Genomic DNA, 111,288 nt, shown 5'->3' with positions numbered 1-111,288 from the left:
ACGCCAGCGTCGAGCGCGACCCGAACCACCAGGGCACCCGGTTCGTGCTGCGGTTCGCCCGCGTCAGCCCGGCGCTGGCGAAATCGACGAGCGTCGCCGCAAATTAGGCTGCCGGAGGCAGCGAATTCGATCGATTTGTCGCGTCTGATTTAACGGCTGCGTCATCCTGTTGTTCGATCGGAATGTCGCCCTTCCGCCCTATTAAGAAACAAATCGACGTTGATTGCCAAAATCCCGCCACCAGCTTGGCAGGAGGCGCTACCCATGTTCGGGCGCAGGATCACCTTCGGGAAGAAGCAGCACACCCTGGGCGAACTCCAGGAATTGATGCGTCCGACACCTGACGCGGATGGCGTGACGCGGGTCTTTCCCAAGGACATCTGGGACGATCCGAAGGTCGGTGCGATGCTGCGCGATCTCGGCTTCAACCCCGACGATCCGCGCAATATCAGAAAGACGGCCGAGGACTACATCGCGATGTTCGCCGCGGCGAAAAAGCGGCTCGATGAACGCTCTGAAGCCTTCAACCGCGACATGACCGCCCGCTACGCCTACTGCCGCGCCGTCCCCTTCCTGGTAATCGACCACACGATCTGGGACGGCGAGGATGGCGCCTTCCTCGTATCCGTCCGAGGGCGGCCGTCTTGCGAGTTTTTCCGATCTGTAGCTGACTGTCCTTATGGACGGACATAAGGACAGTGCGGTGCTGAGCCGCATGGATTTGGTGGAGACCGGTCGGCGGCGACGCTGGACGCGTGCGGAGAAGCTCAGAATCGTAGAGGAGAGCTTCTCGGGGCCACGACTGGTGTCGGCGACGGCTCGCCGGTATGGGATATCACGTCAGCTTCTGCTGAGCTGGCGCAAGGCTTGGACCTGTCATGATCCGGCCGAAGAGGATTCGATCGGCCCGACATTCGTCCCTGCGATAGTTGCGGCAAGTACGCCGCCAACGACGGAAGCTGTCGAGACAGGTCAGATCGAAATCGTGAGCCCTCAGGGGCTGCGCGTGGTCTTCGGCCCCGGTGCGGATATCGAGGCGGTCGTTCGAATTGCTCGGGGCCTGGCGCGCCGATGATCCCGATCCCGACGGGCGTGCGGGTGTGGCTGGCGACGGGCCATACCGACATGCGGTGCGGCTTTCCGAGCCTGGCTCTGCGCGTGCAGGAAGTGCTCAAGCGCGACGCCATGGGCGGCGGTCTTTTCTGCTTCCGGGGCAAACGCGGTGATCTATTGAAGGTCATTTGGCACGATGGCCAGGGCGCCTGCTTGTTCACCAAAAGACTCGAGAGAGGCAGGTTCATCTGGCCATCGGTTGCTGGTGAATCGGTAACGATCTCTCCGGCGCAGTTGAGCTATCTGTTGTCCGGGATCGATTGGCGCAACCCTCAAGAAACCCAGCGTCCGACGCGGGTCGGATAGTCGTTTTACGGTTTGAATCTGCTGCTCGATCTGATTCAATGGCTCCATGATATCGAAGCCGGATGATCTTCCATCGGACCTTGTCAGTGCCCTGGCGGCGCTGCAGGCCGAGCGTGAGGCGCGACAGAAAGCCGAGGCGAAGGCCGCCAACTGGCAGGCGCAAGCCGCGAATGCGCAGGCGAAACTGTCGGATACCGAGGCGCTGATCGCTCATCTCGAGTTGCGCATCGAGAAGCTGAAACGCGAACTGCACGGGCAGCGATCCGAGCGCTCGGCACGGCTGCTCGAGCAGTTGGAGTTGGAGCTCGAAGAACTCGTCACCACGGCGAGCGAGGATGAGCTTGCCGCACAGGCCGCAGCGGCGAAGACGCAGAACGTCCGCCCCTTCATGCGCAAGCGGCCGGTGCGCAAGCCATGGCCTGACGATATCGAACGCGAGCGCGTCGTCATTGAGACTCCAATACCTGCGCCTGCTGCGGTGGATCGCGGCTGGCGAAGATCGGTGAGGATGTGACCAAGACGCTGGAGGAGATCCCGCGCCGCTTCAAGCTGATCGAGACGGTACGCGAGAAGTTCACCTGCCGCGATTGCGAGAAGATCAGCCAGCCGCCCGCGCCGTTCCATGCCACGCCGCGCGGCTTCATCGGCCCACAATTGCTGGCGACGATCCTGTTCGACAAGTTCGGCATGCATATCCCGCTCAACCGCCAGAGTGCGCGCTTTAAGGCCGAGGGGATCGACCTGCCGTTGTCGACGCTGGCCGACCAGGTCGGCCACGGGACCTTCGCCGTCATGCCGCTCTTCCACTTGATCGAACGCCACGTGCTCGCTGCAGAGCGCCTTCATGGCGACGACACCACCATCCGTATTCTGGCGAAGGGCAAGTGCACGACCGGGCGGATCTGGACTTATGTGCGGGATGACCGGCCGTTCGCCGGGCCTGCGCCGCCGGCAGCGGTCTATTACGCCTCGAGCGACCGACGAGGCGAGCATCCACAGAGACATCTGGCCGCCTTCGCCGGCATCTTGCAGGCGGATTGCTACAGCGGCTTCGAGCCGCTGTTCGACCCGCAGAAGAAGGCGCTGCCGATTACGCCGGCGTTTTGCGTGGCCCATGCGCGGCGGGGCTTCTTCGAGCTGGCTGATATCGAGAAAAATGCTCGGGAAGGCAAGAAAGGCAAACCGGTCTCCCCGATCGCGCTGGAGGCTGTCAGACGCCTCGATACGTTGTTCGAGATCGAGCGCGCCATCAACGGCCGCGGTGCCGGCGAGCGGCGTGCCGCTCGCCAGGAACAGAGTAAGTCACTTCTCGAGGACATGCATGCCTGGCTGCTCCGCGAGCGCGAAACCCTCTCGCGTTCCTCCGAGGTCCTGAAGCCGATTAACTACATGCTCAGGCGCTGGGACGGCTTCGCCCGCTTCCTCGACGACGGCAGGATCTGCTTGACCAACAATTGCGCTGAGCGCGCATTGAGGGGCATCGCCTTGGGAAGGCGCAACTGGACCTTCGCCGGCAGCCAGCGCGGCGCCGACCGTGCCGCCATCATGCTGACGATGATCACGACCTGTCGCCTCAACGACGTCGATCCCAAGGCCTGGCTCGCCGACGTCCTGGCCCGTATCGCCGATCATCCCGCATCGCGTCTGCACGAGCTCTTGCCCTGGGAATGGAAGCTCCTGCGCCAGGCCGACAAGCCAGCCAATCAGCAGGCCGCCTGACCTTCACCCTTCACCCAATGCCATCATAGACCTCGCCGTGCCCGCGCGCATGCGTCAATCAGGCGGCCTCCGTCGTATGCGTACGAAAAATGCTCGGGAAGGCAAGAAAGGCAAACCGGTCTCCCCGATCGCGCTGGAGGCTGTCAGACGCCTCGATACGTTGTTCGAGATCGAGCGCGCCATCAACGGCCGCGGTGCCGGCGAGCGGCGTGCCGCTCGCCAGGAACAGAGTAAGTCACTTCTCGAGGACATGCATGCCTGGCTGCTCCGCGAGCGCGAAACCCTCTCGCGTTCCTCCGAGGTCCTGAAGCCGATTAACTACATGCTCAGGCGCTGGGACGGCTTCGCCCGCTTCCTCGACGACGGCAGGATCTGCTTGACCAACAATTGCGCTGAGCGCGCATTGAGGGGCATCGCCTTGGGAAGGCGCAACTGGACCTTCGCCGGCAGCCAGCGCGGCGCCGACCGTGCCGCCATCATGCTGACGATGATCACGACCTGTCGCCTCAACGACGTCGATCCCAAGGCCTGGCTCGCCGACGTCCTGGCCCGTATCGCCGATCATCCCGCATCGCGTCTGCACGAGCTCTTGCCCTGGGAATGGAAGCTCCTGCGCCAGGCCGACAAGCCAGCCAATCAGCAGGCCGCCTGACCTTCACCCTTCACCCAATGCCATCATAGACCTCGCCGTGCCCGCGCGCATGCGTCAATCAGGCGGCCTCCGTCGTATGCGTACCCTTCCTCTATGCGAGCCTGAACCTGATCGGCTTCGACGATTGGAACGTGCTGATGCTGGCGGCAGATGAGCGCACCAGGCAAATGTGCGGCATCGCCGGCCATCCCGGCACCGTGCCTGCCGTCACTGACGTCCTGGCCAAGCACGTGACCGCATGGAAGGCGCGCCACGAGGCTGCACTGGAATTATACGGCGTCACGGCCACCGGCGGCGAAGGCGGCATCACGCGCGAACAATATGAGACGGAGAAGGACACGCTTCGTCAGGAGATCGTCGACAAGGTCGGCTGGATGAAGCCGCGCATCATCGACGAGCTCGTGCGTATTCAGGGCTAAAACACCCGCCTCTCAATCCGGCCTGTCGCGCTGCCGCCGCGTCCGGTACGGGCGGCAATCCTGACACGGCGCGCCAAAGATCACCTGCGACGGATACGGCCGCGCAGAGTGCCACGGCGTCGAGCCGAACAGGCCCGCCGCCCCGAACCCTGCGCTGAAGGGATCGGCGGCAAAGCTGCCCGGGAAATAGCCGTTGCTGCGGAAATCGCGGTCGTCGTCGCGGCCGTCGAAATACGCCCCGCCGGTGCTGCCGTAGCGCAGCGGCCGCTCCTGTGCCGATGCCGCGGCCGCGCTGAGCGCGATGACGGCGCAGGCGATCAGTCCCCTCATGGCAGTCATGGCCAAAGCCCTCATTGCGGATTGGTGCCCCAATCGCCCTTCCAGGCGATCAGGCGACCCTTGCCGAATTGCAGATAGAGCCCGTCGCTGCGTCTCGACAGCACGCTGCCCCTGACGTTGGGCAGCGCGACGAACAATTCATTGCCCGGCGTGCCGCGAACGTAATTCAGGGGAACGCCCAGCGACTGGCTGGCCTGGTCGGCGTTCATGCCGAAGGCGAGCGGAACGCTGTTCGGCGCACGTTGCTGTGCCCGGGCTGTGCCGAGCGGCGAGCCCAGCGCGATGACGAGGATGACGACGACGAGTGTGACGAACCGCTGCATGACCTCACTGCACCGCCGCCGCCAGCGTGCCGGCGGGCGTCCAGCCGCCGCCGAGCGCCTGGAACAGGCTGCTCGCCGCCAGCAGCTTGTTGAGCCTCACCGTGACCAGGTTCAGTTCAGCCGTAAACAGCGTCTGCTGCGTCTGCAGCACGGTGATGAGATTGACCGTGCCACCGCGCAGCTGCGTCTCCGAGACCTCGAACGCCTTGCGTGAGCTCGCCACCACATCGGACTGAAGGCGCTCCTGCAGCGTGTACTTCTGCAGCGCGATCAGCGCCTTCTCGACATCGGCGAAGGCCGACAGCACCGCCTTGCGATAGGCCTGCAGGAATTGCAATTGCTGGCCCTTGGCGAGCTTCAGCTGGCTTTCGAGCAGGAAGCCGTCGAACAGCGGCTGCGTCAGCCCGGCGGCAAGCGTGTAGTACCAGCCGCCCGGTGCAAACAGCGAGGCCAGCGCCACGCTCTGGAAGCCGGTGGTGCCGGTCAGCTGGATCTGCGGGAAGAACGCCGCGCGCGCCGCGTCGACGCTGAAATTGGAGGATGCGAGCTGCGCCTCGGCCTGGCGCACGTCAGGCCGCTGATAGAGCAGTTCCGACGGCATTCCCGGGGTGACGCGCGGCACCGCGATTTGCGTGGTGCTGCCGCCGCGCACCGTGAAATTGGCCGGCGCGCGCGCCACCAGCACGGCGAGCGAAGCGATGTTCTGCCCGACCGTCACCTCGAGCGGCGGGATCGCCGCGCGCTGCGTCGCGACCAGCGCCTCCTGCTGCGACAAATCGAGCTGCGAGGCGGTGCCGCCGGCGAATTGCGACTTGATCAATGCAAGGATGCGCTCGGCCGCCGCCAGATTGCGGCGGGTGACCTTGATCTGGTCCTGCGCCGCCAGCACCTGGAAATAGGTATTGGCCACCGTTGCCATCGTGGTCAGCGCGACCACCTCGCGATTGTAGCGGGAGACGGTGGCGCTCTCCTCCGACGCCGCCAGCGTAGCGCGGTTCTTGCCCCAGAAATCGACGATATAGCTCGCGCTGAGCCCCAGGCTGTATTGCGAGAACGTCCCGCTGCTGCCAAGCGACGAACTCGATCCTGTCGCCAGCTTTTCGCGCTCGGCGTTCGCCGATCCCGAGACCGAAGGCAGCAGCGCGGCGCCGGAAACGCCGACCTGGGCGTCGGCCTGGACGATCTGGGCGATCGCCGCCGCGATGTCGAGATTGTAGAGCTGCGCGGATTCCATCAACCCGGTCAGCTCGGGCGAGCGGAAGCCGCGCCACCAGGCGAGCGCCGGAACCGCCGCGTCGGCATCGCCCTTGGCGGCGGCGCGATAGCTCGCCGGCACTTCGAGACTGAGCTCGGGCTTCTCCGCCCCGGGAATGCACCCGGACAGACCAAGGCTGAGGCCACCGAACGCCGCCACGCGCAGCAACCGGGCCGGTTTCCGCAACACCTGAAGATTTCGCAATGCTGCAACTGTCGGCATTTACTCGCCCGGTTGAAGTGAGGAGCCCGGCATCCGCATGGCGCCGCCGCGGCGGACGCGCTGGGCCCATAAGCGGAACCGATCGAGATAGAGATAGATGACCGGCGTCGTATAGAGGGTCAGGACCTGGCTCAGGAGCAGCCCGCCGACGATGGCGATGCCAAGCGGCTGCCGCAGCTCGCCGCCGTCGCCCATGCCGACGGCGAGCGGCACCGCGCCGAGCAACGCGGCCATCGTCGTCATCATGATCGGTCGGAAGCGCAGCAGGCACGCCTCTCTGATCGCCTCGAGCGGCTCCAGCCCGCGCTTGCGTTCCGCCTCCAGCGCAAAGTCGATCATCATGATGGCGTTCTTCTTCACAATGCCGATCAGCAGGATGACGCCGATCAGCGCCATGATACTGAACTCGGTCTTGAATGCCATCAGCGCCAGCAAGGCGCCCACACCTGCGGAGGGCAATGTCGACAGGATCGTCAGCGGGTGGACGAAGCTTTCGTAGAGCACACCCAGCACGATGTAGATCGTCACCAGCGCGGCCAGGATCAGGAACGGCTGGTTGGAGAGCGAATCCTGGAACGCCTTGGCGGAGCCCTGGAATGTGCCCCGGATCGTGGCCGGGACGCCGATCCGGTTCATGGTCGCCTCGATGCTGCCGACCGCGGTGCTCAGCGACACGTTTGGCGGCAGGTTGAACGAGATGGTGTTGGCGACCAGCAGCCCCTGATGATTGACCGCAAGCGGCGTCGCGCCCTCCTTGAAGGCGGCGACGTCCGACAGCGGGATCATGGTCTCGCTGCTGGTCGAGACGGCCGAACCGGTCGAGGCCACGCCCTTCCCGGTCGAGCCGATCGAGTTGGTGGCCTGATTGCGCGCGGCCTGGGCATTGGCCGAATTGGCGGCGCTTGAAGTCCCCGGCGCCACCACGGTCCCCGCCACCGCGTTGGTGGCCTGCGAGCCGCCGACCGATCCGCCCGACGTGCTGATATAAACGTCCTTTAGCGTCTGCGGGTTCTGCCAGTATCGCGGCGCGACCTCCATGATGACATGGTACTGGTTGCGCGCGACATAGATGGTCGACACCTGCCGCTGGCCGAAGGCGTCGTAGAGGGTGTTGTCGATCTGGCTGACCGTGATGCCGAGCCGTGCCGCGGCGTCGCGGTCGATCACGAGATCGGACTCCAGGCCCTTGTTCTGCTGGTCGCTGTTGACGTCGGCCAGGTTCGGATCGCGCTGCAGGGCCGCCGCGATCTTCGGCGTCCATTCATTGAGCTCCTCCAGCGTCGATCCCTGCAGCGTGTACTGGTACTGCGCGTTGGACTGCCGTCCGCCGACCCTGATGTCCTGCACTGCCTGCAGGAACAGGCTCGCGCCGGGCACCACCGACATCTCACGGCGCAGCCGCGAGATCACGCCGTCGGCGCCAATCTTGCGCTGGTCGAGCGGACGCAGCGAGACGAACACGAAGCCGGAATTGGTTTGCCCCCCGCCGGTGAAGCCGACCACCGTCTCCACCGCCGGATCGCGCTTGATGATGCCGACGAACTGCGCGAGCTTCTGCTGCATCAGCTGGAACGAGACGCTCTGGTCGGCCTGGATCGAGCCGACCAGCCGCCCGGTGTCCTGCTGCGGGAAGAAGCCCTTCGGGATCACGTCGTAGAGATAGAAGTTGAGGCCGAACACCGCCGCCAGGATCAGCATCACCGACAGCGGATGCGCCAGCGCCGCGTTCAGCGTCCTGCGGTAGAAATTCAGCATCATCTCGAAGAAGCGCTCGCTGGCCCAATAGAGCCGCCCGTGGCTGCCTTTGTCCGGCTTGAGCAGCACGGCACACATCATCGGCGTGGTCGAGAGCGAGACCGCGAGCGAGATCAGGATCGAGATCGAGATCGTCATCGCGAATTCGCGGAACAGCCGGCCGACAATGCCCTGCATCAGCAGGATCGGGATGAACACCGCGATCAGCGAGACGCTCATCGACAGGACCGTGAAGCCGACCTCGTTGGCGCCCTTCAACGCCGCCTCGAGCGGGCTCAGGCCGTCCTCGATGTAGCGGGTGACGTTCTCCAGCACGACGATGGCATCGTCGACCACGAAGCCGGTCGCGACCGTCAGCGCCATCAGGGACAGATTATCCAGGCTGTAGCCGAACAGGTACATCGCCCCGAAGGTCGCAACCAGCGACACCGAGACCGCCACGACGGGAATGAATGTGGCGCGCGCACTGCGCAGGAACGCGAACACCACGATGATGACAAGCAGCACAGCCAGCACGAGGGTTCGCTCGACGTCCCTGAGCGAGGTGCGGATGGTGGTCGAGCGGTCCACCGCAAGACCGATGTCGATCGCCGGCGAAATCGAGGCTTGCAGCTGCGGCATCAGCCCCTTCACCAGGTCAACGGTACTGATGATGTTGGCGTTCGGCTGGCGGTAGAGGATGAGCAGTACCGCAGGCTTGCCGTTGGCGAGCCCGGCGTTGCGCAAATTCTCGACGCCGTCGGTCACCTCGCCGACGTCGGAGACGCGGACCGGCGCGCCGTTGCGGTAGGCCACAATCAGCGGCTTGTAGTCGTCGGCCTTGTTGGCCTGGTCGTTGGCGTAGACCTGGTAGCGCTGGTCGCCGACATCGATGCCGCCCTTCGGGCTGTGGGCGTTGGCACTCGACAGCGCCGCCCGGACATCCTCCAGCCCGATGCCGTATTTGTAGAGCGCCTGCGGGATCAGATCGACGCGCACGGCGGGCAGCGAGCTGCCGCCGACCACCACCTCGCCGATGCCCTCGACCTGCGACAGCTTCTGCGCCAAGACCGTCGACGCGGCATCGTAGAGAGCGCCGCGCGTCAGCGTATCCGACGTCAGCGTCAGGATCAGGATCGGCGCGTCGGCCGGATTGACCTTGCGGTAGGTCGGATTGCTGCGCAGGCTGGTCGGCAGATCGGCCCGCGCCGCGTTGATCGCGGCCTGCACGTCGCGCGCCGCGCCGTCGATGTCACGATTGAGGTTGAACTGCAGCGTGATCCGGGTCTGACCGACCGAGCTCGACGAGGTCATCTCGCTGACGTCGGCGATCTGGCCGAGATGCCGCTCCAGCGGGCTGGCGACCGTGGTCGCGACGTCCTGCGGGCTGGCGCCGGGCAGCGTCGCCTGCACCGAGATGGTCGGAAAATCCACCTGCGGCAGCGGCGACACCGGCAGCTTGAAGAACGCGACAATGCCGGCGGCCGCAAGTCCGAAGGTCAACAACGTGGTTGCGACCGGCCGGCGGATGAAGGGCGTTGACGGATCCATGGCTCAACGCGACCCGCTCGCCTCACCGACCTCGTCCGACCGCCCGGCAAACCGCAACGCGAGGCGATCGAACCAGAGGTAGATCACCGGCGTCGTGAACAGCGTCAGCAGCTGGCTGAGCAAAAGGCCGCCGACGATGGAGATGCCGAGCGGATGCCGCAGCTCTGAGCCAGCGCCGCTGCCGAGCATCAGCGGCAGCGCGCCGAGCACCGCGGCCATCGTCGTCATGATGATCGGCCGGAACCGCAGCAGGCAGGCCTGGTAGATCGCCTCGCGCGGCGGCTTGCCCTCGTTGCGCTCGGCATCGAGCGCGAAGTCGATCATCATGATCGCGTTCTTCTTCACGATACCGATCAAGAGGATGATGCCGATGATCGCAATGATGGTGAGATCTTGGCCCGCCATCATCAGCGCCAGCAACGCGCCGATGCCGGCCGAGGGCAGCGTGGAGAGGATGGTCAGCGGATGGATGAAGCTCTCATAGAGCACGCCGAGCACGATATAGACCGTGATGATCGCGGCCAGGATCAGGAACAGCTGATTGGAGAGCGACGACTGGAACGCCAACGCCGCGCCCTGGAAGCTCGTGATCATGCCGAGCGGCTGGTTGATGTCGGCCTGCGCCTGCTTGATCGCGGTCACCGCGCCGCCGAGCGAGGCGCCCGGCGCCAGATTGAACGACACGGTCGCCGAGGGGAACTGGCCGAGATGCGAGACCTGCAGCGGCGCGGTCTCGACCCTCATCTTGGCCATCACCGACAGCGGCACCGGCGTCGAGCCCACCGACGACGGCAAATAGATCGACGACAGCGAGTCCAGCGAATTCTGCAGCGACGGGTCGGCCTCCAGGATCACGCGGTACTGGTTCGAATTGGTGAAGACGGTGGAGACGATGCGCTGGCCGGAGGAATCGTACAGCGCATTGTCGATGGTGGCCGGCGTGATGCCGAACCGCGCGGCCTGGTCACGGTCGATGTCCACGAACACCGAGAGCCCCTGCGCCGAGATGTCGCTGGTGACGTCGCTGAGCTCGGGCAATTCCCTGAGCTTGTCGACCAGCTTCGGCGTCCATTCCGCAAGCTCGTTCGGATCGGCATCCTGCAGGATGAACTGGTACTGCGTCCGGCTCACCGTGCCCTCGATGGTGAGGTCCTGGACCGGCTGCATATAGAGCGTGATACCGGTCAGCGCTGCCGTGCTCGCCTTGATCCGGTCCATGATCGTCGCGACGCCGGCCTTGCGCTGCTCATGCGGCTTCAGATTGATCAGGATACGGCCGCTGTTGAGCGTGGTGTTGGTGCCGTCGACGCCGATGAAGGACGACAGGCTCTCGACATCAGGATCCTTCAGGATCGCGCTGGCGAGCCGCTGCTGCCGTTCGGCCATCGCCGCATAGGACACCGATTGCGGCGCCTCCGAGATCGCCTGGATCACGCCGGTGTCCTGCAGCGGAAAGAACCCCTTGGGGATGACGATGTAGAGCAGCGCGGTCAGACCGAAGGTGGCGAGCGCGACCAACAGCACCAGCGTCTGGCGATCCAGCACCCAGTTGAGCATCCGGGCATAGATCGCGATGACGTAATCGAACCCTTCCCGGCTGAGCCGCTGGAAGGTGTTCTCGCGTGTCATGCTCTCGGGCTTCAGGAGCTTGGCGCAGGCCATCGGCACCAGTGTCAGCGACACCACGGCGGAGATCAGGATCGTAACCGACAGCGTGATCGCGAATTCGCGGAACAGGCGGCCGACGACATCGCCCATGAACAGCAGCGGGATCAGCACCGCGATCAGCGACACCGTCAGCGAGATGATGGTGAAGCCGATCTGCTCGGAGCCGCGCAGCGCCGCCTCAAGCGGCGATTCACCCTCCTCGATGTAGCGCGAGATGTTCTCGATCACGACGATGGCGTCGTCGACCACGAAGCCGGTCGCGATCGTCAGCGCCATCAGCGACAGATTGTTCAGGCTGAAGCCGAACAAATACATCGCCCCCAGCGTGCCGACCAGCGACAGCGGCACCGACAGGCTCGGGATCAGCGTGGCGCGGGTCGAGCGCAGGAACACGAAGATCACCAGCACGACCAGCACCACCGCGAGCGACAGCTCATATTCGACGTCGCGCACCGAGGCGCGGATCGTGACGGTCCGGTCGGTCAGGATGTTGAGGTCGATCGCGGCCGGCAGCGTGGCCTGGAGCTGTGGCAGCAGCGCCTTGATGCCCTGGACCACTGAGATGACGTTGGCGCCGGGCTGGCGCTGGATGTTGAGGATGATCGCCGGCGTCTCGTTCATCCAGGCGCCGAGCTTGTCGTTCTGCGCGCCGTCGATGACGTTGCCGACGTCGCTGAGGCGGACCGGCGAGCCGTTCTTGTAGGCGATGATCAGCGACCGGTAGTCGCTCGCGTTGCGGATCTGGTCGTTGGCATTGATCGTGTAGGCGCGCATCGCGCCGTCGAAATTGCCCTTCGGCGTGTTGACATTGGCGTTGCCGAGCGTGGTGCGGAGATCGTCGATGTTCAGCCCATAGGCCGCGAGCTTGCGGATGTCGGCCTGGATCCGCACCGCGGGCCGCTGGCCGCCGCTGATGCTGACGAGGCCGACGCCGGGCAGCTGCGAGATCTTTTGGGCCAGCCGCGTGTCGACGAAATCGTTGACCTGCGTCAGCGGCATGGTCTTCGAGGTCAGACCGAGCGTGAGGATCGGCGCGTCGGCCGGGTTGACCTTGGCGTAGATCGGCGGCGCCGGCAGGTCCGACGGCAACAGATTGCCCGCGGCATTGATCGCGGCCTGCACCTCCTGCTCGGCGACGTCGAGCGAGATCGACAGGCCGAACTGCAGCGTGATCACCGACGAGCCGGCCGAGCTCACCGAGCTCATCTGGTTCAAATTCGGCATCTGGCCGAACTGCACCTCGAGCGGCGCCGTCACCGACGAGGTCATCACGTCGGGGCTCGCGCCCGGATAGAGGGTCTGCACCTGGATGGTCGGGTAATCGACCTCCGGCAGCGCCGCGACGGGCAAGAATCTGAACGCCAGCATGCCCGACAGCATGATAGCGATCATCATCAGGGTCGTCGCCACCGGCCGCAGGATGAATGGCCGAGACGGGTTCATTTCGTCTGCCCGTCCTCGGAACGCTTGCGGTGGCCGCCTCCCGCCTTGTCGGGTTCGGCGCCGCCCTCTCCCTTCGCCGCGCCGTTCGCGCCACCCGTCGCCGCGCCCTTGGCCGCAGCGGCCGGGTTCGCGCCATCGGCGGCGGAGCGCACGATCACCTTGGCGCCCTCGCGCAGCTTGTCGGCGCCGTCGATCACGATGTGGTCGCCTGGCACAAGCCCCGTGAGCACCTCGACCCGGTCGCCATCGGTGACGCCGAGCTTGACCGGGCGCACCGAGACCGTGCTGTCGGCGTTGACGAGATAGACGAAGGTGCCGGGGACGCCGCGCTGGATGCCGGCGGTCGGCATCGTGGTGGCGTCCTTGTGGGTATCGAGCAGCAGGCGGATGTTGACGAACTGGTTCGGATACAGCGTGCGCTTGTCGTTCTCGAACTGGGCGCGCAGCTTGATCGTGCCGGTGGTGGCGTCGATCTGGCTGTCGAAGGTCTGCAGCGATCCCTCGGCGAGCTTGTTGGCGCCGCTGCGGTCATAGGCCGCCGTCGGCAGCTTGGCGCCTTCCTTCAGCCGCTTGGCGACCGCCTGCAGATTGTCCTCCGGCAGCGTGAACAGCACGCTGATCGGCTCGAGCTGCGTGATCACGACGAGGCCGTTGGTGTCGCCCGGCGTCACATAGTTGCCGAGGTCGACCTGGCGCAGGCCGACGCGTCCGTTGATCGGCGACACGATGTGGCAATATTGCAAATTCACCTCAGCGGACTTCACCGAGGCGCGGTCGGCTTCGACAGTGCCCTGATACTGCGCGACCAGTGCGACCTGGGTATCGAGCGTCTGGTGCGGCACCGCGTTCTGCGTGGCGAGGTTCTGGTAGCGGGTGAGATCGACCTGGGCACCCTTCAGCTGCGCCTCGTCGCGCGCCAGAGTGCCCTTGGCCTGCGCCAGCGTCGCCTCATAGGGCCGCGAATCGATCTCGGCGATCAGGTCGCCCTTCTTGACCTCGTCGCCCTCCTTGAAATCGATCTTCATCAGGTAGCCGCTGATCTGGCTCCTGATCGTCACGGTGGCGAGCGACGTCACGGTGCCCAGCGCATTGAGGCTGACGCCGATATCGCCCTTGCCGACCGTCTCCGGGACGATCGACATCGGCGCGGCGTTGCGGCCGCCGCCGGCCTGTTGCGGCGGGCTTTGCTGGCGCGTCCACCAGACGATGCCGGCAAGCACCGCCAGCACGAGACATCCGGTCAGAATCCCTCGGCCGCGCGACGTTCGCCTGACCGGCTCGGGCGCGATGATCGACGGGTCTTTTATATGCTGGTCCATAACTTGCCCACGAAGAAACACGAAAGAGCTCGCGCGGCTCTATGTGTCCCCTGAGATCCACGCGCGCCACATTCGGGAAGCATTTTGATCGCTTCCGCCAGACAAAGAGCGTTAAGAATCGGAAAGGAAAGTCCCTCCTTCCCGGTCGGCCGCTGTTTCCCGCTGGATTGTGGCTATTTTACCCGATCGTTTGTAACCAGGGCAACACGATCAGCAACAATCCGGCAAAGTAGATCGCGCCGAAGATCAGCCCGAATTTCCAGAAGTCGCCTTTGCCGATATAGCCGCTGCCGTAATACATCGGCGCCGGTCCCGTGGCGTAGGGCGAGATCACGCCCATCAGCCCGAGCGAATAGACGCACAGCAGCATCAAGGTCTGCACTGAGAGGCCGGGAATACTTGAGCCCACGGCGAGCACCACCGGCAGCACGGCGGCGGCGTGCGAGGTGATGCTCGAGAAGAAGTAATGGATCCAGAAGAAGAACGAGACCAGCAGGATCATTCCGACGAACGGCGACATACCGGCAAGCGGCTTCGCGTAGCCCTCGGCCACCCATTTGATGAAGCCGATCTCATTGAGGCCCGACGACAGCGTGAGCAGCGAGGTGAAATAGAAGAATACCTCCCACGCGCTCTTCTCGGCGACGATGTCCTCGAACGCGATCACGCCCGTGAGCAGCATCAGCGAGATGACCACAAACACCACCGTGGTCGCGTTGATGAAGTTCGAGCCGAGCAGCGGCACGCTGATATTGGGATTGGAGCCGCAGATCCACAGGAACATCGCGAGCAGCACCAGCACCGCCATGATCCATTCGTGCCGCGACGGCGGGCCCATCTTGGTGAGCTCGCCCTCGCTCCAGGTCACGATCTCCGGGCTCTCCTTGATCTCGGGCCGGCAGATCACGTAGCTCAATAGCGGCACCAGCAGCAGCAGAAGGATACCGAGCGGCGCGAAGCCGATGAACCATTGCGACCAGCCGACCTCGATATTGACGAGCTTCTTGGCAATCGAGAGCGCGGCGGCGTTCGGCGCCAGCGCGGTGAGGAACAGCGAGCTGGTGACGGCTGTGGTCGCAAACGCCGTCCACATCACGAAGGTGCCGATCTTGCCCGCGGTCGGACCGGGCTCGGAGCCATAGATGCGCGGGATGTTGCTGACGATCGGATAGATCGTGCCGCCGGAGCGTGCGGTATTGGACGGCGTTGCCGGTGCCAGCACGAGATCGGAGAACGCCACCGCATAGCCGAGCCCGATGGTGCGGCGGCCGAGCCCCCGCACCAGGAGCAGCGCCAGCCGGCGGCCGAGCCCGCTCTTGCGGTACCCGATCGAGAACACGAAGGCGCCGACGATCAGCCACACCGTGCTCTCGGAAAAGCCGCCGAGCATCCAGCGCAGCGACTTGTTCGGATCGGGCTCGACATAGCCGCCGACGCCGGCGACCGTCAGGCCGATCAGGCCAACCGCGCCGACCGGCATCGATTCCAGGATCAGCCCGGTGATCACGGCGGCGAACACCGCGAAATAGTGCCACTGGTTGGCGTTCAGCCCCGCCGGCACCGGGACCAGATAAATCACCAGCCAGACCAGCAACGGCGCAAATGTCCGCCATGACCACTTCATGCAGCGTCCCCCTCAGCTGTGTCGATTGTCGGGCGTGCAAACCGCCATGTCCCGGACGGCGGCGCCATCTTTTTGTTGCAATGTAGCACGGCCGCGCAGTCCGTCTCGGGAAACTGCAGCCGAACGGCGCGGCTTGTGGAGGAACCGGCGCGTCTCGTCAACACCGTGCGACACCCGAGGGCCCCCCATCGCAAGACCACGCACGCTTTGCTATTCTCGTGACCATGACGTCACGAGACTCCGCCTCCTCCGAAATCACCCCCGAGGTGCTGCTGCGCGCCTATGCCTGCGGCATCTTCCCGATGGCGGAGAGCGCCGACGACCCGACCCTGTTCTGGGTCGAGCCCGAATTGCGCGGCGTGATTCCGTTCGATGGCTTCCGTATCGCCTCCCGCCTGGCGCGCACCGTGCGCTCGGATGTGTTCACGGTCACCGTCGATACCGCGTTCAAGGCCGTGATCGCCGGCTGCGCGGCACCGCAGCCCGGCCGCGACGACACCTGGATCAACAAGCGCATCCGCGATCTCTATCTCGGGCTGCACGCGTCAGGCCATTGTCACAGCGTCGAGGTCTGGCAGGACGACAATTTGGTCGGCGGGCTCTATGGCGTCAGCCTTGGCCGCGCCTTCTTCGGCGAAAGCATGTTCCACACCACACGCGATGCGTCGAAGGTCGCACTGGTGCATCTGGTGGCACGGCTGATCGCGGGCGGGTTCGAGCTGCTCGACACGCAATATGTGACCGAGCATTTGAAGACGTTCGGCGCGATCGAAATCTCGCGGCGCCGTTATCGCGCGCTGCTCGACAAGGCGATCACTGGCACGCCGGCGGATTTCAGCAAGCTCGATGCCACGCAACCGGTGAAGGGCGAGCAGGCGCTGGCGATCATCGCGGCGCGAAATTAAGGGCTGGTGTCCCGGACGCGGTGCAGCGTGTAACGCTGCTCCGCAGAGCGCGGACCCATCTCACTCATTCCCATCGGAAGCATAGGCCCCGGCCCAGCAGCGCATCACTTCGCGCTGCGTTGCGTCCGGGGCACGAGACCGCGTCTAGTACCCAGAATCAGAGCTGAGTGATACGGCGGCCTTTGAAACGGCGTTGACGGACCTTTTTCTTGGTCCAGACGAAGGGCTCGGCTCTGTCGTTGTATGCGTTGACGTAGGCATCGATGTGCTCCTGAAGCTGCGTGAGGCTTGTGAAGGAGGTGCCGCTGAGCGACTGCCCCTGCAAGATCGAAAACCATACCTCGACCTGATTGAGCCAAGACGCACTTGTCGGCGTGAAATGAAATTGCACGTTGGGGTGGGCCTTGAGCCAATGCTCGTTCTTCTTGTGGGTGTTGAGGTTGTCGAGGATGACGTGAAGCTTCCGGTTCGGAAAAGCCGCGGTGACGCTGTTCATGAAGTCGAGAAACTCGACGCGGCGTCGGCGTTTTGAATGCGCCGCGATGATCTTTCCGGTGGCGACTTCGAGCGCCGCAAACAATGTTGTGGTGCCATGCCGCTTGTAATCGTGGCTCTGGCCGGTCAAGGCGCGGCCATTGGGCAACTTCAGATAACCCTGCGCTCGCTCCAAAGCCTGGATCGAGGGCTTCTCGTCCACGCACAGCACAATGGCCTTCGCGGGCGGGGCGACATAGAGGCCGACAACATCGGCGGCTTTGGCCGTAAAGTTCGGGTCGTTGCTCTCACACCAGGACTTACGAGCCGCGAGGTCAATCTTGTGGCTGCGCAGGAACCGCCAGACATATTGGACGTCAACATCGCCCAGCGCCCCGGCCAGCAGGGGCCCGGTCCAGCGTGCGAACCCGTCCGGCGGCGGCTTGTCCAGCAGCTTCAGAATCCGCTTGTCGGTGGCCTTCGTATAGATTGGCTGCTTGCCCGGTCGCGGCTTGTCTTGCAGCCCTTCAAGGCCTTGGTCGGCATAGCGATGCCGCCAAAGGCTGACAATCCGCGGCTGGACCCCAACTTCCTTGGCGATCGACCGAGTGCTGCGTCCATCCGCCGCCAACAGAACTATCCGCGCCCGCTTCAAATCGCGCTGCAACGTCACCGGGGAGCGGCAACACGCCTCAAGCACCTTGCGATCTTTCCTCGAAAGGTGGACTTCTCTTGCTTCGGGTATCATCCCGACCTTGAATCACGACTCACGCTTTAAGAACAGTAGGTACTAGTTTCCGAACAAGCCGCCGAACAAACCGCCCGGCCGCTGCTGCTGCTGGGGCGGCGGAGGTGGCGGCTGCTGGTATTGCGGCAACGGCTGCGGCGGCGGACGCGGCGCGGCTTGCTTCGGCGGCGCGCGCTTCTGGGCTGGCGGCGGTGGCGGCGTCGGTGCCTTCGGCGGGTCGGGCGCGGCGGTCACGATGGTCTGGTCCGGCCCTTTGCAGTCGGTCAGCCAGATGTCGTAGATCGGATGCTCGACACCATGCAGGCCAGGGCTTGCCGCGAACATCCAGCCCGAGAATATCCGCTTCACCTCGCCCTGCAGCGTGATCTCGTCGACCTCGACGAAGGCGTCGGTGTTGGCGGCTTCGGTCGACGGCCGCGTGTAGCAGGCATCGGTCTTCACCCGCAGCGCGCCGAACTGCACGGTCTCACCGATTTCCTCGTCGAAATTGATGATGCGGCCGGTGATCTTGTCGAGGCCGGAGAAGCTCGCCTTCTTGTTGGTGATCTTGGTCGAGGGCGGCTCCTGAACCACCTCGTCGCCCGGCTGCAGCGCCGCCGGCGTCTGCGGCGGGGTGCCCTGTGGAGCTCCCTGTGGCGTCCCCTTGGGCTGACGCTGCCCCGGCGGCAGGCCGGGCAAGGGATTTGCGCCGGGCGGCGTATTGGCAACGGCAGGACCGCCGGGCTGCGGCGGCTGCACGGCAACGCCGGGCTGGGTGCCCGGCGGAGCGACCGTGGTGCCGGGCGGCGGCGCCAAAGGTTGCGACTGCACGCTGCCGGGCGGCGGCACCGCCTGCCCTGGCGGCAACGCCCGCGGCTGCGTCGGCAGCAGGCGGCCACGCGGCAATTCCGGCACTTCCTCGTCGTCGTCGCTGGGTTGCTGCACCTGACCGCGCGGAATCGAGCCGGGCGGACGCGGCGCGGGATCGGAGAAAATCGTTCCGATCTGCGCGCGCGCAGGCGGCGCAAGCGAGATGGTTGAGGCGGCAATCAAGGCCGCAAAGCCAGTCAGGGCAATGGTTCGAAGCATCTCGCGCGGCTTTAAAAGGCGAATCGGGCTCGCGACAGTGTACCTTGATATCGGCCGCTCGCAGGTCACCGGTTAACACGCCGAATACGGCGGGGAAAGGGCGGGTCCGGCGCCCTCCCGGCGCTCTGGCCAGCCACTGGTAAGCCCTGGGGACACGTGGGATAGTCCGCACGCTAAAGCCGCGCGGCGACGCGCGAAAATCAGGAAAATCCGGATCGAACCGGACCAGCCAGAGGAAACCCAGACATGCCCGATCGCATCAGGCTCGACGGCCGGGTCGCCGTCGTCACCGGGGCTGCCGGCGTCATCGGAACCGCGACACTCCATCTGCTCGCCGAACGGGGTGCGCGGATTGTCGCAGTCGACCGCAGGGAGGCCGATCTGTCGGCGGCCAGCAAGGGGCTGCCGGCCTCGGCCGAGGCGCTGGCAATCGCAGCCGATGTCACCAGCGAGGATGAGGTCAAGGAGTATGTCCGCGCCGCCGTCGACCGCTTCGGCACCATCGACGCCTTCTACAACAACGCCGGCATCGAAGGCGACATCAAGCCGATCCCGGAATATTCGCTGGAGAGCTTTCGCCGGGTGCTCGACGTCAATGTCGTCGGCGTCTTCCTCGGCATGAAGCATGTGCTGCCGGTGATGCTTAAACAGAACAAGGGCAGCATCATCAACACTGCCTCGATCGCGGGCCTCGTGGGATCGCCGATGATCGCGGTCTATAGCGCGAGCAAGCACGCGGTGATCGGACTGACCAAGAGTGCGGCCTGGGAATGCTCCGGCACCGGCGTGCGCGTCAATTGCGTCTGTCCCGGCATGATCGACAGCCGCATGCTGAGCACGATCCTGCAGGGCCGCAGTGGCGGCAACGCGCCGCCGCCTGTCGAGAAGATCGTCGACCGCATCCCGGCGCGCCGGCTCGGGCTTGCAAGCGAGGTCGCCTCCATCGTCGCGTTCCTTGCCTCCGACGAGGCGAGCTACGTCTCCGGCTCCGCCTACACCGTCGATGGCGGCCGCACCGCCGCGTAACACTTCGGTCCAGCATCGCAAGAAGGTTTGTCGTCCATGCCCGTCGTTCTCGATCCCGATGCCGCCGCCGTCTACAAGGCCTTCCAGGAGGCTGGCCGCCCCGCCTATGAGACGCTGACCGCACCGGAAGCGCGCGAATATTACCGAGCCGCCCGCGTCGTCTCCAATCCCGAGCCGCCGGCGCTTGAATCCAGCAAGCCGCTTTCGATCCCGGCGCCGCACGGCATCATCCCGGCGCGCATCTACACGCCGAAGACACTGCGCAAGACCGACGGGCTGGCGCCGTGCCTGGTGTTCTTCCATGGCGGCGGCTGGGTGATCGGCGATCTCGATACCCATGAGGTGGTCTGCCAGAGGCTCGCCCATGAGGGCGAACTGATCGTGATCTCGGTCGATTATCGGCTGGCACCCGAGCACCGCTTCCCCGCCGCGGTCGATGACGCCGTTACCGCGACCCGATGGGTCGCCGCGAATGCAAAGGGCCTCGGCATCGACGCCGCGCGGCTGATCGTCGGTGGCGACAGCGCCGGCGGCAATCTTGCGGCCGTGGTTGCGCTCACCGCCCGTGACGGCGGACCGAAGCTTGCCGCCCAGCTGCTGATCTATCCCGCAACCGAATTCTCGCGAAAACATCCCTCGCACCGCGAGCCCGAGACCAGCATCCTCCTAACGCATTCGGTGATCGGCTGGTTCGCCAACCACTATCTCGGCGGCGCCGACGGCAGCGACTGGCGCGTCTCACCGGCGCGCGCGACAAGCTTTGCCGGACTGCCGCCGGCCTATGTGCTGACCGCCGGCGCCGATCCGCTGCGCGACGAAGGCGACGAGTACGCGAAATTCCTCAAGGACGCCGGCGTGCCCGTCACCTACCGGCATTTCCCCGGCCAATTCCATGGCTTCTTCACCATGGGCAAGCTGCTCAATCAGGCCAATGTCGCGGTGTCAGAGATCAGCGCCTGGCTGAAGACGCTGGGCTGACGGCCGCCCGGCGAGTGGCCAACCGGATCGGGGCGACGTGGTCTGGCGCCCCCCGATCATGGCTCGAAGCGGCGAGCGCAGCTTGCGGCGCTAGCGCGCCTTGCAGTTCCCCGCGTCGCGCGATAGTGCGGCCGGGCGCGCGTTCACGCCGCCGGGCACTCCAGCCATCGAGATCGCTTTGTTCACGCCTATCCTCGTCTACGGTATCCCTCTCGACTTCATCCTGTTCGCGCTGACGCTGCTCGGCGTCGCGATCTTCCATCACCACACGCTTGCCGTTGCGTTGACGGGCCTGGCGGCGATCGTTGCCTACAAGCTGTTGTTCGCGGGCTTCGCGAAGTTCGGCGCCGGCTTGCCTGGTCTCGTGCACCACATGGAGCATGAGTGGGTCACGCTCGCGAACCTGTTTCTGCTGCTGATGGGCTTTGCGCTGCTGTCGCGCCATTTCGAGGAGAGCCACATCCCCGACAAGATGCCGGCGCTGCTGCCCGATGACTGGAAGGGCGGACTGATCCTGCTCGTGATCGTGTTCGTGCTGTCGGCCTTTCTCGACAACATCGCGGCCGCGCTGATCGGCGGCACCGTCGCGCGCCACGTGTTCCGCGGCCGCGTCCATATCGGCTACCTCGCCGCCATCGTTGCCGCATCGAACGCGGGCGGCTCCGGCAGCGTCGTCGGTGACACCACGACGACGATGATGTGGATCGACGGCGTCAGCCCGCTCACCGTCGTCGACGCCTATGTCGCCGCCGTCGTGGCGATGCTGGTGTTTGCGGTTCCAGCCTCGCTGCAGCAGCATCGCTTCTCCCCGATCGTGAAGGACGCACCGTCCGGCCTGAAGATCGACTGGGCGCGGGTCGCGATCGTCGCGATCATCCTGCTCGCTGCGCTCGCGGCTAATGTCACCGCCAATCTGAAGTTCCCCGCGCTACTCGATGCGCTGCCGGTGCTCGGCCTCGCCGTCTGGGCCGCGATCCTGCTGACCTCGCTGCTGCGCCGCCCGGACTGGTCGGTGATGCCAGAGACGCTCAAGGGCACCGTGTTTCTGCTGGCGCTGGTGACGGCGGCCTCGATGATGCCCGTGGAGAAATTGCCGGCCGCATCATGGCAGACCGCGCTCGGGCTCGGCTTTGTCTCGGCCGTGTTCGACAACATTCCGCTGACGGCGCTGGCGCTGAAGCAAGGCGGCTACGACTGGGGCTTCCTCGCCTACGCGGTCGGATTTGGCGGATCGATGGTTTGGTTCGGCTCGTCCGCGGGCGTCGCGGTGTCGAACATGTATCCGGAAGCCAAGTCAGTGGTCCGATGGATCACCCAGGGCTGGCCGATCATGGTGGCCTACGTCGTCGGTTTCTTCGTGATGCTCGCTTTGCTCGGCTGGCACCCCGACGCGCCGCATTGAGCTCGCCGTCGAGGCCGCCCTACCTCACCCGCCCGGCACAGCGATTGCGGCAGCTGGCCGCAGGCGCGCGGCTGTTCACCAACCTGCTATCGCCAATGCGGAATTTGCCATGCTGCGTTGCACAATGGACTTACGTCAAACTTGTGGAAAAGCAAGACAAATCCGTTGACATTGCTAAACTCAATTTGTCGTAACAACTTATGGAGCGTCGCATGAGTGTTAGTGCAGAAGTCCTCGCCCGCGCCCCGCTGGAACAGTTGCAGGGCGAAGTCGACACGATGAATTCGCATCGACCACGCAGCAACATTCGGCCTCTCTCACCGATGCCGGACTACGTCGAGCACCGCAACGGCGTCAACGAGGTGGGCAAGCTGTCGGCCGAGGCGGTGGTGCGCGAATACGAAGCGGCGGTGAAAGAGATCGAGGCCCTTGGAACGGAACTGCAATTGGCGGCCAAGAATTGCGAGGCAATGGTGGCAGGCGTCCATGACATGATCGCGGAAATCAAGGAGTTCGCCGCAGGTTATCGCGATCAGGGCAAGCGTTTCTTCCTGCAGATCGAAGCCGTCGCGTTGATGACCACGGAGGTCAGGGATACCTGCGAAGCACTCAAGAAGAAGATCGCGACCGACACATTGAGCTAGTAATTTTCGGCTGGGGCACGTTTCGTGCTCAGCGCATTCGTGGATTTCTGCGATCGTGGGCTGATCCTGCGTGAGGTAAATGGCTGCGCTATTCCGGCGCGGCGGAACCGCTAGTTCTGTTCAAAATTAAGTCGTTCAACATCTTGCCCCGCTTCGGCGGGGCATTTGTGCTGTGAGGGCAATCTCTGCGCGCGGCGAGTCCTCGAATGGGCCGGACCTCCGCCAATGACCGATTTTAACGCGCGTCAGGTGCACGTTCGGCCAAGTCCGTTGCCGGAGGCAAAGCGGATATCGCGGACCAGCGGTCGTTAAAGTCCTTGGCCGGGAGCGTGTCCGTGCCGGAGACGGCAATGCCGTCGGTCCGGGACGCGTGCGACCTCATCGTAGCGGCGGTTGCCGTGACAGCTAGCAGGGCAACAGCCACGAACCCGGTAATCGTTCGATGCTTTGTCATTAGAACCTCCTTGGGTCCCCAATGCCCACTTAAGGTAAGTCACGGGAACCTTCGCGCCGGTTCATCAGTGCAAAAACATCATGGATCGTGTGAGATCGGACAACGAGCTTGTCCCAAACTCAAATTGCCTCTGCCGGCAGCGTCAATGAATTTGGCGCCTACCCCACCCGCGCTGCCCGGCGCAGCGATTGCGGCGGCTGGCCGAAGGCGCGGATGAAGGCGCGGCGCATCCGCTCGGGATCGCGGAAGCCGGTGATCTCTGCGACGCGCTCGATCGCCTCGCCCGACGACTGCACGCGCTGCCGCGCCACCTCGATCCTGAGCCGCTCGACCGCTTTCGACGGCGTGGTGCCGGTCTCGGCGATGAAGGCGCGGGTGAAATGCCGCGAGCTCATCCCGGCCTTGTCGGCGAGGTCCTCGACCGTCAGCGGCGCGTCGAGATGCTCGCGCGCCCAGGCGAGCAGCGGCCCGAACCGTCCGTTCGGCGTCTTCAACTCCAGCAGCGAGGAAAACTGCGACTGCCCGCCGCTGCGCCGATGATACAGCACGAGCTGCCGCGCGGTGTTCTGCGCGATCTCGTCGCTGTAATCCTCGGTGATCATCGCGAGCGCGAGATCGATGCCGGCGGTGATGCCGGCCGAGCTCCAGATATTGCCGTCGCGGACGAAGATCTGGTCCGGCTCGAGCTTGATCTTCGGATAGGTCTTCACGAAATGCGGCGTGCGCTGCCAATGCGTGGTGGCGCGGCGGCCGTCGAGCAAGCCCGCTTCGGCCAGCACATAGGCGCCCGAGCAGACGCTGGCGACCCGAATGCCGCGGTCCGCCATCCGCCGTACGAATGAAAGCGTGGTCGGACAGGTCGCCGCTCCGCCCACGCCCATGCCGCCCGCGACGATCAGCGTCGTGATCGCCGCCGACGGCTTGAGTCCGCGCGCCAGCATCTCGACGCCGGACGAAGAGCGCACCGGCCCCGGCTTCACCGCGATCGTCCTGATCGCCGGCGCGTTGTTGGAAAGGCGCGCGGCGATCTCGAAGGCCGCGATCGGGCCGGCCGCGTCGAGCAGCTGGAAGTCCGGAAAGATCAGGATGCCGATCATCGCCAAATCCTCGCAAACGGCGTTACGTTCCGAATGGCCTTACGTCTTAAAATGAGGGAAATACGCCATTTTGGACGGAAGGCCATCATGGCATCGTGGTTCCGTCAAGCGCTATTTGGAGACTTCCGATGTCCGAACCCCTGCAGATTGGATTGCTGATCTTCCCGAAAGTGACCCAGCTCGATTTCACCGGCCCGCTGCAGGTGTTTTCGGCCGTCCCCGGCGCCAAGGTTCACCTGATCTGGAAACGGATCGAACCCGTTCCGACCGATTCCGTCATGGTGCTCACGCCGACCATGACGTTTGCCGATTGCCCGCAGCTCGACGTGATCTGCGTGCCCGGCGGAGCCGGCACCAACGACATGGTCGGCGACGAGGAGATGCTCGCCTTCCTGCGCAAGCAGGCCGCCGGCGCGAAGTACATCACTTCGGTCTGCACGGGATCGCTGGTGCTTGGCGCGGCCGGCCTGCTCAAAGGCTATCGCGCCACCACGCATTGGAGCGCGATCGATTTCCTGGCCGGCTTCGGCGCGATCCCGACGAAGACGCGCGTCTGCGTCGATCGCAACCGCTTCACCGGCGGCGGCGTCACGGCCGGAATCGATTTCGCGCTGACGCTGGTGTCGGAGCTTGTCGACCGCAAGACCGCCGAAGCGATCCAGCTTGGGATCGAATACAATCCCGCACCGCCCTTCAATGCCGGCTCGCCCGACACCGCGCCGGCCGAGATCCTCGCTCTGGTGAAGGAGCGGATCGCGCCATCGCAGACACGCCGCACCGAACAGATGAACCGTGCCGCGGCGAATTTGGCGCAGACGGGATAGCCGGCCTGCATGCGCGCGGCGCGTCGGCGCCGCGCTCCTGCCCGGCTTACGTGCTTGATCTCGCAAAATAGCGGCGCCGCACCGACCGCTCCGTCGTGCCAAAATAATCCCGCCACCAGTCGCCGTGCTCGAGCGGTTTCGGCGGCTTCTTGTCGTCGCGCCATTTCAGGGACTCCCGAAACGCGTGATGGCTGTACAGGCGCATGTACTCACCAAAATAAATATCAGCGATCCGCTTGTTGCCGCGCACCACGATCATGTTCTCGTCATTGTTGGTGGTCGAGGCATCGCTGAAATTGGCCGAGCCCGCCACCACGGTCGGGTCGTCGGAAAGCGGGTCGACCAGCATGAACTTGTTGTGAACGTAGCGCACGTTTGAATTCAGTCCGCTCAGCTTCTCCTTGAGCCAGCCGTCGACCGCGGTGGTCCTGATGAAGTCGCCGATCGCGAAGGTGTTCTCGGGCATATTCCTCAGCTGCTGGATGTCCTGCTCTTCCTTCTTCTTCTCCGGACCATCCTTCATCGGGCGGGTTGTTTTCTCCAGCAGCGCCATTCGAAATGGCGCGCGGGAGGTTCGATAGACGTCCTTGAAGAGCTTGTTGATCCCGAACGCGAACGTCATGAAAAGCGCCTGGTCCGCGCTCGCGGCGAGTTTCGCGTAGTATTGCAGTGCCTCGAGGCCCCTGCGCGGGCTGAAGATCACCGACGTCCCCTTCGGCGGCGGCAGCTTCGGCACCTTGGTGATCTCGTCCACCCGGTCGCGTGCCTCGGGCGTATCCGGGTCTTCAGCCAGCATGTTCCAGTAAGTCAGGTAGCGCTCGGCGACCGCGGGGTCCTCGACGCGATGACCGACGTTGGAATGGCCGAAGATGCCGCCGCTCGAGAAATTCGTCCCGCCCGTCCAGACCGAGAGCGCCTCGTTTCCTTTCATCTTCACGATGAACTTGTTGTGCGAGATGTAGGATTTGCCCTTCTTGCGTGGCCTGCAGAATGCACCGATCCCGGTGTCCTTGATGGCGTTGGTGTTTGCCTCGCCAGGGTCGGCCTTCCGCTTGTCGAACACCACCTTCACGTCGACGCCGCGGCTCTCGGCCTTCTTGAGCAGCTTGAGAAAGGGCTCGTAATGAAATTCATAGGCGGCGATGCGCAACCTGTCGCCGCGGCCGCATGACTCCACATAGGCTTCGAGCGCCTCGTAGAGCCCGCGTGACAACCAGATGAATGCCTGGTTGTTGGGGACCTTGTCCGGGGCGCGATTGCCGAAGCGGCGGGCGTATTCCTGCGAGGCGGCGACGCCGCGATTGAAATAGACGTCCTGATCGCCGCCCTCCGGGCTTTCCGTCGTGATATCGACGGAGGTCTCGGCAAAGATCTTCAGATCCCTTGGCGTCCCCTTGAGCGCTGCGATCGTGTAGGTGTAGTCGTGCCCCGGCTTGGCGCTGTAATCGCTCCATTGAAAGCTCTGGATCGGCTGGTCCTTCGTTGAGTAGGTCGCGCCCGTCGGAAATCCCGGGTCGGTTTCCGCGAACGCCTTCATGCCTTCGAGGTATTTGGCTTCGTCTTCCGTGTGATCCACGCGATGGATGGAAAAGCCCTTGAGGCCGTTGCATGATCGCTGCGGCAGATCGAATCCCAGCATCACGACATAGGTCCCGGCGACGGCGTGAACCTTGAGGCCCTTGGTCGTCTTGGTGACGCGCATGGCAATCTCCAGCGAAAATCGAGCAAACAATCTCTTCGTGTGAGCGATAATTTCACAACTTCGGCGAGAATTGGCAATCCGGGAAGAGGACAAAACAGCGCGGGACCATGCCGGCGGCGCGCCGGCGTGCCGATCACGCAAAGCGGCCGGTCACGCGCCAAGAACCAGTTGAGCGCCAAGTACGAGTTACGCGCAAAGAAAAAGGCCGCCCAGTTTCCCGGGCGGCCCTTCCTGTCTCACGGTAGCCTCACATTTGCGGGCGATTTCAGGACGTCTGTACCGGGGGCCTATCTCCCGGCCGCATCCAACTCGGAGGCCGCTGCTTATCGGGACAGTCGCGATCTGGAGCCCGATCCGACGCGATGGTTTCCCATCTCCGTAAGATGGCTTCATTGAGCCGCGAACCCGTGCGCGGCGCAAGCGGACATGTTCGGCTGCCGCCCCTCTGTCCCCGCTGTTACCGTTGTCCACAGGCACGCACTTGCGTCACCACGCGCACGCGTGCGGTGCACGCGCGGCGTGACGCAGATGCACGTCCGAAACGGCAATGCGTGAAGGTCAGCTTCCCGGCGTCCAGGCGTGGTAGTCGCCGGTCGCCTTGGGGCGGCGACCGCTCGCCAGCGTCGAGCCGGACGGACGATAGGCCTGCGCGGTGCCGGTCATGTTCGGGAGATGCGGCTTCTCCCATTCCCGCGCCGTGTAGGTCTCTTCGGTCGGGGGCACGTCGACGGTGTGATGCAACCAGCCGTGCCAGCCCGCCGGGATGCGGGACGCTTCGGCGTAGCCGTTATAGACCACCCAGCGCCGCTCGAAATGCAGGGTCGGGTCGATCTCGCCGCCCTTGGTGCGATAGTAGCGATTGCCCTGCTCGTCCTCGCCGACCAGCTCGCCGAATCGCGAGGTCCACAATTGCGTGCCAAAGGTCTGGCCGTTCCACCAGGTGAAGAATTTCAGCAGGAATTGTTTCATGCGCGGCCGGTCGTCGGTTCGAGGCAGTCAGGCTCTGATGCCACCTCAAACCCCAAATGTCCAGCCGCCGCCAAGGTAACCGCGCACTCCCCCGAACGGCCCCGATCACGAACCCGTTTGGCGACCAAATGACGCGGTCACGGGCGGTTTTGTTCAGCCACCATACATGCGCCGCCTGCCAAGCAAAGATGACGCACAATCAATGTGGAGCGCAGGAACGTCTGACCGCAGAGATGGTTAGACATCACCTGTTTTGATGGAGTTCAAAATGATCAATATGAAGGTTCTGAGCACCGCCGCGGCGCTGGCGCTTGCGCTGCCGATGGTGATGCCGACCGCCTCGTTCGCACAGTCCGGTGCGCAGATGGGTGCGATGGGCGGCGGCGGTGGCGCGCGCGGTGGCGGTGGCGGTGGCGGTGGCGGTGGACACATCGGCGGTGGCGGTGGCGGCGGCCATATCGGCGGCGGTGGCTTTGGCGGCGGCCGTGGTGCGGCCATGGGAGCCGGCCCGCGCGTTGGCGGCGGTGGCCAGTGGGCTGGCGGCGGAGGCGGTGGCCGCCAGTGGGCTGGCGGTGGCGGCGGCGGTCGCTGGCATGGCGGTGGCGGCGGTTGGCGCGGCGGCTATCACCGTGGCGGCGGATACTGGCCCGGCGCGGTTGCCGGTGCGGTGGTCGGCGGTGCCCTCGCCTCGGGCGCGTATTATGGCTCCGGTTACGGCTATGGCCCCGGATACTATGACGACAGCTACGGCTATTACGATGAACCGTCAGTCGCCGTAGAAGCCGTGCCGGGTGGTGGCGACGCGAGCTACTGCGCGCAGCGCTACAAGTCCTACGATCCGGGCTCCGGCACCTATCTCGGCTATGACGGCCTGCGGCACCCCTGCCCGTAATGGCGGTCTGACGTTCAAGTTTGCGAAGGGCGGCGGCAACGCCGCCCTTTTTCATGTGCGCAAGGTTCACGTGCGCAAGGCCACCGCGACGGCTGCGAACGTCACCACCAGCGCCGCGACATCGCTGGTGCTGAGCGGCTCGCGCAGCATCGCCGCTGCCGCCAACACACCGACGACGGGCACCAGCAGCGTGCCGATCGATGCGGTTGCCGCCGGCAGCCGTTCCAGCGCCGCGAACCAGCAGACATAGCAAAGGCAGAACTGGATCAGCGTCATGTAGATCATCGACGCCCAGCCGAATCGCGACAGCGCGACCAATTGCGGTTGCTCGATCAGGACGCCGATGATCGCAATCGGCACGCAGCCGATCGCAAGCTGCCAGGCCGCGAGCGACAATGGCGGCATCGCGAGCTTGAAGGACTTGGTCAGCACCGTGCCAAGCCCAACACACACCGCGCCCGCGAGCGCAAACAGAATGCCCGGCAACTTGCCGAGGCTTGCGTCGAGACCGCCGCCGCCGATCAGCGCTGCGATGCCGGCGAGCGCCACCGCAAGCGAAAGCGCGCGCGGCAGCGACACGCGCTCGCCGAGCACCGGCCAGGCCACCAGCGCGACCCACACCGGGATCGTGATCCCAAGCACGGCCGCCTCGCTGGCCCGCAGCCAGATCAGCGCCAGCCCCATCGAGGCGACCCAGCCACCGATCGCCAGTGTCGAGACCAGGGCAAGCCGCCACCACATGCCCGGCGGAACACGCAGCGTCTGCCCCCGCGCGACCGCCACCAGACCGAGCGCGAGCGCGCCGACCACGCCGCACAACCCGCGCGAGGACAGCGGCGGCCACTCGCTTAGCAGAAATTTCATGATCGGGAAGTTGAGTCCCCAGCCGGTCGAGGCTACCACCAGGAATGCGAGGCCAAGCGGTGACAGCGGAGCGCGGCCGGCGGCTGGAACTGCGGTCATGGACCTGTCGTAAAGGGAATGGACAAATACAGGTGATGTGTCAGGGCTAGCTGGAAATCAGCTTGTCAGCAAACAGCATATGCATTCTATGATACAGACTTTCCGTCGCGGTTCCGCCTTAATCGGCAAACGGGCCAAGCGAGTCGCCGGCACGCGAGGCCATAGCAAGAGGATGCATCGTGCCGAGCGTTCTCGTGGTCGATGACGACCCGATGGTGTGCGTTGCCATCGAGGTCTGTTTGCAGCGCCAGGGCTTCGAGGTCACCGTCGCCGACGGTGGTGAGGCCGGCATGCGCGCGCTGGAGAACGGCACGTTCGACGTGATGCTAGTCAACGTCTTCATGCCGCATATGCGGGGCTTCGAGGCGATCCGGATCTTCCACGAACGCGCCCCCGATATTCCTGTGATCGCGATGTCCGGCTACGCTTTCGCCAATGCCGACCGCGCGCCGGACTTCCTGCGGATGACGATCGAGCTCGGTGCGTCCGCCTGCCTGCGCAAGCCGTTTACCCCGCAGGCGCTGATTGCCGCCGTGAACGAATGTCTTGCCAAGTACACTCCTTCCGCTCGTCTTTCGAAGTAATTGCTCGTACTAATCGTCGATGGCTTCCCAACGTCTCATCCTCGGTAGCGGCCTTGCGATCCTTCTCGTCATCAGCGCGGCGTCGATCGGGCTGGACGTCAGGTCGCGCAGCGAGATTGATTCGGTCGAGCGCACGCTCAGCGTCCTCAAGCGTATTTCGGATGCGCGGGCGCTGCCGCGCAGCGTCGAAAGCGCGGCACGCGGCTTCGCGCTGACCGGCGACGCGTCCTTCGCCGACGAATTCCGCGAGCAGAGCACAGCCCTCACCGCCGCCTTCGACGGCCTGATGGCCGCGGTGAAGTCGGCGCCCGACGAGGCGCAGCTGATCACGGGCACCAGGGCAGATGTCAAGCGCGCCATCGCGCTCGGCGCCGAACTGATCCGCATGCGCAGCGCGGGCGACACCGCCGGCGCTGCGGCGCTGATCTCCGCGGGCGAGAGCCGCGCGCTGATGGACAAGGTTGGAGCGGCGCTCGACCGCCTGGTCACCGAAGAGCGCCGCCTGCTCGGGATTCGCACCGGACAGTCGAAGACCAACGGACGGCTGCTGCTGGCGATCGACCTCGCCGGCGTGGTGCTGATCCTGCTGCTTGCGGTCGCGCTGACGCTGGCGGCCCGCCGTGCCAGCCGCGAACTGCAGGGCGCGCTCAGCGCCACCAAGGCCACTAATTTGTCGCTCGAGGGCAAGGTCGCCGAACGCACCAAGGATCTCGGCGCCGCGCTCGAAGGGCTGCGCCGTTCCACCTCGGTGATGGAAACCACCTTCCGCAGCATGGCGGAGGCGGTGCTGGTGATCGATGCCGCCGGCGTCGTGCTGCTCTCGAACCCGGCCGCCGAGAAGATGCTGCGCTACAAGCCGGGCATGACGCTCCGGCAGCTGCGCGCGATGAGCAACGTTTTCCAGTCCGACGGCGAGACGCCGATGCAGGCCGACGACATGCCCTCGGCCAAGGCGCTGCGCGGCGAGGAATTCGACGGGCTGGAATTCGTCGCCAAGCCGGTCCGCGGCGCCCCCCCGATTCACCTCGTGGTGTCGGGTTGCCCGCTGCGCGACGGCGACGACGCCATCACCGGCGCCGCGCTGATCTATCACGACATCACCGCCTCGCGCGAAACCGAGCACAAGCTGCAACAGGCGCAGAAGCTCGACGCCATCGGCAAGCTGACCGGCGGCGTCGCGCACGACTTCAACAACATGCTGACTGTCATCACCGGCACCACCGAGACGCTGGTCGACAGCCTGCGCAACCAGCCGAAGCTGGCGCAAACCGCCGAACTGATCGACCGCGCCGCCGAGCGCTGCCGCGAGCTGATCCAGCATCTGCTCGCCTTCGCCCGCCGCCAGCCGCTCGAGCCGCGCACCGTCGACATCAACGGCACCGTGGTCGATATCGCAAAACTGCTGCGGCCGACGCTCGGCGAGCAGATCGAGATCGATTCGGTGCTCGCCCCCGATGTCGCCAGCGTCCATATCGATCCGTCGCAGCTTGCCAACTCGCTGCTCAACATGGCGATCAACTCGCGCGACGCGATGCCGAACGGCGGCAAGCTGCTGTTCGAGACCAGCAACATCGTGCTCGACGACGCCTATGCCGCGACCAACCCCGACATCACGCCGGGCCGCTACGTGCTGCTCGCGGTCAGCGACACCGGCACCGGCATGTCGCACGCGGTGCAGGACAAGGTGTTCGAGCCGTTCTTCACCACCAAGGAGGTCGGCAAGGGCTCCGGCCTCGGCATGAGCATGGTCTACGGCTTCGTCAAGCAGTCCGGCGGCCATATCAAGATCTACAGCGAGGAAGGCCACGGCACCACGATCAAGCTCTATCTGCCCCCTGCCCGCGGCCAGGTCGAGGCAACGGCGCCGGAGCCGGTGCGGCGCGGCAGCGAAGTCATCCTTGTGGTGGAGGACGACCAGCTGGTGCGCAACTACGTGGTCACGCAGCTTGGCGCCCTCGGCTACAAGACCATTGCCGTGCCCGACGCCCGCGCCGCGCTGGCACTGGTCGACAAGGGCGAGAAGTTCGACCTGTTGTTCACCGACGTGATCATGCCCGGCGGCATGAACGGCCGCCAGCTCGCCGACGAAGTGAGAAAACGGCGGCCCGGCCTCAAGGTGCTCTACACCTCGGGCTACACCGAGAACGCGATCGTGCATCACGGCCGCCTCGACGAAGGCGTGCTGCTGCTCGCAAAGCCCTACCGCAAGGCGCAGCTCTCCAGCATGCTGCAGCAGGCGCTCGGCGAGTGATGCGACGCCTCGACCTCTCCTCGGTTGCGGCAGGGCGATCGCAGGGGTGCACTGCCAAAATATCGAAAACAACCCCATGCAAAGGAGCCGACGGCCGCCGACGTTCGCCACGGTGCCTTGACACGACGAGCTAATCCGCGACACTCTTCCGTTATTCAGAAATCATGCAACCACCCTTCACTCTGGGGCTGTCGCATATTGCGTTTGCGGACTTCTGCAACTGACGTTGCCACGTCGTCATGGCCGGGCTTGTCCCGGCCATCCACGTCTTCTTTTGCTCAGAGGCCAAAGACGTGGATGCCCGGCACAAGGCCGGGCATGACGAGTTTGTGGCGCAGAGCGAGACGCAGCTACCGCGTCGCCAGCGCGACGCCGGCGAGCGTGAACAGCAGCGCGGTGATCTGGATCGGCCCGAGCGGCTCGCCGAGCGCTATCGCCGACGCCACCACGCCGATCACAGGCACTGCCATGGTGCCGATCGCCGCCACCGAGGCCGGCAGGCGGGCGAGCGCGGCAAACCAGGCGACATAGGCAACGCAGAACTGGATCAGCGTCGAATAGACCAGGAGCCACCAGCCGATCGTCGTCACCCTCTCGAGATGCGTGGTCTCGACCAGGAGGCCGACGATTGCGATCGGCACGCAGCCGAGGCCGATCTGCCAGGCCGCGGCCGGGATCGGCGGCATCACCAGAGGGTATTTCTTCGCCAGCACCGTGCCGAGCGCAAAGCCGAAGGCGCCGCAGAGCGCCATGATGATTCCCGGCAGCTTCTCCTTGCTGGCGGAAATGCCGTTGCCGCCCATGATCGCCGCGAGCCCCGCGAACGCCATCACCAGCGCGATGGTGCGCAGCAGCGTCGGCCGCTCGCCGAGCACCGGCCAGGCCAAGAGCGAAGCCCATACCGGCATGGTGTAGGCGATCAACGCGGTCTCGCTCGCCGGCAGCCAGAGCAGCGCCAGCCCCATCAGCACCATCCAGCCGGTGACGTTGAGCGCCGCATACAGCACGAGCCGTGGCCACAGCCGAGCCTCGACCTGCAGGCTCTGCGCGCGGATCAGCGCCAGCACCGCCAGCAGCACCGCGCCGATCACGCCGGTGGTGCCGCGCAGCGTCAGCGGCGGCAGCTCGCTGAGCAGGAATTTTGTGGACGGCCAGTTGAACCCCCAGCCCACCGAAGTGATGGCGAGGAACATCAGGCCGGCGGGCGCAAGGCGCGGCCGCGCGTGAGGCTTCTGGTCTGTCATGGAACCCGGCGGGGGATGTGAGTCGGCCGCAGCTTGCCCGCGATTTTGTCGCCCGACCATCACGCCCCTGACATGCCTGATCCTTAGTTTGCCCGTAGCCCTACGTGAGTCCCTAAAATTCAATCCGGGACGGCGAATAAAAACTTCGCCTGTGAACAGCGGGGCGAAACTCCAATCCACAGGCGGAGCGAATTTTTTTGGCTTGGGAATCCCTGAGGACTCACCGATAGTTGGCTCGATCACAGGCGCGGCACCGACCCCTGTTATCCCCCTCCATCCACCATATTTAGTGTTTGATTCAGAAACTCGTACTAGTCCTTGACGGGTGAGACGGACATGGCCTAGTTTTCAACCTGTTCGGCGCGAGTGTGTTTGGGTTCCCGCCGGTCGCTCCCACAAGGGTACCAAAATGACCACTCCGCCAGGCCTTCGGGCCGCGGGTGAAGGGCTTGTCTGCCCTGATTTTGGGCCGCCGTTGGGACGACAACGGCCGCGAAGGACCCGGAAACAGAGGCCGGAACCGGCCCGAGAGAAGCGTACGCGTGACGTGTCGCGTGAAGCGTTTTGGGGCGTTGAATGCATGACCCGGAGGACCCGACCAGTCGGGCGCCGTTCCGGGGATATGCCGCCGCAGGGCCGGGTCAAACCGGCGCCGAGCGGACGAGAGAAACAGGCCGGATCCACCGGCTGAGCTGCGGATGACGGGAGGCGTGCTGACGCGTGTTCCGGTCGTTCGTGAACGGATAACATTCCGGCAACCTGCGGAGAAAACGTGGGGCCGGGCAGAAGAAGAGACGGGGCTCGACCATGCAAATCGATCGGCGCAATACTACCAGCGGACAATCTCCCTATGCCGGGATCAATTTCCGCCTGACCACATCAGAGATCCGCAATCCGGACGGCTCGGTCGTGTTCCGCGCCGAGAATGTCGAGGTGCCGGAGTTCTGGTCGCAGGTCGCCTCCGACGTGCTGGCGCAGAAGTATTTCCGCAAAGCCGGCGTGGCCGCGCGCCTGAAGAAGGTCGAGGAAGAGACCGTACCGTCCTGGCTGTGGCGTTCGGTGCCCGACACCGAGGCGCTCGCCCTGCTGCCCGAGAACGAGCGCATCGTCGGCGAGACCAGCGCAAAACAGGTGTTCGATCGCCTCGCCGGCTGCTGGACCTATTGGGGCTGGAAGGGCGGCTACTTCTCTTCGGAAGAAGACGCCCTCGCCTTCTTCGACGAGCTCCGCTTCCAGCTCGCCAAGCAGATGGTCGCGCCGAACTCGCCGCAGTGGTTCAACACCGGCCTGCATTGGGCCTATGGCGTCGATGGCCCCGGCCAGGGCCACTATTACGTCGACTGGAAGACCGGCAAGCTGACGAAATCGAAGTCGGCCTATGAGCATCCGCAGCCGCACGCCTGCTTCATCCAGGGCGTCGGCGACGACCTCGTCAACGAGGGCGGCATCATGGACCTCTGGGTGCGCGAGGCGCGCCTGTTCAAATATGGCTCCGGCACCGGCTCCAACTTCTCGAGCCTGCGCGGCGAAGGCGAAAAGCTCTCCGGCGGCGGCCGCTCCTCCGGCCTGATGAGCTTCCTCAAGATCGGCGACCGCGCAGCCGGCGCGATCAAGTCGGGCGGCACCACCCGCCGCGCCGCCAAGATGGTCGTGGTCGATGCCGACCATCCGGACATCGAGACCTATATCGACTGGAAGGTGAAGGAGGAGCAGAAGGTCGCAGCACTCGTCACCGGCTCCAAGATCAACCAGAAGCACCTCAAGGCCGTGATGAAGGCCTGCGTCAATTGCGAAGGCAGCGGTGACGACTGCTTCGATCCCGAGAAGAACCCTGCCCTGCGCCGCGAGATCAAGCTCGCGCGCCGCAGCCTGGTGCCCGACAACTACATCAAGCGCGTCATCCAATTTGCAAAACAGGGCTACAAGGACATCCAGTTCGACATCTACGACACCGACTGGGATTCCGAGGCGTACCTCACCGTCTCCGGCCAGAACTCCAACAACTCGGTGTCGCTGAAGGACGACTTCCTGCGCACGGTGGAAACCGACGGCGACTGGAATCTGGTGGGACGCACCACCAAGAAGGTGACCAAGACGCTGAAGGCCCGCGACCTCTGGGAAAAGATCGGTTACGCCGCCTGGGCGTCGGCCGATCCCGGCCTGCACTTCAACACCACGATGAACGACTGGCACACCTGCAAGGCGTCCGGCGACATCCGCGCGTCCAATCCGTGCTCGGAATACATGTTCCTGGACGACACGGCGTGCAATCTGGCCTCCGCCAACCTGCTCACCTTCTACAACACGAGCACCAAGCGCTTCGACATCGAGTCCTACGAGCACCTCTGCCGGCTCTGGACCATCGTGCTGGAAATCTCCGTCATGATGGCCCAGTTCCCGTCGAAGGCGATCGCCGAACTCTCCTACGAATTCCGCACCCTCGGCCTCGGCTTCGCCAACATCGGCGGCCTGCTGATGACCATGGGCCTGCCCTATGACTCGAAGGAAGGCCGTTCGCTCTGCGGCGCGCTGACCGCTGTGATGACCGGCATCTCCTACAAGACCTCGGCCGAGATGGCGGGCGAGCTCGGCACCTTCCCGGGCTACAAGAAGAACGCCGCGCACATGCTGCGCGTGATCCGCAACCACCGCCGCGCCGCGCACGGTGAAAGCCGCGGCTATGAGGCGCTCGCCGTCAATCCGGTGGCGCTCGACCACACCTCCTGCCCGCAGGCCGACATCGTCGCGCATGCCAGGCTGGCTTGGGACGACGCGCTGGCGCTGGGTGAAGTGAACGGCTATCGCAACGCGCAAGTGACGGTGGTGGCGCCGACCGGCACCATCGGCCTGGTGATGGATTGCGACACCACCGGCATCGAGCCCGACTTCGCGCTGGTGAAGTTCAAGAAGCTCGCCGGCGGCGGCTACTTCAAGATCATCAACCAGGCGGTGCCGGCGGCACTGCGCGCGCTCGGCTATCGCGAGAGCGAGATCGCGGAGATCGAGGCCTACGCTGTCGGCCACGGCTCGCTGTCGAATGCGCCTGGCATCAACGCCTCGACCCTGAAGACCAAGGGCTTCACGGACGAAGCGATCGCAAAAGTGGAAAAGGCGCTGCCGACCGCGTTCGACATCAAGTTCGCCTTCAACAAGTGGACCTTTGGCGAGGATTTCATTCGCGACACGCTCGGCATCAGCGCTGAGGCCATTGCCACCCCCGGCTTCGACCTGCTCGCGGCCGTCGGCTTCACCAAGCGCGAGATCGAGGCCGCCAACGTGCATATCTGCGGCGCGATGACGGTCGAAGGCGCGCCACACCTGAAGGCCGAGCACTATCCCGTGTTCGACTGCGCCAATCCCTGCGGCAAAATCGGCAAGCGTTATCTCTCGGTCGAGAGCCACATCCGGATGATGGCGGCTTGCCAGCCGTTCATCTCGGGCGCGATCTCCAAGACCATCAACATGCCGAACGACGCCACGGTGGAGGACTGCAAGTCCGCCTACTTGCTGTCGTGGAAGCTGGCGCTGAAGGCCAACGCGCTGTACCGCGACGGTTCAAAACTCTCGCAGCCGCTCAACTCGCAGCTCATCTCCGACGATGAGGACGAGGACGACGCAGTCGAGGCGCTCTACGAGAAGCCGATGGCGGCGCGCGCCGCCCAGGTCTCGGAGAAGATCGTCGAGAAGCTGGTCGAGCGCATCATCGTGATGCGCGAGCGCGAGAAGATGCCCGATCGCCGCAAGGGTTACACCCAGAAGGCTGTTGTCGGCGGCCACAAGGTCTATCTGCGCACCGGCGAATATGACGACGGACGGCTCGGCGAGATCTTCATCGACATGCACAAGGAAGGCGCCGCACTGCGCTCCTTCATCAACAACTTTGCGATCGCGGTCTCGCTCGGGCTGCAATACGGCGTGCCGCTGGAAGAATATGTCGACGCTTTCACCTTCACGCGCTTCGAGCCCGCGGGTCCGGTGCAAGGCAACGACTCCATCAAGTACGCGACCTCGATCCTCGACTATGTCTTCCGCGAGCTCGCGGTGAGCTACATGAGCCGCTTCGACCTCGCCCATGTCGATCCGAACGAAAGCGGCTTCGACGCGCTCGGCAAGGGCGTCGAGGAAGGCAAGGAGCCGGATGAGGCCCCCACCCACCAGGCGACGAAGTACGTGTCGAAGGGCTTGACCCGTTCGCGCACCGACAACCTCGTCGTCATGCGCGGCGGCTCGGCCGCAGTCAGCGGCAACGCCGATAACGCCCCCGCCGGCGGCAGCCGCGTCACCGCACTCGCTCCGCACGGCGCAACCGCCCGCGGCGTCTCCGACACCATCGAAGGCGCCGTCGCCCTGAAGCAGGAGGTCAGCCACGACCTCTCGCCGACCGAGAAGCTCGAAGCGCTGAACTGGAGCAAAGCCGGCACCGCCGCAGCCGTCGCACCATCCAAGGCGGAGCGTCGCGCCGAAGCGAAGGCCAAGGGCTACGAAGGCGAGATGTGCTCGGAGTGCGGCAACTTCACGCTGGTGCGGAATGGGACCTGCATGAAGTGCGATACTTGCGGAAGCACGACGGGGTGTTCGTGAGGCGCGAGTGCCCGGGACTAGCCCCGGGCACTTTTTTTTGAGGACGTCAGGTAACGCGATGAAAGATAAGCGCATCTACATCGAGCGCCGCCAAGAAGGTGATTATGACCGCTTCCAGGACGGCGACTCAGTCCAATGACGTGAGCCTGATGCCCAGAAAGTCGCCGGAATTTCAGCGACATCCGGAAGAGCTTTGTCAGCGGCCCCTTCCCTCGGCATGACGGTTCATGTGGATAAGTACATCGGCAAGCGAATTTCCGCTGCAGTATTATTTTGCCTTCAAAATGATTCGCGAAGCGACGTTGAGTGAAGGAATAGCCATGACACTGGTCGCCTCAATCCATGACCAACCGATTAGACGGTTAATTTTGAACCTCGCAGGAACTCCGCTTGGGAATCACGCCAATGTCCGCTGGCTCACTTTCACTCACAAGAAATGACCCTACTCTTCTCGATTGGTCGCTCGTCGAGAAGGGCATCTCCAACAGGCTCGATTCATCGCCGAGCCGAGAGCACGCTTTCCACTGCTACCTCCTAGAGAATGTCTTTAACATTCTGCCTGATGCAGCGGACGACTACATTATTGATGGTGGGTCGGATCGCGGCATTGATTTCATCATAGTCGATCACGAGTCGCGCACGATCGATATGGGATCAACCAAGGTTGTCGCAACCTTTAAGAAGTCACAGAACAATTTTCCGGGCGCGACTATCGATAAGATCATTTCCTTTGTGGACGATCTCCTGCACCGGAGAGACTCGTTACTCACGGTAGACAGCAATCCACTTCTCCGGCTGAAGGTTGAAGAGATTTGGGACGCCCTTGAGCACGATACATACGAAATTCGGGTTCATTTATTCTCCAATCAAAGACCCCTGGCTTCCGCCGCAAGAGAGCGGTTAGAGACTTATCTGTCGCGCAGCAGCGTCAGCCTCTTCGAGAGACACCTGTTTGAATTATCACATGGAGCAATACGAGCTTCGAAGCCGCGGTTTACAAAAACGCTAAAGGCAAACGCCGAAAATAGTTTTGAGTACAAAGAAGTGAAAGCCAGAGCATTAGTTGCGAGGCTGAGCCTTCCCGAGCTTTATGAATTTCTCCGCGATCCAAATGGAAAGGATTTTGACGAGCGTCTCGTCGCTCAGAACGTTCGTTACTTCCTAGGTAGCAGCGTCCCTGTCAATCGAGAAATCCGTGACACGCTCATCGCTGGTCGGGCGGATGAATTTTCATTACTCAACAACGGCATGACGATTGTGTGCGATCAGATGGTTATGGTTGCCGGTGGCTGCTTTCCAATACGACTTGTGAACCCGCAGATTGTCAACGGTGGACAGACTGCCGTAGTCATTCATTCTGTTGGCACCTCTCCGCCGCGGAGCTTTTCGGACGGCTCTATCAACGTCAAGTTTGTAGAGACATCCACGGTCGGCCGACAGTGCCACATCAAATGAGCCTCCCGCTATGATACTGACGTCTGCGAAATGTAGGTAGCAAGTGCGGATTAGCCGAAGGCGTAATCCGCCGCTTCGCTCGCAACAGTCGCGGCGGGTTACGCTTCGCGAGCCCGCCCTATTCGTTTCGATCACGTTTGCGGCTACCTCTCCGCCGAAGGCGTTGATAGCGATCGAGCCGTTATCCGCCACGCTGGCATCAAAAAGCACGTTCCCGTCGTCCGAAAAGACCTCCATGCGGATACCGTCGAAGGCGACATTAGAGGCCCATTGATATCTCATGGTGCGATCTTCGAGCGTAGGCATTTCCATGCCGAGAGCCTCTGACGACCAAAATCGTACAGTCTACCGCGAGGCGTTGGCACGCTTTTCAAGAAGCAGCGTGCGGTCGGTGATGTCCTTCAATTCGAACGCCTGGGAGTCGAGGAACGCGACGGACCCGTTGTTGGGGTCCGCGGCGAGGCGATGGGTTTCACCCAGATGATGCTTCAGCCAGGCCCGCTGCTCGGTCTGCAATTGCGCGTGCGCCTCGCCCTTCGACTTTGCGAGAAGCGCTTGATAAGCGGTGTTGAGCCTGGTGTCCCACTTGTCGATTTCGGCCTTGCCGCACTCGAGCATCTTCGTTGACACCCCTTCGGCCTTGTCCGTGCACGCATCATACTCGGTGCTTTGCTGCGCGCGGGCCGACAAAGTCCCGAGCACGAGCGTAGCTGCAACAATGACAAGCCTTCGCGAAAGCATGACCACGTCCAATTCACCCCACCCGCATCTCCGGACAACCATGGTCGGACCTCACGCCGCTTTCGCTTCCTTGTCCGCCGGCGCGGTTTCCATGGCGCGCATGTAGAGGTCGAGCAGCGATTCACGCTCGTCGCGCTCGTCCTGGTCCTGTTTGCGCAGCTTGATGATCTCCTTGAGGATCTTCACGTCGAAACCTTCGCCCTTCGCCTCCGAGAAGACTTCCTTCTTCTGCTCGCTCAGTTCCTGGATCTCGGTGTCAAGGTTCTCGATCCGCTCGACGAAGGAACGAATTTTTCCGCCGGGAATGGTGATGTCGGACATGGTGCCTCCTGCTGAATTAGGTCGTGAAAATGAAAGCAAAGAGATGACCAATGTCTTAACCCACGCGACCGCTGCGGCGTGTTCATAGCTGAGGTATTTTTGTGGCGATGATGCGATCGCATCATCGCATGCAAAACAAATCACTCAGGCGTCGTCAGCCACGCGCAACGTGATCCGCGTCAATTCGGACGGCCGGCCGAGCCGCAAGGCAAAACCCGGCCATAGCGCGGTGCCGTTGTTGACGTAGAGCGTCATCCCGTCGACGTCGTAGCGGCCCGAGACGAAGCCGGCATTGGCGCGCGCGGCCAGGCGGTCGATCCCCAGGATCAATCCGCCATGCGTGTGTCCGGAGAGTTGCAGGGCGACGCCGACCCGAGCGGCGTTTCGTGCGTCGCTCGGCTGGTGGTCGAGCAGGATGACGGGAACGCCTTTGGGGGCGCCGTCGAGAACCGCGGCAAGGTCGCGGACGGGATGCGCCCTGCGGCGCGACGCGCGGTCGGTAATCCCTGCGATCACCAGGCGGCCAGCACCGCGTTCGAGAACGACGTGCCTGTTCTCGAGCGAGCGCAGGCCCAACGCGGCGTAGTGCGCCATCCACACGTCATAGCCGAAGATATATTCGTGATTGCCAGAGATCACGTAGACGCCATCGGTGGCCTTCAGGTCCCGCAACGGCTCGACGTCTTTGCGCCGCGCATCGACGGTGCCGTCGATCAGGTCGCCCGTGATCGCGATCAGGTCCACGCCGAGCTTGTTCGATCGCGCGACGACGGCGCGCGCCCACGGCGCAGGAAACAGCCGGCTGATGTGAAGATCGGTCAGTTGCAGGATGGTGTAGCCGTCGAACTGTCGCGGCAGTCCGCGGATGCCGACTTCGACATCTTTCAGCGGCGGAATTCGCATGGCCTGATGGACGCCGATCGCGGCGGCGACGGCCGCCAGCGCCGCAAGTGCGTAGCGGACGCCGTCAGGCGCGCCCACGATGCCGCCGTGGATCAGCGCGGCGACCAGCAATCCGGTATCAAGCGCCAGTTGCAGCAGCGCCAGCAGGACGATCGCACCGAACGCCCAGTTGAAGAGGACGACCACCGGACGCGGAAACTCCGGCGAGAATTCCGATCCCGACGACAGTCTGTTCCAGCGGTGAAACTGCAAGGCGACCAGCACGAGCACCGCGGCGACGATCTTTGCCGGGAGCGGCCAGTCGAGCGGCCAGATGAAGCGGGTCAGGATCAGCAGACTGGTCAGGCCGAATATGAGCTGGGGAATCGGTTCGCTCCGGATTGGATCGGTTAAGGCTGTGCGGTCGGCGCTCAGCGAACGTAGGGTGGATCGGCCACCGGCGTAAGCCGCCATCATCAGCACATTTCGGCGAGTTTCGCTCGCTGAAACGCCCTGCGTGCCACCCAACTAATGCTCGAAGCAATATCCGGGACCGGCACCACCGACCCCGCATAGCGCTTCGCTCACGCGGGTGGCTGGCTGACCGCCCCGGTCTTATAGCGCAAGCGCCACAAGCGCCCGATCAATCTTCGATATCGGCAATTCGCCTGAGGACGATCACGACGGCGAGGACCAAGCCAAGCACGCCGCCAGCAGCTCCGGCCAGACCAGAACCAAAGGCACCACTTACATCCCGGTCGGATAGAGCGAACGCGACCATTTCAGCCGCAAAGCCCATCCCCAGCGTCAGAGCAATGATGATTGCGACGGACTTGGAAAGCTCGACCACAAATCGAAGTGCCATATCTCCGAAAGCGCCGAGCGCGCGGGTCACACGGCTCTCCGAACGAGGGGCGGCCGGGCTCCAATCCCTTCTGATAGAAGCACTGGAGGAGGTATTGCCGATCAATCGGTTCGCGCGGGGATTGTCGCGGGGATCATCGAGGGCCTTGATGTCCAGTCTGAGTTCTCGCCGCAGAAGCAGCGTAACAAGCAGCGCACAACATAAAAGTACGGCCAGTCCTGCGTAGATACTGACGCTACCTGCCAAAAAGATTAGAAAAATGCCGACCCACCCAAGGGCCTCGCCACAAAATTGAGCCACTGCCAATCTGGCGATGTCGGCCCAGGACTGTTTTCTCTTGGGAACGAAATCCGCGAGCCTCATCGGTTTGCCCTTCGACGCTCCGCTTCCTGCACGATCAGCCACTCAGTCCACCAAGATGTGGAGCGCCGGCCGCCGGGTGCAATCCTTCCGCACGCAACGCGGACGAGAATCACAAAGGCAGCACCAACGAGCGGCCTGTGCTTGTGGCTCGGATGGGCGCACCTCCCCCGTCAATGGCAGCCAAAGCACCCCGAAAATAGAACTTGAACGTCGCTCACGTCTCTGGGGCGTGACGCGATGATTCTCCGCCGGCGGCCGTCGGTTGAACGACGCTGCGAGCTAGTACCTACTGTTCTTAAAGCGTGAGTCGTGATTCAAGGTCGGGATGATACCCGAAGCAAGAGAAGTCCACCTTTCGAGGAAAGATCGCAAGGTGCTTGAGGCGTGTTGCCGCTCCCCGGTGACGTTGCAGCGCGATTTGAAGCGGGCGCGGATAGTTCTGTTGGCGGCGGATGGACGCAGCACTCGGTCGATCGCCAAGGAAGTTGGGGTCCAGCCGCGGATTGTCAGCCTTTGGCGGCATCGCTATGCCGACCAAGGCCTTGAAGGGCTGCAAGACAAGCCGCGACCGGGCAAGCAGCCAATCTATACGAAGGCCACCGACAAGCGGATTCTGAAGCTGCTGGACAAGCCGCCGCCGGACGGGTTCGCACGCTGGACCGGGCCCCTGCTGGCCGGGGCGCTGGGCGATGTTGACGTCCAATATGTCTGGCGGTTCCTGCGCAGCCACAAGATTGACCTCGCGGCTCGTAAGTCCTGGTGTGAGAGCAACGACCCGAACTTTACGGCCAAAGCCGCCGATGTTGTCGGCCTCTATGTCGCCCCGCCCGCGAAGGCCATTGTGCTGTGCGTGGACGAGAAGCCCTCGATCCAGGCTTTGGAGCGAGCGCAGGGTTATCTGAAGTTGCCCAATGGCCGCGCCTTGACCGGCCAGAGCCACGATTACAAGCGGCATGGCACCACAACATTGTTTGCGGCGCTCGAAGTCGCCACCGGAAAGATCATCGCGGCGCATTCAAAACGCCGACGCCGCGTCGAGTTTCTCGACTTCATGAACAGCGTCACCGCGGCTTTTCCGAACCGGAAGCTTCACGTCATCCTCGACAACCTCAACACCCACAAGAAGAACGAGCATTGGCTCAAGGCCCACCCCAACGTGCAATTTCATTTCACGCCGACAAGTGCGTCTTGGCTCAATCAGGTCGAGGTATGGTTTTCGATCTTGCAGGGGCAGTCGCTCAGCGGCACCTCCTTCACAAGCCTCACGCAGCTTCAGGAGCACATCGATGCCTACGTCAACGCATACAACGACAGAGCCGAGCCCTTCGTCTGGACCAAGAAAAAGGTCCGTCAACGCCGTTTCAAAGGCCGCCGTATCACTCAGCTCTGATTCTGGGTACTAGTACCTACTGTTCTTAAAGCGTGAGTCGTGATTCAAGGTCGGGATGATACCCGAAGCAAGAGAAGTCCACCTTTCGAGGAAAGATCGCAAGGTGCTTGAGGCGTGTTGCCGCTCCCCGGTGACGTTGCAGCGCGATTTGAAGCGGGCGCGGATAGTTCTGTTGGCGGCGGATGGACGCAGCACTCGGTCGATCGCCAAGGAAGTTGGGGTCCAGCCGCGGATTGTCAGCCTTTGGCGGCATCGCTATGCCGACCAAGGCCTTGAAGGGCTGCAAGACAAGCCGCGACCGGGCAAGCAGCCAATCTATACGAAGGCCACCGACAAGCGGATTCTGAAGCTGCTGGACAAGCCGCCGCCGGACGGGTTCGCACGCTGGACCGGGCCCCTGCTGGCCGGGGCGCTGGGCGATGTTGACGTCCAATATGTCTGGCGGTTCCTGCGCAGCCACAAGATTGACCTCGCGGCTCGTAAGTCCTGGTGTGAGAGCAACGACCCGAACTTTACGGCCAAAGCCGCCGATGTTGTCGGCCTCTATGTCGCCCCGCCCGCGAAGGCCATTGTGCTGTGCGTGGACGAGAAGCCCTCGATCCAGGCTTTGGAGCGAGCGCAGGGTTATCTGAAGTTGCCCAATGGCCGCGCCTTGACCGGCCAGAGCCACGATTACAAGCGGCATGGCACCACAACATTGTTTGCGGCGCTCGAAGTCGCCACCGGAAAGATCATCGCGGCGCATTCAAAACGCCGACGCCGCGTCGAGTTTCTCGACTTCATGAACAGCGTCACCGCGGCTTTTCCGAACCGGAAGCTTCACGTCATCCTCGACAACCTCAACACCCACAAGAAGAACGAGCATTGGCTCAAGGCCCACCCCAACGTGCAATTTCATTTCACGCCGACAAGTGCGTCTTGGCTCAATCAGGTCGAGGTATGGTTTTCGATCTTGCAGGGGCAGTCGCTCAGCGGCACCTCCTTCACAAGCCTCACGCAGCTTCAGGAGCACATCGATGCCTACGTCAACGCATACAACGACAGAGCCGAGCCCTTCGTCTGGACCAAGAAAAAGGTCCGTCAACGCCGTTTCAAAGGCCGCCGTATCACTCAGCTCTGATTCTGGGTACTAGGCCCTACGCGTCGGCCAGCGCAACAGCCCGCTGAAACGCCAGCCGCCTCCACCCGCCGGTTGTTCTCGTCGACGATCACCACGCGCGGGCGAAACCTGCGCGCTTCCTCGGCATCGAAGCCGGCATAGGCGACGATGATCACCTTGTCGCCCGCCATGGCGAGCCGCGCGGCGGCGCCGTTGAGGCCGATGGTGCCGGAGCTGGCGGGCGCCTCGATCACATAGGTCGAGAACCGCGCGCCGGTATCGATGTTGTAGATGTCGACGCGTTCATTGATCAGGAAGCCGGCGGCCTCGATCAGATTGCGGTCGATCGAGATCGATCCCTCGTAGTGCAAGTCCGCTTCGGTGACACGCGCGCGATGAATCTTGCCCTTCATCAAAGTCACTTGCATCGAGGCCATCCCGTATCGTTGCGTCGGAATTTTCGTGCTCGCCAATACGGGCCTCACGACGCCGGGTCAATCCTCACAGCGCAAAGGCGCGCCGCGCGTGCGCCCTTGCGTCGATACGATTGTTCTGAGATCGCGGATCGCTGTGGTGGGAATGGGCTACGGATCGCAACGATCCGAGAACGATCGCGCTGCAGATCCACGATCAGGGAGCAGATTCTTGTCTCGCAATTGTTTGGCAGACAGCGAGCGATTGGCGGATTGGCCCGGGGGACGCGCGTTGTGCGGACCCGTTGGCCAACCCGCCCTGTTCGTTGTCCTCAGCGCGTGGAGCGTCCGACCGTTTCGGTCTGGCCCGGCGCGGTCGCGGTCGTGACCTTGCGCGGCGTCAGGACGCTGCGTTGATGCGGCGTGGCCGAATTCGCCACCGACGACTGCTGCTGGACACCGGCCGCACCGAGCAGCTGGACCTGCACGGGCGAGATCGGCAAGCCCGCCTTTTCATAGGCCGGCAGTTCCGCCGCGCCGGCGGTCACAGCGGTCATCGCAACGATGGCGGCCGCGATGGACAGAGAGATCTTCTTCACGTCACTTCTCCTCGATAGCATTGGAATATCGAGCTAATGCTCGATTTGCTGCACCGCAATACCGTGTATGACGCATTGCACAATTTTGTGATGATGGATGCAAGTGCATCGAATCGCGTGACAGGCACGGGTCGCCGCCCTGTCGGCACAGCGCGTGACGCGAACAGGGATCGGCGCGCTGTGCCGTGCGACGTCGACGCGCAGCGCGATTTCGCGATCGGCGCGACGATCACGCCACACGACGGACGACGATCCGACATCGACGTCGCAGCGCAACGCTGCCAGTCGATCGCCGAAAGGGCTCAGCAGATTGACCCGCTCAGCGGCACTATCCATATGGGACGGACGAACCGGCTGATATCAGCCGCTCCGCCCTCACCCGGACACAGCCTGATACCACCGGCCTCGTCCCCCACGCACCGCCTGTTCCGGAACTCCCGTGACCGCACTGTCCATCCTTGATCTCGTCCGCGTCACTGAGGAGACCGATGCGCGCGGCGCGCTGTACAACGCGCGCGATGTCGCCGTGCATGCCGAGGCGCTGGGCTATCGCCGCATCTGGGTGGCGGAGCACCACAACATGGCGGGTATCGCCAGCGCCGCGACATCAGTCGTGATCGGGCATATCGCGGCGGGCACGAAAACCATCCGCGTCGGCGCCGGCGGCATCATGCTGCCGAACCACGCGCCCTACGTCATCGCCGAGCAGTTCGGCACGCTGGCGCGGCTGTTCCCCGATCGTATCGACCTCGGGCTCGGCCGCGCGCCCGGGACGGATCAGCTGACGCTGCGCGCGCTGCGCCGCACGCCGGAATCCGCCGAGAATTTTCCGCAGGACGTGCTCGAGGTGCAGGCCTTCCTGGCGGCCGCCGGTCCCAACCAGCGTATCCAGGCGGTCCCGGCTGCGGGCACCGACGTGCCGCTGTGGATTTTGGGGTCGAGCAATTTCGGCGCGATGCTGGCCGGCGAGCTCGGCCTGCCCTACGCCTTCGCCTCGCACTTTGCCCCCGAGCTCCTCATCCAGGCGCTGCAGATCTACCGCGCGCGCTTCAAGCCGTCGGAGCAGCTCGAGCGCCCCTACACCATGGTCGGCGTCAACATCATCGCGGCCGATACCGACGCGGAAGCGCAGCGGCTCGCAACCACGCAGCAGATGTCGTTCACCAACATCTTTCGCGGCGCGCGCGGCCTCAGCCAGCCGCCGATCGACGACATCGAGACCTATTGGTCGCCATCGGAAAAGGTCCAGGCGATGCGGATGCTGGAGCGCTCCATCATCGGCTCGCCCGACACGGTGCGTGCCGGGATCGAGGCGCTGGTGGCGGAGACAGGCGCCGACGAGCTCATGATCGTGTCCGACGTCTACGATCACCAGAAGCGGCTGCGATCGTTCGAGCTGATCGCTCAAGCGGGTCGGATTACTGCCTGACCGTCGTTGCAGCACGTAGGATGGGTGGAGCGCTAGCGATACCCATCGACTTTCGTGCAGTACATGATGGGTATCGCTTCGCTCCACCCATCCTTGTATTAGCGCGCTGGGTTAGACTGGCCTCGTTCCGTGAGGAATGGCCCAGCTCGGGTAGCCGCCCGGGCTGGGCCGCTGATCGATCGGATCGTTACCCATCGAAGCCTTGAGGGCTGTCGTTCGTAGCAAGATCGCGATCGGCACTTCATCGGGACCCGCATGGTTGAACGAACTTTAGGTTCGCATCAAAAGGGAGGGTCGAGGAAGATGGCCAAGCGTACCACAATCTGTGCCGGGATCGATACCGGCAAGCGCAAGCTCGACGTGGCGCTCGACGGCAACTCGGAGCAGCTGCAGGTGGAGAACACGGCAGAAGGTCACAAGGCGCTGCTGGAGTGGCTTGGGCGGCGCAAGGTCAAGCGGGTTGGGATCGAGGCGAGCGGTGGCTATGAGCAAGCCGTCGTCGCCGAGTTACGGCGCATGCGGTTTGTCGTCGTGGTGTTCCAGCCGGCGCAAGTGCGTGCCTATGCCAAATACCGCGGGCAACGTGCCAAGAACGATCGGATCGACGCGGCTCTGATCGCCGCCTGCGCCGCTGCGGTCAACAAAATCCACCCGGCCCCTGACGCAAGATTATCGCCCTTGGCCGGGCAGCTGACACTGATCGATCAGATCGGAGAGGATATCACGCGGTTCAAGAACCGGCTCGAGAGCTGTCGCGATGCGCGTATCCAAAAGCTCTGGAAGGAAGATATCGTCCGCGTGGCCAAGCGCGAACGCGTCGAGTTCAAGGCTTTGGTGGCAGCGATCCGCGAACAGCACGATCTCGCTGCCCGGCTCGATCTGATCTACAGCGTCGGCGGGGCCGGGCTGCCGACTGCGGTCGCCATTCTGGTGCGCATGCCGGAGATCGGCCAAATCAGCCGCGAGCAGGCCGCAGCTCTTGCGGGCCTTGCGCCTTATGATGACGACAGCGGAGAGCATATTGGCGCTCGTCACATCATCGGTGGACGCAAGCGCCTGCGAGAGGCGCTCTATGCTGCAGCGCTGGCGGCGTCGTTCCGCTGGAATCCGCAGCTCATCGCCCTTTACAAGCGACTGATCGCCGCCGGTAAGGGTCACAAGCGCGCGCTAATCGCCTGCGCCAGGAAGCTGCTCGTCTTCATCAACGCCGTAGTGGCCCGAGGCACCCCTTGGCAAGCTGACATGTCAGCTGTTCCAGCAGCCTGAAGCGTTTCTTTGTTCGACCGGGGCGCCGTTTCTTCGTCCCGACCTGCCGTCACCAGGACGTCGCGCACAGCGGCCGTCAAGGATGGCCGTCGCTCAAATGCCACCACATCCTCATCCTCAACAGGCCACGCCTTGATGGCCGCGAGCACGGCGTCAGTCTCAACGGCGATCGGACAATTCAATCGCACACAACCGAAAGAGCTCATGGTTGCTACGGATTACTCGGCTACGGCACGCCCTCAACGGCCGGTCGGCGGAACCCCATCGCCATCCACGCGCCGAGCAGCTTCAGCATGAACTTTCCGGAGTGGCCTGGATAGTTGGCGATATCGTCCGGCAAGATCACACCCTCTCGGGCCGGTCGGCCGTCATCATCCGCATGGTTGCCGGCGGGATGTCGCCGGGCAAGCGGCCGCGATAGAGCGTGAGCCAGTGTCCCCTGGTGAAGTCGAGGAACATGGCCGTGTTGCAACAGCGCGCGACCATTCGCCTCGTCGGCGACTCCGGTTTCAACCGCCGCTCCTCCAGGAGCTCTCCGCCACTGCTACAGCGCACGCGATCCTTGCGATAGAGCACGTAGTCCGTGCCGCCATCCTCGGCCAAAACAGCATCGGCGCCGGAGGCCGCCGCCCCGCCTGCTGGCAACTCGCGCAATAGCAGATGCCCCGCAGGATTGGGGCTCCTGCGATCTCGAGCGCGACCCTGCCGCAGCGGCACGATGCCGAGGCGCGCTCATCCGTCATTTCGCATCGCCTTTGCTCGCAAACTCGTTCGCCGACACGAGGATCACATCGCCATCGAGGATCGGCTTCGCAATATCGAAGAACTGCGCCACGGCCGGCGAATTGTTGTGCCGGTCCATGGCCGCCTGATCCAGATATCGCTCATAGGTCGCGAACACGCAGGGATCCGACGCATCCTGCGACACGTAATAGCCGATAGTGGAAGGCTCATTGGCCCGGACGTGGTCGACGACATCGAGCAGGGCCTGACGCATCGTCGCCTCGTGGCCTTTCTTCGCTCTGATGACCGCCGTGATCGTCAACATGCTGCTTCTCCAGAAAATCTGGTAGCCAGTAGGATGGGTGGAGCGAAGCGATACCCATCATTTGCGCCGCGGATACAAAGTGATGGGTTTCGCTTCGCTCACCCCATCCTACACGCTCATCTACACGCTCACACCCTGCTCAACGCCTGCGCGATGTCGGCCACCAGGTCCGACGGATGTTCGATCCCGATCGAGAGCCGGATCGTCGTATCCAGCACGCCGATCTTCTTCCTGATATCCGCAGGCACGCCGGAATGCGTCATCGTGGCCGGCAGGCTCGCGAGCGACTCAGTGCCGCCGAGGCTCACCGCGAGCTTGAAGATCTGCAAGCTGTTGAGGAATTTCTCCGCGGCCTCCTGCCCGCCGACGATGTCGAAGGCGAAGGTCGAGCCGGCGCCGGAGCACTGGCTGGCGAACACGCGGCCGGCAAGCGAGGCCGCATCGTGATGCGCCAGATAATGCACCTGCGCCACCTTGGGATGGTCGCGCAGATAGTCGGCGACGATCCGCGCGTTGCGGTCGGCCTTTTCCATGCGCAGGCTCAGCGTCTCCAGCGAGCGGCTGATCATCCAGCAGGAATGCGGATCGAGCTGGGTGCCGATCGCGCCGCGCAGCGCCTTGACGTCCTTCATCAGCTTCTTCGAGCCGAGGGCTGCGCCCGCGATCAGGTCGGAATGGCCGCCGACATATTTGGTCAGCGAGTACAGCGACAGATCGGCGCCATGCTCGATCGGGCGTTGAAACACCGGCCCGAGCAACGTGTTGTCGCAGGCGATGGTCGGGGTAAAGCCCTGCACCTTGCCGATCATGTCGGCGATGCGCCTGATAAGCGCGATATCGACCAGGCCGTTGGTCGGATTGGCCGGCGTCTCGATGAAGATCATCGCAACCCGGCCCTTCTTCATCGCTTCGTCAGCGGCGGCGCGGACGACGCTCTCGTCGAGCCCGTCGGCAAAGCCCACCGCACTGATCGAGAAGCCCGCGAGCGTCCTGGTGAACAGCGTTTCGGTGCCGCCATAGAGCGGCTGCGAATGCAGGATCACGTCGCCGGGCCGCGCAAAGGCGAAGATCGTCGTCGAGATCGCCGACATGCCGGAGGAAAACAGCGCGCAGCTTTCGGTGCGCTCATAGATCGCAAGCCGGTCCTCGACGATCTCGCTGTTCGGATGATTGAAGCGCGAATAGACCAGCCCTGCCCCCATGCCCTCCGGAGGCTCGCGCCGGCCTGCGACGAAATCGAAGAAGTCCTTGCCGTCCTCAGCGGTCCGGAACACGAAGGTCGAGGTCAAAAACACCGGCGGCTTGACCGCGCCCTCCGACAATTGCGGGTCGTAGCCGTAATTCAGCATCTGGGTTTCCGGATGCAGCAAGTGGTTGCCGATGTGGGTTCTGGACGGAAACGGTTTGACCACGGCCTGTCTCCTTATCTGGAGGGGGAGCCGCATTGGCGGCTGGTCCCTCAGAATCTGCCGCGAGCATACTCCACCTTTGTGCCATTCCGCCAAAGCACGGCATCAACAGTTCTGGATAACGAACGGCCGGCGCGCGCCCTGCGTCGCCGGCCGTCCGAAAACCGTAGTTTGCTTCGTGTGTCCCGGTTTCAGCTGCCGGGCGGCATCACAACAAATGCGGGCTGCATGTGACTTGCTCACGCAGCGATGAAGACGCGGCTACCAGCCGCGGTCCACATTGCGCACCTCGCCGGTCCGCGCGTCGACATCGACCTGCATCCAGCGGCCGAGACGGTCGCGGCCCTCGACCTCCCACTCGTCGCCGAGGAACTTGGTATTGGACACCGTCACGATGCCGAGATTGGTCGCGACGTCGAGCGCGGCCTCCATCGAAATCTGGCTGCCGGAATCATAGGCCATCGCCGGCGTCGCCGCGCCGATCACAAGCGCCGCGACGACGGGAATAATGAAGCTTCGCATTGTCACTCCTTATGGATGTTATGCCGCATAAAACGAGCGGCGCACCCGATCAGTTCCGGGAACAGGGATGACGGAGCAGCGTGAAACTTCGGCAGCTGCGGCAATTTGGTGGCGTTTCCGGCGTCAACGCGGCGCGCTGCTCGCCTTGCGCGCGCCCTTCTTCCACATCCGGAAGCCGCCCTCGAATGCATTGGCGTTGTCGCCGAACCTCACCTTGGGCGGCGGGTTGTCGACCTTGTCGGCATTGCCGCCGCCGAGCACGATGTAGTCGGGCTCCAGCGCCGCCGACAGGCGCGCGATGACGTCGTCGACGCTCTTGCGCCATTTCTTCCTGCCGCGACGCTCGAGGCCTGCGGCGCCGACATAGTCCTCGAACGTCGCACCCTTGCGGTACGGTAGATGACCCAGCTCCATCGGCTCGAACACGCCTTCGACGATCATCGCTGAGCCGAGCCCGGTGCCGAGGCCGAGAAACAGCATTCGCCCGCCCTCGTAGCTGCCGATCGCCTGCATCAGCGCGTCGTTGACGACCTTGGTCGGACGTCCGAACGCTGCGTGAAAATCGAAGCCGGCCCAGCCGCGGCCGAGATTGTGCGGCTCGGCGAGCGGACGGTTGTGAACCACCGGCCCGGGATAGCCGACCGAGATCACATCATAGGACCAGTCCTTGGTCAGCGTCTTGACCTGCCGCACCATCTCCATCGCGGACAGGTTTGGACCCGACTCGAATTCGCGCCTGATGCGCTCCCTGTCGGTCATGACCTTGACATGCGTGCCGCCGATGTCGATCGCCAGCACCGTGCGCCGCGACACCGGCTTTCTCGCTCTCTTGGTTGCTTTCTTGACTGCTTTCCTGGCCATCAGTCCGCTCTCCTGCGCGCCAAGTGGAGCAGAGAAATGCATCGCGCGCCACAGCCGCGTTCCGCATCTGACTCCAGTTTGTTCGCGGGGAACGAATCGGAATCGAAAAAGTCGGCGCAGCTCAGGCGTTAACAAGATGTATCCACGGGTCGCGTCCGGGCAATCGATGTTGTGCCATGGTGGGATTATTGCGCTCGGCGCGGAGTATCGCCGAGAAGTTCAGGCGCGCTGCGCGCGGTTGTCTCTCAGAGAAAGCGACAGGCCGCATCACGGTCGCGTTCCCCATTCGACTCCATTTCGTTCGCGAGGAACGAATCGGAATCGAAAAATTGACGCGAAGCGTTTCTTAACAACACGTTTGCACGATTTGATGCTGATGCACTTTGTAGGCCGGATTAGCGCAAGCGTAATCCGCCGCCTCTCCGCGGATGACTGCGGCGAGTTACGGCTAAAGCATGATCCGGAAAAGTGCGAAGCGATCTTTCGAAAAGATCATGCTCAAACAAGGGGCTAAAGCGCGATGACGAATACAACCTGAGACTCATCGCGCTTTAGTGTCATCGGCCGCGCTTTGCGCGGACCAGTTTGTCGGCCCGCCCCACGCGCCGGGCGAGCCGCCAGCCTTCGAGGTAAAGCCAAAGCGCTTCGGCGACCGGTCCGTGCGAATGTTGGCGATGGCGGATTGCCGCCAGATTTTCCTCGCGGCCCGGAAGATTCGGTCCAGCGATGCTAATCAGTCTGCCGTCCTCGAGTTCATCCTCGATCAGCCACGCGGGCAGATGACCCCAAGCGAGACCGTGAAGGATCAGCTCCTTTTTCATCACCTGGTCCGGCACGGTACATCGATGGGCCCCATCGATCAGGAAGAAGCTCTCTGACGACGACTGCCGCGCTGTGTCGCGAATGACGCACTGCGTGAAGGGACGCATCCGCTCCGGCGTGATCTCACGCGTCCGCGCAAATGACAGAAACCCGGGAGCGACAACCGGCACCATTGCCGTGGTTGAGAGCTTGACCTGTTCGAAGAGCGGATCTGACGGGTCCGCACGATGAAACACGAGGTCGGCGTCACCTTCGATCAAGCGCTCCAGAGGCCCCCCGATAGCCTCATATTCCAGGTGCAGGCGCGTCTTGGGGTACCGGGCAAAGAACCGCGAGAGCATTTGCAGGACGGGCGGCCGAGGGCACAGGTCGCCAATGATGACACGCAGGACAAGCTCTTCTCCGCGGACGAGCTGGTCAGCATAGGTCTGCAGCAGATCGAGTTCGCGCAGCGTCATCTGCGCACGCTCGTGAAACGTCCGACCGGCGTCCGTCAGCCCAACGCGGTATCCGCTGCGATCGAACAGCGTGAGGCCCAGCTGCTGCTCGAGGCGGGCGACCGCCGCGAACACCGATGGGTGCGATCGGTTCAGGGCGGCTCCGGCGGCCTGAAAGCTGCCTTTCGTCGCGACAGCGTCAAAGCAGCGCAAATCGTGGAGCTTGATGCGATCCATTGTCCATAAACCCTACAGGGATTGATCAATCTTAGTAATTTTCTCTCGCAAGGGCGAGTCCTAGCCTGGCTCGACGCGAAGCCGTCGGCTTCCACCAGCAGAAGGGATTACTGAGATGAGCGGCGATCAGCACTTCACGACGGGGGACGGCTGCCGGATTGCGTACCGGATCGATGGTCCTGACAACCGGCCGGTGCTCGTGCTCTCGAACTCGATCGCCACCAACCTGCACATGTGGGATCGTTCGGTGCCGGCGCTGAGCCGATCCTTTCGCCTTCTCCGCTACGACACCCGCGGTCACGGCCGTTCGGACGCGCCCGCGGGCGCCTATTCGCTGGACCGCCTTGGCCGAGATGTCGTCGAACTGCTCGACGTCCTCAAGATCGAGCGGGCGCATTTCCTCGGTTTGTCCTTGGGTGGATTCATCGGGCAGTGGCTCGGCATCTTCGCGCCCGAACGCATCCACCACCTCATCCTCTCGAACACCTCGTCGTATCTCGCGTCGGAACTGTCGTTCGACGAGCAGATCCGCACGGTGCTGGCTGCTCCGGATATGAATGGAATCGCAGACGGCTTCATGCGCAACTGGTTTCCCGCGACGATGCTGGCCGAGCCGAGCGAGGTCGTCGACGAATTCCGTAACATGGTGCTGACCACCCCGCCGCGCGGTCTTGCCGGATGTTACGCGGCCCTGCGCGATGTCGATCTACGCCGGGCAATCTCGCTGATTGCGGCGCCGACCCTGGTCATCGGTGGCGAGAGCGACACCGTCACACGGGCCAGTCACAGCGAAGAGATCGCCGCGACGATCGTCAATGCAAAGCTCGTTCTGTTGCCCGGCGTCCACATCCTCAATGTCGAGCAGGAAGATCGATTCAACAGCGAGGTCACGAGCTTCCTACAGTTCGCGTCCTGACTGCGTTCCCCATCCGATTCCATTTTGTTCGCAAAGAACGAATCGGAATCGAAAAACTCAGCGCGACGCATTCGTTAACAACACGTTTGCAGCCTCGATGCAGATGCACTTTGTAGGACGGATTAGCCCACCGGGTCCGCGCGAAGCGCGGCCCGATGACAGGCTCCGGCGTAATCCGCCATCTGTCTACGACGCGACCACGGCGGGTTACGCTTCGCTAACCCGCCCTACGCGCCGCTCGGCAATCCCATATTCAAGCTCCGGCCGCAGCGCGCGCATCTTCGCGGCCAGCCGGCGGCTTGCCGTCTCCTCCGCATCCGCGAGGCGATTGACCAGCGCGACATAGTCCGCATCGCTCTTGTGCTGATTGAGCTTCGACTGGCCCTCGATCTCGTCGACGACGAGATTGATCACCCGGATCGCCGACAGCATCTGTTCGCGCTTGGTGGGCTCCATCTGCGCGAGGTCCCAGGGCTGCTTCGGCAGCCGCGCCTCGGAGGCCGCGAGCAGCGCATCGCCATGGCCGCGGTTCTCGTCGAGCCCGCGCAGATGCGCGACGCCTGACAAATGCACCGATTCATAGAGCCAGGTCGAGACGTTGTCGCGCGAGACGTACCAGTCGTTCGAGATATAGGCGTCGTCGCCGGAGACGATCAGCAGGAAGCGCCTGACACCGTCGGCAAGCTCGACCAGCGGGTTCTTCGCGGTGAGATGGATCTGCACGATCACGCGATCGTCGCGCCGCTCGATCACGAACGGCACGTGCGAGGCCCGCGGGCCGCGCGCATCGGCAGCGACGATGGCGCCGAAGCCGCGCGCCGCCGCAAAGGCCAGCGCGAGGTCTTGCTCGATGCGAAACTGGGGACGCAGGATGTGCATGGCGGCGGCGCTCGCGGCTGGAGGGAGACGACCCACCAAGGCTAGCGCGAGTTTCGCCTGATATCACCGCCATGCATCATCAGGCTCAGCAGATCATCGCGTTGTCGCCGACATCGCAGACGCCGCCGGGCAGGTCGCGGGGCTGCGCCTCGGACTCGCCGAAGCGCGGAGCCGCCATGTGCGGAGGTCCGCCGCTCCAGTGGCTGGCGGCAGCGGCGCCGGCATGACCCTTCGCGAACGCGTATGGCCCGGCCGCCGGCGCCTCGTGCGCGATTGCCGATGTCGTCAGCATGGCGAGAGCGGCCAATCCCGCCGCGATGTGTTTGATCCTGATCATGAGTTGCTCCTGTTGTATCAGGCACGCCGGGGCATTGCTCGCCCGCCTGCCGATCGGTTCGCGCTCACGCCATGATCGACCGCCGTCTGGTTCCGACGCCATGGGGCAAGCGTTTGGATACAGGACGGTCGAACCGCGCATCCTCTTCCACTGCGATCCGACACAATCGGTTGATCGGACCGTGACCGGCGAGGTCCCCGGCACAGGGGTCGCAAATCAAATCCGGTTGCGCCGCCTGCGACAAATCAACCCGACGGGCAACTCAGCAAAACCTGTCAATATCGGCATAAGAAAATATTCCGCTTGGCGTTTCACCCAACTCAGATGTTCAATTGCCCCGTCTCACCCGATCGAGGGGCGCTTCGCGATCGTCACGGGTGTTGCGGTGAGATGCGGTGGACGCCGAGCGCGCAGTCGACGAATGCGTGTGAAGCGAACGGTGAAGTCGTGTGGTCCTGACGCCCTAGCGGCCGGCGTCCCCAAGCAAAGCGCGACAGCGTTTTGCGAAGGCGGTGACAAACAAGCCAAGTCTCGCCGGGGAGAGCACGAAGTAAGCCGTAAAACCATCGCGCAGGGAAAGCCGGAGTCTCCGGTTACACCTGTGGTTCTACCTCCCGTGCTTTTTGTTGCACGGGACCCATGGGTGCGATCGGCACCCCGCTTTCCCTGCGCCCTCTGATTTGAGGAGGGTGAAACGAAATGCAAGGCTCGGACAAATCATGTCGCGAGAATGCAGATGTGTGGCTCACAAGTGGCGCAACAAATTCAGTGTCGTCCCGGCGAAGGCCGGGACCCACAACCACAAATGCCGATTGTTGCGTGACGCTGGGGCAACAGCCTGTTTCCAACAACACAACCCTGTGGTTATGGGTCCCCTGAGTTCACAAACGAAGTGCAACACTTCCTTGAGGAGGTGTTGCGATGGGGCGGAGTTACGAGCAGCTATCCCTGGACGAGCGATGCGAGATTGCCCGGCTTTCGGCCAATGGCAGCTCGGTCCGGCAAATCGCGGCAGCTCTGGATCGCTCGCCATCAACGATCTCTCGGGAGCTGACCCGCAATCGAGGCGTCCAGGTCGGCTACAAACCCAGCTATGCCCAGCAACAGATGCGAGCACGGCGCTGGACGGGCGTACGCCTCGAACGGGAGCCCGGCCTGCGCCGTGCGGTGTTGGAACGCCTGGGTCGGGGCTGGTCGCCCGAGCAGGTCGCCGGCCGGCTGGCCCGCGAACACGGCCGCAAGGTGATCTCCCACGAGACCATCTACCGCTTCATCTACGCCCAGATCCGACGCACCTCGGACTTCAGCTGGCGGCGTTATCTGCCGCGCGGCAAGAGCAAGCGCGGTTACCGCGGCAAGAAGGGCGGCAGCCCCGCAAGCTTCATCGAAGGCCGTGTTTCCTTGGATCAACGGCCTATCGAGGCCGCCGATCGCAGCACTCCCGGTCATTGGGAAGCCGACCTGATGATGTTCTCCAAATACGGTCAGGCCGTCCTGACTGTGCATGAGCGCACCTCGCGCCTGCTGCTCGGCATCCGCCTCGCCAGCAAGGTTGCGCGCGGGGTCGCCCGTCATCTCGTTCGCTTGTTCGCATCCCTGCCACAGGACCTGTGCCAGACCGTCACCTTCGACAATGGCACCGAGTTCGCCTGCCACACGGCGCTGCACCGCCTCGCGATCGAGACCTTCTTCTGCGATCCGCACGCGCCCTGGCAGAAGGGCGGCATCGAGAATGCGATCGGTCGAATGCGGCGCTTCATCCCGCGCAAAACCGACCTCGCAACCCTCCCGACCCGCCGCTTCCATCAGTCCTTCAACGCCTACAACAACACCCCGCGCAAATCTCTTGACTTCCAAACTCCCGCCGAGGCCTTCTCCCAAGTGTTGCACTTCGAGTGTGAATCCACCTCCCGGCCTTCGCCGGGACGACGGTGGAGTGTGCGGAGAAAGTCGCGCGACGAACACGAAGCTGCATTCTCATCCACATCTGTCATCGCCCGGCTCGTCCGGGCGATCCAGTACGCCGCGGCCTCTCGGCTCAAGCACCAGAGCCTCTGGAATACTGGATCACCCGCATCCGCGGGTGATGACACCGAACGAGCTGTTTGACATTCGAATCCGAACCTACCCCGTCATCCCCGCGCAAAGGCGCGATCCGCCGTTGAACTCGCTGATATCGGCGGGTTACGCTGTCACCAGTCTCACGCCCTCCCGCTGGAAGGACCACTATGAACGGCAATCGATATTATGGCGTCCGCGTCGAGGGTGCGAAATATGGCGTGGGATTCGGCTCGGCGCTGGCGATTGCCATCTCCTACACCAACAACCATTCGATCCTGTGGGCGATCATCCACGGCATCCTGGGCTGGCTCTACGTGATCTATGCCGCGCTGTTCGGGTGATGCCGAGGACATGACCGTCATCTCGATCCAGTCGCAGGTCGCGTGGGGCCACGTCGGCAACAGCGCCGCCATTTTTCCGATCCAGCTGCATGGCATCGATGTCGTCGCCGTGCCGACCACGCTGCTCAGCAACCGGCCGGGCTATCCGACCATCCGCGGCCGGGTGCTCGACGTGCAGCTGGTCGCCGACCTCTTGCGCGGCATCGAGGAGCGCGGCGCGGTGGAAAGCGCGCGGATGATCCTGTCGGGCTATCTCGGCTCGGCCGATATCGCCATCGACGTCGCCGATTTCGTCACCCGCGCCAAGGCCGCGAACCCGGGCCTGCTCTATTGCTGCGATCCCGTGCTCGGCGATCGCGACCGCGGCATGTTCGTCCGACCGGACATTCCGCCGCTGGTGCGCGACCAGCTCTGCCCGCTCGCCGACATCATCACGCCCAATCATTTCGAGTTCGAATTCCTCTGCGGCGAGCGCGTCACGACAATCAATGACGTCATCGGGCAGGCCCGCGCGCTGATGGCGCGGGGTCCTTCGACCATCGTCATCACCAGCGCCGAGCTTGCCGGCACACCCGACGGCGAGATCGAGACGCTGGCGATCGAGCGTACCGGTCCTGATAGCGTTGGGGCCTGGCGCGTGCGCACCCCGCGGGTGCCGATCAGCCCGTCCGGCACCGGCGACCTGTTCGCCGCCCTGTTCGTCGCCGCCCGCGTGCGCGGCCTCGCGACACCGGACGCGCTGAGCCATGCCGCGTCAGGCATCCACGGCGTGCTGCAGCGTACGGCGCAGAGGGGAACCGAGGAAATGCGCATTGTCGAAAGCGCCGACGTGATGCTTGATCCGAAGCCACGCTTCGCAGCGATCGCCATTTCCGCTGCCTGACATCCGGGACACGTCCGATGATCGATATCACCACCCTCCTCACTTTCGCCGCCGTCGTGCTCGGCCTGTTCCTGATTCCCGGGCCGGCCGTGCTGCTGGTGCTCGCGCGCTCGGCGACCGGCGGGCGACGCGTCGGCGTCGCGACCGGGTTCGGCATCGCGCTCGGCGACCTCGTCCACACCGCGATGGCAACGTTCGGCCTGTCGGCCGTGCTGATGACCTCGGCGCTGGCGTTCTCGATCGTGAAATATGCCGGCGTGATCTACCTGATCGTGCTCGGCGTCCGCGCTCTGTTCGAGAAGAATGACGAGCTGCATCTGCCGGCGTCGCAGCCGGTCGATCCGCGGCGCGCGTTCCGGCAGGCGATCTGGGCGGAAATGCTCAATCCGAAGACCGCGCTGTTCTTCCTCGCCTTCCTGCCGCAGTTCGTCCACTCCGGCCACGGCTCGGCGGTGGCGCAGTTCGCGACGCTTGGCCTGATCTTCGTCGCGATGAGCGCGGCCTACACCTCGCTGCTCGCGCTCGCCGCCGGCCAGATCAGCCCGTGGATCAGGCGGCATCGCCGCATCGGGCAATGGCAGGGCCGTGTTGTCGGCACGATCTATATCGCGCTCGGCGTCCGCCTCGCCTTCCAGGAGCGCTGATGGTCCCGCTCAAGCCGCAAGCCAGCTACGACGACTTCGCCCGCCTCGATATCCGGATCGGCAGGGTCGTCGAGGTGCAGCCGTTTCCGCGCGCCCGCAATCCCTCCTACAAGGTCGGCGTCGACGTCGGCACTGATCGGATCATGTGGTCGAGCGCGCAGATCACCAATTACGAGCCGGCGGCGCTGCTCGGCTCGCTGGTGGTGTGCGTCTGCAATCTCGGTTCGAAGAACATCGCTGGTTTCACCTCGGAACTGCTGATTCTCGGGGCGAAGGACGCAGATGGCAGGGTGATCGTGCTCGGCCCGCGCGGCGAGGTGGCGGTCGGTGAGCCGATCTTTTAACCTTAACCGCCAATCACGGCCGCGTGATTCAAATCGTCAGGAATCCCCGTAGTTTACCGATGGGGGATGACCCGGATTCTCCGTGCCCACGCGCACTGCTATTTTTGTGCGTGAGAATCGCTTCGGCATGGGAATTGGAAGATGTCTGCAGTTTTCTTTCACTGCTCCGACGACAAGCACGTGATCCTGGATCGCATCGGCACCGCGATGGATCTGACGGACGTGCGCGTGTATGCCGAGCAGCTGGCCCGCAGCTACATGATGACACCGAGCGCGGAAGACTGGCGCAACTGGGCGGTCCACGTCACCGACGATATCGGCACCGAGATCTTCGACCTGCCCTTCACTGCCGTGCTCGGCGAGCTGCACTGAGGGCATGTCATGAAATCGATGGAACTTGCCCTGCAGCCCCTGCGCCGCCGCCTCGCCCGCCTCGTTGCGGATTGCCTGGCGCTGATCGAGAGCGTCTGCCACCCCTATCGCCCCGAGCTGTATTACATGCGCGGGCCCGGTCCGAAATGCCGCGCCAGGCAAGCCACGCTGCGCGACTAGTTCCAGGGCGTTCGCGACGAGAACGGCGTCCGCGACGAGAAAAGGCCGGCGGGCGTTACGCCACCGGCCTTCTCCTGCAGCTGCCGGTTCCCGGAGCCCGGTTCCGCCGCAATTCCACTTGCCATTCCACTTGGGCCCAAGCTTGCGACGACAGCTTTAATCAAATCTTAACGGCATGGCGGTGAGCTGGCTCACAGGACTCCTTCGCCGTGCGACGCGTGCTTGATCGTTCATCGTGCTGGATGTGCTGCACACCGTTTTTGCGCGATCGCCCGACGATTGTGCGCCACGCATCTTAGGGAATGCACGACTCAGTGTTACCCTGTGATGCAAACCGAAACGGAGACTTCGGAATGCCGTACTACACCTTCGATCTCGTGGTGGGGGACGAGTTCCGCAATCAAGGAACCATCATCCTCGAAGACATCAGCCTCGCCTCTGATCGCGCCGACCAGCTCGCCTGCGAGCTGTCGCAGGTCAAGCCGGAGCTGAAGGCACGCGGCTGTGCCGTGCGCGTCACCGACATCGACCGGCGTGAGCTCTACCGCACGCCGCTCGATCCGGTGCCGCGGTGGCGCCGGATCGGCTAGCGCCGGCACGCTTGAGGCCTTAAGGACCGCACCGGTCAGCGCGCGGTCCTGATCATGCTGCGCCCGGCGACCGGGTCGACCAGGCTCGGCAGGAAGCTGAAATTGGCCGACGTCTTGTTGTCGACCAGTGTCGCGAAGTTGTGACAGCTGACGCAGGAGCCAGGACCCGGCAGGCTCGGATCGCTGCCATTGTAGTTCTGGATGTAGGTCTCCAGCGTGGTGTTGGAGAGCATGCCCGGCACCGCATTGGCCGGCACGGGATTCGGCGGCGTCGGCGGTTCGAGCTGCCCGCCCCATTGTGTGCCGATCAGCATGTAATTCTGGAACACGCTCTTCAGCGAGCCCAGCGCCATCCGCCATTGCTCGTTCAACACCGTCGTCGTCGGATAGATCTGCCAGCAGCGCACCGCCTGCGGTATCGCCGTTGCCTGGCTGGTCGCGCCGTGCGCATAGGGCCGCGTCGGATTCCACGGGAATTGCCGAGCAGCCCCTGCGGCGCGATATTGGTGCCGAGCCCCGACTGCGCCGGGTCGTAGAAGGAATAATGCGCACCGGGCGCTGTTGCCGCCGGGCCGCAACTCGGCTTGTTGATCCAGTAGGTCGGCGACGTGGCGCTGCCGCAGCCGTTCGACACGTTGCACGGCGCCTGCGCCAGCGGCGCGTTGTCGACATGCTCGAAGGTCGCCCAGATCCATTGCGGCAGCAGCGTCTTGTTCTGCTCGACGAACGGATTGCGCTGCGGGATATGCATGCCGACCAGCCCCACCTTCTCGCTGCGGCAGAATGGCTTGCCGTTGCGGACGAGATCGCCGGAGACGGCGAGCAGGATGTTCTGCGTGTAATATTTCGACGCGTCGTCCTTCGCCGGATCGAGGATGCGCCAGGCCGCCTTGATCTCGATCGAGCCGTTCTTGCCGTCGGGCATCGACGCCGACGCGGTGAAATCGGCGCCCTTCGGATTGGCCTTGATGAAATTGCGCTGCCCGTCGCGCGTCGTCAGCGTCTGCGCCGACAGTCCCTGCGGCGCGCGCAGATACGACGCCTCGATCGCATTGACGCGCCGCTCGAACAGCGTCCAGTTGCCGTTGACATCGATCAGCGGCAGATTGGTCGAGGCCTGCAGGAACTCCTCGTTGTTCGGCGCCGGCTTACCGTTGCCGTAGGAGCCGATATAGAAGATCGGCAGGGCAAGCGCCTGGGGGCAGCCGGCCCTCACCTTCGAATTGCCGAACAGCGCGCTGACCTTGGGATAGGTCTGCCAGACCCGCGGTCCCGGCGCCGTCAGCCCCTGCGCGGCCGGTTGCTCGACGCCGCCTGCCGCCCAGTTGAGCGCCACGAACATCTGCCAGGCCATGTTGTCGAACGGCGTCTGCACATCCTCGGATGCACTCCGGGGCGGATCACCATAGAGGCCGTTGTAACCGACGGTCAGTCCGAGCCGCGAATCCGGGCCGATATAGGCCGGCAGCTTCGAGCACAGCGCGCCGGTGTTGCCGCTGACACAGAACTGCGCCTGCGGCTGATAGGAGGACTGGGTCTGCGCAACCGGCCGCAACGGCGACGCCACGATTGCCATTGCGACCAGCAGCGGCAGCACGATTCCGACAAGCAATGTCTTCATGAGAGGCCCCCGAACATGTCCGGCCAACGGCGTTCAAGCACGCACGACGAAGCGCCGCCGAACCGCCTTCACCGGCGGTCAGCAATTGAGTTGAAACTATCAATCGCACTACCTGAGATTTATAGCATGGTTCGGACCGCGCCACAACCGTGACGTGGATTCACTATCTAAGATTGTATATACCAGCGAACGGCAGCGCGCGGCGGACATCTCCCCGTTCAAGACCGGCCGGTGCGAGGCCCGGTCACTTCTTCAGATTCAATCGGCCGATGAAGTCGCGCTTGCCGAGCGGCGCGCCCTTGTGACGGAGGATGTCGTAGGCGGTGGTCGAATGGAAGAAGAAATTCGGCAGCGAGAACGACATCAGGAATCCTTCAACCGTGAACAGCATCGACCGCTCTCCGACCTTGAAGGTGATGTCGCGCCCGAGCAGCGCGTTGACCGCATCCGGCGTCAGGTCAGACAATTCGCTGTGCGCGTCCTTCACCAGCGCCTGCAGCCCGGCGTAATCCAGATCGGGCTTGCCGGACGGCGGGGCGAACACGCCGTTCTTCGCGGCCTGCATCGCGCCGCGGGAATGATGCGCGAGCGAGACCACCTGAAAGCGGAACGGCAACATATCCGGAAACAACCGGGTCTCGACGATCTCGGCCGGATCGATGCCTGTCTCCTTGAAATGCGCCAGGCTCTTGTCGAGAAAGCCCGTGGCGGCGCCGAGGACCTGCAGGTAATTGGCAACGGTCGCGTCGTAGAGTGAGAAGGTCATGGCGAATTCCCCAAATCAAATTTGTCTGCGGCTTGCCTGAACAGAGTTCCCGGAATTTCCGGCGAAGGCAAGCGGCGCTGCGGAGTTCGCAAACCGAATGGTGCGGCGCGCAGCGCCGGGTCATTCGATCAGCCATCGCCGTTTCCGGCAGTCAGCTGCCAGTCCCGGGCTTGTTCGGTCTCGCCCTTGCTCTCGCAGTCGACGGCATTCTGCGCCGCCTGGGCGATCGCTTGCGGGCCGTACGTCTGCAACATCTGCCACGCGATAGTGTGGATTTGCGTCTCGGCTATCATGACGCGCTCCTCCGCTGCCGAATGCCGCGGGGACAGGCGCGACCGCGTGCCCCGCGCGCTGACCTTAAAACCGCCGAACGCGCTGTCTGGTTCCAGGATCACCGCCGAACTCGACGGATTCGGCGGTTCCCACCCGCCGCGCCGGCGGTTACAGAGAGATCACTCCGACCGACACGAGTGCCGCGAACATGGCGCAGAACATCCATGACGATCCCGGCTTCTTCGCCGGCTACAGCCAGTTGCCGCGGCAGGTCCGCGGACTGCTCGGCGCGCCCGAATGGCCCGCGATCCGCGCCATGCTGCCCGATATCGCCGGCAAGCGCGTGGTCGATCTCGGCTGCGGCTTCGGCTGGGTGTCGCGCTGGATGCGCGAGCAAGGTGCATCCGACGTGCTCGGCGTCGACCTGTCGCAGAACATGATCGCCCGCGCCACCGCGATGACGCAGGATCCGGCCATCAGTTACGAGATCGCCGACCTCGAAACGCTCGAGCTGCCGAAGGCCACGTACGATCTCGCCTACAGCGCCCTCACCTTCCACTACATCAGGGATTTCGATCGCCTGGCGCGCATGCTGTATCGCACGCTCGTTCCGGAGGGGCACTTGGTCTTCACCATCGAGCATCCGATCTACATGGCGCCCGCCCATCCGGGCTGGGGGCAGGACCAAGACGGCCGCAAGACCTGGCCGGTCAACCGCTACTTCATCGAAGGCGAACGCCGGACCGACTGGTACGTGAAGGGCGTGCTGAAATATCACCGTACCATCGGCACCACGCTCAACGCGCTGATCGGCGCCGGCTTCACGCTACGCCATATCGAGGAATTTTCTCCGACGCGCGAGCAGATCAAGGCCCTGCCCGAACTGGCCGACGAGCTCGAACGCCCGATGATGATGCTGGTGTCAGCGCAGCGCTAACCTCACGCCGCCAGCAGCTTGTCGAACTCCTCGGGCGGGTATGATTTTCCGTCCTTGTCGGTGATCACGACCTGCCATCCTTCGCTGGCCCAGACCTTCGCCTTGGCGACGATGATAAAGGTGCTCTCCCGCTCGATCCTGACCGTTTCGTTCTCGCGTTCTGCGATCATCTTGTAGGCCAACGCTTGTCCCTCGCCGACGCATTCTGCTCGGTGGTGTGTTGGCAGCGGCGTTGGGCCGCAATTCGCCGGGAGCGTGACAATTTGGTGAAAGCGATGGCGCAGGATATGGCAGCACGCAACGTGCGGTCGCGCCTACGCCAACTTTCCCATCATGGTCGGCATATCCGGCATGTGCCAGGACTTTCCGGAGATGGCTCGGATCCGCCCATCGACTGATGCAGCGAGCAGACCTCAAGGAAAAACCCCGCCTTGGAGGGACAACGCCAAGGCGGGGAAGGTTCATTGGGTAGAAATCCACGCGCCTGGAAATGGAGAGCGCGAGGAAGTAGCGGCAACAATTCTATTTGCTGCGCAAATTCGGACAACAGGATTAAAGCGCGCGAAATGCCGGGACTTTTTCCCGATCGAGCTGGCAAAAATCCCGAACCTGGCTTCTGCCACGCCGTTCACTGCACGACGTCGAGCCTGACATTGGCGACGCCCTTGCCGACCATGCCGAGCGACTGTGCGGCGGAATAGGAGACGTCGACGATGCGCCCGGGAACGTAGGGTCCGCGATCGTTGACGCGCACGGTGACGGAACGGCCGCTCTTGACGTCGGTGACGCGCAGCCTGGTGCCGAACGGCAGCGTGGGATGCGCGGCCGTCAGTTCGCGCCCGTCGAACTTCTCGCCGCTCGCGGTTGGCTGCGCCTCGCTGTAGAAGCTCGCGACGCCGTGCGACGCAATCTTGGTGTCGCCGGTCTTGCGCGAGGCGTAAGGCGTATGCCTGCGCGCAGCTGCAACACGTGTGCGTGGCGCAGAGGATGCTGCCCGTGTCGGCTCGATCGAGGCTGGCCGGCTCGCGAGCGCCTGTGAGCGCTGGCTGACAACGGAGGACTGCGCGCAGGCCGCGAGCGAGGCGGCGCCGATCACCACGGCGAACAGCCTGAGCGGCTTTCGGGCATGCGCAAACAGCATCGAGGGCGCAGCACAGTGCGAGCTGCGTTTGACGCCGACGTACGAGATGACTGCATCGTCGCGTGACATGTTGCACCCCCAACTTGCGCCCCAGCCCAAGCCGAAAATCCAACAGCTGCCTATCAGCCGAATCCAAACGGGGCGGAACGGTGGCGGAACACGGTCAGACGTGCCGCACGTAACCCGATTTCCCCTCGGCTGTGGTGGATACGCCACACAACCGAGGGAGATTCAGTCCGGAAATGCAGTCCGGTGCCCCTCGCGAGTGCACGTCGACGCTCGTGCCCCCTTTGCCTCCGGCTTCGGTTCCCGAAACTCCCCAACCTCTCCACCCTCTCGCCTTGCTTTGGTCAAACCGGACTGGAGTCGTGGGGACAGGGTCAGGGGTCGATACAGAGCGTTAATTTGCCGGCCGCCCATTTGCGGTTGACCTTGGACTGAAACGGGGACCGCCATGCAATCCACACTGAAAGACGCAGATCCGCACGATATTTTCGCGATTGAGCCGAGCTTCGCACCGGCACGTAAGGACGATGCCGCCGCACAGGACGGCAAGGCAGCGCCGGAGCAGCGCGAGCCGTGGTTCGGCCCGAGGCTCGCGCCCTCATCGGCGCCGCCGATTGCGTCCGTCGCCTCGGTGCCACCAGTCACGCCGGGAGCAATGACGCCGGCACCGGCCGCGCCTGAGTACAGCGCCGCGAGCCATGACGGCAGACTTGACGACATCAGACTGGAGCGCGCGCCGCGCTCCACCAATAAATGGGCGATTCGCGCCTTCTGGTTCGTGTTCGCGATCGCCGGCGCCATGGGCACCGCGGCGTGGCAACACTACGGACATCGCGTCAAGCAGGTGGTGGCGGAGTACGCGCCCCAGGTCGAGGCCCTGACGTCGCTGCTGCCAGGCAGAGCCACTCCCGCTCCCGACCAGGCGAGCCCACCCGCGCAAGCGGCTGCCGCCGATCAGTCGGCTGCGGCCGCTCCGGCCGCTGCGCCACAGGACATCGCCACGGCCGCGCCCGCACCTGCCGCAGCCCCGGCGGCCGCAGCGGTGCCAGTTGCGCCCGCCGCCCCGGCGGCAGCGCCAGCCGGAGCCGCACCCGACCAGTCGCAGTTGCTGCAGTCGATGGCGCGCGATCTGGCGTCGATGGGACAGCAGATCGAGCAGCTCAAGACCAGCATCGATCAGCTCAAGGCCGGCCAGGATCAGTTGACGCAGCGTGTCGCGAGGACGACCGAGACCCGGGCCGTCGAACCACGGCCGGTCGCGCCGCGTCCGCGCGCCGCGATCACGCCGCCGCCGGCGGCACCCCATGTGGCCGTTGCCCCGCCGCCGGTGCGCCGGCCGGCCCAGGCCTACATCCCGCCGCCGCCCCCGCCGGCATCGGCAGCGCCGCTGCCGGCGCCGGTTGCGGCCGCACCGCAGGCTGCGGCACCACGGCCGGTGCAACCGCAGCAGCAGTCCAGCGTGGTTGATGCCGATGATGGCGGCCCCGTCGTTCGGCCGCCGATGCCGCTGCGCTGAAGGCCAGCCGGCGATTGAAAAGAACGGCGGCCGATCGCGATACGCGATCGGCCGCCACTCATCACACGATGCGAATTACGCGCTCTGTCCCGGCGGGAGCACGACCACGGTCGCGCCCGGCTTGACCCGCTGGTAGAGATCGATGACGTCGGGATTGTTCATGCGGATGCAGCCCGACGAGATCGCCTGCCCGATATATTCGGGCTGGTTGGTGCCGTGGATGCGGTAGAGCGTGTCCTTGTTGCCCTGGTAGAGGTAGATGCCCCGGGCGCCGAGCGGGTTGGCCGGTCCGCCGGCGACACGCGCCGGATACGGCCCGAGCCGCTCCTGGATATCCTTGGTCGGAACCCAATCCGGCCATTCGGCGAGGCGGCCGACGGTGGCGACACCTGAGAACGCCATCGCCTCCTCGCCCACGGCGACGCCGTAGCGGATCGCCTTGCCGCCGGGCAGCACGTAATAGAGGTAGCGCTTGTCGGTATCGACCAGGATCGACCCCGGCTGCTCGCGGCGCGTGTAATCGACAATGTGGCGCTGGAACTGATCCGGGATCTTGGCGTCCGCATAGGGCGGATGCGCCAGCAACTGCCGATCGCGCGGCGTCATCGCGGCATCCGTCACGGGCGACAGCGTCGCCTGCATGCAGCCGCCAAGTGCAAGCGAACCCACCAGCACAGCAGCAAGCCCCAACTTCGACACGATCATTCTCCCCTGCGTTAACTTTTGCCAGATGCTGCCGAAATCGTGCTGAAATCGTGGCAGCGCCATCTGGAACACGGCTGTTTGATCGGTTCCTATAGCGACTGTGTCCTGTGGGTTGCAGTCGGTTCCCTTGGGCGCTAGCGTAGTAAAAAACGTCCAAAACCTTCGGAGGAATTCCATGCGTTACGCTCTGCTGATCGGCGGCCTGATTGTCGCAGCAACCCCTGCCCACGCCGATCCGCGCGCCGCCTATGTCACGATGGTGCTGCAGGCCTTTGCCGCCAAGGTCGAGTGCCCCGGCACCGATCTGGTCTATCAGGACCTCGTGCAGCGGGCGCAGGACATGCACCTCCCCGACGGCACCACCGAGCAGGTGCGCAAGGCGATCGCCTATATGCACACCGGTGGCAAGATGGGCGAGAAGCAGCCCGACGACCTGATGACCGAAGTTGCGATCGCAACCCAGACCACCGACCTCGATCAGCGCCGCGCCGGCAGCATGACGACTTGGTGCCAAGATCAAAAGACGCGGCTTGCGGGCTACATCAGGACCAAGGAGTAACTTCGACTCTCAGTCGAGTTCCGGCGGCGCGAACCAGTTGGTCAGCGACAGGCCGCCGTCGACCACGATCGATGCGCCGGTAACGTAGCCGGAGAGCTTGTGCGACAGCACGGCGAGCGCCATCGGCGCGAGATCGTCGGCCTGGCCAAGCCGCCCGAGCGGGATGTGCTTCGCGAGCGCCGGATCGGCGACGAAGCCGCCGGCTGCGATCGCGCCGGGCACCAGGGCGTTGACGCGGATGCCATAGCGGCCCCAGCTCTTGGCAAGCTCCTTCACCAGGATCGCCATGCCGGCCTTCGCCGTCGAGTAATGCGGCAGATTGCGGGGCGTGCCGGCATGCAGCGAGGTGAGCAGCAGGAACGAGCCCGGCGTCTTCGCCTCGATCAGCCTGCGCGCCAGGTCGCGCGACAGATAAAAGCCGGCATCGAGATTGACCGCGTGCATCTGCCGCCAGGTTTCTTGATCGACCGCCATCGCATGATCGGCCTCGCGCCGCGGCGGCGAAGCGCTGTGGACGAAATGCGTCACCTGCCTGACCGTGCCGTGCGCATGCGCCAGCAGGGCGTCGCACGCCTCACGCTGCGCGAGATCGCCGACCCACGGCACCGCCAGTTCCGGACGCGGGGCAGCCTTGATCGCGGCCAAAACCCTGTCCTCATGCAGGTCGGCGAACACCGTGCGCACGCCTTCGCCGACCAGGGCCTGCGCGATGGCGCGGCCGATGCCGTTGCCTGCGCCGGTGACCAGGGCGGCATCGCGCGCGGGATCGAAGGGTGATGTGAAAAGGCTCATGATCCCTGAACTCCGAGGACTGGTTCAATACGGCGGCGCCTTGCGCGCCCGCTGCGCCTTGGCGGCTTCCATCCACCAGGCAAGATCGTCGGCAAAGCGTGGGAAGGCGCGCTCGATTGATTTGCCGCCCTCGCCGATCGGCTGGCCTTCGGCCGACAGGGTCTGCGCGATCGGCCCCGCGCTGATCGTGCTCGACACCACCACCATGCCCATCTCCGACAGCGTGCCGTGCCATGCGGTCGCGGCGCGCGCCCCGGCGAACCGTCCGGCCGAATAGCTCGCGATCGCCGCGGGCCGCCAGAACCATTCCTCGAGGAAATGATCGGTGAGGTTCTTCAGCCCGGGCTGCATGCCCCAATTGTACTCGCCGGTGACGAACAGGAAGCCGTCGGCGTCGCGGATCTTTCCGGCGAGCGTTTCGAGCACGGCCGGCGCCTGGCCCTTGGGATGTTCCTTGTACATCCGGTCGAGCATCGGCAGGCCGACCTCCTTGGCATCGATCAACTCGACATCGTCGCCGCGGGCGCGAAAGCCCTCGACGATGAAATGCGCCAGGCGGATGCCCATGCGATCCGAACGATAGGAGCCGTAGAAGACGAGAATGCGGTGGGTCATGATGGGGCGGATCCTAGCACGGTGCGGCAACAGCGTCCTGCGATGCTACGCGCAGATGTTAACCGGCATTCCGGCTCGTTTTCCCGGCATTAAGCAATTCGTCGCAGGCCGTACGCTGCGGCCCAAAAATCGCCAGATTTCTTTTCTGGATATGAATTCGCTTCGAGAAGGAGAACCCGACATGCGGATTGCAGGGCTGGTTTTCGCAGGCTCGCTCGCCGCCATCGCTGCCATTGCAACACCAGCGCTGGCGAAGAGTGCCGAGCGGCAGAAAGCCGACGACAAATCCACCACCACCACGACTTCAGCCGGGTGCCAGGCCTATCAGCAGGCCGCCGACGGCACCTGGACCCAGCTGCCCTGCGGCGAGGCGGGCTCCGGCGGCGCGACCCAACATCGCTCTGCGACCAAGGGCGCTGACGACGACGAGCACTGAACGCCGCGCACGGCGGGGCGGCGCCTTGAACTTTTTGGACGGTTGGACTTTCGGGCAGGATGGATAGCCCGAAGCGCCGCGGCTCGCGCATCGTAAACCCAAGCTTAATGCGCACAAGGTACGGTTGAGGCCTCCCCTCTCTCGTCCAGAATGGCGCGCATCCCATGAAAATCGGTACTCTCCTGACGGCCGCGATCGTCTCACTGTCCGCGGTCGGCGGCGGACTGGCGGCCTATGTCGCGGTGACCAAGTACCAGACCATGGACAAGATCTCGACCGCGCAGAGCCGGCTCGAGATCGTACGTGCCGTCGGCGATATCCCGCGCTACATGAACCCCGAGCGGGGCTACGCCACCAATTTGCTGCTCGGCACCGCCACGATCGATCCGAAGCAGATCGCCGAACTCGACCGTCAGCGCCAGCTGACCGACGACGCGCTCGCCAAGGTCAACCAGGTGCGCGCCGCCCTGCCGGGATCGCTCGACGACGGCGAGGCGGTCGCGAGCGCGATCGATGCGCTGAAGCTGAAGTTTGCCGGGCTGCGCGACGCCATTACGGCTGCAATCGCCGGCCCGGCCGATGCCCGCCGCGCGGCCGCCGGCAAGATCGTCGCCGACAATTCCGTGTTCAACGCCGGTGTCACCACGCTGCTCGATGAGCAGGTGCGCCGGCTCGCCGGCCTCGACGGCAATGCCTATCGCCAAGCCAGCTATGCCAACGTCGCCTGGACGCTGCGCGACATCGGCGGCCTCAACGCCAGCCTGCACAAGGCGCTGGTCGGCGCCAAGCGTGTGGCGACCGATCAGGAGAAGCTGGAACTCTACCGCTCGACCGGCCGCACCGAGCAGATCCTCTCGACGCTGCAGGAGTGCGCAACAATCCCGCAACGCCAGCGAACGTCATGACGGCGCTCGGCAAGATGCAGGCCGATTACGTCGAGCGGTTCGGCAAGGCGCTGAAGTTCGCCAAGGAAGGCGCAGTGACCGGCAAGTACGAGCAGGACCTCGACACCTACTACCCCGAATCGCAAATCGGCCTCGCCGCCATCATCACCGTGCGCGACGCGTTCTACGAGAATGCCGAGCAGGGCCTTGCGAGCGCCTACTCGTCGGCGCGGTTCAGCTTCGTGATTGCGCTGGTCGGGCTGCTCGCGGTCATTGCGGTCAGCGCCGGCCTCATCGTCATGCTCGGCCGCCGCATCCTCAACCCGATCGCCGCCCTCACCGGCCGGATGTCACGTCTCGCCGCGGGCGACGTAGCCGAGGCTATCCCGGGCGCCGCACGCAACGACGAGATCGGCGCCATGGCCGCCGCCGTGCAGGTGTTCAAGGACAACAAGATCGAAGCCGATCGCCTCGCTGCCGAGAAGGAAGCCGAGAACGACGTCAAGATGCGCCGCGCCCGCGTGCTCGACGATCTGACCCGCGCCTTCGAAGCCAAGGTCACCGAACTGGTCGGCGGACTGTCGGCGGCATCCTCGGTGATGGAGGATACGGCGCAGTCGATGTCGGCGACCGCCGCCGCCACCAACCGCCAGGCCGCGGTCGTGGCGGCCGCATCGGATCAGACCTCGACCAACGTGCAGACGGTGGCGAGCGCGACCGAGGAACTGACCTCCTCGATCTCGGAGATCGCCCGCCAGGTCGCGACCTCGACCGAGATCGCGGCGCGCGCGGTCGACCATGCCCGCCGCACCGGCGACACCGCGCGTTCGCTGGCCGACGGCGCGCAGAAGATCGGCGACGTGGTGACGCTGATCCAGAGCATCGCGGCACAGACCAACCTGCTCGCGCTCAACGCCACCATCGAGGCGGCGCGCGCCGGCGAGGCCGGCCGCGGCTTTGCGGTGGTCGCCTCGGAGGTGAAATCGCTCGCCGGCCAGACCGCGAAGGCGACCACGGAGATTGCCGAACAGATCACCGCGATCCAGACCGCAAGCGACGAGACCGTCACCGCAATCAGGAGCGTCGTCGACGTCATTACCGAGATCGACCAGATCGGCACCGCGATCGCCGCCGCGATCGAGGAACAGGGCTCGGCAACCCAGGAGATCTCGCGCAGCGTTCAGGAAGCCGCGCGCGGCACCCAGGAGGTCAATTCCAACATCTCCGGCGTGCAGCGCGCCGCCGACGACACCGGCGCTGCGGCAACCCAGGTGCTGGGCGCGGCCGAACAGCTCTCGACGCAATCCAAGGACCTCGCCGGCCAGGTCAACCGCTTCCTCTCCGACGTGCGGGCGGCCTGAGACGGTGGCGGGGCACGGCCACGCCTGTCACGACTGAATAACCGTTAGCCGCCGCGCAGGCCGAGCACGCGACGCGCGATCAACTGGCGATGAACCTCGCTCGGGCCTTCGTAGACCCGCATCAGACGGGCCTTCTGCCAGAGCGCGTTGAGCGGCAATTCCAGCGTCACGCCGAGCGCGCCGAGCGTCTGCATGGCGTGGTCGCAGGCGTCATAGGCCATCTCGGTCGCGAACACCTTGATCATCGAGGCCTCGTGGCGGATGTCCTCACCGCGATCGGTCTTGTCGGCGGCCTCGCGCACCATCAGCCGGCAGGCATGCATCCGCGTGGAGATATCGGCGATCCACCACTGGATCGCCTGGCGCTCGGCGAGCTTGACGCCGAACGTCTCGCGCTGCTTGGCGTGATCGCACATCATGTCGAGCGCGCGCTTGGTGATGCCGACGCAGGTCGATCCCATCTCGAGTCGCCGCGTGCGCAGGCGCAGCTGCATCGGCGCATAGCCCTTGCCGACCTCGCCCAGCACGGAGTCCTTCGGGATGCGGCAGTCCTCGAACACGATCTCGTAGGTCGAGCCACCGCCGAGCATCGGGATCTCGCGCTCGATGATGAATCCCGGCGTGCCCTTCTCGACGATAAAGGAGGTGATGCCGCCCTGGCGCTGGTCGCTGCCGACGCGCGCCATCACGATGATGAAGTCGGCGGCGCGCGCATTGCTGATCCAAATCTTGCGGCCGTTCAGCACCCACTCTTCGCCATCGAGCGCCGCGCGGGTCTTCATGGCCGCGGGATCGCCACCGGCGCCCGGCTCCGAGATCGCGATCGCCGATGCCATCCGGCCTTCGATATAGGGCTGCAGATATTTCTTCTTCTGCGCCTCGGTGCCGACCGCCTGCAGCATACGCAGGTTCGGCGAGTCCGGCGGCAGCACGAAGGGCACGCAGCTGCGACCGAGTTCCTCGTGCACTGCAGCCATCGTGCGCGTCGGCAGGTCGTGGCCGCCGAGATCCTCGGGCGCATCGAGGCCCCAGAGTCCGAGCTCCTTCGAGACGTCGCGCAGCCGCTTGCGCTGTTCCGGCGTGAGCTCGGGATGATCGCTGCCGGGCAGTTTCGATTTCAGATATTGCGGCTCGAGCGGGATCAGCTCGCGATCGACGAATCTCGCGACGGTCTCGCGGATCATGGCTGTCTGTTCATCATCGCTCATCTGAGATTCCTCGCCTGCGCTGTTGTGCTTCAAAAAACCAGTAGCGCATTTTTTGCCGGCACAAATAGCGGAAACGCGCGCTCGCACTCACGCTCGCGCGAGGGTTTCACGGCGCGGAATTCAATATCCCGCGGCGTGGTCAGCGCGTGCGTATTTGCGCGGGACGCGCGGGCGCGTCGAGCAGCCGATCGCGCAGCACGAGATTGTTGGCAGCAAGGAAGCGATCGACGATCGGCGCCCAGATCGCCGTTCCATTCTCGTTGAACAGCGTGTGCCCGTCGCTGCCGAATGCAGGCGTTCGAACCAGCGAGAGCTTGCCGCCGGCTTTCGCAAACGCGTCCGACAATCGCGTCACGAGTTTCGGCCCGAAGAAATGATCGTTGTCGGCGGACACCCACAGCAGCGGGATGCGCGAGGATTTGCCGAACTGCGCGAACGCGTCGACGAGTTCGTCCTCCACGCAGACCGTATCGGGGCCAGTCGATCCGCGGCCCGGCGCGAACGCGATCGCAGCGGCCAGACCCGACGGCGCCATCGACGTCAACGCGACCGTGGCAAAGCCTCCCGCCGAGCGGCCGACGCTGATCCACTTGCCTTTGCTAACATACGCCTGGCCCGCCATGAGTTTCGCGGCAGCTGCAACGTCGCTGGCGCCGGCGCGGCCGGCCTTCGCATAGTCCGGGTCAGAGCACCCTCCGTAATTCTCGGCCCATCCACCCTGCGAGGCGCCGTAGCCGCGGCGCAGGAACGCCACCGCAACCCAGCCGCGCCGCGCGAACTCCGCAGCCTGAGCCCACATCCCGTAAGGGCTCATCGCCGGACGGTCGCTCGCCGAACGCGGTGAGCCGTGATTGAGCAGGATGAGCGGATGCGGCTGCCCGTCATCCGGCCGCAGCACGATTGCGTCGAGCAGCGCAACGGACGGCCCTGCCCCTCCTGCATTCGGCACCGGGATCTTGAGCGCATCGAGACGTATGCCCTCCGCTCGCCCGGAGCCAAGGGCCGAGATAAAGACGACCAGCGCCAGGACAACCGCGCCGGTGATGCTGCGGGTCCGCACGGTCATATCCCTCTATTCGGCAAAGCCGACGTAGCGGACAAAATCGCTGTTGGCCTCGCGGTCCGACCGCACCGCATTGGCGGCAAAGCCGTCGTCGGGATAGCCCATCGCGACGCAGGTCATGATCACCTGGTCCTCCGGGATGTCGGCAACCTCGCGCACGATGTCCGAGCGCATGATGCCCTGGCCGTTGATCACGCTGCCGAGACCGCGATCCCAGGCCGCCAGCACGATGCCGTAGCAGAGCGCGCCGAGGTCGAAATGGCAGACCGCACCGGGATCGAGGACCCGGTCGTAGGCAAGGACCAGCGAGACCGGGGCGTCGAACTGGCGGAAGCCGCGCAGCACCCAATCCTGCCGCATCGGCTTGTCGTCGCGGGCAATCCCCATCGCCCCGAACAGCTTCTTGGCGATGTCGACCTGGCGACCGCGGTGCACGCCCTGGTACTCGCCATGGCTGACGATGTCGCGCTTGGCTTTGGCGCCGGCGATCATCTCCTCCATATTGCGGCGGCGCACTTCCTCCAGCGGCGCCCCGGTCAGGACATGGACGTGCCAGGGCTGGGTGTTCATCGAGGACGGCGCGCGCTTGGCCACCTCGATGATCTCCTCGACGGTCGCCCGGGACACCGGCTGCTTCTTGAACCCGCGCACGCTTTTGCGTGTCTGTACCAGCGTCTCGAATTCCATTCCGGGCGTCCCCCATGTTGTCCCGCGCTGCACGCGGAATTTCCTTGCTCTGATCGGGGCATTTTACCGACAAAATCGGCTGTGGGAACTTGATCGGGCCAAGAATCCGATATCCAATCCGGCCACTGGTTTGGTTTAGGGAGAACCCAGATGAAGCGGATTTTCTTGGCGGCCGTGATCGCGACCTTTGCCGCCGGTTCGGCATTTGCACAGGACGCCTCCTGCGAGACGAAGGCGGTCGGCAAGGACGGCAAGCCGCTGGCCGGCGCGGCCAAGACCTCGTTCATGAAGAAGTGCACGACCGATACCTGCGAGACCAAGGCGGTCGGCTCCGACGGCAAGAAGCTCGCCGGCGCGGCCAAAAACTCGTTCATGAAGAAGTGCCAGAGCGGCGCCTGAGCCCCTCGCCGGCGCTTCCCCGCCAGCTTCGATCGGGTCAAGACCATCGGGTCGCGCCGGGCGCGGCCCGAACGCCTATTGACGGGTGGATCACCTGAGGCGCTCAGAACGAGACGCCGACCCGCACACCTCTGCTCCAGACCCGCCGGCAACGCTTCTTGGTGTTGCCATGAAACATTTCGAAACGTTCGGGCAGCTGGATCGGCTTCTGAAACTCCAGGCAGGCCCCTCCGGCAGAGTAGTCCACCAGCCGGCATTCGATCAGCGGCGCCTTCGGTTCGAGCTGCAGCTTGACCACGCTGGACACGCATCCTGTCGGACGAACACGCGCAAATCTCCGGGGATGCATCACCGCCGCCTCTGGTGGAATCGTACCAATAGCCTCTTCGGCGGCCGTTAAGATTCCGTTCAGATCGACGGTTAGGATTCGTATCTGCCAGCGGCCGAATCGGCGCGCACGGCGCCCGGACGGCGCGAGGCGGCCAGCGTCTCCGATGGCGCTTCCCCGAACTGCGACCGATAGCTGCGCGAAAAATCGCTCAGATGCCAAAATCCGTAGGCCAGCGCGCAGGCCTTGACGCTGTGCGCACCGGCGAGAAGTTGCTGGCGCACCAGCCAGAGCCGGCGCAACCGCAGATAGCGATGCAGGCTGACGCCCCGGTAGCGCTGGATGGCGTCGTGCAGCGTGCGCACCGACACGCCGATCTGCCTGGCGAGTTCGCCACTGTAGATCGGGTGAGCCACGTCGCCGGCCAGAATGGCACGCGCGTCGTTGAAGACCTTGAACTGGCGCGTCGTGTTGGCCCGCGTCGCCCACTTCGCCGGCACGATCTCGGCGAAGGCGTTGTCGATCGCCGCAAGCAGCGTTTCCTTGATCGACGCGCCGGTAGCGAACTGGTGATCATCGGCCGGCTGCGACGTCACGAGCAGGATTTGCCGCACCACGTCACGCAGCCGATCCTGCGCGCGTTGAGATATTTCGTGAATGCTGAAATGGAGACCCGGTTGCGGCCAACCGCGGTCGACCATCTCGGGCGTGAACATCACCGAGACATATTGGCGGGGCGTCTCCTCCACCGACGTATAGAACGCGCCGCCGCCGCCAAGCACGATCACCGCACGATCGCGCTCGACGCCGTTGAAGCGCATCGGAACACCGTCATCCATCGTGAAGCCGACCGCCGTGGTGTGCCGCGCAAGCTGCGCGTCGACGATGCGCGGAAAGGACTGGGTGTAGTTGAGCTCGCATCCCGGCAAACTCAGGATGATCTGCTCGGCCGAAATCTTCCGCGCGAGTGGCGTGAAATCAACATCCAGGTCTCGGATCGAACTCCGGAATGCATCGACATCGTCAAAACGAAAGACTCTCGGCACCAGCAATGGCGCCGTCAAATGACTGCTCCTGTGAAAGGGTCTCGACAATGTTCGCGCGGCGCAGCGCAAAACGCGCCAGCCTCATTGATAATTTCCATGCACAAAATGCGAATCGTCCAATGAACTCAATCAGGAAAAATGCAGCTCCTCGAACCGGACAATCTGGCAAAGCAGCGCTGCTGCCGATTTTCGATAGTGTTTGCCGGGATATCCACCACCAGGATCGATCCTCCCATCAATTTCTATACCCCTATTAAAGATTCGGGGAGCAGATTGGTTGTAGGGACGACGAAGTTCCCCATCGCGGAACATTTTAGGTACCGCAATGACAGCCATTGCCTCGCCCGACCTTATTGCCGAACTCGACCATGTCCTGAAGGCCGGCTCACCGGACCGCCGGACCCGCATGCTGCGGGAAGTGGCCGGGCTTTTTATCGAGGACGCCCACCGGCTCAACGAACATCACGTCGGGCTGTTCGACGACATCCTGGTCCGCCTGACCGAGAGCGTCGAGCTCCGGACTTTGACCACGCTCAGCTGCTCCCTTGCCGACCTGCGTCTGGTGCCGCGGGAACTGGCACGGCGGCTCGCCAATCATGACGACGCCGATGTCGCCGCGCCTATCCTGCGCAAATGCGACTGCATTCCGAATGCCGACCTGATCGACATCGCCTGGATGCGGGCCGAAGGACATCTCTGCGCGATCGCGGGACGCAAGGCCGTCAACCAGGAGCTCACGGACATTCTGCTGATGCGCGGCGACGGCAGCGTCCTGCGCGCCCTGGCCGAAAATCCCGGCGCGGAACTGACCAGCGCTGGCTTTGCCATGATGGTCGATGCCGCCGAACGCGACGACGGCATCGCGGACGCATTGATATCGCGCGCCGACCTGCCGCACCGTGTGCTTGCCGATCTCGTCATGCGGTCCACGCCGCGTCAGCAGGCCCGGCTGCTCAAGCGCGCACGTCCCGACATTCAGGACGCGATCCGAGCCGCCATCGATTCCGGCGCAGCCCGCGCCTCCGCAAAACCACCAGCCACGATCGACTATGCGGAGGCGCGGGCCACGGTGATGGCCCTGAACAAGTCCGGACAGCTGAACGATTCCAGCGTCAACCGTTTCGCGATCAGGCAAGAGGTCCGCAACGTCGTGGCGGCGCTGGCGCAGCTCGCGAGCGTTCCGATCGAGACCATCGCGCCGCTGATGGAGGCCGCCGACAGCAACGGGCTCGTCATCGCCTGCCGCGCGTCGCGACTGAACTGGAACACGACGGCCGCCATCGTCAGCTACCGAAAGGCCGGCCTGACGGTCGCGCCGGACGAGCTGGAGCGCGCCCGGCAGATGTTCGAAGGGCTGCCGCTGTCAAACGCGCAGCGCATGATCCGGTTCGGTTCGCTCAGCGAGCTGACCGCGAAGCCTTCAGTGAAAGTGTGAGTAGCGTAATGACGTATGGTGACCGCAGGGCGGAGCGCGTCAGGCTCGAGACCCGCTATCCCGTCAACCTCATGGGTGTCGACGGCACATGGCGGCGGAGCTGCATCCTGCTCGACGTCTCGCAGAGTGGCGCCCGGCTCGAGGTCGACGGAACGCTTGATGTGCTGAAGGCCCAGGAGTTCCTCCTGGTGCTGTCCTCGCGGGGACTGGCCTTCCGCCGCTGCGAGCTGGTCCGTGTCGACGGCACCGAGATCGGTGTGAGATTCATCGAAGAGAAAAAGCGAAAGGGACGCCCGGTCATTCCGAAATGAGGATGGCGGCATCCGGTCTGAAAGGACGTTGACGACATGCCGAGAGCGACAAACATCGTGGTATCGACCGTGTCAGCCGCACCGTTGCGCGGGACCATCGAAATCGACTGCGCCGGCACCGTCGCGACGTTCGAGATCGACGAGGAGCTCGCACACCGCCTCTGCACCGATCTCGAACGGTTTCTGACCCAGGTTCCGCGCCGGACCCAGGTGACGCGGCTCGGGTAACGCCGCCCATTCGCCAAAAGATCGCCTGCCTCGATGCCGATTCATATTGTTGCAGATACGCCGTCCAGACTGTCCGATATCCGCGGACTTCTGGGGCAAACATTTGAGATCACCTCAGAACTGCTTGCCGCTGCGCGGCTCCGGGGCGGCGAAGTCGAGGCATTGGTCGTGAGCGCCGACCTGCGCCTCGTGGACAACATCGCCGCGTTGAAAGCGATCTCCAGCAGACTAAAGCGGATCCCGAGGCGCATCTTCATCGTCGATCAACGTACACGCCTTGCAATTGTCCAGGCCTATGCGCTCGGCGCGACGGATGCTCTCTTCCGTCCGGTCAAGCCGTCGCAGCTTCTGGCAAGACTTGTCGATATCGAAGCGCCATCGATCGTTCCGGACGATCTGTCACCGACCAGTATTGAAGCGGCATCCGCTGGCGCCGCCAGCATTGCCGCAATGTTCTCGGCCGTGATGAACAGTGTGGCGATCGACGTCGCCGATGCCAGGCATGCCGGAGCGGGAATCGCCGACAGCATTGTTGAAAATGGGCTTTCGGACTGGTTGGCGACCGTCCGCCGCCACCACGAAGGCACCTACCAGCACTGCCTGCTGGTCACCGGGCATCGCGGTCGATTTCGGCATGAGCCTCGGCATGAGCAAGCCTGACATCGAGCGTCTCTATTCTGCGGCGATGTTCCACGACATCGGCAAGGCGACGATTCCCCTCACCGTTCTCGACAAGCCGGGTCGGCTCGACCACGCCGAGCGCGCGCTGATCCAGACCCATCCCGCCTTGGGCCATGACGCGCTGAAGGACACGCCGGGTATCTCCGCGGAAGTTCTCGACGCGGTGCGGCACCATCACGAATATCTGGACGGCAGCGGCTATCCGGACGGGCTGTGCTCCGAAAGTATTCCGGACATCGTCCGCATCCTGACCATCTCCGACATCTTCGCGGCGCTGATCGAACAACGGACCTACAAGCCGACGATGCCGCGGGACAAAGCCTATGAGCTCTTGCTCGACATGAAGGGCAAGCTCGAACGGCCGCTGGTTGTGGCCTTCAGGGACGTCGCGCTCAACCGCTGACCGGCCCGTGCCGCCTGGAGCATTTTCGGTTCTGATTAGAATCAGAACCGAAGCTCCAGATTATTGTTTTGACGCGTTTTCTTCACGCGAACCGGGGTCCACTTCGCTCGAAAACGCCCTACTCCCGCTTGAAGCGATAGTCGAAGCGGTCGCCGTCCGCGGTGATCAGGCCGACCGTCGGGGCCGGGAAATGGATCGGCAGGATCAGCGTGTCGGTCCCGGCCACGGAACCAAAGAATTTTCGCCGCGAGATCGCCGATTGCTTCGGATCCCAATCGGGCTTCGCCGACCATTCTGGCTCGCGGCACTGGATCGCATGATGCATCAGATCGCCGGCGACCACGGCGCGCTGCCCCTTCGAGAAGATGTTGATACAGCAATGGCAGGGCGAATGCCCCGGCGTCGGCGTCAGCGTCACGGTGTCGTCGAGCGCATAGTCGTCGTCGACCAGCAGCGCCTGCCCGGCCTCGACGATCGGCAGGCAATTGTCGCGAAACACCGTGCCGGGCGGATTGGCGCCCTTGGCGTTCTCGGCCTCCCAGGCCGCATACTCACCCTTGTGGAAGACGTATTTCGCGTTCGGGAAGGTCGGTACCCAGCGCCCGTCGCGCAGCGTGGTGTTCCAGCCGGTGTGGTCGATATGCAGATGGGTGCAGAACACGTAGTCGATCTGCTCGTAGGAGATCCCGAGCGCGAACAGCTCGTTGCGCCAGCGCTCCTTGCCCGGGAAGTCGAACGGCGGCGGGTGCCCCTTCTCCTCACCGGTGCAAGTGTCGACCAGGATGGTATAGCGTGGCGTCCGCACCACGAAGGTCTGGTAGGTGATCACCATCATGCCGCGCGCGGCATCGAAGACTTCCGGCTCCATCGTCTTCAGGTGATGCTTGAACACGGCATCGTCATAGGTCGGGAAGAAGTCCTGCGGGCGCCGCCACGGTCCTTCGCGCTCGATCACCGCGTCGATCGTGATGTCGCCGATCCTGATCTGCCTCATGCTGCTTCGCTCCCGCTTTTTTCTGAAGCGTAACGGGCGGCCCCTCACCTCACAAGCCGAGCACGGCGCAGCGTGCCATGCGGCTTTGCATTGCTGGAGGCAGTCATGCCGTAATTCATCCGAAAATGTTGCTTATGCTGTGCGGATGACCCATCGCGCGATTCAGATAGCCCTCCTGATGCTCACGACATTGCCGACAGCGGCGGCGGCCGCGCCCGACACCGTTTTCTTTCCGAGCGCCGACGGCAAGACCGAGATCGTCGGCTATCTGTTCAGGCCGCAAACGCCGGGCCCGCACCCCGCGATCGTGCTGCTGCACGGCCGCGGCGGCCCCTATTCGATCAACGTCAACAAGGACTGCACCCTGGTGTCGCGCACAGCTCCGTCCGCGGCCTGCAATGCCGGCAGCCTCTCCAAGCGCCACGCGATGTGGGGGCAGTATTGGGCCGACCACGGCTACGTCGCGCTGCTGCCGGACAGCTTTGGGCCGCGCGGCAAGGCCCATGGCTTCGGCCGCTTCACGCATGACGACCCCGATCGCGCCGACGTCAACGAAAAGACCGTGCGGCCGCTCGACGCCGAGGGCGCGCTAAGCTGGCTGCGCAGCCAGAAGGATGTCCGGGAGAACCGCATCTTCCTGCAGGGATGGTCGAACGGCGGCAGCACCGCGCTGAACGTCATGCAGCGCCAGGGTACGGCGACGTCGGGCTATCGCGCGGCGCTGGTGTTCTATCCGGGCTGCGGGCCGGCCGCCCTGCTGGCGCAGACGCTCAAGTCAGCCGCGCCGATCACCATGCTGCTCGGATCCGACGACGAGGAAGTGTCGCCCGAGCGGTGCCAGGAGGTCGCGCAGCGTTCTCTCGCCGCCGGCAGCAAGATCGACGTCGTGCTCTATCCCCGCGCGACCCACGACTTCGACGATCCCGGCCGCCGCCGGCAGTCGAATCCCGCCAACAGCGCGGCGCTGAAGGACGCGATGATCAGGGCCATTGCAGCAGTCAACGGCTTGAAGGATTAGGCCGCCCAGCCACGCGCCGTTGCATTTCTTGCGCGCTTGGCTCGCCGCAAACCGCAGTCTTCAGACGGCGTCCTTAGCGACCTTGAGAGGTGACGCCTTGACTGACTTGCTGGCTGGCTTCGCTGCAAATTCCATCGGCTCTTTCGTAAAAGGATTTACGCCGCTGCGAGCTTCTGTGGCAGGCTTATGCACGACGGACATTTTCACAAAGCCAGGAATGACGAACTCACCGGATTCGTTCAGCTCTCTATAGCCAACAGTCGCCATGTGCTCGATGACGGTCCTTACGTCGTTCTTCGAGATCTGCGTGCTTTCGGCAATCGCGTCGATCAATTGATTCTTCGTCATCTTCGCCATGCTGAAATCCTCTGAATTGGGGGGCGTGCGAGCTACGATGTAACTCTGTCTAGAATGTGGTAAAACCACGCAGCGCGTTTCTCGTTCATGCCAACGGTCATGAAGTCACCCGGCTTAAAACCTATCGAGGCCTAAAACGCAAGCAAGCGGATCGCGAATCCTTCGATAGCGCAACAATCTGCAGTGCACATTTCCCGACCCGGTTAGCGGCTTGATTCCCACGCGCGAACTTGCTGAACAAGGCGATCGCCGTGGTCGACGGAATTTAAGAGCTAGTACCCCGCAGCAGACAGCAATCACTCTCGCCTTGCCCGCCCGCCGTGATAGATACCACTTCGTGCGAGTTGCCGGATCAAGGACAGTCATATGGATCAATCGACCCCGCCCCGCCCCAAGCTTGCCGAAACCGTCATCGAGCCGACGGTCAGGCTGCGCGAGGTCAAGGTTGGGCGTTGCTGCGAAGTTCTCGGCGACAGCTCGCTCGAATACACCGAGCTCGGCGACTATTCCTACCTCGCCGGCGGCTGCATCGTCGCCGACGCGCAGATCGGCCGCTTCTGCGCGATCGCGGCGCAGGTCCGGATCGGCGCGCCCAATCATCCGCTCGAGCGCCCTTCCCAGCACCGCTTCACCTATTGCCCTGAATATTACACGGCCTCCGCCGAACGGGATCGTGGCTTCTTCAGGAATCGACGCGCGGATCGCGTCGTGATCGGAAACGATGTCTGGATCGGCCATGGCGTGATCGTGCTGCCCGGCGTCACCGTCGGAGACGGCGCGGTGCTCGCGGCCAGCGCGGTCGTCTCGCGCGATGTCGCGCCTTACACGATCGTCGGCGGCGTGCCGGCCCGGCCGATCAAGGAGCGGTTCAACCGCAAGATCGCGGCCGAGCTGTCGCAGATCGCCTGGTGGAACTGGCCGGCTGAGACCATCTGGGAGCGCCGACCGGAATTCCAGTCGGGCGACGTCGAGGCGTTTTGCGCGCGGTGGAGAGCTTGAACTAACTCCGCAACCCCGGCGCTTCGTGCCCGGTGCGCGCGACATATTCGGTGTAGCCGCCACCGAACTGATGGATGCCCTCCGGCGTCAGCTCCAGCACGCGATTGGAGAGTGCGGCGAGAAAATGCCGGTCGTGGGAGACGAACAGCATGGTGCCCTCGAACTCGGAGAGCGCGTTGATCAGCATCTCCTTGGTGGCGAGATCGAGATGGTTGGTCGGCTCGTCCAGCACCAGGAAGTTCGGCGGATCGAACAGCATTTGCGCCATCACCAGCCGCGCCTTCTCGCCGCCCGAGAGCACCCGGCACTTCTTCTCGACATCGTCGCCCGAGAACCCGAAGCAGCCGGCGAGCGCGCGCAAGGAGCCCTGGCCGGCCTGCGGAAACGCGTCCTCCAGCGACTGGAACACGGTGCGCTCGCCATCGAGCAGGTCCATCGCGTGCTGAGCGAAATAGCCCATCTTGACGCTGCCGCCGACCGCGACCGCGCCGTCATCGGGCTCGGTTGACCCGGCAACCAGTTTCAGCAGCGTCGACTTGCCGGCGCCGTTGATGCCCATCACGCACCAGCGCTCGCGGCGGCGGATCATGAAGTCGAGCCCGTCATAGATCCGCTTGCTGCCATAGGCCTTGTGGACGTTCTTCAGGCTGACGACATCCTCGCCCGAGCGGGGCGCCGGCTGGAAATCGAACGCCACCGTCTGCCGCCGCCGCGGCGGCTCGACCCGCTCGATCTTGTCGAGCTTCTTGACCCGGCTCTGCACCTGGGCAGCGTGGGAGGCGCGCGCCTTGAAGCGCTCGATGAACTTGATCTCCTTGGCGAGCATCGCCTGCTGCCGCTCGAACTGCGCCTGCTGCTGCTTGTCGGAGAGCGCGCGCTGCTGTTCGTAGAATTCGTAGTTGCCGGAATAGCTGGTGAGCTGGCCGCCGTCGATCTCGACCACCTTGTTGATGATGCGGTTGATGAACTCGCGGTCATGCGAGGTCATCAGCAGCGCGCCCTCATAACCTTTCAGGAACTGCTCGAGCCAGATCAGGCTCTCGAGATCGAGATGGTTGCTCGGCTCGTCGAGCAGCATGACGTCGGGACGCATCAAAAGAATACGCGCAAGCGCGACGCGCATTTTCCAGCCGCCGGAGAGCTTGCCGACGTCGCCGTCCATCATCTCCTGGCTGAAGCCCAGGCCCGAAAGCGCCTCGCGCGCGCGGCCGTCAAGCGCGTAGCCGTCGAGCTCCTCGAACTGATGCTGCACCTCGCCATAGCGCGCGATGATGTCGTCCATCTCACTGGCCTTGTCGGGGTCGGCCATCGCGGCCTCGAGTTCCCTGAGCTCGGCTGCCACCACGCTGACGGGCCCCGCCCCGTCCATCACCTCGGCGACGGCGCTGCGGCCGGACATCTCGCCGACATCCTGGCTGAAATAGCCGATCGAAATGCCACGATCGAGAGAGACCTGGCCCTCATCGGGGACCTCCTGACCCGAGATCATTCGGAAGAGCGAGGTCTTGCCGGAGCCGTTCGGCCCGACAAGGCCGATCTTCTCGCCCTTCTGGAGCGCCGCGGAGGCTTCGATGAAGAGGATCTGGTGGCCGACTTGCTTGGAAACGTTATCGAGGCGGATCATGCTTACTGCTGGGAACTGAGGGTTTGCGGCCTCTTATTCGATCTGGGGCGTGGGTGGAAGCCCATTCCGGGCGTTTCGCGCGTCGCTCCACGCATGCCACGATCATGGCCAATCGATTATGACAGAAAGTCCTTCGGCGACCGGTTTTGGGGCATCATATGCAAGTCTGGTTTCTCTCTCTGCTCGCGCTCGGCGCCGGTATCTGCGTGGCCGTTCAGCAGGTCCTGAACGGCAATCTCCGCGCCGCCCTCAATTCGCCGGCCTGGGCCGGGCTCGTCAGCTATCTCGGCGGTCTCGTGACGATGGCAGTCGTGGTGGTCGCGACGCGCGAGCCGGTGCCGTCCTGGAAGCTGGTGTCGGCCGTGCCCTGGTGGGCCTGGAGCGGCGGCGTCCTCGGCGGCGTCTTTATCCTGTTGATGATCCTGCTGCTGCCTTCGCTCGGCGCAGCAACCCTGCTGGCGCTGGTGGTCGCGGGTCAGATGGTCGCCGGCATCGCGATGGACCATTTTGGCGTGTTCGGACTGGCGCAGCATCCGGTGTCGTTTTCACGGCTGGCCGGCATCGCGCTGATCATCGGCGGCGTGCCTCTGATCAAGGACTGAGGAGACGGCCGGGCGCTCTCTTTGAGCATGATCTCTTCGGAAAACCGCTTCGCACTTTTCCGGATCATGCTTTAGGCGCGTCGCATCAGCCGCAGTTCGGCTGCCAGCCGAAGGCTGCGCTTGCCGGCCAGCGCGATGCCTTCGAGCTCGGCGCCCTCCTCGCGACACGACCCGGCAAAGCCGATGCCGACCTCATAACCGCCGAACACCGGGTATTCGCCCTTCGCCGGCGTGTGCTCCTGGTTGACGATCTCGCCCCGCCAGCGGCCGTCCGCCGACGTATATGAGCCGAGATAGTAGAAGAACGCATCGCCACCGAGGATACGGCCATCCATCAGCAGCATGACCCCGGAGAGGCCGGCGTCGACACCGTCGAGTGCGCGGAGCTGGATGGAGTAGAGCCCGTTGACGATGCCGCCCGGTCCGACCGCCCCGCGCGGCGGCAACGCCTCATCGTCGAGCGGCGCCAAATTCGCCCAGAACACGCCGTCCGGCATGGCGTCCGCCGTGCCCTCGAGCAGGATGGTCGAGCCCTCGGTGCGGCCGCGCACCTTGATGACGGTGACATCGGCGCCCATCAACGGCTTGAAATGGGGATCATCATTGTGACGCTCGGTGATCACCTCGGCTGATATCTCGCCTTCCGTCACCTGATAGCTGCCGAGATGGGCGAAGGCCGAATTGCCACCCATCATCTTGCCGTTGTGCAAGCACATGATGCTGCGGCCGAACGCCCCGTTGATGCCGTACTCGACCTTGTAGAGTCCGTTCAGCACGCAAAAATCCAAATAAATAAGATTGATTCTATTCGCCACATAGCACCGGGCCAAAGGCCACACCATTGGGTCTTTTGGCGCAGGCAAGCCCGCAATGTCCGGGTGTGGACACCAGCCGATTCGTCGCTTAGCTGTAGGCGTCCGCCCGCGTCGTGCCGCGTCACGCGGGATCTACCTCCAGTTCGTTGTGTCCAAGCATTTGCGCATTCCGCCAATGGTCGCGCGGCCGCCCTCGGCATTGGCTGGAGGCATCGAGGAGCATCACATGACCCATCGCCTTCGCCTGGCCGCCGCCCTGGCACTGCTGCTCGGCAGCGGCGGCGCGGCCCTGGCCCAGACGCTGCCCGACTACATGGGACCGATCTCGGGTAAGACCACGTCCACGCCGGCCGATGTCGCGACCAAGGATGTGCTGGCGCTCAACACCGGCATGTTCGAGCTCTATGGCGATGCGGCGCGGATCTTCCAGAAGAACATCCTCGACAAACACCCGGTGATCCTCGGCCTGTTCTCCGGTGCCGGCGGGCGCCTGATCCTCTACCGGCCGGGCAAGCCGCCGACCGAGGCGCCGCAGGTGCCGATCGTCTATCAGCTGCTCAAATCGGTCGGCCACAGCACGATGGCGCTGGCCGAGGTGGTCGGCCCCTATGTCGACAATCCCGACGACAAGGCGTGGCGCGGGTCGATGCAGGCCTATCGCAGCCGGATGCAGTCGGCGCTCGACGGGCTCGACGCGACGCCGATGCAGGCCGACTGGCGCGACAACAACCGTACCATCCTGCAGAACAACATCGCCTTCATGGATGATTGCCTGTCCGCCGGAGCCATCCATTCACCAAGCTCGAGGCGTTCGGCAAGAAGCAGGCGCCCTACCTCGCCAGGAACGTCGCCTGGGCCGCGCAGACCCAGGTCGCGCACTGGATGACGGTGATGGCCGACTGGAAGACCCAGCTCGGCGCCGACTGGGACAAGACCTATGGTGCCAGCAACACGATCTATGTGGCGCGGCAGAACAACGTGATCTTCAGCGTGCTGGCGCAGTTCTTCGGGCCTGATGCCATCAACAGCCGCCTGATACTGATCGAGACGATCTCCTTCACCACGACGCCGTCGGACATGCTGGAGTCGCTGACCCGGATCATCGCAGACCGCTCGGTCGGCGCGCTGTTCTTCGGCAGCTACCATTTGATGGACTACGAATTGATGGGCGGCGACGCGCGCGAGGCGATCATCGCCGAGACCAAGAAGCGCGGCATGACGACGTTCCTGCCACCCCTGGTGCCGTTCGGTTCCAAGCAATGGCCGACCCTGATCACGCCGGGTCCGGGACCGGCGACGATTGCCGACCTCAAGTGAGGCGGCTACGACCTATTGCGGCGTTGCGATCGCGCTCGCTTTGCCGCAATACTTTTGCGTGTATCGTACCAATCGATAAACCCCGGCGCGACACGACGACGAAGCGTTGATGAGAGATCAGACCATGCGGCCCTCGCGACGCGAATTCGTGAAGTGGTTGTCGGCCGGCGGCATCTCGGTCAGCCTGTCGCATCTGGCGCTTGCGAAGGAACCGGCCTTCACGAGCCGCGAGACGCTTCCCGGGCGTGGCCATTTCAACCCGGCGGCGAAGGCCGCCGGCCGCGTCGACGGCGTGGCCAAGGTCACCGGCGCCAAGCTCTATGCCTCCGACTTTCGTGCCGCCGACATGCCGGGTTGGCCCGCGACCACCTCGCACGCCATCCTGGTCCGCGCCGATGACGCGACGCATGTCTATGCCGGCATGGACCTCGCCCGCCTCGACGGCCCGCTGAAGCCGTCGGTTGTCGTGACCGCGGCCGATCTCGACCGCATCGGCACGCGGGTGCCGGAGTTCTACACCGGCGACCTGTTCTGCCCGGTCGGCAAGACGCCGCTCTATCTCGGTCAGCCGGTCGCGCTGTTGATCTTCGAGCGGTTCGATGCCTTCGACCGGGCGCGCCTCGCGCTGCGCGACGGTGGCTTCGTCAGGTTCGGCGACGAGACCGGGCCGGTCGTCATCCCGAATTACGGCGCCTATCGCTTCACGCGCGTGGCCGGCGTCACACCTGACGCGCCCGACGTCTACTCGCCGATCCAGGCCGGCTGGGTTTCGCCGAGTCGTATCCAGAACGCGGCGCTGCCGGTCTGGCTGCCGCTCGCCAAGGAGACCAAGGCCGACTACGCCAAGGCCGCAACCCATGGCGAAGCAATCCGCGCCCAGCTTGCCAAGGACGATCCGTCGCAGCTCGTGCTCGACCGCGAGTTCGAGACCCAGTCGGTCGATCCGATGTTCCTGGAACCGGAGAGCGGGCTCGCTTGGTACAGCGACAACAGCGGCAATCTCGAACTGGTGCTCGGTGTGCAGTCGCCCTATGAGGCGACCGAGTCGATCGCCTTCATGCTCGGCAAGGCCCGTCCGCCCTTCCGGCCGTCGCACATCAACGCGCAGTTCGCCCATGTCGGCGGCGGCTTCGGCGGCCGCGACCACACCCCGTTCGTGCTGTACGTGGCGCTGGCGGCGATGTTCTTCCCGGGACGCCCGGTGCGGCTGGCGCACGACCGCTACCAGCAGTTTCAGGGCGGCATCAAACGTCATCCGATCAAGATGCGCTCGCGGATCGGCATCGATCGCACCAGCGGCAAGATCACCGCGTTCGCCGCCGACCATGTGCTCGACGGCGGCGGGCTCGCCAACTTCTCCGCCAACGTCGCGACCGTCGCCGCCACCGCGGCGATCGGCATCTACGACATCCCGAAGGTGGACGTCACCACCGTGGCGCTGCATTCGCGCGGGGTGACCGCAGGCTCGATGCGCGGCTACGGCACGCTGCAGACCATGACCGCGCTCGAAGTCCTGATCGACGAGGCCACGAGCGAGCTCAAGGTCGATCCGATCGCGTTCCGCCGCAACAACGCGCTGAAGCAGAACGGCCGGACCATGACCGGCAACCCCTACATCGTTTCGGTGCGCACGCCCGACATCCTCGACAAGCTCGAGACGCATCCGATCTGGCAGCAGCGCGCGCAATTCAAGCAAACCGCATCCGAGGGACGGTTGATCGGCACCGGCGTCGCCTGCGTCACCAAGGACTACGGCGCGGGCGCGGATTGCTCGCTCGGCCGGGTCGAGATCGATCCCGAGGGACGAATCGCGATCTTCTGCGATCATGTCGAGATGGGCAACGGCATCGGCACCGCGCTTGCCAACCGGGTCGCGGGCCATCTCGGCGCCGTCGCCGACGAGGTCGCCGTCTCCCGGGTCGACAGCTACGACGCGCTCGGGCTCGTCACCTCGGGCGATCCCTACACGATGGATCAGAAGACCCAGGATCTCGCCGAGAAGAACCCGCGCTGGGTGCCCGCGATCAGTTCAGCGACCTGCGCCTCGATCGGCGCCCATGTCGGCACGCACTCGTCGGCCGAGGCCGCCCGCATCATCTTCCGCTTCGGCCTGTGGCCGGCGGCGCTCGAGCTCTGGCAGATCGGCAAGGCCGATCCGCGCGCCCGGCAATGGGACAAAGCGCGCTGGCGGGACGGGCAACTCGTGCTCGGCGAGCTCGCGCCGCTGCCATTGCCAAAGCTTGCGGCGACCGCGCATGCGCGCGGCTTCGTCACCGGCGCGGTGGCGCACAGCTTCTCGCGCTGGGCTTGGTCGCGCGCGCGCTTCCCGTTGTTCGGCGAGCAGTACCGCGCCGAGATCGACGCGCTGGCGATCCGCCGTGGCCGCAGCGCATTCGAACGGATCGACCGCGTCAGCGTGAAGTTCCCGCCGACCGACAACAACCGGATCGGCACCGCCTATACCTCGATGTGCGGCACGCTGGTGCGCGTCGAGATCGAGCGCGCGACCGGGAGCTTGCGCATCGCCAAGGCCTACAGCGTGTTCGAGTGCGGCCAGGCGCTGGTGCCCGAAGTGGTGCTCGGCCAGTCGCATGGCGGCTTCGCCATGGGCGTCGGCTACGCGCTGCTCGAAACCCTGCCGCCGTTCGAAGGCGGCCCCGGCAACGGGCAGTGGAATCTCGGCCAGTATTTGATCGCGCGCGGCTCCGACCTGCCGCTGCACGATCTCGAGATCGAGATGCTGCCGCCGCTGACGCCGGACGAAGCGCCCAAGGGCATGGCCGAGGTGGTGATGATCCCGATCGTGCCGGCGCTGCTCAACGCCATCAACGACGCCACCGGCCACCGCTTCCGCTCATTGCCGGTGACCTCGAGCCTGCTCAAGGGAGCGCTTGCGTGACCACCCTCAACGTCACCATCAATGGCCGCAAGCACGGACCGGTCGAGGTCCGTGACGACCTCTCGATGAACGATTTCCTGCGCGAGATGCTCGGCATGACCGGCACCAAGTTCGGCTGCGGCGCCGCGCAGTGCCTGAGCTGCGCTGTCATCATCGATAATCCTGACGGTACCAGCTATACCAGCCCGACCTGCGTGGTGCCGGCGGCGAATTTCGACGACAAGGCGATCCGCACCGTCGAGGGCCACGCCAAAGATGGCGAGCTCTCGGCCTTGCAGCGGGCCTTCATCGACCACTTCGCGTTCCAGTGCGGCTACTGCACGGCCGGCTTCCTCAATGAGGGCCAGGTTCTGCTCGAACGGCTGGCGAAGACGCCGGTGGCACGGGACCAACTCGAAACCGTCATTGCGGACGCGCTCGACGGCCATCTGTGCCGCTGCACCGGCTACATCAAGTATCACCAGGCGGTGCGCGACGTGATCCTCGCCGATTCCAAACGCTATCTGACCGCCAACAAATGAGCCCGCGAGCGATGACATCGGACACGCGGTTTCGGATCATGGCGATGCTGACGGCGCTCGCGACCAGCCTGTCCGCCGGCTTCGCGGCATCGGAGAGCGCAAGCCATGCCCTCGCCTCACCGGAAAGCTTTGCCGGAATCGAGAATGTCGAGCAGCGCTCCGCGGCGATCTTCACCGAGCTCGGCAAGGTGCTGACGCATCCGGGCTGCACCAACTGCCATCCCGCCGGCGACAGCCCGCGACAAGGCGACATCACCCGCATGCACCAGCCGCCGGTCACGCGCGGCGCCGACGGCCACGGCGTCGAGACGATGCGCTGCTCGATCTGCCACCAGCACGCCAATTTCGAGCCCGGGCGCGTGCCGGGCCACCCGGAATGGCACCTCGCGCCGCGCGAGATGGCGTGGGCCGGCAAGACGGTCGGCGAAATCTGCGCGCAGATCAGGGATCCCGCGCGCAATGGCGGCCGCAAGGTCGAGGAGCTGATCGATCATATCGGCAAGGACACGCTGGTGGGTTGGGCCTGGCATCCCGGCTTCGGCCGCTCACCCGCACCGGGCACGCAGGCGCAGGCCCGCGCGTTGGTCGAGGCCTGGGTGAAGACCGGCGCGGCCTGCCCGCCGCCGTGATCTACGGTCTCTCCACCGGCGGATAATACTGTGGCGCCTCAGCGCGCTCGTACATTCCGTAGTCGCGCATGACCTCGAAGATGCGGAAGTATTCGGTCGTCGGATCGGCGAACAGCTGTGCCCCGAATTCCAGACCGGATTGCTCATCCGGCAAATCGACGAGGTGCGCGTACCGGCCGTCGCGATACATGCTCTGGAAGGAATCGCGACTCCACTCGGTCGCTACCGGCAGCTCGGGATTGGTCGACTCCGACGCAATGACGTATGTCGGGGGACGTCTTGCGGGGTCATTGTATGGCGTCCGCCGCTCTGGCTGCCAGATCGGGCGGTCCGGCCTTGCTTCATGGATCACCTGGGCGATCCGGATGCGGTAGTCGGAGAAGACATCCTCGCGGCCGATCTTTTGCACCGCATGATGCCCCGCATCCACGCGCCATGCGGTCATCGCTCCTTCGTCCTGCCAGATCTGATAGGACAGCAGAAGGTTCTTGCGGGTCAGGCTCTGGAAGCGATCGATGAAGAGACAGCCGCCCATGGCGTCAAGCGCAGGCCTCAGCGAAGCCGCGAGGTCCATATATCGGCTGACGTGTCCGTCCTTGATCTGGACTTCGAAGAACTGAGAAATCATCGAATGGTGCCTCGGCGTCTCCGACGTTTGCGCAAAGCCGCATTACGCTCGGCGTAAGAAGGCATCGCCTTCGATGCGCATACTGATCCCGCCCAGTCTAGAATCAGAGTGTGCCCGCAAGAAAGGGCCAGTTTCTTCTATTCCAGGGGCCACCGGAACTAGAAGCAGAGATTGGTCACGGGGTTGCCGCGCTTGTCCTTGATGACATAGGGGCAGCGGGCGCGCTCCAGCGCCTTCTTGGCATCCTCGTCGCCGAGCGCAGCCGCCCGCTCGTAATAGGCTTTTGCGGCATCACTGTCCTTCGGACCGCCGCGGCCAGCCTGCGCAAACGCCCCCATCCGCTCCAATGCGCCCGGATGGTTCTGCGCCGCCGCCTTCTCGAACAGCGCGCGTGCGGCAGCATCGTCCTGCGCACCGCCCTTGCCTTCGGCCAGCATCAAGCCGAGCTGGTACTGCGCCTCAGCATTGGTCTCGGCGGATCTGGCGAGCAATTCGCGGGCGCGTGCCGGGTCGGATGCAGTGCCGCCGCCGAGTGCCGCGAGATTGCTGACGCCGCGCGCGTTGCCGGCCTGCGCCGCACGCTCGAACAATTTGCGCGCCTGCGCCTCGTCCTTGGCAACGCCGGTGCCGTTGCCGTAGAGCACGCCGAGCTCGACCATCGCCGATGTCGAGCCCTTGTCGGCGGCCTTGCGCCAGGCGGCCACCGCTTCCGCCGTCTGCCGGTTGGCGGCATAGGCACGGCCGAGCTCGTACATCGCGCGGCGCGACGATTTTGCCGCCACCGCGCAGTACTTGATCGCGGTCGCGATATCCGCCGACGCGATCTCGCCCACGCCCTTCACGTCGGCGGGCTTGTCGGGATCGGAGGCATCGGCGGCGAGCCGGTCGCACAGCACGAGGTCGGCCGATTGCGCGTAGGCCAGCACAGGCGCGGCCAGCGCCGCAGCAAGAACGAATGTATGGAACAGTTTGAACATGGGCGGCACGTTGCGTCGCGGTGCGGGCAAATTCAAGGCTCGAGCCCGGTCTCGCGCAACACCGGCGCGACCGCCGCGGACGACAGATACCGCAGCAGATCATCGGCGGCCTCTGCGCGCGGCGACGCGGTCATGCGGCCGGCGGAAAACACCGCCGGCGTCTGCAGGTTCAACGGAATCGGCCCGACGACCTCGATGCCGTCGATCTGCTTCAGCTCGCTGATCTGCTGGATCGCAAGATCGGCCTCATCGCTGACGAGCTTTTCCGCGGTGAAGCCTGCGGGAATGATCACCGCGCGCGCGTTGATTGCGGTGGCGATGCCGAGCCGCTCGATCAGCTGCGCGAACAGGATGCCGCTGGCGCCGAGCCGCGAATAGGCCACCGCCCGTGCGCCGAGCAGCGCCGCACGCAGCGCGGCTTCGGTTGCGATGTCGGGATGCGCGGCGCTCGCCTTCACCGCAACGCCGACATAGGAGCGCGCGAGATCGACGGCGCTCTCCCGCGCAATGCGGCCCTCGCCGATCATCTCGTCGAGGCCCTCCCTGGTCAAAATCACCAGATCAGCCGCCTCGCCGCCGCGCAGGCGCTCGAGAAGCGCCAGCGTCGGCGCGAAATCGGCATCGATCGCAACACCGTTTGCCGCCTGATAGGCCTGGGCAAGCCGCGCCACCGCGCCCTTCAGCGCCAATGTCGAGAGCACGCGAACCGAATTGCCCATTCCGCTCAGGCCCGCCGCATCAGCTTGAGCGCGGCCGTGAGGCGGAGGCTGCGCTTGCCGGCAAACGCGGTCGCTTCGAGCACCGCGCCTTCCGCATCGCAGGTGCCGGCGAAGCCGATCCCGACCTCACGGCCGCCGAATACGGGATTTTCGCCCATCGCCGAGGTGTGTTCCTGATTGAGGATCTGGCCCTTCCAGCGGCCCTTCTCGGAGGTATAGGTGCCGAGATAGTAGAAGAACGCGTCGCCGCCGAGGATGCGGCCGTTGTTCAGCAGCATCACGCCGGTCAGGCCGCCATCGACGCCATCGAGCAACTGGATGTGGATCGAATACAGCCCGTTGATGATGCCGCCCTCGCCGACCCCGCCGGCAATCGGGACTTCGTCGTCGGTGATCGGCGTCATCATCGACTGGAACGGCACGCCGGGCAATTCCCTCAGTTCGCCCTTGAAACGGTAGAGCTCACCGTCCGGCCAGCCTATGGCGATCAGCGTCGCGTCGTCGGTGCCGGCCATCGCGCGGTAGTTCAGGTCGGGGTTGTGGCGGACGGTCTGGATCTCGACCGCGACCTCGTCGCCGTCTTTCTCATAGGTGCCGATATGGGCAAACGCCGAATTGCCGCCGAGCATCCTGCCGTCGCCGACATACATCACGCTGCGGCCGACGGCGCCGCCCAGCTCGAACCGGACCTTGTAAAACCCTTCAAACAAGCGCCGTGTCCCCGGCAGCCAAAATGCAATCGCTATCTAGCGCGGTTCATCACGCGGCGAAACCGCTTTCGGCGGCAAGCCGCCTGCAAATACTGTCGTTAAAAAAGCAAAGGTCCGCCAAGGCGCTCGCCCTGGCGGACCCGACTGCGGTACCGGATGGCTCCATCCGGGTCCGATCGCTGCTTAGTCGTCGGTTAAGAAGCCGATTTGAGTGGTGTGCGGTGGCTGGTGACTGAGAAGAAGGCAGCCAGGAAGAGGTACCAAAGAGCCCTTAGCCAGGCGAGGATGCGGCGGAAGTTGTAACCGACGGCGGAGAGGATGACGTTGGCGGCATCGCCGGCGCGGCCTTTGAGGTAGCAGCGGCCGCGGTGTCCGTCAGCCTTCAAATGGCCGATCACGGGCTCGATAGCGGAGCGGCGCCGCAGCTGGCGCTTGATAGTGCCGAAGACGCCGCGCTTCTGGCCGGAGATGAAGACGCGGCGCGGGTTCTGTGCGTCATGGCCGCGGTATCCCTTGTCGACAAAGGCGCACTGGATCGCGCAGCCGGTGAGTGTCTCGGTTCGGTCGATGACGTCCCGCAGGGTGTGACCGTCGTAAGGGTTATCGGGCAGCGCCTTGGCGTGCAGCACGAACTGGCCGCCGGGAGCAGGCCGGTTGTTGGTGACGATGGAAGCCTTCACGCCGAACTCGTAAGGCGCGCTGGCCTTGCCCTTGCCGATGCACTCCACCTCGGGGGCATGGAAGGAATACAGCTTCCAGCCGCGCTGGCGCTGCTGCTGCGAGCGGATCTGCGTGGCCCGGCTCAACGGGAGTGCGAACGCCTCTTCGAGCGCATCCTGGCCTTCGATCTTGCGGCGGATGTCGCGGATGATCCGGCCCAGGCGGCTGCGCAGGATGCGCAACTGCCGCTGGTGCCGCTTGAACTGTTTGGCATGGGCGTAGCGTCCCGCCATCATCGCGGTGGCCTTGGCGATCCGAGAATAGGATTGCCGCAGCCGCACTCCGTGCTTCCTCGCTAGGCGGTTGAGCCCCTGGATCGCCGCATGCAGCAGCTTGGCATCGGTCGGAAAGGTGATGGCCTTCGGCTGCACCGTGGTGTCGACCGTGACCCGCTCAAGGTCCTTGCCGCGTAACGCGCCGACGTCGTGCGCCACCCGCAGGCTCTCGGCCAATAGCAGTTCCAGTCTGTCGCCGAGCCGCTTGCGCCAATGGCTCAGGTCCGAGCGCTCGTGCGGGAATGCGTGCTGGAAGAACTCTTCGCCAGTGAAGTACTGGAAATACGGGTCGTGGACCCAGCGTTCGCATCCCCCCTCATCGGACAGCCCGTAAATGTGCTTGAGCAACAACAGCCCGATCACGAAGCGGGTCTCAATCCCCGGCCGGCCGTTCTCGCTGTAGAGCGGCGCGATCTCGCCGTCGATCCAGTCCCAATCGATCTTGCCGGTGAGCCGGACCAGCTCGTGCTTCAGATTGATGATCTGGTCGAGCCGCGCCCGGAAAAAATCGTTCGCTCCCGTCGTTTTGTGCTTCTTCGGCCGCATCGTGCCCTCCGATGCGGACAGGGAATCATGCTTCGCCCGTCGAGGGAATCTCGAAAACGAAATTGCAAGCTTCCGATGCACAAAACACCAAAACCTTGCAATCTCAGAACGTCATTCCAGCCAAATTACGATTCCAGATCAGTCGCCTGGAAGCTTCTTAACGGGCGACTGCTTAGGCCGCAGCCACTTAGGCCGCAGCCTTGGCGCCGGTCGGAACCTCGGAGATCGTCTTCAGGATCTGCGAAGCGATCTGGTAGGGGTCGCCTTGCGAGTTCGGGCGGCGGTCTTCCAGATAGCCCTTGTAGCCATTGTTGACGAAGGAGTGCGGCACGCGGATCGAAGCGCCACGGTCAGCCACGCCGTAGCTGAACTTGTTCCACGGCGCGGTCTCATGCTTGCCGGTCAGACGCTTGTCGTTGTCCGGGCCGTAGACGGCGATGTGGTCCATCAGGTTCTTGTCGAAGGCCTTCATCAGGCTCTCGAAGTATTCCTTGCCGCCGACTTCGCGCATGTACTTGGTCGAGAAGTTGGCGTGCATGCCCGAGCCGTTCCAGTCGGTGTCGCCGAGCGGCTTGCAGTGGAATTCGATATCGATGCCGTAGCTCTCGGTGAGGCGCAGCATCAGATAGCGGGCCATCCACATCTGGTCAGCGGCGGTCTTGGAGCCCTTGCCGAAGATCTGGAATTCCCACTGGCCCTTCGCCACTTCGGCGTTGATGCCTTCGTGGTTGATGCCGGCGGCGAGGCAGAGATTGAGATGCTCTTCCACGATCTTGCGGGCAACGCTGCCGACGTTCGAATAACCGACGCCGGTGTAGTACGGGCCCTGCGGCGCCGGATAGCCATCGGTCGGGAAGCCGAGCGGACGGCCGTCCTTGTAAAAGAAGTATTCCTGCTCGAAGCCGAACCAGGCGCCTTCGTCGTCCAGGATGGTGGCGCGCTTGTTCGAGACGTGCGGGGTCTTGCCGTCGGGCATCATGACTTCGCACATCACCAGCACGCCGTTCTCGCGCGCAGCGTCGGGATAGCAGGCGACCGGCTTCAGCACGCAGTCAGAGCTGTGGCCTTCAGCCTGCTGGGTGGACGAACCGTCAAAACCCCACAGCGGAAGCTGTTCGAGGGTCGGGAACGACGCGAATTCCTTGATCTGCGTCTTGCCGCGCAGGCTCGGCGTCGGCGTATATCCGTCGAGCCAGATATACTCGAGCTTGTACTTGGTCATTGAACCTCTCTGTTGATGATGCAAAACCGTGAGGAAACCGAAAGCCAGTCGGTCGCCGCACGCGTACCCGGCCACCATCGGCCGGCTCTTACTAAGCAATTAAAATGCCAGTCGCTGCACTGCAGGGACCCACCCTGTTCACGGATGTCCACAACGGACATCGCATTTTAGCTGCGACATAGCAGCGCGGCTGGCATGCGCCGCGGTCAGCCAAAATCTTCTTTTCGAGCGCCTCGCCGCCCGTTTCTGCAGCAAATTCGGCTACGGCCCCGGCTGCCGATTAATGCAGCGGCAGCGCTGTGTGACAGTTCGTGTCCGATCACCGGGCGCCCAGCAACCATCGCCATGGCCCAAGCGTTGATCAGCTGCGTCCTGCCTCGCAGGAGGCAAACCGGGAATTGCTCACAAATTAGACAAAGTATGACTATTTCTTAGTCAACTTGCGCCCTGCCGGGCCCGGGCCGATATCGAAAGCACGGTAACGACACGCGAATGAGTCGGGCGCACCATGGAGGCTCGCTCCGGCCACAGGAGACTTTGACATGATCACTACGGGCCAAAACCAGGGATCGGCAACGATCTATCAATTCCCGGCGGGGGGCCGCGCGGCTCTCGGCGGACGCCGCTATGGCGAAGCGCGGACGGTACGCGGGCTTGCCAGCGAGGTCGAGACCTCGGCTTGCAGCGAGAGCTGGTACCATCAGGCGGCGATCGACGACGCCAAACCGAGCCGCGATCACTGATGTCGATCAGGCAGCGAGGCGTGACGCAGAAACGTCAGACAGCGTCAGAACAATAAAGAAGGGTCGGAACCAGGCGTTTCGGCCCTTTTTTCATGCCTGCTCGCAGGCCGTCGCTGGCCGCTTGGCATGCCGGAGCCTGGCAAGCCCAGATCGGCTGATCTCGAGCGTGACGCCGCCGCCTTTGTAGCGTGTGCCCGTCAGCGACAGGCGCTTGGTCAGCGTCACCGCCTTGCCGTCGAGCTGCAGATGCGCGCGCTTGTCCCCGGTGAAGAACCCCGCAACGAACTGGGTGCCGTCGGCACAGCGATAATTCCGGAAGGCGGACTGCGCCGATGCCGCCTGGCAACCGAAAACCTCCAAGACAATTGCGCCAACGAGAATGGCGCCCCCGCGATAAGTCATATTCTCCCCCTGACGCGCCGGTTATAGACCTGTCTGCGCCAAGATTTCTGCGCCAAGACCTCACCAGCTGCAACAGGCCCGCCAATGTCCGAAGCCCCTGCCCGTCATCTCAATCTCGCCGGCGCCAGCAATTTTCGTGACCTCGGCGGCTACCAGACGCGTGACGGGCGGACGGTGCGCTGACGGCAGATCTTCCGCTCCAACCATCTGGCGCATCTCACCGCGCAGGACGTCGCCGTGGTGCGCTCGCTCGGGGTGAAGAGCGCATTCGATTTTCGCGGCGTCGCCGAGCGCGCCGATGCGCTGTGCGGCATGAGCGACGTCGCCGTGCATTCGCTGCCGGTCGAGCCGACGGTGGTGGCCGCGCTGCGCGCGATCGCGAGCCACCGCCAGCTCTCGGAAACCGACGCGATCGACGTGATGCGGGATTCCTACCGCGGCTATGTGCAGGACAACACGCCGCGCTATCGCACGCTGTTTGCCCATCTGCTGGAAGACCGCGCGCCGCTGGTGATCCACTGCACCGCCGGCAAGGATCGCACCGGCTTTGCCTGCGCGCTGATCCTGCACGCGCTCGGCGTGTCCGATCAGGTGATCGCCGACGACTATCTCCTGACCAATCAGTTCTACAAGCGCGATCCCGCGCACAGCACCGAACTGCCCGACGATGTCAAGCAGGTGCTCGGTACCGTGCGCGCTGCATTTCTGGAGGCTGCGTTCGAGGCGGTCGATGCCGATTACGGCAGCCTCGACGGCTATTTCCGCGAAGGCCTCGGGCTCGGCCAGGCCGAGCGCAAGACGCTTGAAGGCCGCTATCTGCAGGCTTGACCAATTCGCCAGAGCGTTTTCGAGCGAAAGCCTGTACCGGACTTGATCCGGGATGGACACCGGTTCGCGTGAAGAAAACCCGTCAAAACAAGAATCTCGAGCTTCGGTTCTGATCCAATCAGAACCAAAAAAGCTCTAAGCCGCCGCGGCCTCGAGCTCGAGCTCTGCATCGAGATCGGCGATCACATCCTCGAACGCCGAGATCGCCTGCTGGATCGCCGCGATCTGCATCAATTCCCAACTGCTCACCGGTCCGTTACGGTTTTGCAGCGCCACCACGAGATCGCGCCGCTGCTCCTTAAGCTGAACAAGCGGTAAACCGTGATCCGGAAGATATCCCATAGAAAAACCCCTACCTTGGCTGGAGTTTCGCTTCTACGGGAAAGGATTCTGCGAACGACTTACGGAACTGCCGCAAATTTTATCCAACCGGCCTTACTCCGTAGTCTTACGTAGTCAGCGCTAGCCCGTCTTATTCGTCAGAGTGCGCCTGAGAGGCTGGCGAGCGTGGTGTAAAGCGCTGATGCGGCGTAGGATTCGGTTGCAAAGCCAACCCCATCACCTCAACCGCGAACGCCAGGCCCGCCATGACCGATGATACGATTCTGCCCTTCTCGTTTCCAGCCGTTCACGCCAAGAAAGTCACAGCTGCCTTCGATGGCGGTCGGCTGACCTCGAACGGGGGCGTGATGCTTCTGGCGATGGCCGAGCGGCGTCTCGGCTTGGCCGACAATTTGGCCCGGGTGTTCCCGGATCGGCGCGATCCGACGCGGGTCGTGCACAGCCTTGTCGATATGTTCCGCGCGCGCATGTTCGCGATCTGCTGCGGCTACGAGGACGCCGACGACCTCGATCATCTGCGGTCCGATCCCGCATTCAAGCTGGCCTGCGGACGGCTGCCGGACACGGGTCGCGATCTGTGTTCCCAACCGACGCTGTCGCGGCTGGAGAATGCTCCGCGCCTGCGCGACGTGATCCGACTGACCTACACTTTGGTCGACGCATGGATGGATAGCTACCCGCGCGAGCCGGCATCCGTCACGCTCGACATCGATGATACCTGCGATGTCGTCCACGGCCATCAGCAGCTCTCGCTGTTCAACGCTCATTATGACGAACGCTGCTTCCTGCCGATCCACGTCTACGACACGGAGAAGAGCCGGCCCGTGGCGGTCGTGTTGCGGCCCGGCAAGACGCCGGGCGGCGTCGAGGTGCGTGCCCATCTGCGCCGCCTGATACGGCATATCCGGACGCGGTGGCACAACACGCGAATTACGTTCCGTGGCGACGGCACTATGCCCGGCCGGAGGCAATGGCGTGGTGCGAGACCAACGGCATCGACTACATCTTCGGTCTGTCCGGCACCAAGCCGCTCGCCAGAAAACTCGACGAGGCCGCCGACGACATCCGCACGCGACGCGCCATCGAGAACCTGCCGGTTCTGCGTGGCTATACCGAGACGCGCCACAAGGCCAAGTCCTGGGATCGCGAACGGCGTACCGTCGCCCGTATTGAGGCGACGATGCTCGGCCTCGACATCCGTTTCGTCGTCACCAGCCTCGATGTCGGCTCGGCCGAGTGGATCTACGACAGCCTGTATTGCGCGCGCGGCCAAGCCGAGAATCTGATCAAGCTGCATAAGACACAGCTCGCCTCCGATCGCACCAGCTGCCGTTCGGCGCTCGCCAATCAAGTCCGCCTCGTTCTCCACACCGCCGCTTATTGGCTGATGCTGACCGTGCGCGACGCGATTCCCAAAGCCCGGGAATTGGCCACAGCCGAGTTCGCGACGCTGCGTCTTCGTCTCTTGAAACTCGCTGCCCGTGTGGTCGAGACCACGAGCCGCATTCGCCTTGCGTTTGCCGCGGCATGTCCCGAAGCCGACCTGATCCGCGGCTTGCCAGGCGCGCTGCTGCCTCTCGGTCCTTGACCGGCGGGGCGTCCGCCCCCCGTTCGCCCAACCTACACCTCAAGCGCGTTGCAAAGTACGGGTCGGTCAGGCGGTGAAAAGCCGAAGGCAATCCCGCGCGCCTCGTCAGAGCAGATGTGCGGCCACATCAATCGGACTAAAAAAAGCACTCTCACGAATAGGACGGGCTAGGGCCTGTTTGGATTCATCTTGAATTTATCACAGCGGCGGTGAGATTGATCATGGCTTCGAAGCTGATATCTGTTTTGTCGGCTCGCATGGCGATCCGCTTGAATTCCTTGAGCTTGCAGAAGAAATTTTCGATCAGATGTCGCCATTTGTAGATTTCCGCGTCGATGGCGAGAGGTTTTGCGCGCCGCGGGTGCTGGGAGATGACGACCTTGGCGCCGCGTGCGTCGAGGTCGGCAATGATGGCGTTGCTGTCGAACGCCTTGTCGGCGATCATCGCATCGAAGGTCAGCCCTTCGATCAACGGCGGGACGCCGACCGTGTCGAAGCGCTGTCCTGGCAGCAGCACGAAACGCAGGAGATTGCCGAGCGCGTCGGTCAGTGCCAGGATTTTGGTGGTCATTCCGCCTTTCGAGCGGCCGATCGCCTGGTTTTGCGTCCCCCTTTTGCGCCCTGTCCGTGGCGGTGGACTTTGACGATGGTGGCATCAACCATGACGTACTCCATGTCCGGCTCGTCCGAGACCGCATCAAACATGCGCTTCCAGACGCCCGCCTTGGCCCAGTCGCGGAAGCGCGTGTACACGGTTATCCAGTTGCCGAAGGCGCGCGGCAGATCGCGCCACGGACTGCCCGTGCGCGCAATCCACAGCACGGCTTCGACAAACAGCCGGTTGTTATTGCCGCTCCGGCCGGGATCACCCGGCTTGCCAAGACAAAGCGGCTCCATCTTCGCCCATTGGGCATCAGTCAAAACGAATCGGTCCATCCCAAGCTTGAATCACAACCAAGCCAGGATGAGAATCCGGAATCCAAACAGGCCCTAGAGCGTTTTCGAGCGAAGTGGACACCGGTTCGCGTGAAGAAAACGCGTCAAAACAAAAAGCTAGGAGCCCGTCCAGATATGTTTTCGTGACGGGCATTTGTTGTAGAGTAGCAGGCTCAGGCTGCGTTTGCGAGGTTGAACAGCTTGAGGAGGTTATGGACGGTGCAGATCATTGTCCACTCGGCGCGCACTTTCTCGATGCCCCGCAACAGGAACTGGCGGAAGCCTCTTGCCTGTTTGATCTGCCCGAACACCGGCTCCACCACTTGCTTTCGCAATCGGTAGGGTGTTTCGAAGCCGCCATCGTCGATCTTCTTTCGCATGGCCTGTGTCAGCGGGCCGCCGACTTTTCCGTTCGCTACTGTCGGGTGCTTGGCGCGTCCGGGCGCGACATAGCCATCGATGCTGCGTGTGTCGAGCGCTTCGAGATTGGCTTCGCTGCAGTAGCCGGAATCCGCTGAGGCCTGCCGCGGCTTGCGGCCAAGATTGCTCTCGATGGCCTCGATCAGGGGCACCAACTGGCCCTGATCGCTGCCGTGCTGGGTCAGTTCTTGCGCGACAATGATCTGGGCATGTGCATCGACGGCCGCCTGGGCATTATAGGCCTGAACGAAGCCATCCTTCGACTTCATGATGCGGCTTTCCGGATCGGTGAAGTTGCGTTGCGCCTTGGGATTGGGTTCCTCCGATGGCAGCGCCGCCGGTTTGCCCGGCTTCTTGCGGCCTTCGGCCTGGCGCTGCTGTTCCTTTTCGGCCTCGATGCGGCGCTCTTCCTCCGCCGCCAGTTTGGCGTCCGCTTCCAGCGCCGCCATCGCTTGCTGGATCTTCGCCAGCCGTTTCTGCTTGTCGACGGTCCAGTCCGGCAGTTCGTCGCTGTTGCCGAAAGTCTCATCCTCCGAGGCATCCGCCGCCTCGGCGGCCGCCAGCATGCGAGCGACCTCGGCCTTCAATTCCGCCTCGCGCTTCTTCATGCGCTCATAACTCATCGCCTTGTGTTTCGACGCGTTCGCCTTGATCTTCGTACCATCCAGCGCGACATGACCGAGCTTGACCAGCCCGGCCGTCTCGCACAACTTCAGAACCTGCACGAATAGCGCGCCGAGCGCCTTCAAATGTCGCTTGCGAAAGTCGCTGATCGTCCGAAAATCCGGCGCATCCAGCGCCACGATCATCACAAAATCGTTCCGCTCCCGGCAGGCCTTGGCAATCCGACGCGACGAATACAGCCCACTCGCATAGCTATGCAGCAGCAGCGCCACCATCATCCGCGGATCAAACGGCGGCTGCCCAAGCCCGCTCACATAGCTGCCCATGATCTCCCTGAGATCGAGGCTCTCCCGCACCAGATCAACCATAAACCGCGAGACATGGCCTTTCGGCACGAAGTCCTGCACATTCGGCGGCAGAAGCAGCGTCTGATCGATGTTCCAAGGCCGAAAATACTTGCTCATCGCCCAATGTTGAATCAGACCCGACCAGATTTGAACAGCGACTATCCAGACAAGCTCCTAGAGCTTCGGTTCTGATTCAATCAGAACCGAAGCTCTAGGTGATCGCCTCCGGCTTCAAGGCGTCGTCGATGGCGCCGAACAGCGACTGGGTTACGCAATTCGTCGCCCATTCGCTGGTGTGAAGCAGAAGCTGGCCGCCATCGTCGAGCTCGGTCAGGGGAATACCGGCGTCGACCCAGCGCTTCATCAACGCGAAACGGCTGAACAGGTTGACGCGCTTCTTCGCTGTGACCTCGGCGATCATCGGCATGATCACATTGGCGAGGTTGAGCGCAACTGGCGTCCCGACAACCGCCTGCGTGTACTGGGAATCCATCACGACGACGTCAAGCGGCAGCGCAGCGAGCACGTCGAGCCCGGCCTCCAGCGTGGCGCGCACCTCGGCCGGATTGTAGCTCTTGTAGACGGCGTTGGTGCCGACCTGCCAGATCACCAGCACTGGCGCCTCGGTCGTGACGTCGGACTCGATGCGCGAATATTCCTCAGGCGCCTCCTGGCCGCCGACCCCGCGGTTGATCACATCGATCATCCGGCCGAAGAAGCGTTGCCGCAGCAGCATTTCGAGTCGCGGCGGGAACGGCAGGATGTTGTCCGCGCCCGCCGTCGACGACGATCCGAGCGCCACCAGCTTGATCTTGCGTTGATGCCGGAGCGCTTCGGCGAAATGCGGCAACGGATGTCCGAACTTGACGAGTTCGAGGTGGGTTTCGCACGGCCTGGGTGTCGGCATCGCAAACATCCTTGAGGTGAATGAACTGATGAATGCGCGCAGTAGGAGGCGGAATTGGCAGCATTGCAAATGAATTCCGCCTGATCATAGTGGGCGGAAGCCTGCTCGCGCATACGGAGACCGCCATGAACGGAAAAGCCATCGTCATCACCGGCGCCCTTGGCGCGCTTGGCAAAGTGGTCACCGAGGAGGCCCTGGCGCGCGGCGCGCGCGTCGCCGGGATCGATCATGCAGCCTCAACGCTTGCGCCAACCGCCGACCGCATCGAGCTCGGCGGTGTCGACCTCACCGATCCCGCGCAGGCGAAGGCGGCCATCGACAAGGCGGCCGCGCATTTCGGCCGGCTCGACGGGCTGATCAACATCGCCGGCGGCTTCACCTTCGAGGCGGTGAGCGACGGCGATCCCGCGACCTGGCAGCGCATGTACGCCATGAATGTGATGACCGCGCTCAACACATCGCGCGCCGCCATTCCGCATCTCACCAAGTCGGGCGCTGGACGCGTCATCAATATCGGCGCACTGGGCGCATTGCAGGCCGCGGCCGGCATGGGCCCTTACTCGGCTTCGAAGGCCGGCGTACATCGCCTGACGGAGTCCCTCGCCGCCGAACTCAAGGGCAAGGTCACCGTGAACGCCGTGCTGCCCTCGATCATCGATACCGCGGCCAATCGCGCCGCGATGCCTAAGGCCGATATCTCCAAATGGGTGACGCCGAAGGAGCTCGCCGACGTCATCCTGTTCCTCGCCAGCGACGCCGCAAGCGCCGTCACCGGCGCGCTGCTGCCGGTCAACGGGCGGGTTTAGATCGCCACGAGTTTCTTGAGCACCGCGAGAAAACGGAGACGCCACGCGCTCGAGACCCTCGACCTTGCAGTGCCGGTCCGCATCACGCGTCAGTCAGCAACCAACAGCCGCAGCCTCGACCTGAAACGGATGCTCTGCTTGCCGGCGAGCGCCATGCCATTACCCTCGGCGGTCTCGTCGGTGTAGGTGCCGGTGAATCCAATGGTGACCACCTTGCGCTCCCACACCGGGCGCTCGCCATAGGTCGGCGAATGCTCCTCGTTGGTGACCTCGCCCTTCCACTTGCCATCGGCCGCGGTGTAGCTGCCATAGGCGTAGAAGAACGAGTCGCCGCCGCGCATCTGGCCGTCGCGCAGCACCATGACGCCCTGGTTGCCGCCAGAGACGCCGTCGAGAAATTCGACGGTGATGTGATAGAGCCCGTTCCGGATCATGAAAATTGCCGCGCCTTGTCCCGGCCTCACAATAGCCGCTGGGGCGGGCTTTGAGCAAATTCCGTCCGCGGCGGCAGCGGTCTTTCCGGGCTATGCTGCTGCGAATTGAGTCGCGGCCGAACCGCCGCCGGAGCCGTGCCCGTTGGAAACTGCGCTTTATCAGCCCGTCAAACGCTTCCTCGAAAAGCTCGGCTTCACGGTGAAGGGCGAGATCGGCGGCTGCGATCTCGTGGCGCTGAGCGGCGACGATCCGCCTGTCGTCGTGATCGGTGAACTCAAGCTCGCCTTCAATCTCGAACTGATCCTGCAGGCGGTCGACCGTGCCGCCGCCGCCGACGAGGTCTGGATAGCGGCAAAGGTCTCGGCCCGCGGCAAGGGCCGCGAGAGCGATGCGCGCTATCGCAATCTGTGCCGGCGGCTCGGCTTCGGCATGCTCGGCGTCACCGACCGCGGCGACGTCGAGGTGCTGGTGCCGCCGCCGACCGCGGCCATCAGGCGCAATCCGAAGAAGCGATCGCGCCTGATCACCGAGCACCGGAAGCGCAAGGGCGATCCCGTCATGGGCGGTTCGACGCGCGCTCCGATCATGACCGCCTATCGGCAGCAGGCGCTGGCCTGCGCCTGCGCGCTGTCGGATGGGCCACGGCGGGTGCGCGATTTGCGCGCCGATATTCCCGACGCCGGCAAGATCCTGCAGCATAATGTCTATGGCTGGTTCGATCGCGCCGAGCGCGGCATCTACCTGCTGACCGATGCCGGCCGTGCCGCGCTGAAGCGCTGGCCGCAACAACCGATCACTGCGTCAGGGGCGGAAGCCGCCCCGTAAAGCACTGGGGGACATCATGATTGTCGTCACCGGCAGCGTCACCGCCCGCCCCGACACGTTCGATGAGGTGCGGCGCCTCAGCCTCGAGCATGTCCATCGCTCGCGCACCGAGCCCGGCTGCATCTCGCACGCGGTGCATGTCGACTGCGAAGATCCGCTCAAGCTGGTGTTTTTCGAGCAATGGGCCGATCGCGCCGCGCTGGCGGCGCATTTTGCGGTCCCGGCCTCCCGTGACTTCGTCCGGTCGCTGCAATCTCTTGCGGCGGCTGCGACCACGATCGAACTTTATGACGCTCACAAAATTGAGAGACTCTAGCTGCATGGCTGGATTGCCATCTCACATTCATATTGCAATGCAACATTAGGGCCCTTACGTATCTCCCGCGATTCAAGGGATGAGGCGGCGATGAGCGGAGACTGGAACACCAAATACGGCACAAGGCGCGTGCGGCATGATCCGCCGACCCTGGAGGAGGCAATCTTCGCGGCCATCGGCATCACCGATGACGTGGAGGCCCAGGCCGAGATCGCGTCGTCCCTGATGGGACTGCCCTATGACGAGGTGCTGGCCGAGGTGAAGAAGACCGCGCGCGTCAGCGCCCGTACCGGTACGGCAACCCGCGTGATCGCCGGCGAACAGGGCGCGCAGCGCTCCGTTGTGGTCGAGCGCCGCGTGGTTCGCCGCTTTGCGACCGACAAGCGCACCGGCACCTGAAAGACGACATCCGATTGCTGAAAGAAAAAGGGCAATCCGCTGAGCGGATTGCCCTTTTTGCATTTGATCCGGGATATCGGCTCAGGCCGCCCGGCCCCAGCCGGACATCTGCATCACCATCCGCCAATAGGCGCGGTTCATATCGACGATCACGCGCGCAGCCTCGACCGGCGTGACCACCGCAGCAGCCGGAACCGGCTCGGCCTGGTGTTGCTCGGTCAAGTCGATGCTGCCCGTGGACTCACCATGACGGAAGGTCAGCTGCGCACCGAACTTGGTGGCGAGCGCACGCATCGCATCGTTCTGCGCGCCGGTGGTGATGCGCAGGCTGGTGTAGCCCTTGGCATGCGCCTCGGCGATCAGCTTGCGAAACAGCGTGCTGCCGACGCCCTTGCGCCGCACCGACCGCTCCACGCTGAAGGCGATCTCGGGCTGCGCGTCCGGTGACTGCTCCGGCGGATGCAGCTCGGCCGCGCCGCGGACCACGCCATCCTCGAAATAGGCGATGATGACCGTGCCGTCATTGGCGCAGCGCTCGGCATAGCGGCGGATGAAGCTGTCGTCGATGAAGCCATGAAAGCGATCATGACGACTGGTGCGATCCAGCCGCAGCAGATGATCGCGCAGCAGAGGAAGCTCCTCCTGCTGGCTCAACGTCCGCACGGTGCCCTTGGCGGACGTCGGTCGGATGGAATCATAGTTCATTTCATAACTCCTCTTGGTAGCCCTCGAGGAGGCGTCGAGTCCCTAGCACCCCAATATTGTGCATCGCACCATATAATTCAAGCACTGAGATTCATTTAAGTAAACAATGATGTGATTGATAAATCACATTATCGCCTCATCATAATACCAGCTGCGTTTGGGTCACCACCGCGACCAGCTTGCCATCCTCGGTCTCCAGCCTGGTCTGCCAGACCTGGGTGCGCCGGCCCCGGTGAACCGGTGTTGCCGTGGCGACCACGGTCATCCCCTCCTTGGCGCCGCCGATGAAGTTGGTCTTGCTCTCCAGCGTCGTGGTGCCCTTGGCGTCTTCAGGCAGGTTGATCACGGTGGCGGCGGCGCCGACCGAGTCCGCCAAGGCCATCACCGCCCCGCCGTGGATGGTGTGATGGAGGGTGCAGAGATCCGGCCGCACCAGCATCTTCGCGACCACCCGATCCTGGCCGGCCTCGGTGAAGGTGACGCCCTTCAGTTCCGCGAACGGCATCTTCATCGACTGGATCTTTTCGAGCGGCGTCATGGGCACTCCCTGGCTTGTTCTTGCGGCGTCGGTCCGCGGGCAGAACCGCGCCTTCGGCCTTCTTCGAGGTTGGTGCCGGCATGATGGATTGCCTGACCGGGCCCGGCAATGACCTCCGAGGTAATGGTGCGGATGACGTCATGGCATCAGTGACAATCGCGCGTGAGTCTGCATACCGTCCACGATGCGCGACTTCCCTCCCCGCCGGATCGTCTGCCTGACCGAGGAGACGGTCGAAACGCTCTATTTGCTCGGCGAGCAGGACCGTATCGTCGGCGTCTCCGGCTCTGCCGCATCTGCGCGCGCACAAGGCCGCCAAGGATCGCATCTTCACGCCTGATACGGTGCGCGAGGCGATGCCCGACGTGATCCTGGCATCCTGGTGCGGCAAAAAGGTCGTGCCCGACCGCATCCGCAAACGCGACGGCTGGAGCGACATTCCCGCTGTGCGCAACGACCGCATCGTCGAGATCAAATCATCGATCATATTGCAGCCCGGCCCGGCCGCGCTGACCGATGGGCTGGATGCGATCGTGAAGGCGTTATGGCCTGTGGAAGAACGCTAACGAACATCCAAAAAGGGCACGGAAGAGTTGCGCGAACCCTTCCCCTCGCGTAGATCGAACTCGAGCAGAGAGGGAAGAAGCCTTTGGTTGACAACGATAAATTAGCCCGACTTCGGAAATTGATTACTGAGGGATTGCGCGTCCAACTTGGGGGAGAAGTCGTCACCTACATAGATGCTGGTCATGCTCTACAAGACGTAAGCGCACGCCAAAATCACACCATCTTTGCGAGACGGGGTTGCGGAAAAACGTTGCTGCTTCACGACTCCGCAAAGCAGCTCGGACCGGAAACGCGTGCGATCTACCTCAACTGCGAGGATTTCAAGCGGCACACGTTTCCAAATGTGCTCATCGAAATCCTGACTGCCCTGTTCGGAGAACTCGAAAAC

Annotated in this window: 113 protein-coding genes and 7 pseudogenes (1 of these 120 cut by a window edge); 60 read left to right on the top strand and 60 right to left on the bottom strand. The window is 64.0% G+C overall.

The window, feature by feature from the left end; translation table 11 throughout:
• The 7 genes and pseudogenes from HAP54_RS34770 to HAP54_RS34740 all read left to right on the top strand — a co-directional run.
• A protein-coding gene (locus HAP54_RS34770; RefSeq protein ID WP_166294872.1) for a sensor histidine kinase crosses the window boundary here: on the top strand, positions 1–107 show its final stretch. Its footprint begins 985 nt before the window's first position; only the last 107 of its 1,092 coding nucleotides appear in the window; the start codon falls outside the window, past its left edge; its stop codon occupies positions 105–107.
• A 157-nt stretch (positions 108–264) separates the two neighbouring features.
• Entirely contained in the window at positions 265–693 is a 429-nt protein-coding gene (locus HAP54_RS34765) for a hypothetical protein (RefSeq protein WP_166294870.1), read from the top strand.
• Positions 680–1,075 (top strand): IS66-like element accessory protein TnpA, encoded by a 396-nt coding sequence (gene tnpA, locus HAP54_RS34760; protein WP_166202956.1) that lies wholly within the window; start codon positions 680–682, stop codon positions 1,073–1,075. Before HAP54_RS34765 ends, tnpA begins: the two co-directional genes overlap by 14 nt.
• Entirely contained in the window at positions 1,072–1,419 is a 348-nt protein-coding gene (tnpB, locus tag HAP54_RS34755) for an IS66 family insertion sequence element accessory protein TnpB (RefSeq protein ID WP_063676425.1), read from the top strand. Before tnpA ends, tnpB begins: the two co-directional genes overlap by 4 nt.
• A gap of 46 nt (positions 1,420–1,465) precedes the next feature.
• Positions 1,466–3,138, top strand: a protein-coding gene (tnpC, locus tag HAP54_RS34750; RefSeq protein WP_166294868.1) for an IS66 family transposase whose coding sequence is annotated in 2 segments (ribosomal slippage) — positions 1,466–1,880 and positions 1,880–3,138 — 1,674 coding nt in all. Because the reading frame shifts where the segments join, the coding sequence is not laid out codon by codon here.
• Positions 3,139–3,223: 85 nt separating this feature from the next.
• Positions 3,224–3,790 (top strand): annotated as a pseudogene (locus HAP54_RS34745) (IS66 family transposase); the annotation flags it as partial.
• A gap of 131 nt (positions 3,791–3,921) precedes the next feature.
• Positions 3,922–4,209, top strand: coding sequence for a hypothetical protein (locus HAP54_RS34740; protein WP_166294867.1), 288 nt, complete (start codon positions 3,922–3,924; stop codon positions 4,207–4,209).
• Positions 4,210–4,221: 12 nt separating this feature from the next.
• Here HAP54_RS34740 and HAP54_RS34735 read toward each other — a convergent pair whose 3' ends face one another.
• From HAP54_RS34735 to HAP54_RS34705, 7 genes are all read right to left on the bottom strand, one after another.
• Positions 4,222–4,548, bottom strand: a complete 327-nt coding sequence (locus HAP54_RS34735) for a BA14K family protein (protein WP_224741646.1) — start codon at positions 4,546–4,548, stop codon at positions 4,222–4,224.
• Between the two features lie 11 nt (positions 4,549–4,559).
• Positions 4,560–4,871: a hypothetical protein gene (locus HAP54_RS34730; RefSeq protein WP_166294865.1), complete on the bottom strand. Its 312-nt coding sequence runs from the start codon at positions 4,869–4,871 to the stop codon at positions 4,560–4,562.
• A gap of 4 nt (positions 4,872–4,875) precedes the next feature.
• Complete coding sequence (locus HAP54_RS34725) at positions 4,876–6,348, bottom strand: efflux transporter outer membrane subunit (protein WP_166294864.1); 1,473 nt, start codon at positions 6,346–6,348, stop codon at positions 4,876–4,878.
• On the bottom strand, positions 6,349–9,633 hold the full coding sequence (locus HAP54_RS34720) for an efflux RND transporter permease subunit (RefSeq protein WP_166294863.1): 3,285 nt from the start codon (positions 9,631–9,633) through the stop codon (positions 6,349–6,351).
• 3 nt (positions 9,634–9,636) lie between these two features.
• A complete protein-coding gene (locus HAP54_RS34715) occupies positions 9,637–12,744 on the bottom strand; it encodes an MdtB/MuxB family multidrug efflux RND transporter permease subunit (RefSeq protein ID WP_166294862.1) in 3,108 nt (1,035 codons plus the stop codon).
• Entirely contained in the window at positions 12,741–14,063 is a 1,323-nt protein-coding gene (locus HAP54_RS34710; RefSeq protein WP_210297486.1) for an MdtA/MuxA family multidrug efflux RND transporter periplasmic adaptor subunit, read from the bottom strand. Before HAP54_RS34710 ends, HAP54_RS34715 begins: the two co-directional genes overlap by 4 nt.
• Positions 14,064–14,241: 178 nt before the next feature.
• Positions 14,242–15,687 carry a DASS family sodium-coupled anion symporter gene (locus HAP54_RS34705; protein ID WP_029082175.1) on the bottom strand — a complete coding sequence of 482 codons (1,446 nt, stop codon included), beginning with the start codon at positions 15,685–15,687 and terminating at the stop codon, positions 14,242–14,244.
• A 224-nt stretch (positions 15,688–15,911) separates the two neighbouring features.
• Here HAP54_RS34705 and aat point away from each other — a divergent pair, with 224 nt between their 5' ends.
• Positions 15,912–16,592 (top strand): leucyl/phenylalanyl-tRNA--protein transferase, encoded by a 681-nt coding sequence (aat, locus tag HAP54_RS34700; protein WP_166294861.1) that lies wholly within the window; start codon positions 15,912–15,914, stop codon positions 16,590–16,592.
• A gap of 157 nt (positions 16,593–16,749) precedes the next feature.
• Here the strand turns inward: aat and HAP54_RS34695 are convergent, their stop codons facing one another.
• Together HAP54_RS34695 and HAP54_RS34690 are read right to left on the bottom strand one after the other, a co-directional pair.
• A complete protein-coding gene (locus HAP54_RS34695; protein WP_166204319.1) occupies positions 16,750–17,814 on the bottom strand; it encodes an IS630 family transposase in 1,065 nt (354 codons plus the stop codon).
• A gap of 42 nt (positions 17,815–17,856) precedes the next feature.
• Positions 17,857–18,882, bottom strand: coding sequence for a DUF2155 domain-containing protein (locus HAP54_RS34690; RefSeq protein ID WP_166294860.1), 1,026 nt, complete (start codon positions 18,880–18,882; stop codon positions 17,857–17,859).
• A gap of 246 nt (positions 18,883–19,128) precedes the next feature.
• On the opposite strand from HAP54_RS34690, the gene HAP54_RS34685 reads away from it, so the two are divergent.
• The 4 genes from HAP54_RS34685 to HAP54_RS34670 all read left to right on the top strand — a co-directional run bounded on the left by HAP54_RS34685 (position 19,129) and on the right by HAP54_RS34670 (position 22,932).
• Positions 19,129–19,908 (top strand): SDR family NAD(P)-dependent oxidoreductase, encoded by a 780-nt coding sequence (locus HAP54_RS34685; RefSeq protein WP_166294859.1) that lies wholly within the window; start codon positions 19,129–19,131, stop codon positions 19,906–19,908.
• A 36-nt stretch (positions 19,909–19,944) separates the two neighbouring features.
• Positions 19,945–20,886, top strand: a complete 942-nt coding sequence (locus HAP54_RS34680) for an alpha/beta hydrolase (protein ID WP_166294858.1) — start codon at positions 19,945–19,947, stop codon at positions 20,884–20,886.
• A gap of 178 nt (positions 20,887–21,064) precedes the next feature.
• Positions 21,065–22,288, top strand: a complete 1,224-nt coding sequence (locus HAP54_RS34675; RefSeq protein ID WP_166294857.1) for an SLC13 family permease — start codon at positions 21,065–21,067, stop codon at positions 22,286–22,288.
• A gap of 200 nt (positions 22,289–22,488) precedes the next feature.
• Positions 22,489–22,932 carry a hypothetical protein gene (locus tag HAP54_RS34670; RefSeq protein WP_245284732.1) on the top strand — a complete coding sequence of 148 codons (444 nt, stop codon included), beginning with the start codon at positions 22,489–22,491 and terminating at the stop codon, positions 22,930–22,932.
• Between the two features lie 612 nt (positions 22,933–23,544).
• Here HAP54_RS34670 and HAP54_RS34665 read toward each other — a convergent pair.
• Positions 23,545–24,483, bottom strand: a complete 939-nt coding sequence (locus HAP54_RS34665) for a GlxA family transcriptional regulator (RefSeq protein ID WP_166294856.1) — start codon at positions 24,481–24,483, stop codon at positions 23,545–23,547.
• 128 nt (positions 24,484–24,611) lie between these two features.
• On the opposite strand from HAP54_RS34665, the gene HAP54_RS34660 reads away from it, so the two are divergent.
• A complete protein-coding gene (locus HAP54_RS34660) occupies positions 24,612–25,307 on the top strand; it encodes a DJ-1/PfpI family protein (RefSeq protein ID WP_166294855.1) in 696 nt (231 codons plus the stop codon).
• Positions 25,308–25,353: 46 nt separating this feature from the next.
• Here the strand turns inward: HAP54_RS34660 and HAP54_RS34655 are convergent, their stop codons facing one another.
• The gene (locus tag HAP54_RS34655) at positions 25,354–27,009 is read right to left on the bottom strand and encodes a phospholipase D-like domain-containing protein (RefSeq protein ID WP_166294854.1); all 1,656 of its coding nucleotides are present in this window, start codon (positions 27,007–27,009) and stop codon (positions 25,354–25,356) included.
• 558 nt (positions 27,010–27,567) lie between these two features.
• Entirely contained in the window at positions 27,568–27,978 is a 411-nt protein-coding gene (locus HAP54_RS34650) for an NADH:ubiquinone oxidoreductase subunit NDUFA12 (protein WP_029082185.1), read from the bottom strand.
• A gap of 268 nt (positions 27,979–28,246) precedes the next feature.
• On the opposite strand from HAP54_RS34650, the gene HAP54_RS34645 reads away from it, so the two are divergent.
• Positions 28,247–28,870, top strand: coding sequence for a BA14K family protein (locus tag HAP54_RS34645; RefSeq protein WP_166294853.1), 624 nt, complete (start codon positions 28,247–28,249; stop codon positions 28,868–28,870).
• A gap of 66 nt (positions 28,871–28,936) precedes the next feature.
• Here the strand turns inward: HAP54_RS34645 and HAP54_RS34640 are convergent, their stop codons facing one another.
• Entirely contained in the window at positions 28,937–29,833 is an 897-nt protein-coding gene (locus HAP54_RS34640; RefSeq protein ID WP_166294852.1) for a DMT family transporter, read from the bottom strand.
• A 179-nt stretch (positions 29,834–30,012) separates the two neighbouring features.
• On the opposite strand from HAP54_RS34640, the gene HAP54_RS34635 reads away from it, so the two are divergent.
• Together HAP54_RS34635 and HAP54_RS34630 are read left to right on the top strand one after the other, a co-directional pair.
• Positions 30,013–30,417, top strand: coding sequence for a response regulator (locus HAP54_RS34635; protein ID WP_166294851.1), 405 nt, complete (start codon positions 30,013–30,015; stop codon positions 30,415–30,417).
• A gap of 19 nt (positions 30,418–30,436) precedes the next feature.
• Positions 30,437–32,668, top strand: coding sequence for a CHASE3 domain-containing protein (locus HAP54_RS34630; protein WP_166294850.1), 2,232 nt, complete (start codon positions 30,437–30,439; stop codon positions 32,666–32,668).
• A gap of 350 nt (positions 32,669–33,018) precedes the next feature.
• Here the strand turns inward: HAP54_RS34630 and HAP54_RS34625 are convergent, their stop codons facing one another.
• A complete protein-coding gene (locus tag HAP54_RS34625) occupies positions 33,019–33,912 on the bottom strand; it encodes a DMT family transporter (protein WP_166294849.1) in 894 nt (297 codons plus the stop codon).
• A gap of 807 nt (positions 33,913–34,719) precedes the next feature.
• On the opposite strand from HAP54_RS34625, the gene HAP54_RS34620 reads away from it, so the two are divergent.
• Positions 34,720–38,493, top strand: a complete 3,774-nt coding sequence (locus HAP54_RS34620) for a vitamin B12-dependent ribonucleotide reductase (protein WP_166294848.1) — start codon at positions 34,720–34,722, stop codon at positions 38,491–38,493.
• Positions 38,494–38,883: 390 nt separating this feature from the next.
• Positions 38,884–39,948 (top strand): AIPR family protein, encoded by a 1,065-nt coding sequence (locus HAP54_RS34615; protein WP_339156787.1) that lies wholly within the window; start codon positions 38,884–38,886, stop codon positions 39,946–39,948.
• Between the two features lie 345 nt (positions 39,949–40,293).
• On the opposite strand, the gene HAP54_RS34610 is transcribed toward HAP54_RS34615, so the two are convergent.
• From HAP54_RS34610 to HAP54_RS34595, 4 genes are all read right to left on the bottom strand, one after another.
• Positions 40,294–40,695 carry a lysozyme inhibitor LprI family protein gene (locus HAP54_RS34610; protein WP_312022845.1) on the bottom strand — a complete coding sequence of 134 codons (402 nt, stop codon included), beginning with the start codon at positions 40,693–40,695 and terminating at the stop codon, positions 40,294–40,296.
• Between the two features lie 45 nt (positions 40,696–40,740).
• Positions 40,741–41,010, bottom strand: coding sequence for a DUF2312 domain-containing protein (locus tag HAP54_RS34605; protein WP_166306690.1), 270 nt, complete (start codon positions 41,008–41,010; stop codon positions 40,741–40,743).
• Between the two features lie 144 nt (positions 41,011–41,154).
• Complete coding sequence (locus HAP54_RS34600) at positions 41,155–42,279, bottom strand: metallophosphoesterase (protein ID WP_166306687.1); 1,125 nt, start codon at positions 42,277–42,279, stop codon at positions 41,155–41,157.
• 256 nt (positions 42,280–42,535) lie between these two features.
• On the bottom strand, positions 42,536–43,120 hold the full coding sequence (locus tag HAP54_RS34595) for a hypothetical protein (protein WP_166294846.1): 585 nt from the start codon (positions 43,118–43,120) through the stop codon (positions 42,536–42,538).
• Between the two features lie 325 nt (positions 43,121–43,445).
• On the opposite strand from HAP54_RS34595, the gene HAP54_RS34590 reads away from it, so the two are divergent.
• Complete coding sequence (locus tag HAP54_RS34590; protein ID WP_166204319.1) at positions 43,446–44,510, top strand: IS630 family transposase; 1,065 nt, start codon at positions 43,446–43,448, stop codon at positions 44,508–44,510.
• A 55-nt stretch (positions 44,511–44,565) separates the two neighbouring features.
• Positions 44,566–45,630 carry an IS630 family transposase gene (locus HAP54_RS34585; RefSeq protein ID WP_166204319.1) on the top strand — a complete coding sequence of 355 codons (1,065 nt, stop codon included), beginning with the start codon at positions 44,566–44,568 and terminating at the stop codon, positions 45,628–45,630.
• On the opposite strand, the gene panD is transcribed toward HAP54_RS34585, so the two are convergent.
• Both panD and HAP54_RS34575 read right to left on the bottom strand, forming a co-directional pair.
• On the bottom strand, positions 45,621–46,037 hold the full coding sequence (panD, locus tag HAP54_RS34580; RefSeq protein ID WP_166306684.1) for an aspartate 1-decarboxylase: 417 nt from the start codon (positions 46,035–46,037) through the stop codon (positions 45,621–45,623). The genes HAP54_RS34585 and panD overlap by 10 nt on opposite strands.
• A 317-nt stretch (positions 46,038–46,354) precedes the next feature.
• On the bottom strand, positions 46,355–46,621 hold the full coding sequence (locus HAP54_RS34575) for a hypothetical protein (protein WP_166294845.1): 267 nt from the start codon (positions 46,619–46,621) through the stop codon (positions 46,355–46,357).
• Positions 46,622–46,657: 36 nt separating this feature from the next.
• On the opposite strand from HAP54_RS34575, the gene HAP54_RS34570 reads away from it, so the two are divergent.
• The 3 genes from HAP54_RS34570 (at position 46,658) to HAP54_RS34560 (ending at position 49,316) form a co-directional block, all read left to right on the top strand.
• Complete coding sequence (locus HAP54_RS34570; RefSeq protein ID WP_166294844.1) at positions 46,658–47,083, top strand: hypothetical protein; 426 nt, start codon at positions 46,658–46,660, stop codon at positions 47,081–47,083.
• Positions 47,061–48,050 (top strand): LLM class flavin-dependent oxidoreductase, encoded by a 990-nt coding sequence (locus HAP54_RS34565; RefSeq protein WP_166294843.1) that lies wholly within the window; start codon positions 47,061–47,063, stop codon positions 48,048–48,050. Before HAP54_RS34570 ends, HAP54_RS34565 begins: the two co-directional genes overlap by 23 nt.
• Before the next feature lie 303 nt (positions 48,051–48,353).
• The gene (locus HAP54_RS34560) at positions 48,354–49,316 is read left to right on the top strand and encodes an IS110 family transposase (RefSeq protein WP_166294842.1); all 963 of its coding nucleotides are present in this window, start codon (positions 48,354–48,356) and stop codon (positions 49,314–49,316) included.
• Positions 49,317–49,658: 342 nt separating this feature from the next.
• Here HAP54_RS34560 and HAP54_RS34555 read toward each other — a convergent pair whose 3' ends face one another.
• The 6 genes from HAP54_RS34555 to HAP54_RS34530 all read right to left on the bottom strand — a co-directional run bounded on the left by HAP54_RS34555 (position 49,659) and on the right by HAP54_RS34530 (position 54,652).
• On the bottom strand, positions 49,659–49,970 hold the full coding sequence (locus tag HAP54_RS34555; RefSeq protein ID WP_248114408.1) for a hypothetical protein: 312 nt from the start codon (positions 49,968–49,970) through the stop codon (positions 49,659–49,661).
• Positions 49,971–50,055: 85 nt separating this feature from the next.
• Positions 50,056–50,364 carry a putative quinol monooxygenase gene (locus tag HAP54_RS34550; RefSeq protein WP_166294841.1) on the bottom strand — a complete coding sequence of 103 codons (309 nt, stop codon included), beginning with the start codon at positions 50,362–50,364 and terminating at the stop codon, positions 50,056–50,058.
• A gap of 128 nt (positions 50,365–50,492) precedes the next feature.
• Positions 50,493–51,776, bottom strand: coding sequence for a cystathionine gamma-synthase family protein (locus tag HAP54_RS34545; RefSeq protein WP_166294840.1), 1,284 nt, complete (start codon positions 51,774–51,776; stop codon positions 50,493–50,495).
• Between the two features lie 258 nt (positions 51,777–52,034).
• A complete protein-coding gene (locus HAP54_RS34540) occupies positions 52,035–52,295 on the bottom strand; it encodes a PepSY domain-containing protein (RefSeq protein ID WP_166294839.1) in 261 nt (86 codons plus the stop codon).
• A 123-nt stretch (positions 52,296–52,418) separates the two neighbouring features.
• The gene (locus HAP54_RS34535; RefSeq protein WP_166294837.1) at positions 52,419–53,156 is read right to left on the bottom strand and encodes an ROK family protein; all 738 of its coding nucleotides are present in this window, start codon (positions 53,154–53,156) and stop codon (positions 52,419–52,421) included.
• Between the two features lie 557 nt (positions 53,157–53,713).
• A complete protein-coding gene (locus tag HAP54_RS34530; protein ID WP_166294836.1) occupies positions 53,714–54,652 on the bottom strand; it encodes a LysR family transcriptional regulator in 939 nt (312 codons plus the stop codon).
• A 115-nt stretch (positions 54,653–54,767) separates the two neighbouring features.
• Between HAP54_RS34530 and HAP54_RS34525 the strand changes: the two genes are divergently transcribed.
• Positions 54,768–55,568 (top strand): alpha/beta fold hydrolase, encoded by an 801-nt coding sequence (locus HAP54_RS34525; RefSeq protein ID WP_166294834.1) that lies wholly within the window; start codon positions 54,768–54,770, stop codon positions 55,566–55,568.
• 207 nt (positions 55,569–55,775) lie between these two features.
• Here the strand turns inward: HAP54_RS34525 and HAP54_RS34520 are convergent, their stop codons facing one another.
• Both HAP54_RS34520 and HAP54_RS34515 read right to left on the bottom strand, forming a co-directional pair.
• The gene (locus HAP54_RS34520) at positions 55,776–56,447 is read right to left on the bottom strand and encodes an FMN-binding negative transcriptional regulator (protein WP_166294833.1); all 672 of its coding nucleotides are present in this window, start codon (positions 56,445–56,447) and stop codon (positions 55,776–55,778) included.
• A gap of 85 nt (positions 56,448–56,532) precedes the next feature.
• A complete protein-coding gene (locus HAP54_RS34515) occupies positions 56,533–56,784 on the bottom strand; it encodes a hypothetical protein (RefSeq protein WP_166294831.1) in 252 nt (83 codons plus the stop codon).
• 921 nt (positions 56,785–57,705) lie between these two features.
• On the opposite strand from HAP54_RS34515, the pseudogene HAP54_RS34510 reads away from it, so the two are divergent.
• The 8 genes and pseudogenes from HAP54_RS34510 to HAP54_RS34475 form a co-directional block, all read left to right on the top strand.
• Positions 57,706–58,692, top strand: a pseudogene (locus HAP54_RS34510) (IS30 family transposase); the annotation flags it as partial.
• Positions 58,693–59,012: 320 nt separating this feature from the next.
• Complete coding sequence (locus HAP54_RS34505) at positions 59,013–59,186, top strand: hypothetical protein (protein WP_166204622.1); 174 nt, start codon at positions 59,013–59,015, stop codon at positions 59,184–59,186.
• 10 nt (positions 59,187–59,196) lie between these two features.
• Entirely contained in the window at positions 59,197–60,069 is an 873-nt protein-coding gene (gene pdxY / locus HAP54_RS34500; RefSeq protein ID WP_166294829.1) for a pyridoxal kinase PdxY, read from the top strand.
• Positions 60,070–60,086: 17 nt separating this feature from the next.
• A complete protein-coding gene (locus HAP54_RS34495; protein WP_166294827.1) occupies positions 60,087–60,713 on the top strand; it encodes a LysE family translocator in 627 nt (208 codons plus the stop codon).
• Positions 60,713–61,057, top strand: a complete 345-nt coding sequence (locus tag HAP54_RS34490; protein WP_166294825.1) for a tRNA-binding protein — start codon at positions 60,713–60,715, stop codon at positions 61,055–61,057. The genes HAP54_RS34495 and HAP54_RS34490 overlap by 1 nt, the downstream gene beginning before the upstream one ends.
• Positions 61,058–61,198: 141 nt before the next feature.
• Positions 61,199–61,429: a DUF6894 family protein gene (locus tag HAP54_RS34485; RefSeq protein ID WP_166204618.1), complete on the top strand. Its 231-nt coding sequence runs from the start codon at positions 61,199–61,201 to the stop codon at positions 61,427–61,429.
• Positions 61,430–61,438: 9 nt separating this feature from the next.
• Complete coding sequence (locus tag HAP54_RS34480) at positions 61,439–61,609, top strand: hypothetical protein (protein WP_166293426.1); 171 nt, start codon at positions 61,439–61,441, stop codon at positions 61,607–61,609.
• Positions 61,610–61,962: 353 nt separating this feature from the next.
• Positions 61,963–62,199 carry a hypothetical protein gene (locus HAP54_RS34475; protein ID WP_029082208.1) on the top strand — a complete coding sequence of 79 codons (237 nt, stop codon included), beginning with the start codon at positions 61,963–61,965 and terminating at the stop codon, positions 62,197–62,199.
• A gap of 35 nt (positions 62,200–62,234) precedes the next feature.
• On the opposite strand, the gene HAP54_RS34470 is transcribed toward HAP54_RS34475, so the two are convergent.
• From HAP54_RS34470 to HAP54_RS34455, 4 genes are all read right to left on the bottom strand, one after another.
• Positions 62,235–62,570: a hypothetical protein gene (locus tag HAP54_RS34470; protein WP_166294824.1), complete on the bottom strand. Its 336-nt coding sequence runs from the start codon at positions 62,568–62,570 to the stop codon at positions 62,235–62,237.
• Positions 62,567–63,820 carry a hypothetical protein gene (locus HAP54_RS34465; protein WP_166294822.1) on the bottom strand — a complete coding sequence of 418 codons (1,254 nt, stop codon included), beginning with the start codon at positions 63,818–63,820 and terminating at the stop codon, positions 62,567–62,569. The genes HAP54_RS34470 and HAP54_RS34465 overlap by 4 nt, the downstream gene beginning before the upstream one ends.
• A gap of 244 nt (positions 63,821–64,064) precedes the next feature.
• Positions 64,065–64,586, bottom strand: a complete 522-nt coding sequence (locus HAP54_RS34460; RefSeq protein WP_166294820.1) for a DUF1993 domain-containing protein — start codon at positions 64,584–64,586, stop codon at positions 64,065–64,067.
• 128 nt (positions 64,587–64,714) lie between these two features.
• The gene (locus HAP54_RS34455; RefSeq protein WP_166293424.1) at positions 64,715–64,981 is read right to left on the bottom strand and encodes a hypothetical protein; all 267 of its coding nucleotides are present in this window, start codon (positions 64,979–64,981) and stop codon (positions 64,715–64,717) included.
• Positions 64,982–65,067: 86 nt separating this feature from the next.
• On the opposite strand from HAP54_RS34455, the gene HAP54_RS34450 reads away from it, so the two are divergent.
• Positions 65,068–65,796 carry a class I SAM-dependent methyltransferase gene (locus HAP54_RS34450; RefSeq protein ID WP_166294818.1) on the top strand — a complete coding sequence of 243 codons (729 nt, stop codon included), beginning with the start codon at positions 65,068–65,070 and terminating at the stop codon, positions 65,794–65,796.
• Positions 65,797–65,798: 2 nt separating this feature from the next.
• Here HAP54_RS34450 and HAP54_RS34445 read toward each other — a convergent pair whose 3' ends face one another.
• On the bottom strand, positions 65,799–65,978 hold the full coding sequence (locus tag HAP54_RS34445) for a hypothetical protein (RefSeq protein ID WP_029082211.1): 180 nt from the start codon (positions 65,976–65,978) through the stop codon (positions 65,799–65,801).
• Positions 65,979–66,424: 446 nt separating this feature from the next.
• Positions 66,425–67,006 carry a septal ring lytic transglycosylase RlpA family protein gene (locus tag HAP54_RS34440; RefSeq protein ID WP_166294817.1) on the bottom strand — a complete coding sequence of 194 codons (582 nt, stop codon included), beginning with the start codon at positions 67,004–67,006 and terminating at the stop codon, positions 66,425–66,427.
• Between the two features lie 385 nt (positions 67,007–67,391).
• Here HAP54_RS34440 and HAP54_RS34435 point away from each other — a divergent pair, with 385 nt between their 5' ends.
• A complete protein-coding gene (locus tag HAP54_RS34435; protein WP_166294815.1) occupies positions 67,392–68,459 on the top strand; it encodes a hypothetical protein in 1,068 nt (355 codons plus the stop codon).
• A 75-nt stretch (positions 68,460–68,534) separates the two neighbouring features.
• Here the strand turns inward: HAP54_RS34435 and HAP54_RS34430 are convergent, their stop codons facing one another.
• The gene (locus tag HAP54_RS34430) at positions 68,535–69,164 is read right to left on the bottom strand and encodes a L,D-transpeptidase (protein ID WP_224741651.1); all 630 of its coding nucleotides are present in this window, start codon (positions 69,162–69,164) and stop codon (positions 68,535–68,537) included.
• Between the two features lie 175 nt (positions 69,165–69,339).
• Between HAP54_RS34430 and HAP54_RS34425 the strand changes: the two genes are divergently transcribed.
• On the top strand, positions 69,340–69,723 hold the full coding sequence (locus HAP54_RS34425) for a hypothetical protein (protein WP_029082214.1): 384 nt from the start codon (positions 69,340–69,342) through the stop codon (positions 69,721–69,723).
• 9 nt (positions 69,724–69,732) lie between these two features.
• Here HAP54_RS34425 and HAP54_RS34420 read toward each other — a convergent pair whose 3' ends face one another.
• Both HAP54_RS34420 and HAP54_RS34415 read right to left on the bottom strand, forming a co-directional pair.
• Positions 69,733–70,515, bottom strand: a complete 783-nt coding sequence (locus tag HAP54_RS34420; RefSeq protein ID WP_166294813.1) for an SDR family NAD(P)-dependent oxidoreductase — start codon at positions 70,513–70,515, stop codon at positions 69,733–69,735.
• 24 nt (positions 70,516–70,539) lie between these two features.
• Positions 70,540–71,130, bottom strand: a complete 591-nt coding sequence (locus tag HAP54_RS34415; protein WP_166294811.1) for an NADPH-dependent FMN reductase — start codon at positions 71,128–71,130, stop codon at positions 70,540–70,542.
• Between HAP54_RS34415 and HAP54_RS34410 the strand changes: the two genes are divergently transcribed.
• Complete coding sequence (locus HAP54_RS34410) at positions 71,117–71,566, top strand: hypothetical protein (protein WP_312022793.1); 450 nt, start codon at positions 71,117–71,119, stop codon at positions 71,564–71,566. The genes HAP54_RS34415 and HAP54_RS34410 overlap by 14 nt on opposite strands.
• A 164-nt stretch (positions 71,567–71,730) precedes the next feature.
• Positions 71,731–73,811 (top strand): annotated as a pseudogene (locus HAP54_RS34405) (methyl-accepting chemotaxis protein).
• Between the two features lie 44 nt (positions 73,812–73,855).
• Here the strand turns inward: HAP54_RS34405 and HAP54_RS34400 are convergent.
• The 3 genes from HAP54_RS34400 to HAP54_RS34390 form a co-directional block, all read right to left on the bottom strand.
• Positions 73,856–75,019: an acyl-CoA dehydrogenase family protein gene (locus HAP54_RS34400; RefSeq protein WP_166294809.1), complete on the bottom strand. Its 1,164-nt coding sequence runs from the start codon at positions 75,017–75,019 to the stop codon at positions 73,856–73,858.
• Positions 75,020–75,158: 139 nt separating this feature from the next.
• Entirely contained in the window at positions 75,159–76,085 is a 927-nt protein-coding gene (locus HAP54_RS34395) for an alpha/beta hydrolase family protein (RefSeq protein WP_166294807.1), read from the bottom strand.
• A 6-nt stretch (positions 76,086–76,091) separates the two neighbouring features.
• Positions 76,092–76,769, bottom strand: coding sequence for a nitroreductase (locus tag HAP54_RS34390; RefSeq protein ID WP_166294805.1), 678 nt, complete (start codon positions 76,767–76,769; stop codon positions 76,092–76,094).
• Between the two features lie 150 nt (positions 76,770–76,919).
• On the opposite strand from HAP54_RS34390, the gene HAP54_RS34385 reads away from it, so the two are divergent.
• Positions 76,920–77,168, top strand: a complete 249-nt coding sequence (locus HAP54_RS34385; RefSeq protein ID WP_029082223.1) for a hypothetical protein — start codon at positions 76,920–76,922, stop codon at positions 77,166–77,168.
• A gap of 103 nt (positions 77,169–77,271) precedes the next feature.
• On the opposite strand, the gene HAP54_RS34380 is transcribed toward HAP54_RS34385, so the two are convergent.
• Together HAP54_RS34380 and HAP54_RS34375 are read right to left on the bottom strand one after the other, a co-directional pair.
• Positions 77,272–77,517, bottom strand: a complete 246-nt coding sequence (locus HAP54_RS34380; RefSeq protein WP_165123412.1) for a PilZ domain-containing protein — start codon at positions 77,515–77,517, stop codon at positions 77,272–77,274.
• A 71-nt stretch (positions 77,518–77,588) separates the two neighbouring features.
• Positions 77,589–78,560 carry a helix-turn-helix domain-containing protein gene (locus HAP54_RS34375; RefSeq protein ID WP_224741654.1) on the bottom strand — a complete coding sequence of 324 codons (972 nt, stop codon included), beginning with the start codon at positions 78,558–78,560 and terminating at the stop codon, positions 77,589–77,591.
• 307 nt (positions 78,561–78,867) lie between these two features.
• Between HAP54_RS34375 and HAP54_RS34370 the strand changes: the two genes are divergently transcribed.
• From HAP54_RS34370 to HAP54_RS34350, 5 genes are read left to right on the top strand one after another with little or no spacing between them, the layout of a single operon-like run.
• The gene (locus HAP54_RS34370; protein ID WP_166294803.1) at positions 78,868–79,977 is read left to right on the top strand and encodes a DUF2336 domain-containing protein; all 1,110 of its coding nucleotides are present in this window, start codon (positions 78,868–78,870) and stop codon (positions 79,975–79,977) included.
• Positions 79,978–79,985: 8 nt separating this feature from the next.
• Positions 79,986–80,288, top strand: a complete 303-nt coding sequence (locus HAP54_RS34365) for a PilZ domain-containing protein (protein ID WP_166294801.1) — start codon at positions 79,986–79,988, stop codon at positions 80,286–80,288.
• Between the two features lie 36 nt (positions 80,289–80,324).
• Complete coding sequence (locus HAP54_RS34360) at positions 80,325–80,516, top strand: hypothetical protein (RefSeq protein WP_166294799.1); 192 nt, start codon at positions 80,325–80,327, stop codon at positions 80,514–80,516.
• A gap of 33 nt (positions 80,517–80,549) precedes the next feature.
• A complete protein-coding gene (locus HAP54_RS34355; protein WP_312022794.1) occupies positions 80,550–81,176 on the top strand; it encodes a hypothetical protein in 627 nt (208 codons plus the stop codon).
• Positions 81,163–81,600 carry an HD-GYP domain-containing protein gene (locus HAP54_RS34350; RefSeq protein ID WP_312022795.1) on the top strand — a complete coding sequence of 146 codons (438 nt, stop codon included), beginning with the start codon at positions 81,163–81,165 and terminating at the stop codon, positions 81,598–81,600. The genes HAP54_RS34355 and HAP54_RS34350 overlap by 14 nt, the downstream gene beginning before the upstream one ends.
• Positions 81,601–81,718: 118 nt before the next feature.
• Here the strand turns inward: HAP54_RS34350 and HAP54_RS34345 are convergent, their stop codons facing one another.
• Positions 81,719–82,594 carry an MBL fold metallo-hydrolase gene (locus tag HAP54_RS34345; RefSeq protein ID WP_166294797.1) on the bottom strand — a complete coding sequence of 292 codons (876 nt, stop codon included), beginning with the start codon at positions 82,592–82,594 and terminating at the stop codon, positions 81,719–81,721.
• Between the two features lie 178 nt (positions 82,595–82,772).
• Between HAP54_RS34345 and HAP54_RS34340 the strand changes: the two genes are divergently transcribed.
• Complete coding sequence (locus tag HAP54_RS34340; protein ID WP_166294795.1) at positions 82,773–83,612, top strand: dienelactone hydrolase family protein; 840 nt, start codon at positions 82,773–82,775, stop codon at positions 83,610–83,612.
• Positions 83,613–83,672: 60 nt separating this feature from the next.
• Here HAP54_RS34340 and HAP54_RS34335 read toward each other — a convergent pair whose 3' ends face one another.
• Complete coding sequence (locus HAP54_RS34335) at positions 83,673–83,969, bottom strand: HU family DNA-binding protein (RefSeq protein WP_166294794.1); 297 nt, start codon at positions 83,967–83,969, stop codon at positions 83,673–83,675.
• Positions 83,970–84,335: 366 nt separating this feature from the next.
• On the opposite strand from HAP54_RS34335, the gene HAP54_RS34330 reads away from it, so the two are divergent.
• Positions 84,336–84,968, top strand: coding sequence for an acetyltransferase (locus tag HAP54_RS34330; protein ID WP_166294792.1), 633 nt, complete (start codon positions 84,336–84,338; stop codon positions 84,966–84,968).
• Position 84,969: 1 nt separating this feature from the next.
• Here the strand turns inward: HAP54_RS34330 and HAP54_RS34325 are convergent, their stop codons facing one another.
• A complete protein-coding gene (locus HAP54_RS34325) occupies positions 84,970–86,592 on the bottom strand; it encodes an ABC-F family ATP-binding cassette domain-containing protein (protein ID WP_166294790.1) in 1,623 nt (540 codons plus the stop codon).
• Positions 86,593–86,750: 158 nt separating this feature from the next.
• Here HAP54_RS34325 and HAP54_RS34320 point away from each other — a divergent pair, with 158 nt between their 5' ends.
• The gene (locus HAP54_RS34320) at positions 86,751–87,194 is read left to right on the top strand and encodes a DMT family transporter (RefSeq protein WP_166294788.1); all 444 of its coding nucleotides are present in this window, start codon (positions 86,751–86,753) and stop codon (positions 87,192–87,194) included.
• 71 nt (positions 87,195–87,265) lie between these two features.
• On the opposite strand, the gene HAP54_RS34315 is transcribed toward HAP54_RS34320, so the two are convergent.
• The gene (locus HAP54_RS34315; protein WP_166294786.1) at positions 87,266–87,970 is read right to left on the bottom strand and encodes a GrlR family regulatory protein; all 705 of its coding nucleotides are present in this window, start codon (positions 87,968–87,970) and stop codon (positions 87,266–87,268) included.
• A gap of 265 nt (positions 87,971–88,235) precedes the next feature.
• On the opposite strand from HAP54_RS34315, the gene HAP54_RS34310 reads away from it, so the two are divergent.
• From HAP54_RS34310 to HAP54_RS34290, 5 genes are all read left to right on the top strand, one after another.
• Positions 88,236–88,895 carry a hypothetical protein gene (locus HAP54_RS34310; RefSeq protein WP_224741655.1) on the top strand — a complete coding sequence of 220 codons (660 nt, stop codon included), beginning with the start codon at positions 88,236–88,238 and terminating at the stop codon, positions 88,893–88,895.
• Positions 88,778–89,326, top strand: coding sequence for a hypothetical protein (locus HAP54_RS34305; protein ID WP_339156786.1), 549 nt, complete (start codon positions 88,778–88,780; stop codon positions 89,324–89,326). Before HAP54_RS34310 ends, HAP54_RS34305 begins: the two co-directional genes overlap by 118 nt.
• A 124-nt stretch (positions 89,327–89,450) precedes the next feature.
• Positions 89,451–92,225 (top strand): xanthine dehydrogenase family protein molybdopterin-binding subunit, encoded by a 2,775-nt coding sequence (locus HAP54_RS34300; protein ID WP_166306675.1) that lies wholly within the window; start codon positions 89,451–89,453, stop codon positions 92,223–92,225.
• Positions 92,222–92,746, top strand: coding sequence for a (2Fe-2S)-binding protein (locus HAP54_RS34295; protein ID WP_166294784.1), 525 nt, complete (start codon positions 92,222–92,224; stop codon positions 92,744–92,746). The genes HAP54_RS34300 and HAP54_RS34295 overlap by 4 nt, the downstream gene beginning before the upstream one ends.
• An 11-nt stretch (positions 92,747–92,757) precedes the next feature.
• Positions 92,758–93,375: an Isoquinoline 1-oxidoreductase subunit gene (locus HAP54_RS34290; RefSeq protein WP_166294782.1), complete on the top strand. Its 618-nt coding sequence runs from the start codon at positions 92,758–92,760 to the stop codon at positions 93,373–93,375.
• A gap of 1 nt (position 93,376) precedes the next feature.
• Here the strand turns inward: HAP54_RS34290 and HAP54_RS34285 are convergent, their stop codons facing one another.
• From HAP54_RS34285 to HAP54_RS34260, 6 genes are all read right to left on the bottom strand, one after another.
• Entirely contained in the window at positions 93,377–94,003 is a 627-nt protein-coding gene (locus HAP54_RS34285) for an antibiotic biosynthesis monooxygenase family protein (RefSeq protein ID WP_166294780.1), read from the bottom strand.
• A 158-nt stretch (positions 94,004–94,161) separates the two neighbouring features.
• A complete protein-coding gene (locus HAP54_RS34280; protein WP_166294778.1) occupies positions 94,162–94,980 on the bottom strand; it encodes a tetratricopeptide repeat protein in 819 nt (272 codons plus the stop codon).
• Between the two features lie 32 nt (positions 94,981–95,012).
• Complete coding sequence (locus HAP54_RS34275) at positions 95,013–95,699, bottom strand: substrate-binding domain-containing protein (RefSeq protein ID WP_166294776.1); 687 nt, start codon at positions 95,697–95,699, stop codon at positions 95,013–95,015.
• A 5-nt stretch (positions 95,700–95,704) separates the two neighbouring features.
• Positions 95,705–96,409 (bottom strand): hypothetical protein, encoded by a 705-nt coding sequence (locus tag HAP54_RS34270; protein WP_166294774.1) that lies wholly within the window; start codon positions 96,407–96,409, stop codon positions 95,705–95,707.
• A gap of 194 nt (positions 96,410–96,603) precedes the next feature.
• Entirely contained in the window at positions 96,604–97,950 is a 1,347-nt protein-coding gene (locus tag HAP54_RS34265; RefSeq protein ID WP_166294772.1) for an IS5 family transposase, read from the bottom strand.
• A gap of 187 nt (positions 97,951–98,137) precedes the next feature.
• Positions 98,138–99,172 (bottom strand): glutamine synthetase beta-grasp domain-containing protein, encoded by a 1,035-nt coding sequence (locus tag HAP54_RS34260; protein ID WP_029082245.1) that lies wholly within the window; start codon positions 99,170–99,172, stop codon positions 98,138–98,140.
• Positions 99,173–99,714: 542 nt separating this feature from the next.
• Here HAP54_RS34260 and HAP54_RS34255 point away from each other — a divergent pair.
• Entirely contained in the window at positions 99,715–99,915 is a 201-nt protein-coding gene (locus HAP54_RS34255; protein ID WP_166294770.1) for a DUF2735 domain-containing protein, read from the top strand.
• 90 nt (positions 99,916–100,005) lie between these two features.
• Here HAP54_RS34255 and HAP54_RS34250 read toward each other — a convergent pair whose 3' ends face one another.
• Entirely contained in the window at positions 100,006–100,275 is a 270-nt protein-coding gene (locus HAP54_RS34250; RefSeq protein ID WP_224741657.1) for an MliC family protein, read from the bottom strand.
• 126 nt (positions 100,276–100,401) lie between these two features.
• On the opposite strand from HAP54_RS34250, the pseudogene HAP54_RS34245 reads away from it, so the two are divergent.
• A pseudogene (locus tag HAP54_RS34245) lies at positions 100,402–101,145 on the top strand (tyrosine-protein phosphatase).
• A gap of 135 nt (positions 101,146–101,280) precedes the next feature.
• Here the strand turns inward: HAP54_RS34245 and HAP54_RS34240 are convergent.
• Positions 101,281–101,487, bottom strand: a complete 207-nt coding sequence (locus tag HAP54_RS34240; RefSeq protein ID WP_029082249.1) for a hypothetical protein — start codon at positions 101,485–101,487, stop codon at positions 101,281–101,283.
• 245 nt (positions 101,488–101,732) lie between these two features.
• On the opposite strand from HAP54_RS34240, the pseudogene HAP54_RS34235 reads away from it, so the two are divergent.
• Positions 101,733–103,075, top strand: a pseudogene (locus tag HAP54_RS34235) (IS1380-like element ISBdi2 family transposase).
• Between the two features lie 184 nt (positions 103,076–103,259).
• On the opposite strand, the pseudogene HAP54_RS34230 reads toward HAP54_RS34235, so the two are convergent.
• The 3 genes and pseudogenes from HAP54_RS34230 to HAP54_RS34220 all read right to left on the bottom strand — a co-directional run bounded on the left by HAP54_RS34230 (position 103,260) and on the right by HAP54_RS34220 (position 106,309).
• A pseudogene (locus HAP54_RS34230) lies at positions 103,260–103,972 on the bottom strand (IS5 family transposase).
• A 212-nt stretch (positions 103,973–104,184) separates the two neighbouring features.
• Positions 104,185–105,519, bottom strand: coding sequence for an IS1182 family transposase (locus tag HAP54_RS34225; RefSeq protein ID WP_166202952.1), 1,335 nt, complete (start codon positions 105,517–105,519; stop codon positions 104,185–104,187).
• Between the two features lie 94 nt (positions 105,520–105,613).
• Positions 105,614–106,309, bottom strand: coding sequence for an SGNH/GDSL hydrolase family protein (locus HAP54_RS34220; protein WP_166294767.1), 696 nt, complete (start codon positions 106,307–106,309; stop codon positions 105,614–105,616).
• A 125-nt stretch (positions 106,310–106,434) separates the two neighbouring features.
• On the opposite strand from HAP54_RS34220, the gene fabG reads away from it, so the two are divergent.
• Positions 106,435–107,115: a 3-oxoacyl-ACP reductase FabG gene (fabG, locus tag HAP54_RS34215; RefSeq protein ID WP_166294765.1), complete on the top strand. Its 681-nt coding sequence runs from the start codon at positions 106,435–106,437 to the stop codon at positions 107,113–107,115.
• Positions 107,116–107,204: 89 nt separating this feature from the next.
• Here the strand turns inward: fabG and HAP54_RS34210 are convergent, their stop codons facing one another.
• Complete coding sequence (locus tag HAP54_RS34210) at positions 107,205–107,549, bottom strand: GrlR family regulatory protein (protein ID WP_166294763.1); 345 nt, start codon at positions 107,547–107,549, stop codon at positions 107,205–107,207.
• A 142-nt stretch (positions 107,550–107,691) separates the two neighbouring features.
• Between HAP54_RS34210 and HAP54_RS34205 the strand changes: the two genes are divergently transcribed.
• The 3 genes from HAP54_RS34205 (at position 107,692) to HAP54_RS34195 (ending at position 109,090) form a co-directional block, all read left to right on the top strand.
• A complete protein-coding gene (locus tag HAP54_RS34205) occupies positions 107,692–108,375 on the top strand; it encodes a DUF2161 domain-containing phosphodiesterase (RefSeq protein WP_166294761.1) in 684 nt (227 codons plus the stop codon).
• Positions 108,376–108,391: 16 nt separating this feature from the next.
• Entirely contained in the window at positions 108,392–108,691 is a 300-nt protein-coding gene (locus tag HAP54_RS34200; protein WP_166294759.1) for a putative quinol monooxygenase, read from the top strand.
• A gap of 90 nt (positions 108,692–108,781) precedes the next feature.
• Positions 108,782–109,090, top strand: coding sequence for a hypothetical protein (locus HAP54_RS34195; protein ID WP_024581534.1), 309 nt, complete (start codon positions 108,782–108,784; stop codon positions 109,088–109,090).
• A gap of 81 nt (positions 109,091–109,171) precedes the next feature.
• On the opposite strand, the gene HAP54_RS34190 is transcribed toward HAP54_RS34195, so the two are convergent.
• Both HAP54_RS34190 and HAP54_RS34185 read right to left on the bottom strand, forming a co-directional pair.
• The gene (locus tag HAP54_RS34190; RefSeq protein ID WP_166294757.1) at positions 109,172–109,795 is read right to left on the bottom strand and encodes a GNAT family N-acetyltransferase; all 624 of its coding nucleotides are present in this window, start codon (positions 109,793–109,795) and stop codon (positions 109,172–109,174) included.
• Positions 109,796–109,934: 139 nt separating this feature from the next.
• A complete protein-coding gene (locus tag HAP54_RS34185; protein ID WP_166294755.1) occupies positions 109,935–110,333 on the bottom strand; it encodes a PaaI family thioesterase in 399 nt (132 codons plus the stop codon).
• A 184-nt stretch (positions 110,334–110,517) separates the two neighbouring features.
• Between HAP54_RS34185 and HAP54_RS52630 the strand changes: the two genes are divergently transcribed.
• Positions 110,518–110,673 carry a hypothetical protein gene (locus tag HAP54_RS52630; protein WP_414646160.1) on the top strand — a complete coding sequence of 52 codons (156 nt, stop codon included), beginning with the start codon at positions 110,518–110,520 and terminating at the stop codon, positions 110,671–110,673.
• A pseudogene (locus tag HAP54_RS34180) lies at positions 110,624–110,899 on the top strand (ABC transporter substrate-binding protein); the annotation flags it as partial. The gene HAP54_RS52630 and the pseudogene HAP54_RS34180, both read left to right, overlap by 50 nt.
• Positions 110,900–111,288: the final 389 nt, after the last annotated feature.

Source organism: Bradyrhizobium sp. 2S1 (assembly GCF_011516625.5).
In the GTDB taxonomy this organism is placed as follows: domain Bacteria; phylum Pseudomonadota; class Alphaproteobacteria; order Rhizobiales; family Xanthobacteraceae; genus Bradyrhizobium; species Bradyrhizobium septentrionale.
Note: the sequence above shows the minus strand (reverse complement) of the source record. Positions and strands in the feature narration are given on the sequence as shown.

Excerpts from the sequence above, each read along its gene's own strand:
- HAP54_RS34765 (WP_166294870.1), top strand. The coding sequence starts at position 265 with ATGTTCGGGCGCAGGATCACCTTCGGGAAGAAGCAGCACACCCTGGGC.
- tnpA (WP_166202956.1), top strand. The coding sequence starts at position 680 with ATGGACGGACATAAGGACAGTGCGGTGCTGAGCCGCATGGATTTGGTG.
- tnpB (WP_063676425.1), top strand. The coding sequence starts at position 1,072 with ATGATCCCGATCCCGACGGGCGTGCGGGTGTGGCTGGCGACGGGCCAT.
- HAP54_RS34735 (WP_224741646.1), bottom strand. The coding sequence starts at position 4,548 with ATGACTGCCATGAGGGGACTGATCGCCTGCGCCGTCATCGCGCTCAGC.
- HAP54_RS34730 (WP_166294865.1), bottom strand. The coding sequence starts at position 4,871 with ATGCAGCGGTTCGTCACACTCGTCGTCGTCATCCTCGTCATCGCGCTG.
- HAP54_RS34725 (WP_166294864.1), bottom strand. The coding sequence starts at position 6,348 with ATGCCGACAGTTGCAGCATTGCGAAATCTTCAGGTGTTGCGGAAACCG.
- HAP54_RS34720 (WP_166294863.1), bottom strand. The coding sequence starts at position 9,633 with ATGGATCCGTCAACGCCCTTCATCCGCCGGCCGGTCGCAACCACGTTG.
- HAP54_RS34715 (WP_166294862.1), bottom strand. The coding sequence starts at position 12,744 with ATGAACCCGTCTCGGCCATTCATCCTGCGGCCGGTGGCGACGACCCTG.
- HAP54_RS34710 (WP_210297486.1), bottom strand. The coding sequence starts at position 14,063 with ATGGACCAGCATATAAAAGACCCGTCGATCATCGCGCCCGAGCCGGTC.
- HAP54_RS34705 (WP_029082175.1), bottom strand. The coding sequence starts at position 15,687 with ATGAAGTGGTCATGGCGGACATTTGCGCCGTTGCTGGTCTGGCTGGTG.
- aat (WP_166294861.1), top strand. The coding sequence starts at position 15,912 with ATGACGTCACGAGACTCCGCCTCCTCCGAAATCACCCCCGAGGTGCTG.
- HAP54_RS34695 (WP_166204319.1), bottom strand. The coding sequence starts at position 17,814 with ATGATACCCGAAGCAAGAGAAGTCCACCTTTCGAGGAAAGATCGCAAG.
- HAP54_RS34690 (WP_166294860.1), bottom strand. The coding sequence starts at position 18,882 with ATGCTTCGAACCATTGCCCTGACTGGCTTTGCGGCCTTGATTGCCGCC.
- HAP54_RS34685 (WP_166294859.1), top strand. The coding sequence starts at position 19,129 with ATGCCCGATCGCATCAGGCTCGACGGCCGGGTCGCCGTCGTCACCGGG.
- HAP54_RS34680 (WP_166294858.1), top strand. The coding sequence starts at position 19,945 with ATGCCCGTCGTTCTCGATCCCGATGCCGCCGCCGTCTACAAGGCCTTC.
- HAP54_RS34670 (WP_245284732.1), top strand. The coding sequence starts at position 22,489 with ATGGAGCGTCGCATGAGTGTTAGTGCAGAAGTCCTCGCCCGCGCCCCG.
- HAP54_RS34665 (WP_166294856.1), bottom strand. The coding sequence starts at position 24,483 with ATGATCGGCATCCTGATCTTTCCGGACTTCCAGCTGCTCGACGCGGCC.
- HAP54_RS34660 (WP_166294855.1), top strand. The coding sequence starts at position 24,612 with ATGTCCGAACCCCTGCAGATTGGATTGCTGATCTTCCCGAAAGTGACC.
- HAP54_RS34655 (WP_166294854.1), bottom strand. The coding sequence starts at position 27,009 with ATGCGCGTCACCAAGACGACCAAGGGCCTCAAGGTTCACGCCGTCGCC.
- HAP54_RS34650 (WP_029082185.1), bottom strand. The coding sequence starts at position 27,978 with ATGAAACAATTCCTGCTGAAATTCTTCACCTGGTGGAACGGCCAGACC.
- HAP54_RS34645 (WP_166294853.1), top strand. The coding sequence starts at position 28,247 with ATGATCAATATGAAGGTTCTGAGCACCGCCGCGGCGCTGGCGCTTGCG.
- HAP54_RS34640 (WP_166294852.1), bottom strand. The coding sequence starts at position 29,833 with ATGACCGCAGTTCCAGCCGCCGGCCGCGCTCCGCTGTCACCGCTTGGC.
- HAP54_RS34630 (WP_166294850.1), top strand. The coding sequence starts at position 30,437 with ATGGCTTCCCAACGTCTCATCCTCGGTAGCGGCCTTGCGATCCTTCTC.
- HAP54_RS34625 (WP_166294849.1), bottom strand. The coding sequence starts at position 33,912 with ATGACAGACCAGAAGCCTCACGCGCGGCCGCGCCTTGCGCCCGCCGGC.
- HAP54_RS34620 (WP_166294848.1), top strand. The coding sequence starts at position 34,720 with ATGCAAATCGATCGGCGCAATACTACCAGCGGACAATCTCCCTATGCC.
- HAP54_RS34605 (WP_166306690.1), bottom strand. The coding sequence starts at position 41,010 with ATGTCCGACATCACCATTCCCGGCGGAAAAATTCGTTCCTTCGTCGAG.
- HAP54_RS34595 (WP_166294846.1), bottom strand. The coding sequence starts at position 43,120 with ATGAGGCTCGCGGATTTCGTTCCCAAGAGAAAACAGTCCTGGGCCGAC.
- HAP54_RS34590 (WP_166204319.1), top strand. The coding sequence starts at position 43,446 with ATGATACCCGAAGCAAGAGAAGTCCACCTTTCGAGGAAAGATCGCAAG.
- HAP54_RS34585 (WP_166204319.1), top strand. The coding sequence starts at position 44,566 with ATGATACCCGAAGCAAGAGAAGTCCACCTTTCGAGGAAAGATCGCAAG.
- panD (WP_166306684.1), bottom strand. The coding sequence starts at position 46,037 with ATGCAAGTGACTTTGATGAAGGGCAAGATTCATCGCGCGCGTGTCACC.
- HAP54_RS34570 (WP_166294844.1), top strand. The coding sequence starts at position 46,658 with ATGCTCGATTTGCTGCACCGCAATACCGTGTATGACGCATTGCACAAT.
- HAP54_RS34560 (WP_166294842.1), top strand. The coding sequence starts at position 48,354 with ATGGCCAAGCGTACCACAATCTGTGCCGGGATCGATACCGGCAAGCGC.
- HAP54_RS34550 (WP_166294841.1), bottom strand. The coding sequence starts at position 50,364 with ATGTTGACGATCACGGCGGTCATCAGAGCGAAGAAAGGCCACGAGGCG.
- HAP54_RS34540 (WP_166294839.1), bottom strand. The coding sequence starts at position 52,295 with ATGCGAAGCTTCATTATTCCCGTCGTCGCGGCGCTTGTGATCGGCGCG.
- HAP54_RS34535 (WP_166294837.1), bottom strand. The coding sequence starts at position 53,156 with ATGGCCAGGAAAGCAGTCAAGAAAGCAACCAAGAGAGCGAGAAAGCCG.
- HAP54_RS34530 (WP_166294836.1), bottom strand. The coding sequence starts at position 54,652 with ATGGATCGCATCAAGCTCCACGATTTGCGCTGCTTTGACGCTGTCGCG.
- HAP54_RS34525 (WP_166294834.1), top strand. The coding sequence starts at position 54,768 with ATGAGCGGCGATCAGCACTTCACGACGGGGGACGGCTGCCGGATTGCG.
- HAP54_RS34520 (WP_166294833.1), bottom strand. The coding sequence starts at position 56,447 with ATGCACATCCTGCGTCCCCAGTTTCGCATCGAGCAAGACCTCGCGCTG.
- HAP54_RS34515 (WP_166294831.1), bottom strand. The coding sequence starts at position 56,784 with ATGATCAGGATCAAACACATCGCGGCGGGATTGGCCGCTCTCGCCATG.
- HAP54_RS34505 (WP_166204622.1), top strand. The coding sequence starts at position 59,013 with ATGAACGGCAATCGATATTATGGCGTCCGCGTCGAGGGTGCGAAATAT.
- pdxY (WP_166294829.1), top strand. The coding sequence starts at position 59,197 with ATGACCGTCATCTCGATCCAGTCGCAGGTCGCGTGGGGCCACGTCGGC.
- HAP54_RS34495 (WP_166294827.1), top strand. The coding sequence starts at position 60,087 with ATGATCGATATCACCACCCTCCTCACTTTCGCCGCCGTCGTGCTCGGC.
- HAP54_RS34490 (WP_166294825.1), top strand. The coding sequence starts at position 60,713 with ATGGTCCCGCTCAAGCCGCAAGCCAGCTACGACGACTTCGCCCGCCTC.
- HAP54_RS34485 (WP_166204618.1), top strand. The coding sequence starts at position 61,199 with ATGTCTGCAGTTTTCTTTCACTGCTCCGACGACAAGCACGTGATCCTG.
- HAP54_RS34480 (WP_166293426.1), top strand. The coding sequence starts at position 61,439 with ATGAAATCGATGGAACTTGCCCTGCAGCCCCTGCGCCGCCGCCTCGCC.
- HAP54_RS34475 (WP_029082208.1), top strand. The coding sequence starts at position 61,963 with ATGCCGTACTACACCTTCGATCTCGTGGTGGGGGACGAGTTCCGCAAT.
- HAP54_RS34465 (WP_166294822.1), bottom strand. The coding sequence starts at position 63,820 with ATGAAGACATTGCTTGTCGGAATCGTGCTGCCGCTGCTGGTCGCAATG.
- HAP54_RS34460 (WP_166294820.1), bottom strand. The coding sequence starts at position 64,586 with ATGACCTTCTCACTCTACGACGCGACCGTTGCCAATTACCTGCAGGTC.
- HAP54_RS34450 (WP_166294818.1), top strand. The coding sequence starts at position 65,068 with ATGGCGCAGAACATCCATGACGATCCCGGCTTCTTCGCCGGCTACAGC.
- HAP54_RS34440 (WP_166294817.1), bottom strand. The coding sequence starts at position 67,006 with ATGTCACGCGACGATGCAGTCATCTCGTACGTCGGCGTCAAACGCAGC.
- HAP54_RS34435 (WP_166294815.1), top strand. The coding sequence starts at position 67,392 with ATGCAATCCACACTGAAAGACGCAGATCCGCACGATATTTTCGCGATT.
- HAP54_RS34430 (WP_224741651.1), bottom strand. The coding sequence starts at position 69,164 with ATGATCGTGTCGAAGTTGGGGCTTGCTGCTGTGCTGGTGGGTTCGCTT.
- HAP54_RS34425 (WP_029082214.1), top strand. The coding sequence starts at position 69,340 with ATGCGTTACGCTCTGCTGATCGGCGGCCTGATTGTCGCAGCAACCCCT.
- HAP54_RS34420 (WP_166294813.1), bottom strand. The coding sequence starts at position 70,515 with ATGAGCCTTTTCACATCACCCTTCGATCCCGCGCGCGATGCCGCCCTG.
- HAP54_RS34410 (WP_312022793.1), top strand. The coding sequence starts at position 71,117 with ATGCGGTGGGTCATGATGGGGCGGATCCTAGCACGGTGCGGCAACAGC.
- HAP54_RS34415 (WP_166294811.1), bottom strand. The coding sequence starts at position 71,130 with ATGACCCACCGCATTCTCGTCTTCTACGGCTCCTATCGTTCGGATCGC.
- HAP54_RS34400 (WP_166294809.1), bottom strand. The coding sequence starts at position 75,019 with ATGAGCGATGATGAACAGACAGCCATGATCCGCGAGACCGTCGCGAGA.
- HAP54_RS34395 (WP_166294807.1), bottom strand. The coding sequence starts at position 76,085 with ATGACCGTGCGGACCCGCAGCATCACCGGCGCGGTTGTCCTGGCGCTG.
- HAP54_RS34390 (WP_166294805.1), bottom strand. The coding sequence starts at position 76,769 with ATGGAATTCGAGACGCTGGTACAGACACGCAAAAGCGTGCGCGGGTTC.
- HAP54_RS34385 (WP_029082223.1), top strand. The coding sequence starts at position 76,920 with ATGAAGCGGATTTTCTTGGCGGCCGTGATCGCGACCTTTGCCGCCGGT.
- HAP54_RS34380 (WP_165123412.1), bottom strand. The coding sequence starts at position 77,517 with ATGCATCCCCGGAGATTTGCGCGTGTTCGTCCGACAGGATGCGTGTCC.
- HAP54_RS34370 (WP_166294803.1), top strand. The coding sequence starts at position 78,868 with ATGACAGCCATTGCCTCGCCCGACCTTATTGCCGAACTCGACCATGTC.
- HAP54_RS34365 (WP_166294801.1), top strand. The coding sequence starts at position 79,986 with ATGACGTATGGTGACCGCAGGGCGGAGCGCGTCAGGCTCGAGACCCGC.
- HAP54_RS34360 (WP_166294799.1), top strand. The coding sequence starts at position 80,325 with ATGCCGAGAGCGACAAACATCGTGGTATCGACCGTGTCAGCCGCACCG.
- HAP54_RS34355 (WP_312022794.1), top strand. The coding sequence starts at position 80,550 with ATGCCGATTCATATTGTTGCAGATACGCCGTCCAGACTGTCCGATATC.
- HAP54_RS34350 (WP_312022795.1), top strand. The coding sequence starts at position 81,163 with ATGAGCAAGCCTGACATCGAGCGTCTCTATTCTGCGGCGATGTTCCAC.
- HAP54_RS34345 (WP_166294797.1), bottom strand. The coding sequence starts at position 82,594 with ATGAGGCAGATCAGGATCGGCGACATCACGATCGACGCGGTGATCGAG.
- HAP54_RS34340 (WP_166294795.1), top strand. The coding sequence starts at position 82,773 with ATGCTCACGACATTGCCGACAGCGGCGGCGGCCGCGCCCGACACCGTT.
- HAP54_RS34335 (WP_166294794.1), bottom strand. The coding sequence starts at position 83,969 with ATGGCGAAGATGACGAAGAATCAATTGATCGACGCGATTGCCGAAAGC.
- HAP54_RS34330 (WP_166294792.1), top strand. The coding sequence starts at position 84,336 with ATGGATCAATCGACCCCGCCCCGCCCCAAGCTTGCCGAAACCGTCATC.
- HAP54_RS34325 (WP_166294790.1), bottom strand. The coding sequence starts at position 86,592 with ATGATCCGCCTCGATAACGTTTCCAAGCAAGTCGGCCACCAGATCCTC.
- HAP54_RS34320 (WP_166294788.1), top strand. The coding sequence starts at position 86,751 with ATGCAAGTCTGGTTTCTCTCTCTGCTCGCGCTCGGCGCCGGTATCTGC.
- HAP54_RS34310 (WP_224741655.1), top strand. The coding sequence starts at position 88,236 with ATGACCCATCGCCTTCGCCTGGCCGCCGCCCTGGCACTGCTGCTCGGC.
- HAP54_RS34300 (WP_166306675.1), top strand. The coding sequence starts at position 89,451 with ATGCGGCCCTCGCGACGCGAATTCGTGAAGTGGTTGTCGGCCGGCGGC.
- HAP54_RS34290 (WP_166294782.1), top strand. The coding sequence starts at position 92,758 with ATGACATCGGACACGCGGTTTCGGATCATGGCGATGCTGACGGCGCTC.
- HAP54_RS34285 (WP_166294780.1), bottom strand. The coding sequence starts at position 94,003 with ATGATTTCTCAGTTCTTCGAAGTCCAGATCAAGGACGGACACGTCAGC.
- HAP54_RS34280 (WP_166294778.1), bottom strand. The coding sequence starts at position 94,980 with ATGTTCAAACTGTTCCATACATTCGTTCTTGCTGCGGCGCTGGCCGCG.
- HAP54_RS34275 (WP_166294776.1), bottom strand. The coding sequence starts at position 95,699 with ATGGGCAATTCGGTTCGCGTGCTCTCGACATTGGCGCTGAAGGGCGCG.
- HAP54_RS34265 (WP_166294772.1), bottom strand. The coding sequence starts at position 97,950 with ATGCGGCCGAAGAAGCACAAAACGACGGGAGCGAACGATTTTTTCCGG.
- HAP54_RS34260 (WP_029082245.1), bottom strand. The coding sequence starts at position 99,172 with ATGACCAAGTACAAGCTCGAGTATATCTGGCTCGACGGATATACGCCG.
- HAP54_RS34255 (WP_166294770.1), top strand. The coding sequence starts at position 99,715 with ATGATCACTACGGGCCAAAACCAGGGATCGGCAACGATCTATCAATTC.
- HAP54_RS34240 (WP_029082249.1), bottom strand. The coding sequence starts at position 101,487 with ATGGGATATCTTCCGGATCACGGTTTACCGCTTGTTCAGCTTAAGGAG.
- HAP54_RS34225 (WP_166202952.1), bottom strand. The coding sequence starts at position 105,519 with ATGAGCAAGTATTTTCGGCCTTGGAACATCGATCAGACGCTGCTTCTG.
- HAP54_RS34220 (WP_166294767.1), bottom strand. The coding sequence starts at position 106,309 with ATGCCGACACCCAGGCCGTGCGAAACCCACCTCGAACTCGTCAAGTTC.
- fabG (WP_166294765.1), top strand. The coding sequence starts at position 106,435 with ATGAACGGAAAAGCCATCGTCATCACCGGCGCCCTTGGCGCGCTTGGC.
- HAP54_RS34210 (WP_166294763.1), bottom strand. The coding sequence starts at position 107,549 with ATGATCCGGAACGGGCTCTATCACATCACCGTCGAATTTCTCGACGGC.
- HAP54_RS34200 (WP_166294759.1), top strand. The coding sequence starts at position 108,392 with ATGATTGTCGTCACCGGCAGCGTCACCGCCCGCCCCGACACGTTCGAT.
- HAP54_RS34195 (WP_024581534.1), top strand. The coding sequence starts at position 108,782 with ATGAGCGGAGACTGGAACACCAAATACGGCACAAGGCGCGTGCGGCAT.
- HAP54_RS34190 (WP_166294757.1), bottom strand. The coding sequence starts at position 109,795 with ATGAACTATGATTCCATCCGACCGACGTCCGCCAAGGGCACCGTGCGG.
- HAP54_RS34185 (WP_166294755.1), bottom strand. The coding sequence starts at position 110,333 with ATGACGCCGCTCGAAAAGATCCAGTCGATGAAGATGCCGTTCGCGGAA.
- HAP54_RS52630 (WP_414646160.1), top strand. The coding sequence starts at position 110,518 with ATGCGCGACTTCCCTCCCCGCCGGATCGTCTGCCTGACCGAGGAGACG.